This is a genomic window from Nocardia sp. NPDC051321 (assembly GCF_044455225.1).
Lineage (GTDB): Bacteria > Actinomycetota > Actinomycetes > Mycobacteriales > Mycobacteriaceae > Nocardia.
In genome coordinates this window covers 368,339-457,062 of sequence record NZ_JBITEM010000009.1, presented here as the reverse complement: position 1 = coordinate 457,062, position 88,724 = coordinate 368,339, and the positions used below count along the sequence as shown (strand labels likewise).

77 protein-coding genes (1 of these 77 cut by a window edge) are annotated in these 88,724 nt (G+C 66.0%); 43 read left to right on the top strand and 34 right to left on the bottom strand.

Going from position 1 to position 88,724, the window contains the following annotated elements; all coding sequences use genetic code 11:
* Nucleotides 1-235: 235 nt before the first annotated feature.
* Entirely contained in the window at nt 236-1,690 is a 1,455-nt protein-coding gene (locus ACIA8C_RS23805) for an ATP-binding protein (protein ID WP_397138147.1), read from the bottom strand.
* A 332-nt stretch (nt 1,691-2,022) separates the two neighbouring features.
* Nucleotides 2,023-2,655, bottom strand: coding sequence for an NAD(P)H-dependent oxidoreductase (locus ACIA8C_RS23800; protein ID WP_397138145.1), 633 nt, complete (start codon nt 2,653-2,655; stop codon nt 2,023-2,025).
* 52 nt (nt 2,656-2,707) lie between these two features.
* Here ACIA8C_RS23800 and ACIA8C_RS23795 point away from each other — a divergent pair, with 52 nt between their 5' ends.
* Together ACIA8C_RS23795 and ACIA8C_RS23790 are read left to right on the top strand one after the other, a co-directional pair.
* A complete protein-coding gene (locus ACIA8C_RS23795; RefSeq protein WP_397138143.1) occupies nt 2,708-3,070 on the top strand; it encodes a MerR family transcriptional regulator in 363 nt (120 codons plus the stop codon).
* Nucleotides 3,071-3,185: 115 nt separating this feature from the next.
* On the top strand, nt 3,186-3,692 hold the full coding sequence (locus ACIA8C_RS23790; protein ID WP_397138177.1) for a flavin reductase family protein: 507 nt from the start codon (nt 3,186-3,188) through the stop codon (nt 3,690-3,692).
* Nucleotides 3,693-3,696: 4 nt separating this feature from the next.
* Here the strand turns inward: ACIA8C_RS23790 and ACIA8C_RS23785 are convergent, their stop codons facing one another.
* Nucleotides 3,697-4,530 (bottom strand): RNA polymerase sigma factor SigF, encoded by an 834-nt coding sequence (locus ACIA8C_RS23785; RefSeq protein WP_397138141.1) that lies wholly within the window; start codon nt 4,528-4,530, stop codon nt 3,697-3,699.
* On the bottom strand, nt 4,520-5,002 hold the full coding sequence (locus ACIA8C_RS23780) for an anti-sigma factor (RefSeq protein WP_397138139.1): 483 nt from the start codon (nt 5,000-5,002) through the stop codon (nt 4,520-4,522). The genes ACIA8C_RS23785 and ACIA8C_RS23780 overlap by 11 nt, the downstream gene beginning before the upstream one ends.
* A 204-nt stretch (nt 5,003-5,206) precedes the next feature.
* Between ACIA8C_RS23780 and ACIA8C_RS23775 the strand changes: the two genes are divergently transcribed.
* Nucleotides 5,207-5,881: a PAS and ANTAR domain-containing protein gene (locus ACIA8C_RS23775; protein WP_397138175.1), complete on the top strand. Its 675-nt coding sequence runs from the start codon at nt 5,207-5,209 to the stop codon at nt 5,879-5,881.
* A gap of 4 nt (nt 5,882-5,885) precedes the next feature.
* Here the strand turns inward: ACIA8C_RS23775 and ACIA8C_RS23770 are convergent, their stop codons facing one another.
* From ACIA8C_RS23770 to ACIA8C_RS23745, 6 genes are all read right to left on the bottom strand, one after another.
* Complete coding sequence (locus ACIA8C_RS23770) at nt 5,886-6,788, bottom strand: STAS domain-containing protein (RefSeq protein ID WP_397138137.1); 903 nt, start codon at nt 6,786-6,788, stop codon at nt 5,886-5,888.
* A 180-nt stretch (nt 6,789-6,968) separates the two neighbouring features.
* The gene (locus ACIA8C_RS23765) at nt 6,969-7,712 is read right to left on the bottom strand and encodes a phosphoribosyltransferase (RefSeq protein WP_397138135.1); all 744 of its coding nucleotides are present in this window, start codon (nt 7,710-7,712) and stop codon (nt 6,969-6,971) included.
* 148 nt (nt 7,713-7,860) lie between these two features.
* The gene (locus ACIA8C_RS23760) at nt 7,861-8,616 is read right to left on the bottom strand and encodes a GAF and ANTAR domain-containing protein (protein WP_397138133.1); all 756 of its coding nucleotides are present in this window, start codon (nt 8,614-8,616) and stop codon (nt 7,861-7,863) included.
* A 15-nt stretch (nt 8,617-8,631) separates the two neighbouring features.
* Nucleotides 8,632-9,519, bottom strand: coding sequence for a GAF domain-containing protein (locus ACIA8C_RS23755; RefSeq protein WP_397138131.1), 888 nt, complete (start codon nt 9,517-9,519; stop codon nt 8,632-8,634).
* A gap of 35 nt (nt 9,520-9,554) precedes the next feature.
* A complete protein-coding gene (locus ACIA8C_RS23750) occupies nt 9,555-11,465 on the bottom strand; it encodes a CheR family methyltransferase (RefSeq protein WP_397138129.1) in 1,911 nt (636 codons plus the stop codon).
* A complete protein-coding gene (locus ACIA8C_RS23745) occupies nt 11,462-12,049 on the bottom strand; it encodes a chemotaxis protein CheB (protein WP_397138127.1) in 588 nt (195 codons plus the stop codon). Before ACIA8C_RS23745 ends, ACIA8C_RS23750 begins: the two co-directional genes overlap by 4 nt.
* 287 nt (nt 12,050-12,336) lie before the next feature.
* Between ACIA8C_RS23745 and ACIA8C_RS23740 the strand changes: the two genes are divergently transcribed.
* Nucleotides 12,337-12,510, top strand: a complete 174-nt coding sequence (locus ACIA8C_RS23740; RefSeq protein WP_397138125.1) for a CsbD family protein — start codon at nt 12,337-12,339, stop codon at nt 12,508-12,510.
* Between the two features lie 160 nt (nt 12,511-12,670).
* Complete coding sequence (locus tag ACIA8C_RS23735; protein WP_397138123.1) at nt 12,671-13,354, top strand: hypothetical protein; 684 nt, start codon at nt 12,671-12,673, stop codon at nt 13,352-13,354.
* A gap of 3 nt (nt 13,355-13,357) precedes the next feature.
* Here ACIA8C_RS23735 and ACIA8C_RS23730 read toward each other — a convergent pair whose 3' ends face one another.
* Both ACIA8C_RS23730 and ACIA8C_RS23725 read right to left on the bottom strand, forming a co-directional pair.
* On the bottom strand, nt 13,358-13,777 hold the full coding sequence (locus tag ACIA8C_RS23730) for a MarR family winged helix-turn-helix transcriptional regulator (RefSeq protein WP_397138122.1): 420 nt from the start codon (nt 13,775-13,777) through the stop codon (nt 13,358-13,360).
* The gene (locus ACIA8C_RS23725) at nt 13,767-15,143 is read right to left on the bottom strand and encodes an MFS transporter (protein ID WP_397138121.1); all 1,377 of its coding nucleotides are present in this window, start codon (nt 15,141-15,143) and stop codon (nt 13,767-13,769) included. Before ACIA8C_RS23725 ends, ACIA8C_RS23730 begins: the two co-directional genes overlap by 11 nt.
* A gap of 174 nt (nt 15,144-15,317) precedes the next feature.
* Between ACIA8C_RS23725 and ACIA8C_RS23720 the strand changes: the two genes are divergently transcribed.
* Nucleotides 15,318-16,598 carry a VWA domain-containing protein gene (locus tag ACIA8C_RS23720; RefSeq protein WP_397138119.1) on the top strand — a complete coding sequence of 427 codons (1,281 nt, stop codon included), beginning with the start codon at nt 15,318-15,320 and terminating at the stop codon, nt 16,596-16,598.
* A 16-nt stretch (nt 16,599-16,614) separates the two neighbouring features.
* Here the strand turns inward: ACIA8C_RS23720 and ACIA8C_RS23715 are convergent, their stop codons facing one another.
* On the bottom strand, nt 16,615-17,133 hold the full coding sequence (locus tag ACIA8C_RS23715; RefSeq protein ID WP_397138117.1) for a PadR family transcriptional regulator: 519 nt from the start codon (nt 17,131-17,133) through the stop codon (nt 16,615-16,617).
* Between the two features lie 105 nt (nt 17,134-17,238).
* On the opposite strand from ACIA8C_RS23715, the gene ACIA8C_RS23710 reads away from it, so the two are divergent.
* On the top strand, nt 17,239-17,796 hold the full coding sequence (locus ACIA8C_RS23710; RefSeq protein WP_397138115.1) for a hypothetical protein: 558 nt from the start codon (nt 17,239-17,241) through the stop codon (nt 17,794-17,796).
* Nucleotides 17,797-17,822: 26 nt separating this feature from the next.
* Nucleotides 17,823-19,127, top strand: coding sequence for a carotenoid oxygenase family protein (locus ACIA8C_RS23705; protein ID WP_397138113.1), 1,305 nt, complete (start codon nt 17,823-17,825; stop codon nt 19,125-19,127).
* A 107-nt stretch (nt 19,128-19,234) separates the two neighbouring features.
* Here ACIA8C_RS23705 and ACIA8C_RS23700 read toward each other — a convergent pair whose 3' ends face one another.
* A complete protein-coding gene (locus ACIA8C_RS23700; RefSeq protein WP_040733125.1) occupies nt 19,235-19,513 on the bottom strand; it encodes a hypothetical protein in 279 nt (92 codons plus the stop codon).
* Between the two features lie 399 nt (nt 19,514-19,912).
* On the opposite strand from ACIA8C_RS23700, the gene ACIA8C_RS23695 reads away from it, so the two are divergent.
* The 4 genes from ACIA8C_RS23695 to ACIA8C_RS23680 all read left to right on the top strand — a co-directional run bounded on the left by ACIA8C_RS23695 (nt 19,913) and on the right by ACIA8C_RS23680 (nt 23,873).
* Complete coding sequence (locus tag ACIA8C_RS23695) at nt 19,913-20,206, top strand: hypothetical protein (protein ID WP_397138111.1); 294 nt, start codon at nt 19,913-19,915, stop codon at nt 20,204-20,206.
* Between the two features lie 82 nt (nt 20,207-20,288).
* Nucleotides 20,289-21,698, top strand: coding sequence for a DUF1254 domain-containing protein (locus tag ACIA8C_RS23690; RefSeq protein ID WP_397138109.1), 1,410 nt, complete (start codon nt 20,289-20,291; stop codon nt 21,696-21,698).
* Nucleotides 21,699-21,838: 140 nt separating this feature from the next.
* Nucleotides 21,839-23,068, top strand: coding sequence for a cytochrome P450 (locus tag ACIA8C_RS23685; protein ID WP_397138173.1), 1,230 nt, complete (start codon nt 21,839-21,841; stop codon nt 23,066-23,068).
* Nucleotides 23,069-23,147: 79 nt separating this feature from the next.
* Nucleotides 23,148-23,873 carry a TetR/AcrR family transcriptional regulator gene (locus ACIA8C_RS23680; protein ID WP_397138107.1) on the top strand — a complete coding sequence of 242 codons (726 nt, stop codon included), beginning with the start codon at nt 23,148-23,150 and terminating at the stop codon, nt 23,871-23,873.
* Nucleotide 23,874: 1 nt separating this feature from the next.
* Here ACIA8C_RS23680 and ACIA8C_RS23675 read toward each other — a convergent pair whose 3' ends face one another.
* Both ACIA8C_RS23675 and pabB read right to left on the bottom strand, forming a co-directional pair.
* Nucleotides 23,875-25,659, bottom strand: coding sequence for a TerD family protein (locus ACIA8C_RS23675; RefSeq protein WP_397138105.1), 1,785 nt, complete (start codon nt 25,657-25,659; stop codon nt 23,875-23,877).
* Between the two features lie 131 nt (nt 25,660-25,790).
* The gene (pabB, locus tag ACIA8C_RS23670) at nt 25,791-28,043 is read right to left on the bottom strand and encodes an aminodeoxychorismate synthase component I (protein WP_397138103.1); all 2,253 of its coding nucleotides are present in this window, start codon (nt 28,041-28,043) and stop codon (nt 25,791-25,793) included.
* 80 nt (nt 28,044-28,123) lie between these two features.
* On the opposite strand from pabB, the gene ACIA8C_RS23665 reads away from it, so the two are divergent.
* The 3 genes from ACIA8C_RS23665 to ACIA8C_RS23655 all read left to right on the top strand — a co-directional run bounded on the left by ACIA8C_RS23665 (nt 28,124) and on the right by ACIA8C_RS23655 (nt 31,065).
* Entirely contained in the window at nt 28,124-29,188 is a 1,065-nt protein-coding gene (locus ACIA8C_RS23665) for a phosphotransferase family protein (RefSeq protein ID WP_397138101.1), read from the top strand.
* A 71-nt stretch (nt 29,189-29,259) separates the two neighbouring features.
* Nucleotides 29,260-29,790 (top strand): DinB family protein, encoded by a 531-nt coding sequence (locus ACIA8C_RS23660; RefSeq protein ID WP_397138099.1) that lies wholly within the window; start codon nt 29,260-29,262, stop codon nt 29,788-29,790.
* Between the two features lie 144 nt (nt 29,791-29,934).
* Nucleotides 29,935-31,065, top strand: a complete 1,131-nt coding sequence (locus ACIA8C_RS23655; RefSeq protein WP_396989453.1) for an NDMA-dependent alcohol dehydrogenase — start codon at nt 29,935-29,937, stop codon at nt 31,063-31,065.
* A gap of 130 nt (nt 31,066-31,195) precedes the next feature.
* On the opposite strand, the gene ACIA8C_RS23650 is transcribed toward ACIA8C_RS23655, so the two are convergent.
* The 3 genes from ACIA8C_RS23650 to ACIA8C_RS23640 form a co-directional block, all read right to left on the bottom strand.
* Nucleotides 31,196-31,543: an iron chaperone gene (locus ACIA8C_RS23650; RefSeq protein ID WP_397138097.1), complete on the bottom strand. Its 348-nt coding sequence runs from the start codon at nt 31,541-31,543 to the stop codon at nt 31,196-31,198.
* Nucleotides 31,544-31,628: 85 nt separating this feature from the next.
* Nucleotides 31,629-32,129, bottom strand: coding sequence for a GNAT family N-acetyltransferase (locus tag ACIA8C_RS23645; protein WP_397138095.1), 501 nt, complete (start codon nt 32,127-32,129; stop codon nt 31,629-31,631).
* 167 nt (nt 32,130-32,296) lie between these two features.
* Complete coding sequence (locus ACIA8C_RS23640) at nt 32,297-33,490, bottom strand: serine hydrolase domain-containing protein (RefSeq protein ID WP_397138093.1); 1,194 nt, start codon at nt 33,488-33,490, stop codon at nt 32,297-32,299.
* Between the two features lie 42 nt (nt 33,491-33,532).
* On the opposite strand from ACIA8C_RS23640, the gene ACIA8C_RS23635 reads away from it, so the two are divergent.
* On the top strand, nt 33,533-34,366 hold the full coding sequence (locus tag ACIA8C_RS23635) for a serine hydrolase domain-containing protein (protein WP_397138091.1): 834 nt from the start codon (nt 33,533-33,535) through the stop codon (nt 34,364-34,366).
* A 95-nt stretch (nt 34,367-34,461) separates the two neighbouring features.
* Complete coding sequence (locus ACIA8C_RS23630) at nt 34,462-34,995, top strand: DUF3145 domain-containing protein (RefSeq protein WP_397138089.1); 534 nt, start codon at nt 34,462-34,464, stop codon at nt 34,993-34,995.
* Between the two features lie 73 nt (nt 34,996-35,068).
* On the opposite strand, the gene ACIA8C_RS23625 is transcribed toward ACIA8C_RS23630, so the two are convergent.
* Nucleotides 35,069-35,248: a hypothetical protein gene (locus ACIA8C_RS23625; RefSeq protein ID WP_397138171.1), complete on the bottom strand. Its 180-nt coding sequence runs from the start codon at nt 35,246-35,248 to the stop codon at nt 35,069-35,071.
* Between the two features lie 144 nt (nt 35,249-35,392).
* Here ACIA8C_RS23625 and ACIA8C_RS23620 point away from each other — a divergent pair, with 144 nt between their 5' ends.
* The gene (locus ACIA8C_RS23620; protein WP_397138087.1) at nt 35,393-35,911 is read left to right on the top strand and encodes a hypothetical protein; all 519 of its coding nucleotides are present in this window, start codon (nt 35,393-35,395) and stop codon (nt 35,909-35,911) included.
* 335 nt (nt 35,912-36,246) lie between these two features.
* Here ACIA8C_RS23620 and ACIA8C_RS23615 read toward each other — a convergent pair whose 3' ends face one another.
* On the bottom strand, nt 36,247-37,011 hold the full coding sequence (locus tag ACIA8C_RS23615; protein ID WP_397138085.1) for an IclR family transcriptional regulator: 765 nt from the start codon (nt 37,009-37,011) through the stop codon (nt 36,247-36,249).
* 159 nt (nt 37,012-37,170) lie between these two features.
* Between ACIA8C_RS23615 and ACIA8C_RS23610 the strand changes: the two genes are divergently transcribed.
* The 4 genes from ACIA8C_RS23610 to ACIA8C_RS23595 are packed head-to-tail and all read left to right on the top strand — an operon-like array spanning nt 37,171 to nt 41,810.
* Nucleotides 37,171-37,992: a hydroxypyruvate isomerase family protein gene (locus tag ACIA8C_RS23610; protein WP_397138083.1), complete on the top strand. Its 822-nt coding sequence runs from the start codon at nt 37,171-37,173 to the stop codon at nt 37,990-37,992.
* Entirely contained in the window at nt 37,989-38,879 is an 891-nt protein-coding gene (locus tag ACIA8C_RS23605) for a 2-hydroxy-3-oxopropionate reductase (protein ID WP_397138081.1), read from the top strand. The genes ACIA8C_RS23610 and ACIA8C_RS23605 overlap by 4 nt, the downstream gene beginning before the upstream one ends.
* Before the next feature lie 2 nt (nt 38,880-38,881).
* Nucleotides 38,882-40,657, top strand: coding sequence for a glyoxylate carboligase (gene gcl, locus ACIA8C_RS23600; protein ID WP_397138079.1), 1,776 nt, complete (start codon nt 38,882-38,884; stop codon nt 40,655-40,657).
* Between the two features lie 7 nt (nt 40,658-40,664).
* Nucleotides 40,665-41,810 carry a glycerate kinase gene (locus ACIA8C_RS23595; RefSeq protein WP_397138077.1) on the top strand — a complete coding sequence of 382 codons (1,146 nt, stop codon included), beginning with the start codon at nt 40,665-40,667 and terminating at the stop codon, nt 41,808-41,810.
* A 493-nt stretch (nt 41,811-42,303) separates the two neighbouring features.
* On the opposite strand, the gene ACIA8C_RS23590 is transcribed toward ACIA8C_RS23595, so the two are convergent.
* The gene (locus tag ACIA8C_RS23590; protein WP_397138075.1) at nt 42,304-43,041 is read right to left on the bottom strand and encodes an IclR family transcriptional regulator; all 738 of its coding nucleotides are present in this window, start codon (nt 43,039-43,041) and stop codon (nt 42,304-42,306) included.
* Between the two features lie 91 nt (nt 43,042-43,132).
* On the opposite strand from ACIA8C_RS23590, the gene ACIA8C_RS23585 reads away from it, so the two are divergent.
* The 4 genes from ACIA8C_RS23585 to ACIA8C_RS23570 all read left to right on the top strand — a co-directional run bounded on the left by ACIA8C_RS23585 (nt 43,133) and on the right by ACIA8C_RS23570 (nt 49,789).
* Nucleotides 43,133-44,299 (top strand): pyridoxal-phosphate-dependent aminotransferase family protein, encoded by a 1,167-nt coding sequence (locus ACIA8C_RS23585; protein WP_397138073.1) that lies wholly within the window; start codon nt 43,133-43,135, stop codon nt 44,297-44,299.
* 287 nt (nt 44,300-44,586) lie between these two features.
* Nucleotides 44,587-45,966 carry an MFS transporter gene (locus ACIA8C_RS23580; protein ID WP_397138071.1) on the top strand — a complete coding sequence of 460 codons (1,380 nt, stop codon included), beginning with the start codon at nt 44,587-44,589 and terminating at the stop codon, nt 45,964-45,966.
* 76 nt (nt 45,967-46,042) lie between these two features.
* Nucleotides 46,043-48,982 (top strand): FAD-binding and (Fe-S)-binding domain-containing protein, encoded by a 2,940-nt coding sequence (locus ACIA8C_RS23575; protein WP_397138069.1) that lies wholly within the window; start codon nt 46,043-46,045, stop codon nt 48,980-48,982.
* Between the two features lie 9 nt (nt 48,983-48,991).
* The gene (locus tag ACIA8C_RS23570; RefSeq protein WP_397138067.1) at nt 48,992-49,789 is read left to right on the top strand and encodes a fumarylacetoacetate hydrolase family protein; all 798 of its coding nucleotides are present in this window, start codon (nt 48,992-48,994) and stop codon (nt 49,787-49,789) included.
* Between the two features lie 37 nt (nt 49,790-49,826).
* Here ACIA8C_RS23570 and ACIA8C_RS23565 read toward each other — a convergent pair whose 3' ends face one another.
* Nucleotides 49,827-50,234, bottom strand: coding sequence for a RidA family protein (locus tag ACIA8C_RS23565; RefSeq protein ID WP_397138064.1), 408 nt, complete (start codon nt 50,232-50,234; stop codon nt 49,827-49,829).
* Nucleotides 50,235-50,345: 111 nt separating this feature from the next.
* On the opposite strand from ACIA8C_RS23565, the gene ACIA8C_RS23560 reads away from it, so the two are divergent.
* Together ACIA8C_RS23560 and ACIA8C_RS23555 are read left to right on the top strand one after the other, a co-directional pair.
* Nucleotides 50,346-50,726, top strand: a complete 381-nt coding sequence (locus ACIA8C_RS23560; RefSeq protein ID WP_397138062.1) for a winged helix-turn-helix transcriptional regulator — start codon at nt 50,346-50,348, stop codon at nt 50,724-50,726.
* Between the two features lie 385 nt (nt 50,727-51,111).
* Nucleotides 51,112-52,101: a hypothetical protein gene (locus tag ACIA8C_RS23555; RefSeq protein WP_397138060.1), complete on the top strand. Its 990-nt coding sequence runs from the start codon at nt 51,112-51,114 to the stop codon at nt 52,099-52,101.
* On the opposite strand, the gene ACIA8C_RS23550 is transcribed toward ACIA8C_RS23555, so the two are convergent.
* From ACIA8C_RS23550 to ACIA8C_RS23535, 4 genes are read right to left on the bottom strand one after another with little or no spacing between them, the layout of a single operon-like run.
* Complete coding sequence (locus tag ACIA8C_RS23550; RefSeq protein ID WP_397138058.1) at nt 52,090-53,100, bottom strand: ABC transporter ATP-binding protein; 1,011 nt, start codon at nt 53,098-53,100, stop codon at nt 52,090-52,092. The two genes, ACIA8C_RS23555 and ACIA8C_RS23550, sit on opposite strands and share 12 nt — an antisense overlap.
* On the bottom strand, nt 53,101-53,925 hold the full coding sequence (locus tag ACIA8C_RS23545; protein ID WP_397138056.1) for a carbohydrate ABC transporter permease: 825 nt from the start codon (nt 53,923-53,925) through the stop codon (nt 53,101-53,103).
* Nucleotides 53,925-54,836, bottom strand: coding sequence for a carbohydrate ABC transporter permease (locus ACIA8C_RS23540; protein ID WP_397138054.1), 912 nt, complete (start codon nt 54,834-54,836; stop codon nt 53,925-53,927). The genes ACIA8C_RS23545 and ACIA8C_RS23540 overlap by 1 nt, the downstream gene beginning before the upstream one ends.
* Nucleotides 54,829-56,214: an extracellular solute-binding protein gene (locus ACIA8C_RS23535; protein WP_397138052.1), complete on the bottom strand. Its 1,386-nt coding sequence runs from the start codon at nt 56,212-56,214 to the stop codon at nt 54,829-54,831. The genes ACIA8C_RS23540 and ACIA8C_RS23535 overlap by 8 nt, the downstream gene beginning before the upstream one ends.
* A 198-nt stretch (nt 56,215-56,412) precedes the next feature.
* Here ACIA8C_RS23535 and ACIA8C_RS23530 point away from each other — a divergent pair, with 198 nt between their 5' ends.
* Nucleotides 56,413-59,430, top strand: coding sequence for an alpha-mannosidase (locus ACIA8C_RS23530; protein WP_397138050.1), 3,018 nt, complete (start codon nt 56,413-56,415; stop codon nt 59,428-59,430).
* Between the two features lie 30 nt (nt 59,431-59,460).
* On the opposite strand, the gene ACIA8C_RS23525 is transcribed toward ACIA8C_RS23530, so the two are convergent.
* From ACIA8C_RS23525 to ACIA8C_RS23505, 5 genes are all read right to left on the bottom strand, one after another.
* Complete coding sequence (locus ACIA8C_RS23525; protein ID WP_397138048.1) at nt 59,461-60,906, bottom strand: ATP-binding protein; 1,446 nt, start codon at nt 60,904-60,906, stop codon at nt 59,461-59,463.
* A 148-nt stretch (nt 60,907-61,054) separates the two neighbouring features.
* Entirely contained in the window at nt 61,055-62,443 is a 1,389-nt protein-coding gene (locus ACIA8C_RS23520) for a cytochrome P450 (protein WP_397138046.1), read from the bottom strand.
* On the bottom strand, nt 62,440-63,516 hold the full coding sequence (locus ACIA8C_RS23515; RefSeq protein ID WP_397138044.1) for an alpha-hydroxy acid oxidase: 1,077 nt from the start codon (nt 63,514-63,516) through the stop codon (nt 62,440-62,442). The genes ACIA8C_RS23520 and ACIA8C_RS23515 overlap by 4 nt, the downstream gene beginning before the upstream one ends.
* Complete coding sequence (locus ACIA8C_RS23510; RefSeq protein WP_397138042.1) at nt 63,513-65,081, bottom strand: NAD(P)-binding domain-containing protein; 1,569 nt, start codon at nt 65,079-65,081, stop codon at nt 63,513-63,515. The genes ACIA8C_RS23515 and ACIA8C_RS23510 overlap by 4 nt, the downstream gene beginning before the upstream one ends.
* A gap of 20 nt (nt 65,082-65,101) precedes the next feature.
* Complete coding sequence (locus ACIA8C_RS23505) at nt 65,102-66,499, bottom strand: class I adenylate-forming enzyme family protein (RefSeq protein ID WP_397138040.1); 1,398 nt, start codon at nt 66,497-66,499, stop codon at nt 65,102-65,104.
* 303 nt (nt 66,500-66,802) lie between these two features.
* On the opposite strand from ACIA8C_RS23505, the gene ACIA8C_RS23500 reads away from it, so the two are divergent.
* The 5 genes from ACIA8C_RS23500 to ACIA8C_RS23480 all read left to right on the top strand — a co-directional run bounded on the left by ACIA8C_RS23500 (nt 66,803) and on the right by ACIA8C_RS23480 (nt 75,172).
* Nucleotides 66,803-67,300 (top strand): YbaB/EbfC family nucleoid-associated protein, encoded by a 498-nt coding sequence (locus tag ACIA8C_RS23500; protein ID WP_397138038.1) that lies wholly within the window; start codon nt 66,803-66,805, stop codon nt 67,298-67,300.
* Between the two features lie 141 nt (nt 67,301-67,441).
* Complete coding sequence (locus ACIA8C_RS23495) at nt 67,442-69,991, top strand: hypothetical protein (protein ID WP_397138036.1); 2,550 nt, start codon at nt 67,442-67,444, stop codon at nt 69,989-69,991.
* Entirely contained in the window at nt 69,988-70,794 is an 807-nt protein-coding gene (locus tag ACIA8C_RS23490; RefSeq protein WP_397138034.1) for an ESX secretion-associated protein EspG, read from the top strand. The genes ACIA8C_RS23495 and ACIA8C_RS23490 overlap by 4 nt, the downstream gene beginning before the upstream one ends.
* 22 nt (nt 70,795-70,816) lie before the next feature.
* Nucleotides 70,817-72,133 (top strand): hypothetical protein, encoded by a 1,317-nt coding sequence (locus ACIA8C_RS23485; protein WP_397138032.1) that lies wholly within the window; start codon nt 70,817-70,819, stop codon nt 72,131-72,133.
* A 108-nt stretch (nt 72,134-72,241) separates the two neighbouring features.
* On the top strand, nt 72,242-75,172 hold the full coding sequence (locus ACIA8C_RS23480) for a BTAD domain-containing putative transcriptional regulator (protein ID WP_397138030.1): 2,931 nt from the start codon (nt 72,242-72,244) through the stop codon (nt 75,170-75,172).
* Between the two features lie 29 nt (nt 75,173-75,201).
* On the opposite strand, the gene ACIA8C_RS23475 is transcribed toward ACIA8C_RS23480, so the two are convergent.
* Nucleotides 75,202-76,206, bottom strand: coding sequence for a LacI family DNA-binding transcriptional regulator (locus ACIA8C_RS23475; RefSeq protein WP_397138027.1), 1,005 nt, complete (start codon nt 76,204-76,206; stop codon nt 75,202-75,204).
* A gap of 169 nt (nt 76,207-76,375) precedes the next feature.
* On the opposite strand from ACIA8C_RS23475, the gene ACIA8C_RS23470 reads away from it, so the two are divergent.
* The 8 genes from ACIA8C_RS23470 to ACIA8C_RS23435 all read left to right on the top strand — a co-directional run bounded on the left by ACIA8C_RS23470 (nt 76,376) and on the right by ACIA8C_RS23435 (nt 86,793).
* Nucleotides 76,376-77,452: an ABC transporter substrate-binding protein gene (locus ACIA8C_RS23470; RefSeq protein ID WP_397138025.1), complete on the top strand. Its 1,077-nt coding sequence runs from the start codon at nt 76,376-76,378 to the stop codon at nt 77,450-77,452.
* A gap of 22 nt (nt 77,453-77,474) precedes the next feature.
* On the top strand, nt 77,475-79,019 hold the full coding sequence (locus tag ACIA8C_RS23465) for a sugar ABC transporter ATP-binding protein (protein ID WP_397138023.1): 1,545 nt from the start codon (nt 77,475-77,477) through the stop codon (nt 79,017-79,019).
* Complete coding sequence (locus ACIA8C_RS23460; RefSeq protein WP_397138021.1) at nt 79,012-79,980, top strand: ABC transporter permease; 969 nt, start codon at nt 79,012-79,014, stop codon at nt 79,978-79,980. Before ACIA8C_RS23465 ends, ACIA8C_RS23460 begins: the two co-directional genes overlap by 8 nt.
* The gene (locus ACIA8C_RS23455; RefSeq protein ID WP_397138019.1) at nt 79,977-80,990 is read left to right on the top strand and encodes an ABC transporter permease; all 1,014 of its coding nucleotides are present in this window, start codon (nt 79,977-79,979) and stop codon (nt 80,988-80,990) included. The genes ACIA8C_RS23460 and ACIA8C_RS23455 overlap by 4 nt, the downstream gene beginning before the upstream one ends.
* Before the next feature lie 636 nt (nt 80,991-81,626).
* Complete coding sequence (locus tag ACIA8C_RS23450) at nt 81,627-82,457, top strand: SDR family oxidoreductase (RefSeq protein ID WP_397138017.1); 831 nt, start codon at nt 81,627-81,629, stop codon at nt 82,455-82,457.
* Between the two features lie 90 nt (nt 82,458-82,547).
* Entirely contained in the window at nt 82,548-83,597 is a 1,050-nt protein-coding gene (locus ACIA8C_RS23445; RefSeq protein ID WP_397138014.1) for a 3-oxoacyl-ACP synthase III family protein, read from the top strand.
* Nucleotides 83,598-83,600: 3 nt separating this feature from the next.
* Entirely contained in the window at nt 83,601-84,542 is a 942-nt protein-coding gene (locus tag ACIA8C_RS23440) for a hypothetical protein (RefSeq protein WP_397138013.1), read from the top strand.
* 229 nt (nt 84,543-84,771) lie between these two features.
* Nucleotides 84,772-86,793, top strand: a complete 2,022-nt coding sequence (locus ACIA8C_RS23435; RefSeq protein ID WP_397138011.1) for a LuxR C-terminal-related transcriptional regulator — start codon at nt 84,772-84,774, stop codon at nt 86,791-86,793.
* A 10-nt stretch (nt 86,794-86,803) separates the two neighbouring features.
* Here ACIA8C_RS23435 and ACIA8C_RS23430 read toward each other — a convergent pair whose 3' ends face one another.
* Nucleotides 86,804-88,021 carry an MFS transporter gene (locus tag ACIA8C_RS23430; protein ID WP_397138008.1) on the bottom strand — a complete coding sequence of 406 codons (1,218 nt, stop codon included), beginning with the start codon at nt 88,019-88,021 and terminating at the stop codon, nt 86,804-86,806.
* Between the two features lie 270 nt (nt 88,022-88,291).
* Here ACIA8C_RS23430 and ACIA8C_RS23425 point away from each other — a divergent pair, with 270 nt between their 5' ends.
* On the top strand, nt 88,292-88,724 hold the 5' portion of the coding sequence (locus tag ACIA8C_RS23425; protein WP_397138006.1) for a DUF4267 domain-containing protein. The gene runs 5 nt beyond the window's last position; 433 of the gene's 438 nt are visible here — the first part of the coding sequence; the start codon lies at nt 88,292-88,294; the stop codon falls past the right edge of the window.

Genomic DNA, 88,724 nt, shown 5'->3' with positions numbered 1-88,724 from the left:
CAAACGCCAAATGTTCGGACGAGCCAACCTCGACCTACTCAGGAAACGCACACTGCTACAAGGAAACTGAACATCACGAAGAATGCGACAGAGCCAAGGTCCGCGACGGCCAGGTCGCCAACCGGCCGATCTATGCCGCGATCGGGGGTCACGGTCGAGGCCGCAAGGCAGAGTCGCAGGTCAATAGCCTGGGGCTCTGCCGTTTTCGTGGCTGGGCGCGAACCGTTCGAGGCGATCATGGTCGTGCGTTCCACAGGGCGCTGACCGGCAGGGCGCGGAATTTGGGTCCGAACGGGAGGGTTTGGGTGCCGGTGTAGAGCACGTATCCGGCGAGGAGGTCGTCGCCCAGGCGTTCTGCGAGGTGGCGGAGGCCGCGGAAGTCCTCGCCCTTGACCGTGGCGGCGGCTTTCACCTCGATGGCGATCACCTCTCGTCGGTTGTTCTCGAGAATGATGTCGACTTCGACGTTGTCGCGCGTGCGGTAGTGGAACATGCGGGCTTCCTGATCGGACCAGGTGAGCTGGCGAGCGAGTTCGGCGGCTACGAAACCCTCCAGTAGTGGCCCGAGCGGGCCGTTCACGGCCCGCAGTGTGCGTGGGTCGGCACCGCACAAATATGTGGCGATGCCGGAGTCGACCATGAACACCTTGGAGGTCGCGACTGCCCGGCTGGTCAGGTTTCGCGACCAAGCAGGGATGCGCTTGATCAGGAAGACTTCTTCCAGGAGGCGGAGGTAGCGGGCGACGGTGTCCTTGGGCAGGCCGAGTTCATTACCGAGGGCGCCGGGTACCAGGAGTTGACCGGAGCGAGCCGCAACGAGGTTGGCCAGGGTGAACATCTCTGCGCTGCGTTCGATCTCGGACAGCTGCATCACGTCTCGGTTGATCAGATCGGCGACATAGGAGGAGAAGAACCGAGAACGCCGTTTGCCCTCTCGCGCAACAGCTTCGGGGAAGCCGCCGCGGGCGATCCGTTCGATGTAGCCATCGCGATTCTCGGTCCCGTCATACCGTAGCTGTGGTCCGCGTTCGAAGGCGCAATCGATGAATCTGTCCGGTGCGCCGTCGATTTCGCCTTGGGAGAGCGGCCAGAGTTCGATCGTTTCCATGCGGCCGGGAAGGGCGTCCGGAACGCTCCGGAGCGCCATGACGTGAGCCGAACCGGTTAGCAGGAACCGGCCGGGTCGTCCATCGGCGTCGACGGTCTCCTTGATCGCCAACAGCAGCTCCGGTACTCGCTGCACCTCGCCGATGATCAAGAGGGAATCGTCGAGGACGAACTGGGTTGGATCGTAGCCGGCTGCCTGCCGGGTCTCCGGCTTGTCGAGGCTCCGCCACGTCGCGCCGATCTCCCTGCCAATCCGGGCGACCAGCGTGCTCTTTCCGCATTGACGAGCCCCGTTGACCAGCACAACACGTGTATCCGCCAGTGCTTCATGGACTGCCGAGTGGGCATGACGAGGAAGGATACGACCAATAGGCGATGACGAGAAGGACGAGGTCACCGCACTAGTATCGCACGCGGCGTGCGCGTTTCGCCGCATGATGTGTGCGAGTTCTGCCGCAAAATATGTGCGCGTTCTGCCGTTACGATCGTGCGCCTCTTGCCGACAGCGGAACGGGTTGCATTGCTGGAGCGTTGCCGATGAGTCGGCGATGCGACCCGCAAGTGATTCGTTGCGGTCGGGCACGTGGAGCGGTCGCGATCATCGAGCATCGCCAGGCGAGTCTGGCCGGGTACCCACCGCTCGGATCATGATGTTCGGCCCGTCGACCAGCACCGCGTGGTTCGTATGCTGGCCCGTCAGGTCCACCGAAACAGCCCTACTCAAACCCTCGACCGAAGGTGCAAACAGGTCCAAAGTTTGAGTCGGTGTGTTTCGGTAGTCACGAAGAGCGGTGATGATTGCGGCGCCAACTACGAGGCAGGGAGCCGGGTGGTGGAGCGCCGCAGGTGGAGGGGATCAGCGGCGTTCCAGGCTTATCCAGGCCGGTGTGCGGGGGCGGACGGGCGATGGGTGAATTAGCCGTTGTCGAAGGCGGATTGGGCGCGCTGGGCTAGGTTGGCGCCGAGTTTGAAGCCCTGGGCGGCGAGTTCCTGGTGGGTCTGGGGGTCGGTGGTTTCGGTGCCGTAGCGGATTTCGATCGAGGACTCGGCGATCTCGGAGTAACCGGCGATGCCTGCGTGGAGTTGCAGGGTGAGCGAGTCCTTGTAGCCGCGGCGATCGAAACTGTCCTGGTTGACGCCCGCCAACGCGATGAAGTGCAGCTCTTTCACCGCGCTCGGCCCCTCGGGGGAGCTGTTCTCGTAGGCCCAGCCTCGGCTGAATACCCGGTCGATCCAGCCCTTGGCCAGCGCGGGCATCGACCACCAGTAGACCGGGAACAGCACGGCGACGACGTCGGCCGATTCGATCAGTTCCTGCTCGCGTCGCACGTCGGCGGGCACGTCGCCGAGCAGTCGGTGCACCGCGAGATCCGCCGCGTTGAACACGGGATCGAAGCCCGAGGCGGTCAGGTCATGCGTTGTGGCAGTGGTACTTCCGTCGCTGTGGATGCCCTGCTCGACCGCGCGGGCGATGGCCCAGGTGGCGGACTCGTGATCCGGATGGGTCACCACGAGCAGTACGTTCGGCCGATTCCGTTCGTTCGTCATGCGGCCAAGGTAAAGTATGACGCTAACGTCAATGTCAAGGAGGAGCGCGCGAGTGCAGATCAAGGATTTGAGCCAGCGCACGGGCGCGAGCCCGCGGATGCTGCGCCACTACGAGAACGCCGGCGTGCTCACCCCGCGGCGCGACCCCAACGGCTACCGGCATTACCTCGAAGAAGACGTCAAGACCGTGCACGACATTCGCTGCCTGCTCGCCTCCGGCCTATCCCTGTCCGAAGCCGCCGCCCTGATCCATATCGCGTGCACCGCCCCGCAAAGTGCCACCGACCAGGACCGCGACGACGTACTCGCACAACTGGACGAGCGCACCCGCCAATTGGACGCGGGCATCGAGCGACTACTCGCCGAAAAAGCCAACATCCGCAAACTCCGTCAGGACGTCATGACCGGTCGCTGACCCCGCTGCGCACCGGCAACGTCTCGTACTGTGGTGACAGACTGCCCACCTGCCGTGGTTCCGAGCCGTGCCGAAGAGCGCGGTGATGGCCGCGGCCGAGCCGAGCGCGAGGACCATGTCGGACAACGCCACAGCAGAGAGATCCGGTTTCGACGCGGTGATCGCGGCCGCCGACTATCCGGTGTTCGTCGTGACCGCCCGCGCCGATGGCCGCCAGGCCGGGTGCCTTGTCGGCTTCACCTCGCAGGTGAGCATCGAACCGCCGCGTTTCCTGGTCGGCATCTCCAAGAACAACTTCACCTTCGGCGTCGCGATGGCCGCCGAGCACCTCGCCGTGCATCTGCTCGGCCGGGAACAGTCCTCGCTGGCAGCGCTTTTCGGCGCGGAGACCGGCGACGACATCAACAAGTTCGCGCACTGCAAGTGGGCACCCGGCCCGGCCGAGCTGCCCATCTTGGCCGCAGCCGCGGGCTGGTTCACCGGACGCATCCTCGAACGGCACGACCTGGGCGATCACGTCGGCATGCTCATCGAACCGGAGCAGTCCTCCGCTCCGCCACCGAGCATTCAACCCCTGCGCTACAACTCCGTCGCCGACTTGAAGCCGGGCCACGTGGCATAACCGCTCAGGCCGCCTGGGCGGGCTGCTCGTCCAGCGCCTGTGCACGCAGGGTATTCAGCGTTTTGGTCAGGATCCGCGACACCTGCATCTGGGAAACACCCAGTCGCTCGGCGATCTGCGCCTGAGTCAGCGATTCGAAGAACCGCATGATCAGCACCCGCCGCTCCCGCTCGGGTAGCGCGGCGATCAGCGGACGCACCGTCATCGACTGCTCCAGCAGTTCGTAGCACGGTTCTTCCGCACCGAGCCCGGCGGCGGGCAGCGGCGAGTTCTCGCCGTCGTCGCGAGTTATGCCATCGAGCGAGTTGGTCTGATAGCCGTTCCGGGCAATCAACGCCTGGGTGATCTCGGTGAGCTCGACCTCCAGCTCGGCGGCGATCTCCCTTGCGGTGGGCACCCGGCCGAGGCGGTTCGACAGCGTCTCGGTGGCGGGCCCGATCAGCTGCTGAATCTCCTTGAGCCTGCGCGGAACTCGCACCGCCCAGGTTCGATCCCGGAAGTGCCTGCGCACCTCGCCCATGATTGTCGGCACGGCGAACGACAGGAACGAACTGCCGCGCGAGACGTCGAAGCGGTCGATCGCGAGAAGCAAGCCTACCCTGGCGATTTGATGCAGATCGTCGAAAGCCTCACCGCGGCCAGAGAATTTGCGCGCGATGTGCTCGGCCAGCGGTAGGCACAGTCGAGTTACCTCCTCGCGCAATTCGTTTCGATGCGGGTCATTCGCCGGGAGGGTCGCCATTTTCTCGAACCAAGGCTCGATGTTGTCGTAACTGTCACCGCGTGAACTCGTGCGCCGCGGTGCGTCTGCCCGGTCGGTGGTGAACTCACGTTGCATCGGATATCCCTCGCTCCCAACTGAATTCGATGGCCGTCGGATACCCACCCGCGTCGAGATCAAAAGAGTCCTGGATCATTTCCGCCGAATCGCTGAGCACCTGCACCAACTGCCAGCTCAGCGGATCGCGACTGACTTCGACATCCCGCGTTGTGGTCGCGCTGATCCGCGCGCTGATCCGGCGCCGGTTGTAGGTGAACGCACATCGCAGGGTCGAGCCGGGCACCGCGTCGAGCATCAACGCGGTCGCCGCTTCGCTGAGCACCAGCCGAATATCCGGGATCGCGTCGAGCGTGACGTCGGCCATCATGCACATGGTGTCGGTCAGCGCACGCAACATCCCCAGTTCGTGCGGCTGAGCAGCCAGTTCTACCGCCACCCTGTGCGCGACCACCGCCGTCTGGTGTGGCGTCGAGGTACCGGAATCCACCTTCATCATGTGCACCGCCTCCCAACGATTCACTCCTGCCATACCCGCGAAGCGTGGACCCAACCCGGCAGCCGACATCTGGTCGCGGCGATGTGGCTCGTCTTACCCCCGGCGGATAGGGCACAAAGTCCCGGCGGACAGGGCACAAAGACTCTGAATCTGCGGTGTTTCATTATGGTTCCGACACGAGCGACCGACCGCCGACACGGCACAAAAACCGCAGGTAGGGCGCATACTTACCGCGTGATGGAAATAGGCGCGCCGGCCACCGAAGCGGCGACCCACGCGGTCGTCCAGGTGGTCGGTGGCGGTACACCGCAGGCGACCGGAAGCTTCGGTTTCTGGTTCGCCGATCAGCGGTGGGAGTGGTCGGACGAGGTCGCCGTGATGCACGGGTACGCGCCGGGGACGGTGACGCCGACGACGGAATTGCTACTCTCGCACAAGCATCCGGACGACCGCGCACAGGTCGCGGAGACCATCGCCAAGTCGTTGCGCAATGCCGAGCCGTTCTGCAGCCGCCACCGCATCATCGACACCGCCGGTCAGGTACGCCACGTGATCGTCTTCGGCGACACCATGACCGAGGACGGCACGGTCGTCGGCACCACCGGTTACTACGTCGACCTGACCGAAACCATCGATGAACAGCGCCAGGAGGTGCTCGCGGGCACGTTGCCGGAGCTTTTCGAGGCGCGGGCGGTGATCGAGCAGGCCAAGGGCGTGCTGATGCGGGTTTATCGGCTCAACGCCGAGCAGGCCTTCCGGGTGCTGCAGTGGCGGTCCCAGGAAACCAACGTCAAGCTGCGCACCCTCGCCATCCGGTTGATCGCCGAGCTCGACTCACTGCCACCAACGCCGCCGCATGTACAGACGGCGTTCGATCATCTGTTGCTCACCGTGCACGAGCACACCGACTAGCGCGTCACGCTTCCGGTCGCCGGGTGGTCTCCCCGGTGCCGGGGCGGCTTACCTCGTAACCGAGCAGCCGTTCGGCTTCCTCGATACCGCCTTGGAGGTCGCCGACGGCGTTCATCTTGGACAGGTCGAGTCCGATGGTGACCAGTGTCAGCGCGATCTCCGAGGACAGCCCGGTGATGATCACGTTCGCACCCATCAGACCGGACGCGTCGACCGTTTGCACCAGGTGGTTGGCCACGGTGGAGTCGATGGTCGGCACACCGGTGATGTCGATGACGACCACCTTGGCGCGGTTGGCCCGGATCGCACGCAGCAGCTGCTCGGTGAGCTGACGGGCCCGCTGGCCGTCGAGCACGCCGATGATCGGCAGGATGAGCAGCTGCTCACGGACCTGCAGTACCGGGGTGGACAGCTCGCGAATCGCCTCCTGCTGCTGCCGGATGATGCGTTCGCGTTCCTCCACGAAGGAGACGCCCACCGTGTTGGCGATGCGGTTGGCGGCCGGTTCGTAGGCGTCGAGCACCGCGTTCAGCAGCTGGAAATCCGCCTGGTATTTCTCGAACAGCGAGCGCGCCAGCACGTCGCGCAGCAGCAGCACGATGCCGAGGACCTCGTCGGTTTCGACGCCTCGGGGAATGATGCGCTCGGACAGGTCGCGGGCGTAGTCCTGCAGCGCCTCCACCGAACCGGTCTCCAGCACGGCCACGTAGTTGTCGTAGACCGACGTCGCCTCCGAGAACATCTCGTCGGGCGTCATCGCGGTCAGTAACTGCGCCTCGGTAATGCGCCGCGCCCACTCCTCACGCAGGACGGTGCGGTTCTGCCGCAGATGCTCGACCAGCTCGGAAAGCAGACCCTCGCTGACACCGTTGGACGTGGCGTCCACCGCGAAAGTGGTAATCGACATCTCGGACAATGCCGCCTCCCGTCCATCCCACGCATATCGGACTCGCGTGCTCGAAATTAGGGTGGAGGGCCTTTTTCTGGACCGTTCCACCGCCCGCAGAATCGTATACCTATCGCAGGCAAGGGAGCCATCGAAAGGGGCCACGTCAGGTTTCCGGGCGCGGCGGCCGGGGTACCCGGTCTACCTACCGTCGTTCCCGCTCTCCGCCAGGCGAATTCGACGGGGCACGCTCGGCGTCGGGCCGTGCGCGCCGAGCAGGCGATCGACCTCGGTGTCGGTTACCGGGTCGAAGCGCAGGTAGGACTCGTCCAGCGGGCGGGGGGCGGCCCGTGTTTCCAGGCACACGACCTTGTCCGCGTGGTAGGCCAGTAACCGGACGATGCGGTGCGGAGCGACCGGGACGGCAAGCACGACGCGGACCGCGCCGCGACGATAGGCGGCGTGGCAGGCGGTCCGTGCGGTGATGCCCGTGGTGACGCCGTCGTCGATGACCAGCGCCGTGCGCCCGCCCAGCTTTGCTTGCGGACCGTGCCGCCGGAATCGCTCGGATCGGCGGTGCAGGCTGGCGCGTTCGTGTGATTCGGTGTCGGTGAGTTCCTGTGGTGTCAGGAGCGAACTGCGGACGATGACCTCATCGATGATCCGGGTGTCGTCCTCGCCGATGGCGCCGAAGGGCAGGTCCGGCCGATAGGGGACGCGCAGTTTGTTGACGACGATCGTGTCGAGCGGCAGTCGCAGCTGGGCGGCGATCTCGAAGGCGACCGGGACGCCGCCGCACGGCACGCCGAGGACGACAACATCGGGGCCGCGGAAAACCCGCAGCCGGTCGGCGAGTCGACGTCCCGCGTCTTGCCGGTCGAGAAACAGCGAACGCAGATATGCGCGGCGGTCGGTGTGGTCACTGGATAAAGCGGGATCGTCCATACGTCCCCCGAGCATCGAGTGGCAAGATCCAGAGCCGCGCGGCGGAACTCGGCAGGATATCGCCAATTCTACCCGGCAGTAAGGCTTTCGTCGTCGGTTTGACCCGGTTATGCCGCCGGGCGCACGAAAATCCTTGGGGGGCGGGTGATCACGAATGGCCCAGGGATCGCGAGGGCGCTATCGGCTCGATGAAATGCGGCGCGGCGGGAGCCCGGCCGGTGACGGTCCGGATCATTTCCACGGCCAGGTCCGCGACCCGGACGTTGCGTTGCTGGGACCTGCGACGCAGCACCTCGAAGGCCGCGTCGCGGTCGCAGCGCCGTTCGGCCATCAGGATGCCGAGTGCCTGATCGATGGTGGATCGCGAGGCCAGCGTGGCCCGCAGCTGCTCGGTCAGCTCGGCCTGCCGCGCGGTATCGGTGGCGACGGCGAGCAGCACGCCGAGGTGTTCGGCGGTGAGGTCGGCCGCCCGCCGGATCCGGTCGGTGAAGCCGTTCGGCTGGGTCGAGTAGAGCGAGAGCGCGCCGACCGCTGCACCATCCACCGAAAGTGGTTGGGCGTAGATGGATTTGACGCCAAAGGCGAGCATACGGTTCGAATAGCCGCCCCAGCGATGCTCCGCCGCGACGTCGTGGACCGAAACCTGTTGTGCCGTATCGATGGCCTGCAGACAGGGGTCATACCCCTCGCTGCGTTGTGTTTCCTCGACGAGCATCGCGTGCGCGGCACTGGAACCGCCGACGATGGTGCCGTGTCCGTGGACGAGTGTGACCCCGGCCATCGGGTGATTCGGCAGCATCCGCGCGACGGCATCGGCGATGGCGCAGAGTGATTCGGCGACCTCGTCGCCGGTCAACAACAGCGCTGTCAACTCCGACATCCCCAAAGCCAGTTCGTCAGCCATGAAATACCTTGACGGTCAACATAATTGGTATCCGTCCTCCAGTACGCGGCGGCCGATCTCCGATATTGCGCTGCCGTCGGCGAAGGCGCGTGCGCGTAGCAGCGCCAGCGCGGCGTCGAGATCGCAACCGCATTGCACGGCAACCATACCGACCGCCTGGTGTACGACGGCGAAGTAATCGGCATCCTCGAACAAGGTGCCCTGCGGGGCGCCCCCGCCGTCCGTTCCCGCCGCGGCGAGCAGCACCGTGTTGGCGAGTGCGTCGGCCACCGTCTCGGCGGCCGGAGTGGTTTCGGTGCGCAGACCCATGCTGCTGGTGAACACGCACAAAGCGCCGAGCAGTCGAGAGGAGTGCAACGGGACCGCGACCACCGACCGCACGCCCAGCTCGGTCAGCGCCGGACCGTACTGCGGCCAGCGCGTGGCCAGCTCGCTGCCTGCCGCGGTGACGAACTCCCGGCCGCCGACGATATCGCGGGCCGGGCCCTCGCCGATCAGCAATTCGAGATCGTGTGCGGCGCGCGCGGTACCGTCCGAGGCGGCGACCAGCAGCTCCTCGCCGAGGTGGCCGAACAGGGTGATCGCGGCGCAGTCCACGCCGAGGTGCTGCGCGACAGCGGCCATGAAGACCGGCCGCAGCGTGGCCTGGTCGCCGATACTCCACCGCTGCAGGCGCAGGGCATGTAACCGGTGCAGTCGCGCACAAGCCAGATGCCGTCCCTCGATTCGCCGATGCAGCTCAGCCATCCGTTGCCGAAACGGCCGCATGGACTCCGGTCGCTCGGTGAGCTGCTTTTCATATTTCGCGGCGACCGTTGCCGCCCGGGTGGCACGTTGTCGCTCGGCGGCGAATTCCTGCCATTCACGGGCGATTTCCTGGTGAGCGTCCGGATACGACCACACGCCGCCCAGCCTACGCGCTCGGGCCGCGGCCAGGACTAATTGGCCGGCATGGCAGCGTGTGTCGGCGGGAGTTCTTCAAAGAGCAGCACCACACCGTCGGGGGAGCCGTCCAGCGGCGAGCAGGTCACCGCGCAGATGATCGAACGCCCGATGCGATTGACGGCGAGAATCTCCACCGGCCTGTCGCGGCGGCCCGTTTTGAGGCACCGCTGGATGCTTTCGTGCAGCTGTTGAGTGGGCAGCCCGAAATCGAGCGCGAAGAACACTTGCTGCTGGACCTCATCCGAACGCAGCCCCCACATCTCCTCCGCGCCTCGGTTCCAGCTCCGGACCCGCAACTGATTGTCGAGCACCACCACGCCAGCCGCGACGCTGGACAGCACACCCTCCAGGAAGGTGCGGGTCTCATTCAATTCGTCGGTGCGGATCCGCATCTCCTCGTTCATGGTTTCGAGTTCTTCGTTGCCCGACTGGAGTTCTTCGTTGGTGGTTTCGAGTTCTTCGTTGGTGGATTGCAGTTCTTCGTTGGTGGTCTCCAATTCCTCGATGCTGGATTGGAGTTCTTCGTTGGTGGTTTCGAGTTCTTCGTTGGTGGACTGGAGTTCCTCGTAGGCGGCCTCGAGCTCTTCTCTTTTCGCCTTCACTTCGAGCGAAAGCCGCGTCGGCACGGTGGTGTCGACGAAAGTCACCACGACTCCGATGTCCGCGCCGTCACCGCCCCACAGCGGCTGGACATGCACCTCGAAGTACTGGACCTCGTCCGGGCCGAGCTTGCGTTCTGCGGTATTGACCCGAACGCTGCGGCGTTCGGACACGGCCTGCTCGATCAACGATCGCAGTTCGACCGGCCGATAGGAGATTTCCAGTTCGCTCAGCGGCCTGCCGACATCGTCGTGTGCCAGACCGAATTGGCTGCGCATCTCGTTGTTGAGGATGGAGACCCTGCCGTCGGAGTCGAGGCCGATGACTCCGACCGGGGCTGTTTCCAGAGCAAGCTTGCTGAGCTGGCGTTTTCTCACCAGGCCCTGCACCTCCAAGCCGAGATCGGTGTCCATCCGCGTCGGGCTCGGCTGGTGCGGCGGCCGGACCTCACCCGCCCGGCGGCGGAAGACGCGCTGACGCATGCTCGCCACGCCGAACCGCTCGCCCTCGGCGAGGAGTAATTCCGCCTTGCCGAGGAACAGGAAGCCGCCCTCCCGCAGCGCGAACCGGAATCGTTCCAGGATCTGCGATTGCGCCTCGGCGTTGAAGTACATCAACGTATTCCGGCACGCCAGCAGATCGAGGCGAGAGATGGGCGCGTCCCTGGTGATGTCGTGCCGGCCGAAGATCACCCGGCGGCGCAGGTCCGAGCGGAAGATGAACTTGTCGCCGATCGGCTCGAAATACCGATCCCGCAGCTCACCGGACAGTTGTTCGAGCGCCTTCGACGGATAGACGCCGGACCGCGCCTCGCGCAGGGCCTCCTCGTCGACGTCGGTGCCGTAGAGCTTGACCCGCTTCACGCACTCTTCGATGCCGAGCACCTCGGCGAACGCGATCGCCAGCGAATAGGTCTCCTCGCCGCTGGAGCAACCCGCACTCCAGATCCGGATCTCGTTGTCCGGCCCGGTATTCGCGATCAGCTCCGGCAGCACTTCGTACTGCAAGTATTCCCAGGCCTTCGGGTCGCGAAAGAAACTGGTGACATTGATCAGGATGGTGTTGAACAGATGGCGGAATTCTTCCGCGCTACTTTCCAGCAGATCGCGATAGTCGAGGTAGTCGGCGAGCTGTACCTCCTGCATCCGCTTGCGGATACGCCTGGTCAGCGAGGAGCGTTTGTAGCCGGTGAAATCGAAGCCGCGCGAGTCGCGAATGAAGAGCAGCAGGTCCTCCAGCTCCGGGTCGGCGGTGTCGATCTCTTCACCCGGTGCCGTCATGCTCTCCTCGTTCGATTCGGTCACGTCCCGCTCTCCGCCACGAGACCACGGATGACGCCGGCGATCTCGTCGAGTGGCACAACGAGATCCGCGTCGCCGGTCGCCACCGCGGCGCCCGGCATACCCTTGAACTCCGCTTCCGCCGGATCCTGCACGACCACCGTGCCACCACGGGACTTGACCGCGCTCACTCCTGTCGCGCCGTCGCTACCCGAACCGGTCAGCACGCAGGCGATCGCGCGCGAACCGTACGCGCCGGCCACCGATTCGAACAGCAGGTCGGCCGAGGGGCGAACGAAGTGGACGAGCTCGCTACCGGACAGTGCGAGCACACCGTGCGGTTCCACCAGCAGATGGTAGTTCGGCGGCGCGATGTACACCGATCCCGGCTGGATCTTTTCGCCTGCCTCTGCCAGTTTCACGCGCAATTCGGTTCGGCGCGAAAGCAATTCGGCGAGCACCGTCTTGTGGCGTGGGTCGAGATGCTGCACGACGAGAACGGGTACCGGCAATGTCTCTGGGAGGGCGCCGAGAACCTGGAAGAGCGCGGTGACGCCGCCGGCCGACGAGGCAATGGCGACGACGGCGTACTGGTCATCCGAGGTCATGGTCGCGCCCACCGGCTGTGAGGTACACGTGGTCAGCGTAGCGCGACGGCGGATGCCCGCCCAGCGCCTGTCACGGCGCGGCGGATGCGAGGCGGGTGACCGCGCAGGTGACGCGAATTTTTCCCTCGAAATGCCTCCCCTGAGCCCAGTTCAGGCGCCTGGGTGTGGGTTACCGGCGGTACCGGTGACCGGTTCCACATGTTTGCCTCGCCGCAATCCGGTTATCCGCCACTCGACTGGCCCGATAAAGGCAGGTCGGTCGGACCCAATCGGAAAGGGGTTAGACAGTGAGCACAGCTGACAAGGCCAAGAACAAGGCTGAAGAACTCGCCGGCCAGGCGAAGGAGAAGTTCGGTCATGCCACCGACGACCAGGATCTGAAGAACGAGGGTAAGGGCGATCAGGTCAAGTCCAACCTCAAGGACGCCGGCGAGAAGGTCAAGGACGCTTTCCGCAACTGACCGATAAACCGGTCGCTGCCGTCGAGCGGGTGCGCGCCCCATCGGGCGCCGCCCGCTCGTCCGCGTCCGAGGGGGCGTCGTAAAAACGTGGTGATGGCGCCGAGTCCGGCGATAGGGTGCAGAGGTCTATCGCGTAGATCAGCGACTCGGGAGGATCGAGATGATCGCGGCACGGATGGTGGCTGTTGTTGCGTCGGTGTTCGTCGGTGCGGGGCTGTTAGGGGGAGTGGGGCCTGCCGAGGCCGGTCCGGTGGCGTGTGCGGCGGGAAATCCGTTGCAGCCCACCGCGGAACTGTTCGCGACCGACAACACCGCGACCATTACCGATCCGGCGGATCAGCGGCTGCGTACCCGGCTTGACGGGTTCGAGCTCGCCGTGGACGGGATCGCGTTGCGGCACATCGGATTACCCGTCGGGTCGACGTTGGTCAGCGGCGTTTTCTGGTCGGATGAGCGGCAGCAGGCGACCTATGAGCGGTCCCGTGAGTTTCATCTGGCCTGTGTGGACGGTGCCGAACTGCGGCAGATCGCCGACCAGGTGCGCGGTCAGTTCCAGCAGGAATCGGTGCTGACCTTCCAGCGGCTCGCCTCGAATTCCCCTGGGGTAGACGCGTTTACGGTGACGGTCAGCGGTGTCGACGTGCGACGGTTCCGGGACGGGCTGGTCGCCGACCCGGTGGCGCGCGAACGGCTCGTCGGCGGGTCGGTCACCGAGGCGAACACCCTGATCCTGGTGGTCGATGTCGCCGATATGGCGTTGGCGCAACAGTTCGTCGCGGGCATCGGCGGTGCCTGGGATCCGGGCAGCGTGCAGTACGGCGATCGCGAATTCGTCAGCGCCTGAGACTCAATGCTCGATCCTGCTCAGGATGTCGCGCAGCGCCCGCAGGTCGTCGGCGGGCAGGGCGGTGACCGAGTCCGGCGCGGGATCCGGTGTCGCCAGCGCCTTGGCCAGCACGGCCCGGCCTGCCGTGGTGATCGACACCAGCTTCTTGCGCCGGTTGGTGGGATCCACCTCCCGCACGACGTAACCTTGCTCCTCGAGATCGTTGACCGCGACGGTGGCAGCGGGGGCGTCGATCGCCGCGGCGTGCGCCAACTCCTTCACGGTCATCGGCGCGGCGCGCAGTCGGCGGAGCACTCGAATGCGACTGAACGGCAACCCTGTTCGCTCGACCGCGGCGCGCCGCCACGGGTCGCGGGAGTACATCACGACTCGGGTGAGCAGGGCCCACACCTCGTCGGGTGTGGGGTTGTCATCCGGCATGGACGGGCACCTTCTGTTCCAGCAGTGGGGCGACGCGGTCACTCGACCGCTTGGCCCACGGGGTGTTCGCGACTATGCCGAGTATGGCGACACCGGCGGTGAGCACCGCGATCACCCACCACAGTCCGGCGCCGGCCAGCGCGCCGCACAGCGCGACACCGATGCTCACGCCCACCTGACGGCTGGTCGAGGCGACCGCCGACGCGGCGCCCGCCCGATCCAGCGGCATCCCGCTCACCGCCGTGGTGGTGATCGGCGCGTTCACCGAGCCGAAGCCGATGCCGAAGATCGCGAACATGATCACCAGCTGCCACACCGGAGTATTCGGATCGAGGGTGGTGAGCATGACGGCGGCGACGGTCATCATCACACCCGCCACGATCAGTGATGGTTTGGTCCCGACCCGCCCGACCAGTCGGCCGGACAGCGGCGAGACGATCACCATCGCGATGGCCATCGCCAGGTACAGCAGGCCGGTGTGCACCGCCGAATAGTGCCTGACCTGCTGCAGATACAGCGAGCAGCTGAACAGGAACGCGCCGAGCGCGGTGAACGAGAAGATGGCGATCACCGTCGCCGAGGCGAACGGCACGCTGCGGAAGAAGCGCAGATCGATGAACGGGTCGACGCGGCGTGACTCGTAGTAGATGAACGCGGCGAGCGCGAACGCCGAGACCACGAAGATCAACGGCCGGCGCTCGATCAGCCCGAACACCGTGCTGAACAGGAACACCACGGCCAGCACCTGACCGATCGGGTCGATGCCGCGCACCGTCGCCGACTTCGATTCCGGCACGAACAGCACCGTCATCACCAGCGCGAGCAAGCAGATCGGCAGATTGATCCAGAACACCGACGCCCAGCCGAACGCGTCGATCAGCACGCCACCGACGGTCGGCCCGAGCGCCATCGAGATGCCGACCACCGCGCCCCACACCCCGATCGCGCGAGCCCGCTCCACCCGTCCGGTGAAGGTGGTGGTGATGATCGACATCGCCACCGGATTGAGCATCGAACCACCGACTGCCTGCAGAAACCTGGCGACGATCAAGACCTCGATGGACGGCGCGAGGCTGCACAGCAGCGAACCGAGTGCGAAGGTGGCCAGCCCGATGCGGAACACCCTGCGCCGCCCGAACCGGTCCGCGGTGGCGCCGGCCAGCATCAGCAGGCTGGCCAGGGTGAGCGTGTAGACGTCGACGATCCACTGCAGCCGGGGCAACGGCGCGTGCAGATCGATCTGAATGCTCGGTATCGCCACATTCACGATCGTCGAGTCCATGGAAACGATCAACAGGCTGAGGCAACAGGTGGCCAGCACGAGCGTCTTACGCCGCGCGGACATCTCCTGGACAGTTGTAATCACACAACTATTGTGACTTCACAACTGTTCCGAACGCAAGGGCTGTGATCGCGGTCGCACCGGGGATCGCGGCGGAGGTTGTCGTGCTGACCGGCTGGCGCGGTCGGATCCCCCGGCGGTCGAGTAGCCGCTGCCCTACTCTGACTACGGTTCTTTGGTCCGTTTTAGGGAGTCTCGGTGGGTGCTGCGCTTGTGAAGGGGCAAAACGGGGCGCTGGCCGGGTCGCGGGTTGTGCTGGCGGTGCGGACCGAGGCGGCCGTGGATGTGTCCGCGTTGCTGGTGACCGCGGCGGGCCTGGTGCGCTCGGATGCCGACTTCGTGTTCTTCAATCAGCCTGCTGCGCCCGGCGTGGTGTTGCGCGTCGGTGTTGCTGCGGCGCTGGATGTTTCGTTGGCCGAGGTGCCCGCGGAGATCGCTCAGTTGCGGGCGGTCATCACGCTGGACGATCCTGGCGCTACGTTCGGGCAGTTCGCCGCGCCGGTGGCGACGGTGGCCGACTCCTCCGGAAATGTGTTGTACGAGTACCGGATCGAGGGCCTGGGCAGCGAGTCGGTGGTTATCGCGCTGGAGTTGTATCGGCGTGGTGCGCAGTGGAAGGTCCGGGCGGTGGGGCAGGGGTACGCGGGTGGTTTCGCGGCGCTGGTCACCGATCACGGTGTGCGCGTTGATGATGCGCCTGGAGCGGCGCCGCCGCAGCCCACGCCGCCGCACCTCGCGCAGCCGGATCTTCCGGTGCGGACCGTGCCCGGCGAGGCCGCGCTCTCGTTCGAGAAGCGCGGCAAGCTGGACATGCGCAAGCGCGCCGTCGCCAAGGTGCTGATCAGCAAGGACGCCTGGGGAATTCGAGCACGCGTCGTGCTGGTGATCGACAAGACCGGCAGCATGATCAAGCAGTACCGCACCGAGGTGGTGCATCGCGTGGTGCAGCGGATGATTCCGGTGGCGACCCAGTTGGACGACAATGGCGCATTGGAGGCCTATCTCTACGCCCTCTCGTTCGCCAAGCTGCCCGACATCACCGTCGTGCACGGCGACGAATGGGCGCACACCTATCTGCACCTCGGCGGCACGCACGCGGGCATCGACTACGACCGAATCGGTGGCCGCAACGACGAATTGCCGATCATGCGCGACATCATCGCCTCACTACACCCCGGCGACGGGCCGACGCTGATCCTGTTCTTCACCGACGGCGGTTTCGCGAAGAAGCGGGAGATCGCCGCGCTCATGCGCGAGGCGGCGCAGCTGCCCGCCTTCTGGCAGTTCGTCGGACTCGGCCGCGCCAACTACGGCCTGCTGCGCTCGCTCGATGAGATGACCGGCCGAATCGTCGACAACGCCGGCTTTTTCGCGCTCGACGACATCGACAAGGTCGACGACGGCGAGCTGTACGCGCGGTTGCTCGGCGAGTTCCCGGATTGGCTGCGCGCGGCCAAGGCGGCGGGCATTCTGCGCTGAGTCGACCTGCGAACGTTCAGTCCTCGGGGATCTGCTCCGTCGCCCACCTGGCCCACTCCTCGTTCATCGCGTGGAAGCGTTCGCCCCACTCCATCGCGATGCGGCCGTACCTGGAGAAGTCGTTGTCGTCCCAGTCGACCGATTCTTTGAGCGCGAGCAACTCCACCTGCGCCTTGCCGGACCTGACCGCGATGCCGTCCAGATAGTCGGCGGCCTCGGCATGGGAGACCGCGCCGAGGAAGAAGACGCGCAGCAGCGTCTCGTTGCGGATCACCCGCTTCGGCCTGGTGTCGGTGAGCCAGTGCCGCAGCTCGGCCAGCCCGGCTTCGGTGATCGTGTATTCCTTACGGCCGCGCGGGCCTTCGTCCGATACCGCGATCAGTGCGGCGTCGGCGAGCTTGCCGAGCTCGGTATAGATCTGGCTCTGTGTCGCGGACCAGACATTGGCCAGCGATACTTTGAACCGTTGCAGCAGGTCGTAGCCGCTGGCGGGGCGGTCGGCCAGCAGCCCGAGCATCGCGTATCGGAGACTCATGCCTCCCACTCTACATTCCACTATTGACAGGTCTAAGTAGGAGGCTCTAGTTTCGACATGTCACAACTGGAACGTCGCGGCAACGCGAGTCGAGGAGCTTCGGACATGTCGTACTTGCGCACTTTCGCCCCCTGGATCGTCTACGCGGTGATCCCCGCCGCGCATTGGCAGTGGGCGGCGCTGATCGCCCTGCTCCTGTCGGTGTTCGAGGTGACCCGCAAGCTGCGTGCGGGCAGCGCTCTCGACGCCCTGATAATCGACATCGGCTCGATGATCTTCTTCGCGGCCCTGACGGTGCTCGCCTTCGCCCATCCGAACACCGCCCTGCATCCCTACAGCCCGGCGATCTCCTCGGGCGTACTCGCGCTGATCGCCCTCGTCTCGCTGGCGCTGCGCAAGCCCTTCACCCTCGGCGTCGCGAAACAAACCGCGCCGAAAGAACTCTGGGACAACCCGGTGTTCATTCGCACCGCCTACGTGCTCACCTCGGTCTGGGCGGCGAGCTTCACCATCGGCTGCATCGTGCTTGCGGCGCTCGCGCACGCCGACTCGACCCCGCGGACCATCGCGCAGGTCTTGGCCTTCGTGATCCCGGTGGTCTTCACCATCCGCTATGTCGCCTACATCCAGGCCAAGGCGCGCACCGCTGCCGCCCAAGCCTGACCTTTCGACCAGAACGGTTGTCTCCCATGACCACATCCGTCCCGCACCTCACCGGCAACTACGCACCCGTCACCGAAGAACTGACCGCCTACGATCTCCCCGTCACCGGGCAGATCCCGGCCGAGCTCACCGGCTGGTACCTGCGCAACGGACCGAACCCGCACGAGGCCGCCGCCCGGCACTGGTTCGCCGGTGACGGCATGGTGCACGGGGTGCGGATCGAGAACGGCCGCGCCGTCTCCTATCGCAATCGCTGGGTACGCACCACGACCTTCACCGACGGTGCCCGCAGCTACAGCGAAACCGGCGAGCGGAACCTGACCGCCGGTGTCGCCAACACCCACGTCGTCCGGCACGCGGGCCGGACGCTGGCACTGGTCGAGACGTCCTATCCCTATGAACTCAGTTGCGAGCTGGACACCGTCGGCCCCTACGATTTCGACGGCAAGCTGCACACCGCGATGACCGCGCACCCTAAGACCTGCCCGGTCACCGGCGAGCTGCACTTCTTCGGCTACGAGGTGGTCGGCGAGCCGTTCCTGACCTATCACCGCGCCGACGCCGACGGCAATCTGCTGCTCAGCCGTCCCGTCGAGGTGCCTGCCGCGACCATGCAGCACGACTTCAACCTCACCGCCGAACATGTCGTATTCATGGATCTGCCGGTCGTTTTCGACCTGGCGACCGCGGCGACCGGTGCAGGCATGCCGTTTCGCTGGAGCGACAGTTACCAGGCGCGGCTCGGGGTGCTGCGGCGCGACGACCCGTTCGGCGAGGTCCGTTGGTTCCCGATCGACCCCTGCTATGTCTTCCATGCACTGAACGCGCACGACGAGCCGGGCAAGATCGTGCTGTATGTGATGCGCTACGCGGAGTTGTGGCGCAGCAGTTCAGACGGTTTCGACAAGTCGACCCTGTGGCGCTGGACGATTGATCTCAGCGCGGGCACCGTCACCGAGCAGCAGCTCGATGATCGCAACGCGGAGTTCCCCCGGGTCGACGATCGCCTGATCGGTCTGGACGCCCACTTCGGTCATGCCTCGGTGGCCGGCGATTCCGGTGCCCTGGTGCGCTATGACCTGCGCACCGGCGCGCAGACCTCGCACGAGTTCGGTCCCGGCCGGATTCCCGCCGAGGCCGCGTTCGCGCCCGCCGACCAGAATCCCGGCGGCCACGGCTATCTCATGACCTATGTCTATAACGCCGAGACCGACCGTAGCGATCTGACCATCCTGAATGCCGACGATATGGCCGCCGAGCCGGTCGCCACCATCCACCTGCCGCAGCGTGTCCCGTTCGGGTTCCACGGAAGTTGGCTCGCGGATCAATAGTTCGGGAGCAGGCTGCGGCGGGCTGAGTACCGCCGCAGCCTTCCCATGTCCGGCGAATACCGCGGCCGGACCGGAGATGTTGGGGGAGTGGGTTTCTCGTGGCGGGGTCAGCCGATGACGGCGTTCATGATGGTGCCCGCGCTCGTCGCGACGACACCGCCGATCATGGCGCCCGCCACCATCTTCGGGGAGTCGAGTCCGCCGCCGGTCCATTTCTCCCAGGCGAACTTGCCGCCCGCGTAGATGATGGCGGTGATGCCCGCCAACAGCACGAACCAGGTGAAGTAGCGGACCAGTTGAAGGAATTTGTCGGAGACCGGCGGAGCCTCGGGGCTGGGGTTGCCGATCTGAGCAAGCAGTGTGTCGTGCACGGCGAGCAGGATCATCGTGGTCAGCTCATTCTGGATTCGGGACAGGGCAAGATTCGCTGACTGCGATGGTATCGGTTTGTTCGCTGCAATGCAGTCGGGTCGGTGCAGCGCAGTGAAGTTCGGCGTCGCCGAGGCCTTGCCGGGGTTGCTATAGGTCGGGATGATGGATGGGGCGGGGTGCTCGAAGACCCGGTCGCCGCGCACCGCCGGTGCCGTCGGCGGGTTATCGCTTACTACCGCTTGGGGGCGATTCCGCAGGTGATACCGCGGAGCGTGAGCTCGCAAAGGCCGCAGTCCCACGGGAGTAGCGGCGTGCCCGTATCCTCATCCAAGATCGAATTCATCGGTGGTTTAACAGCTTTCGCGTGGCAGCTCGGCGGCGGCAAAGTTGTAGTGGAGCGTAGGGAGTAGACGGTGAGCATGATATTGACGGCGATCGGGGACAGCTTCACGACGCTGGCGCAGGTCAGCAACCCGACCCCGGAGGCGCCGCCCCTGTCGGACAAGCTGTTACAGATGGTTCGCTACCTCACCTGGTTCGCGCTGCTCTCCGGGATCCTCGCCATCATCTTCGCTGGTGGCAAGTTCGCCTGGGAGAAGTGGCAGGGTGGCGCGCTGCAATCGCCGAAGATGATCGCGGGCGCCATGATCGGCGGTGTTGTCGCGACAAGTGCCGGCACCATCATGAACGCCGTGCTCGGCACATGAGGCTCTGACGGCAAACATTTGGCTATACTCCTGCGCGGATCTCTCGCAATGTCCGATCGGATCGGAAGCAGGGGAAATACCTATGGACGAGACCGAAGGCGGAGTGTCGCGCCGGACCATGTTCGGCGTGGCGGCAACCGCGGCAACGGCCGCGCTCGGCTTGGCGGCGTGCGGTGGATCCGACGACGCGTCGTCCGGCCCCGTCACCACGGCGCCAAGCGAGGCCGAGGCGATCGCCAAGGACGCCTATATCTTCGGCTTCCCGCTGGTTCTGATGGACGTCACCAGGGCTGCCGCGACGAGGACCCCGGCCAATCGGTTCCAGCACGCCGCGGCGCTGCCGACGCCCGCGCGCCGAGATGTGGTGCGGCTCAACCTGGACACGCTGTATTCGTCCGCCTGGCTCGACCTGCGCGCCGAGCCGATGGTGTTGCAAGTACCCGCGATGGCAGGCCGGTACTGGTTGATGCAGGTGCTGGACGCGTGGACGAATACCGTGCACAACCCGAGCAGCGTTCGGCCGCAAGCGAAGTCGGGCCCGCCGTGCGCCTATGCCATCGTCGGACCCAACTGGTCCGGCACGCTGCCCGAGGATGTCACGCCGTTGCCCGTGCCGACGCCGACGGTATGGCTGCTCGGCCGGATTCAGGTCAACGGCACCGACGACCTTGCCGCAGTGCGTGCGCTCCAGCAGCAGTTGCGACTGGAGCCGCTCAGCAACTGGACCGAGCGGCGACCGACACCGGCCGTTCCGCCTGCACCGCAAGCGGATTCGACCCCGCCCGCCAAGCAGGTCGCCGAGATGGACGCGCGGACCTTCTTCGATCGACTGTGCGCGGTATTGGCGATCAACCCTGCCGCACCCGATGACGCGCCCGCGATGAAACGTCTTGCCACGATCGGCATTACGCCGGGTGGCGGTGTCGTCGGTCTCTCCGACGCCGAGCTGTCCTCGGCGGTCGATACGGCGCGCCAGCAGATCCCGGTCTACCTCGATCCGAAGTCGATGAACGAGAACGGGTGGACCGTCGACCTCGCCATCGGCAGCTACGGCACGAATTACCTGCAGCGGGCCGCCATCGCCTGGAAAGGGCTGGGCGCCAACCTGCCTCAGGACGCGATCTATCCGACGCTGTTCGCCACGGCGGGTGCCAACGGCAGCACCGGCCGATTCCGCCTGCACTTCCCGGCGGGCCAGGCGCCGCCGGTCGACGCCTTCTGGTCGTTGACCGCCTACGACGCCGACAACTACCTGATGTCCAACCCGGCCGGGATCTACGCGATCGGCCACCAGGTTCCGGTGGTGCCCAACCCCGATGGCTCGATCGACCTCGCGGTCCAGCACGCCGACCCCGGTCCGGACGTTCCGCCGGGCAACTGGCTGCCCATCCCCGAGTCCGGGCAGTTCTCCCTCACCTTGCGGTTGTACGCGCCGAAAGAGGACGCGATCCAAGATCGTTGGCAACCACCGCCCCTGACACCGGTGTCCTGACGTCGGGCGAACAATTAAGTAAACGGGTTTTACTAAACACTGTTCACAAGCCCTGGTTCTGTGGTTGCATCTCTTCTGGAACGTGTTCCACACAACGTTGTGAGGTCTGCAGTCCAGACCGGTAGGAGATAGCCGTGACCGTGACCACCCCCGCGATTCCCGCAGGATTCGATTTCACCGACCCCGACATGCTCGCCAGCCGACTGCCCGTGCAGGAGTTCGCCGAGCTGCGCCGCACCGCCCCCGTGTGGTGGTGCGCGCAGTCCGGCCGGGCCAGCGGCTTCGATGACGGCGGCTACTGGGTGGTGTCCAAGCTCGACCACATCAAAGAGATCTCGAAGCACCCCGAGCTGTACTCCTCGCACGAGAACGGCTCGATCATCCGGTTCAACGAGGACGTCACCCCGGAGCAGATCGGCATGCTCAGCGACATGCTGCTGATCAATCTCGATCCGCCCAAGCACACCAAGGTCCGCCGCATCATCTCGAAGGGCTTCACCCCGCGCGCGATCGAAAGCCTGCGCGCCGCGCTCACCGAGCGGGCCGCCAAGATCGTGCACGACGCCAAGAAGTCCGGCCGCGGTGACTTCGTCGAGCAGGTCGCCTGCGAGCTGCCGCTGCAGGCCATCGCCGAACTCATCGGCATTCCGCAAGAGGATCGCAAGAAGATCTTCGACTGGTCCAACCAGATGATCTCCTACGACGATCCCGAATTCGAGGGCGATCACCAGGTGGCCACGGCCGAGGTGATGGGCTACGCGTGGAACATGGCCGAGGACCGCCGCAAGTGCCCGGCCGACGACATCGTGACGCAGCTGGTGAACGCCGATATCGACGGCGATGGCCTGGCCTCCGACGAGTTCGCCTTCTTCGTCATCCTGCTCTCGGTGGCAGGCAACGAGACCACCCGCAACTCGATCACGCACGGCATGAAGGCGTTCGTGGACAACCCGGAGCAGTGGGAGCTGTACAAGGAGCAGCGGCCGCGCACCGCGCCCGACGAGATCGTCCGCTGGGCCACTCCGGTCAACGCCTTCCAGCGCACCGCGACGCAGGATCTCGAGCTCGGCGGCCAGCAGATCAAGAAGGGTCAGCGGATCGGCCTGTTCTACGGCTCGGCCAATTACGACGAGGAAGCGTTCCAGGATCCGTTCAGCTTCGATGTGCTGCGCAACCCCAACCCGCACGTCGGCTTCGGCGGCACCGGCACGCACTACTGCGTCGGCGCGAATCTGGCCAGGCTGCAGATCGATCTGATGTTCAACGCCATCGCCGACGCGATGCCGAACCTGCGTCAGGTCGCAGAACCTGTGCGATTGCGTTCCGGCTGGTTGAACGGCATCAAGCGCTGGGACGTTGAATACGCTTGAATCCTGGCATGAGAGTCAGGCCAGGAGGAGGCAGCTTGCGTAACCAGGTAGGGCTTCGAGCATGCCAAATCGAAACAGCATGAGTATCCCTAAACCCCGGGGCCGCTCGCCGATCGTGACCGACGCCGAGATCCGGCGGGTGGCCAGGACGCTGCTTGTCGATCATGGACAAGCAGCGGTGAGCCTGCGTGCGATCGCGCGCGAGCTCGGCATCACCGCACCCGCGCTGTATCGCTATTACGGGTCCCTGGATGACCTGCTGGAACGGCTGCGCCTGGACTTCTGTGCCGACCTCGGCGACGAGTTGTCCGCCGAGATCGCCACCCTGCCGGACGACGGCGTGGTGCAGTTCTTCGCCATCTGCAAGGGATTTCGCCGCTGGGCGCTGGCGCACACCAGGGAATTCACCCTGGTGTTCGCCTCGCCCGGCGGCGGCGAGGCCCGCGCGCTGCGCCGATTCGACGAGCCGTTCGGCCGGATCTTCCTCGCGGCGGCGGGCCGGCTGCTGGCCAACTACGACATCGTCACGCCGCCGACCGACGTGATCCCGCCGGAACTGCGCGAGGATCTCGTGCACTTCCAGACCGAGCTGCTCGCGGCGTTGTCGGAGACCGGGCAGAAGTTCCCGGCCGAGAAGCTCGACCTGGGCGTGATGTACCTGATGATCCAGCTGTGGGCTCGCCTGTACGGGCACGTCACGCTAGAGGTCTTCGGCAACTATCCGATCCCGCTGTCCAACCCGGAGATCCTGTTCGACGCGATGCTGCTCGACCTCGGGCAGGCCGTGGGCCTGCTGACCGGATAGCTCAGATCCGGGCGCCCTTCGCGCGGTTGCAGGCGCGGCAGAGGATCTGCAGGTTGGTGGCGCTGGTCGCGCCGCCGCGGCTGAGCGGGATGATGTGGTCGAACTCGAGGTAGTGGCTGTCGCCGCATTCGACGCATTTGCCGCCGTCGCGTTGCCACACTTCGGCTTTCACCTCTTGCGAGATGCTGCGGGTGTCGCGCTGGCCGGGGGTGAGGATCAGCCGTTTGGCCACCCGTAGCGCACCCTCGAGCGCGGCGGCGACGTAGTCAGGGTCGCTGACGGTGAAGGTGGCGCCGCCGCGCGACGAGGTCGCCGCGAGGATCACCGCGTTCTGCTCGGTGTGCACGGAAACCACTCGGGACCAGAGCAATTCGGTGCCGGTGCCGTCGCCGACGAAGCGCAGCTTCTTGTTGCTGACGATCAACCTGCCCTCGGTGAGCCTTGGGCCGCGGGCCAGTTGGCGGACGTGCACCGCTGGCAGATCCAGATGCACCTTCTCCTCTGGATCGAGATGCAGGCCAGGGGTGCGCATCACCGGCAGCTCGCCCGCGCGCAGCCGGGACAGGGTGCGGCCCCGGTGCATTCGACGCCGCAGGTCCTCGATCAGCGGACCGGCCAGCGCCAGTTCGGTGACGGCGTGTTCGAATGCCGCCAGCTCGTCGTGCTCGACCTCGCCGTCGGCGAAGGTGAAGGTGACGAGCCGCTCCACGTAGCTGAGCCCCGCGTCGCGCAGCGCCTCGCGGCCCGCGCTCTCCTCGATGCGCTGATAGCGCAACGACGCCCACAGCGACGCCCATTCGGGGCCGCGCGGTCCGTACGCGGTGAGCACTCGCCACGCCTGGGTGTGCCAGTGCGTCAGGAACTCCTCGATCTCCATGTCGCAGGACTGGCAGGCCGCTAGGCCGCCGAACAGCTTGCGGCGGCGGAGGTTTCCGCAGCGGTCGCAGTGCCGGTCGCGCGGCGGGTGTCGATGATGGGTGGCGCTGGTCCACTCGGCCCCGTCCCACCAGCGCTGCCGCGACGGGTTCTCGGGGTCCGAATGCCAGTCGGCCCGTTCGGGATTCGGGGGCGGGGCGGGAGGGGGAATCGGGTCGGCAAGGCGTCGGGCGAGATCGACCGGTCGTTGTGCGCGGGCCGGTTGGTCGAGCAGGTCCGTCTGCCGCATCCGTGGATTCGCCGGGGCCTGTTCCCGATCGATCGAGTCGTCGACCGGAACGCGCTCCAGGGTCGGGGGCTGCGGCGCTCGTCCGCCGAACGGGTTCGCCGGGTGCGACGGTCGCGGCTGATCGTCGACGCTCACCCCGAATTCGGTGACCAGCCCGGACAACCCGGTGGCCCAGCCCTGGGCGATAGCGCGGAACCGCCACTGCCCGTCCCTGCGATAGAACTCGCCGAACATCAGCGCGGTGACCGGGTCGGCGTCCTCGATCGCGAACCCGGCCATCGGCCCGTGTGCGTCGTGAATGGTGAGGGACAGACCCGTGATGTCGCCGAAGGTGCCCTCATCGACCGACCCGGTGATCACGATCCGCGCCACATCCGACTCCGTACGCGGCAGCGAAACACTCAACCGTGCGGTCCGCGGCGCGGGCTCCTGATCCAGCGTCACCGCCTGCGAAACATGCCGCGGCGCGTTGTAGAACACCAGATCACGATCAGTGCGAACTGCGCCCGACTCGCCGAGCAAAAGGGCATGCGCATCTACCGCGTGGTCCGACCGCCACGAAACAACCACGGCAAGAAGGGATGTCGGTACCGCTGCATTGGCGCCTTTGCTGAGTTTCATCGCCACCGAACTATGCCACGCCCCACCGACACGCCGACCCCGCCGACCCCTCCACTCGGCGGGCCGCCCGCGGTCTCGTACGTCTCACAGGGTGCGGGGGCCTTGTGCGACTGGCAGGCCGGTGGGTCCCCTCAGTGGGCGACGTGGTCCGCTGCGGCGCGGAGGGTGGCGGCGGCCTTGAGTACCATTTCGTGGTACTCGTCTTCGGGGTCGGAGTCGAGCACGATGGCGCCGCCCGCGCCGATGCGCCAGCGTCCGTCGTAGCGGACGGCGGTGCGGATGACGATGTTGAGGTCGGCGGTGCCGCTTAGCCCGAGGAAGCCGATGGTGCCCGAATAGATGCCGCGCGCTTCGGTCTCCAGCTCGTCGATGATCTCCATGGTGCGCAGCTTCGGTGCCCCGGTCATCGAGCCGCCGGGGAAACAGGCGCGCAGGCAGTCGATCACGCCGACGCCGGGGCGCAGCGTGCCGCGCACCGTCGAAACCAGCTGGTGCATGGTCATATACGACTCGATGGCCATCAGCTTCGGCACGTGCACGCTGCCGATCTCGCATACCCGGCCGAGGTCGTTGCGCAGCAGGTCGACGATCATCAGGTTCTCGGCCCTGGTCTTCGGGCTGTCGGCCAGTTCGCGGGCCAGCCGCTCGTCCTCGGCGGGCGTGCCGCCGCGCGGGGCGGTGCCCTTGATCGGCTTGCTCTCCACCGTGTGGCTCCGGTCGATCTTGAGGAAGCGTTCCGGTGAGGAGCAGGCGATTTCGAGGTCGTCGAACCGCAGGTAGGCCGCGTACGGCGCCGGATTGCAGCGCCGCAGCGTGCGGTAGAAGTCGAGGCCGCCGTCCTCGACGGCAGGCACGGTCACGCTGTCGGTGAGGCAGACCTCGTACGACTCGCCCGCGAGCAGCCGTTCCCGGCAGACCGCGATGTCGGCGAGGTAGCGGTCCCGGCCGCGGGTGAGCAGCGGCTCGACGACATCGCCGTCCGACGGCACGTCGAGCGTCGGTGGATTCGCCCACGTCGGAAGGGTTTCCAGGGTTTCCCCGGTATCACGCAGCCAATCGGCGCCCGCGCGCAACGAGTCCGCCGTCGAATCCGTCAGCGACAGTAGGTGGGTGCGGCCGCCGACGTGATCGACCACCACGATCCGGTCGGCGAAGATCCATTGCGCGTCCGGTGTCGGCGCCCGATGGGCCGTCCGCCCGCCGCAATCGGCCTTCACCTCGTAACCCAGGTATCCGACGTAGCCGCCCGCGAAATCGAAAGGCAGATCGGGAAGTTCGAGGTGGCGCAGCCGCAATTCGGCGGCCAGATAGTCGAGCACCCCGCCCGCGACAACGCGCCGATTGCCGTCCGACGATTCGACGGTCACCTCGCCGGTGCCGACCCGGTAGCGCACCACCTCCGCCAGCGGTCCGCTCGCGTCACCCAGGAACGAGAATCGGTCAAGGCCCGGCTCGACGTGCTCGCTGTCGAGCCAGAAAGCGGTGGGGGAGTTGCCATACAGCCGGACGAACGCGCTCTCGGTATCGATTGCCCGGTCGAGCACGGCGTGCTGCAGTTGCCAATGGCGCGGTGCACCGCCGTAGCGGTCGGCAACGCCGGATCGCGCCGAAGCGGCGGCGCCGCTGAGTAATCCGCTGCCCAGCGCACCGAATTGCTCGACAAGGGCTGGGAACTGCTCGGGCGCCGTCGTGGACAGTGTTGTCTCCGAACGAGATTGCGCGACCGGCGCGGCGACGGTGACGGGACGCAGCCGCATGGTCACCAGGTCGCCTCGCTGCGCCGCCGTGGCCCGGCCGGTCGCCCGAGCCCGGTGTGCCGCAGTCAGTTTCGCGAAGTTGCGCAGTAGCGCGGCGCCGAATTCGCTGGCGATCGACTCGGGATGGAACTGCACACCCCATTGCGGTCGCGTGCGATGCCGCACCCCCATGATCACGCCGTCGGCGGCTGTCGCGGTGATTTCCAGGCTGTCCGGCAGCGGCCGCTCGGCACACAGCGAGTGGTACCGGACGGCGGTGAACCCCTGGGGCAGACCCGCGAACAGGTCCTGGTCGTCGTGCTCGATCCGGTCGAGGTAGCCGTGCCGGGCGGCAGGCGCGATCGCGACCGTTCCGCCCGCGGCGACGACGATGCCCTGATGCCCGAGGCACACGCCGAGCAATGGCAGGTCCGTCTCGCCGATCACCGCCGCCGAGATGCCGACATCGCGAGCGACGTCCGGCCGGCCCGGTCCCGGCGAGATGACGATGTTGTCGAAGCGGGCCAATTCCAGCTCGCCGACCTCGTCATTGCGCACGACAGTCGGCTCGATGCCGTTCACCTCGCTGATCAGCTGATACAGGTTGTAGGTGAACGAGTCGTAATTGTCGATCAACAACGTGCGCATGGTGCCCGAAACCCTACGCCGCGCCGGTGGGGCCCAACTGTTGTCTAGTGCCTTCAGTTGGCTGCGGCGGGTGGTGCACAATGTTGAGCATGTCTGTTGCGCAACCGGTTGGCGTGGATCGTGCACTCGTCGACTTCGCCCTCGTCGGCAAGTGGATGGATGAGCAAGGCCTGCCCGCAGGCGAATTCGAGGAGGTGACCGCGCTCGGCGGCGGGACGCAGAACGTCATGCTCCGGTTCGGTCGCGGTGGCGCGGACTATGTGCTGCGCCGCGGCCCGAAGCATCTGCGCACCAAGAGCAACGACGTGATCCGGCGCGAGGCCAGGTTGCTCGCCGCGATCAACGGCACCGATGTGCGCGCGCCGCGGGTGATCGCGGCCTGCCCCGACGACTCGGTGATCGGTGCGGTCTTCTATCTGATGGAGCCGATCGACGGCTTCAATCCGGCCAACGAGCTGCCGGAGTTGCACGCGGGCGATCCGGCGATCCGCAAGGAGATGGGCGTGTCCGCGGTCGAGGCCATCGCCCGGCTCGGCGCGCTCGACTATCAGGCCCTCGGACTGTCCGACTACGGCAAGCCCGACGGCTTCCTGGAGCGTCAGGTGCCGCGCTGGCTCGGCGAACTCGCGTCGTACTCGGCCAACGAGGGTTACCCCGGGCCGGAGATCCCTGGCGTCGAGCGGGTCGGCGAGTGGCTGGACCGTAATCGGCCCGCGCAGTGGACCCCGGGCATCCTGCACGGCGACTGTCATCTCGCGAACATGATGTTCTCCTACGACGGCCCGCAGGTGGCGGCCATGGTCGACTGGGAGATGTCCACCATCGGCGATCCGCTGCTCGATCTGGGCTGGCAGATCGCGACCAGGCCGGAACCGGGCAGCACCGGCGCCGCGCTGGTCGGCAAGCTCGGCGCCGCGGGCGGGCTGCCGTCCCCCGAGGAGATGGTCGCTCACTACGGAAAGTTCTCCGACCGCGATCTCAGCGCCGTGCCCTGGTACACCGTGCTCGCCTGTTTCAAGCTCGGCATCGTGCTGGAGGGCACGCACGCCCGCGCGTTCGCGGGCAAGGCGCCCAAGCAGGTCGGCGACTTCCTGCACGCCATCACGCTGGAGCTGTTCGAGCGCGCGCACGGCCTGATGGAGTAATTGTCGCAATGTTGCCGACAATCGACCGAATATCTGTGGTTGGCGATATTCGGCCAGGTTAGGTTGGGCGCATGCCGATCGTGCCTGATACGAAGAACTGGACCTGGGTGCTCGAACGTGCCTGTGCCGATTGCGGATTCGATCCCGCCGCGATCGACTACGCGGACGTGCCGCCGTTGACGCGCGAGAGTGCGTCCCGATTCGCCGAGGTGCTCGCCCGTCCCGATGCCAGGGTCCGGCCGGACGACTCGACCTGGTCGCCGCTGGAGTATGGCGCGCACGTGCGCGATGTCTGCCGGCTCTTCGAGGTCCGGCTCCAGCAGATGCTGCGCGGCGCGACGGACGGCACGGTCCCGCGCTTCGCGAACTGGGATCAGGACGAGACCGCCGTGACCGACCGCTACGGCGAGCAGGACCCGGCGTCGGTCGCCACCGAACTCGCCGAGGCGGCCGCCGTGGTCGCGCGGTCCTTCGAGTCCGTGCCTGCTGCCGAGCGCGATCGTCGTGGCGAGCGCAGCGACGGTGCGACCTTCACGGTCGACTCGTTCGCGCGCTATTTCATCCACGATCTCGTCCACCACGTGCACGACGTGCGCGGCTGATTGCCACCCAAGACTAGAACGTGTTCCGGACCCTCGATCGCCCATACCGCTGAATTTCCAACTCGGTACTAGAACGCGTTCCACTTTTGGCTTAGTGTGGGTGCAGTCACATATAAGCACGTGCATGCGAGAGGGTCGACAGGAATGAAGACGAAGGGCGCGATCCTGTGGGGGATCGACCAACAGTGGTCGGTAGAAGAGATCGAGGTCGGCGATCCGGTTTCCGGTGAGGTGCAGATCCGACTGGAAACAGCGGGCATGTGCCATTCGGACCACCACATCGTCACCGGTGCGACGCCGATGCCGGCCTTCCCGGTGATGGGCGGCCACGAGGGCGCGGGTGTGATCACCAAGCTCGGGCCGAACTGCCCCGCCGATCTGGCGGTGGGTGACCATGTCATCCTGTCGTTCATCCCCGCGTGCGGGCGCTGTCCGTCCTGCGTGAGCGGCAACATGGCGCTGTGCGATCTGGGCGCGGGCCTGCTGATGGGTCAGGCGATCAGCGACGGCACCTACCGGATCCAGGCGCGTGGCGAGAACGTCATCCCGATGTGCCTGCTCGGTACGTTCGCGCCGTACATGACGGTGCACCACACCTCGGTCGTGAAGATCGATCCGAGTATCCCGTTCGAAGTTGCCTGCCTGGTCGGCTGCGGCGTGCCGACCGGTTTCGGCTCCGCCACCCATGTCGCGCAGGTCGAGCCCGGTGAGACCGTGGTGATCGCGGGCATCGGCGGCGTCGGCATGAGCGCGCTGCAGGGCGCGGTGCTCTCCGGTGCGTCGAAAGTCGTTGCCATCGACCCGAACCCGTGGAAGCGCGAGCAGGCGCAAAAGTTCGGCGCCACGCACACCTACGAGAGCATGGCCGCCGCGATCATGCCGCTGATGGAGGCCACCGAGGGACGGATGGCCGAGAAGGTCATTCTCACCATGGGCGAAATGCACGGCGACTACGTCGAAGAGGGCCTGATCCTCACCGGCAAGGCGGGCACACTCGTGGTCACCTCGATGGGCCGGATGGACGCCGGTGACGTCAAGATGAACAGCTTCCTGCTGTCCATGCTGCAGAAGACCGTGAAGGGCACCATCTTCGGCGGCGGCAACGCGCGTCAGGACGCGCCGAACCTGCTCCGGCTCTACAAGGCGGGCCAGCTCAACCTCGACGACATGGTGACCCGCACCTACGCCCTGGAGGAGATCAACCAGGGCTACCAGGACATGCTGGACGGGAAGAACATCCGCGGCATCATCAAGTACACCGAAGCCGACTGGTAAACAGCCAGCGTGCTTGTGACTACGCCGAGCTGACGCTCGGCTAGGTCACAAGCCCACTGTGTCCATTGGGCTTGGTCGCTGGCGCTCCCGCGCCGTGTACAGATTGGTTGTATGCGCTGCCGCTTGAACCTCAGGCGCGGGTTGCCAGCGTCGTCGCGATTTGGGCGATCAAGTCGTATGGGATGGGTTTGGTGAGCGGGAACTTCAGCGTTCCTTTGCCAGCTCGGTATGGTTCTACGGCGCGGTTGAAGGCTTTGTCGCCGTCGGGGATGGGGTAGAGGCTGATGTGTTTCTTCCAGCCGGCGAAGTGGACGGTGTTGTGGCCGTTCACCTTGAAGGTCGGGATGTCGTAGCTGATCGCCTCGGTCGCGTCCGGCAGGGCACGATGAATGGTGTGCCGGATTTGCTCGAGGATGCCGCGCACGTCTTCGGGAAACGCGGCGATGTAGGTGTCGATGGTTGCGGGCTGCTCTGCCACGAGGTCCCTCGATTCCGTGTTCGGGTATCGATCGATCGCTGAAGATGGTGGAGCCATCGTCAGTGTAGGCAGGACTGGGGCTCGGCTAAAGCCTCTTGCTGTACCAGCACTCCGCATACACCTCGTCGTTGTGTGGCGTCGACTCTGTGTATCCGAGCCGGGCGTACAGCGCCCTGGCCTCCACCAGATCGAGCCGGGTATCGAGCACGATCCGTTCGGCGCCGAGCAGGCGCGCCTGATGTTCGGCGGCCGCGCCGAGAAGCGCGGCACCGCCCTTTCCCCGCATGTCCGCGAGCAGGAACATCCGACTCAGCTCCGCGGTCGCGTCATCGAGCAGGCGTATCCCGGCCGTCCCGACCGGTTCGCCGCCATACCGCGCGACCAGCAATACCCCGTGTGGCGGCGCGAGTTCGGCCCCCGTCGCCGCCGCGATCTCGCGCTCGAGTTCCGCCGGATCGGTCACCCGTCCTTCGTGCAGCTGATACCAGCGGTCACTGACCTCGGTGTAGTAGGCCCGCCACAACACAGCCGCGGCAGGAGAGTCGAAATCCTCAGGGCCGACACCCCACACAGCCGAACCAGTCACCGCATCAGGCAATCGGCGACGCACGCCGCGCCGCGCACCAATGCCCGAGGCACCAAGTTGCTGACGATCTCGTGCGTGGACGTCGAAGGATGGCCGAACATCGCGGCAACTGCTCGCGCTGGTTGGGCCGTACGAGGATCTCTGTGTGGCGCTGAGTAATTGACCGTTCAGCGCGTGCAGCGGAGCAAGGCCTGGCGGAGGTTGCGGCTGCGGACGTCGTCCAGCACGGCGAGGCCGAGCCGGTTCATCGAGTAGCCGAAGCCGAGACCCGTTGCGGGGTCGGCGAATCCGAAGGAGCCGCCGAGGCCGGTGGTGCCGTAGGCGCGCTTGTCGGAGCCGAAGCGAAACTCGCCGCCGGATTTGCGGAAGCCGAGGTGGTAGCGAGTCTTGATGTGCAGCACCAAGTCTGCGGCGGGGACATCGTCGGCGGTGTCCGCTGCCGCCAACCGGCCGAGCACGCTGTCATCGATCGGGAGCGCGCCGGTGCGTCCCGCCGCGGCACCGTAGACGCGGGCCAGCGATCGGGCATTGCCGACGCCGTTGGAGCCGGGCAGTTCCACCTCGAGGAATTCGCGTCGCGTCGCCCGTGCGGGACTACCGGTGCGCGGATTGCTCAGCGCCGCGTAGGCGAACCCGCGTTTGGCGGCCATCTCGGCACCGATGCGCAGCGGGAAGTCGCGCTCGTAACGCAGGGCTTCGAGGCCGCGGGTGGCGGCCATGGTGGCGATGCGTTCCAACCCTTGGTCGGCGGGCAGGCCGATGAAGAAGTCCAAGCCGAGCGGTTTCGCGAACTCCTCGGCGAAGATTCGGCCGAGCGTGCGGTGCTGCGGGTCGACCCGGCGCAGCAATTCGCCTTGATACAGGCCGAGGGTGATCGCGTGGTAGCCGTGTCGAGTGCCCGGCCGCCACGCGGGCTTCTGCGCCGCCAGGATCGGCGCGAGCCCGTCCAGGTCGGCGATCTGGCTCAGCCCAACTACCGGGTCCAGGGTCGACAGCCCGGCCTGATGGTCGATCAGCTGCCGCACGGTGACCGAGTCCTTGCCCTGCGCGGCGAACTCGGGCCAGTACTTCGCCACCGGCTGCTCGTAGTCGAGCAGTCCCTTCGACACCGCCGCCGCGAGCGTGAACGCGGCCATGCCCTTCGTCGAGGAGAACACCGGGACGATCGTGTCGCGTTCCCACGGCAGGGTCCGGTGCCGATCGCGATGGCCTGCCCACAGATCCACCACCGGCCGATCGCCCGCGTACACCGCGACGGCGGCACCGATTTCGCCGTGCTGGGCGAAATTGCGCCGGAACGCGTCGGCGACGGGCTCGAAGCCGGACTCGACCTCGCCGTGGATCGTTAGCTTTTCACTCATGGTCGTTCGATGGTAGCGGCGTTCTTCTCGTACGCTCGCTGAGTGGGTTCACTCGAGCAGATCAGGGATTGGCCGGTTCGGCACGCGGCCGCCGCGGTCGTCACCGGCGACGGACAGACAGTGCACGAGGGCGAGGTGAACCGGGTGTTCCCGCTCGCCTCGGTGACCAAGCCGCTGGTGGCCTATGCGGTGCTCGTCGCGGTGGAGGAGGGGGCGGTCGAGCTCGATCAGCCCGCGGGCCCGCCGGGATCGACCGTGCGGCATCTGCTCGCGCACACCTCGGGCCTCGCCTTCGACACCAGCGACATCCAGGCCGCCCCCGGCGCCCGCCGCATCTACTCGAGCATGGGATTCGAGGTGCTCGCGCGGTTCGTCACCGAGCAGACCGGGATCGCGTTCGACGAATACCTGCACGACGCCGTGTTCGAGCCGCTGGGCATGACCGGTTCGGTGCTCGCCGGGCCCGCCGGGCACGCGGGGCGGTCCACCGCCGCCGACCTGGCGCGGTTCGCGGCGGAATTGCTGGACCCGCGGTTGATCTCGGCGCAGACGCACGCCGCGGCGACCTCTGTTCAATTCCCCGGCCTCAATGGCGTGCTCCCCGGTTACGGCTCGCAGCGCCCCAATGACTGGGGTCTGGGTTTCGAGATTCGCGACGGGAAGACTCCGCATTGGACAGGTAGCACCAATTCCGGGGGAACTTATGGTCATTTCGGGCAGTCCGGCACGTTTTTGTGGGTTGACCCCGCGTCGTCGTTGGCGTGTCTTGTATTGACCGACCAGAATTTCGGCGACTGGGCCAGAGCAGCCTGGCCGCCCCTCAGTGATGCCGTTATTGCGGAGGCGACACTCCCACGCAACACGGCGGTGAAGTAACACACGTAACATCGGGCACTCCAGTACACTCAGGCAACACCAGCAGACGGGCTCGTTGGGGAAGACGTTCCCCGTCGACGCTGGAGGTGTTAGTAGTGCGCGCATCGAGTCAGTTCGCGGACGTGACGGCGGGTGTGGTGTACATCCACTCGTCGCCCGCTGCGGTGTGCCCGCACGTCGAATGGGCACTCACCTCCGCTCTCGGCTCACCCGCGAAGCTGCGCTGGACCGCCCAACCCGCCGACGGCCAACTCCGCGCGACCAGCGAATGGATGGGCCCGGTAGGCACCGCCGCCCGCATCGCCCAATCGTTGCGCTCCTGGCCCGTACTGCGTTTCGAGGTCACCGAAGACCCCAGCGAAGGAGTAGACGGTGAGCGGTATTGCTTCGTGCCCGGCCTAGGCCTCTGGCACGGTTCCACCAGCGCCAACGGCGACGTCACCCTCGGCGAAATGCGCCTGCGCGCAATGCTCCAAGCCGCCGGCGAACTCGGCAAATACAACACCTACGACCTGGCCACCGAAATAGACCGCGCCCTCGGCACCCCCTGGGACGAAGACCTCGAAATCTACCGCTACGGAACCGAATCCGGCGCCGAGGTAACCTGGCTGCGCCGCGACGTCGGTTAGTCCCCCACCACGCAGGGGTTCGCGCGGTGCCTGATCCGGTTGCCGTGCGGCGCGAAGCCGGTCGAACGCTCGATCAGTCGACGGCTGACCGAGATACGCCTTGATCCGAGCCGACCGGGCCGCGGCATTTGCCTCGCTGGTGCCGACCCCAATGGAAATACGGTTGATCCAGGTCGACCAACAGTTGCCGAGCGATGCTGGAATTACCAGAACGCGATACTCCATTGAGCAGAATGACCTGCCCTGGTATCACGTCGATTGGTAATGCTGTCACAGGTAATGCCTGCTCTGATTGAATCCGTACTGCAACAACCTATTTCGATCTGCAGTTCGTATGCCCAATAGTCAGTAAGAGTGCACTCGAAACGGTGGGATCGGGCTACCATTGTCGTTCGGGGTGCATGAACTCGGCGGGCCAGAGGGATCGTTGATACGCAGATTCTTTGGGGGAACCATGCGAAACCTGTGCAAATCAATACTGATTGCGTTTTTGGCGATTGTTGCCCTCGTGGGCAGCGATGCCGCAAACGCCACTGCTGGCGGGCCATTGGCCACAGAGGTGGGTAGACCACTGTGCGACAACGGATTCACCTTCAGCAAGCCGACGGTTCTGATGCCGAATATTCAAGGGTACGGATGGGCTGAGTGCACTGCGGTGCCGACTGATGCGGCGTTGACGCACATCTACTATCTGAGCCTGCAACGCCGCGATGCCTCTGGTGAATGGCGATGGATGGGCGCACCGGCGCGAAGCACTATCGTTCCGGCTGCGCGTCGGGGTCATACCGCGACTGCGCATTGCACGCCCGGTGTTTGGCGGATGTATTCCGACGCGCGCGGTACGATCCAGGGCAGGCCGTATGAGTTCAGCCAAATCTCGGACGAGAAGACCGTCTTTCCCTCCGATTGCGGATAGAGGACCAGATGCTGCGAATATCGGCACGCTATGCGGATTATCGGGGGAAGGTCAGTGTGCGTGATCGGGTGGTTGGGGTGGTTCACGGGTTATCCCGCCCGCGCACGCGGCGGCTGCACCCACGGGACGCGGGACGCGGATATCAGTTGCGGCGGGAACTCGGGTGGTGGACTGTGCGACCGGAGACCGGGGCGGGATCGCGCCGGTTTGTCGGCAAGCCTGCGTACGCCACCCGCTCGATCGCGAAAGACGATCGCGAAGCGGCGTTGACTTGGATGGGAAAGCTGCTCGGTCTGTACTGACGGACGTCTGGACTCGTTGGGGGAGCAGGACTTTCAGCGGAGGTCGGCGGAGAGGGTGCGACTTACTTCGGTTAGTAGGGGGACGGCTCGGTCTACTAGTTGTTCGGACATTCGGCCGACGGGGCCGGAGATGGAGATGGCTAGGTGGGCGGGGGCTTCGGGGACGGCTACGGCTACGCAGCGGACGCCGAGTTCTTGTTCGCCGTCGTCGATGGCGTAGCCGTTGGTGGCGGCGGTGGCGAGTTGGCGGGTGAATTCTTCGGGGTCGGTGATGGTGTGTTCGGTGTAGCGGGGCATTCCGTTGCGCTGCAGGAGGTCTCGGGCGCGTTCGGGCGGCATGCCTGCCAGTAGGGCTTTGCCGACGGCGGTGCAGTGCGGGAGGACGCGGCGGCCGACTTCGGTGAACATGCGCATGGAGTGGCGGGACGGGACCTGGGCGACGTAGACGATCTGGTCGCCGTCGAGCATGGCCATGTTGGCGGATTCGCCGAGTTCGTCGACGAGGCGCGCCAGGTGCGGGCGGGCGCGCAGGCTCAGCATGTGTGCGGAAGATTCGCCGAGCTTGATCAGCTTCGGGCCGAGCACGTATTGACGCGACGGCTCCTGGCGGAGGTAGCCGAGGTCGACGAGGGTGCGCACGAGCCGGTGGATGGTGGGCAGCGGCAGGCCGGAGGCGGTGGCGAGCTGGGAAAGGCCCATCATGCCGCCCTCGTCGGCCATGGTCTCGAGCAGCCCGAACGCGCGCTCGATGGACTGGACGCCGCCGGTGCGTCCCTTGGCTTCGCTCGTTGCGGTCACTGGCTACCTCCATGTTTCCGGATGGTGGAAGCCTACCGGCGATCTTTCGGCCCTTGGCTGTGGCCCGCATCGTCCTTGACCACGTCAGCACCTGCTTCTAAGCTATTCCGTATATCAGAATAATACTTCCGCATTGTGGAATTTGATCTGGAGGGATCCATGAGCCATTCACTCCGATATGAGGTCAACTGCTCGATCCTGTTCACCGAGCTGCCGCTGCTCGAACGGCCGGAAGCGGTGCGGCGAGCCGGCTTCGACGCGGTCGAGTTCTGGTGGCCGTTCGACCGCGCCGTTCCCGGTGACCAGGAGGTCGATGCCTTCGTCGCCGCCATCGAGGACGCCGGGGTGTCGTTGGTCGGCCTGAACTTCGCCGCCGGTGACATGCCGAACGGCGACCGCGGCCTGCTCTCCTGGCCCGCTCGATCCACCGAATTCCGCGACAACATCGACGTCACCATCGGGATCGGCAAGCGCCTCGGCTGCCGAGCGTTCAACGCGCTCTATGGCAATCGGATCGACGAGGCATCCGCCGCGGCGCAGGACGAGCTGGCTACCGAAAACCTCGCCCTCGCCGCGACAGCCGCCGCCCGGATCGGCGGCACCGTGCTGGTCGAGCCGGTGAGCGGCGCGGATCGCTACCCGCTGCGGACCGCCGCCGAAGCGCTCGCGGTGATCGATCGGGTGCAATCATCCACGGGCGCGGCGAATCTCGGCCTCCTTGCCGACCTGTATCACCTGGCCGTCAACGGCGACGATGTCGACAAGGTCATCGCGGAGCACACCGCCCGGATCGCGCACGTACAGATCGCCGACAGCCCAGGCAGGAATGAGCCAGGCACCGGCCAACTTCCGCTGCGACGGCAACTCGCCGAACTCGAGACTCGCGGCTACCACGGCTGGGTCGGGCTCGAATACAAGCCGTCCGCAGGCTCCGCCGACAGCTTCGCGTGGCTGCCGCGCAACTTCAGGGAATACGCATGACCACTATCGCTTTCATCGGGCTCGGCATCATGGGCAGCCCGATGGCCGTCCACCTGGCCACCGCCGGTCACACGGTGACCGCCTATAACCGCACCGTCGCCAAGGCCGCGCCGCTCGTCGCCGCGGGCGGGCGCGCCGCCACCTCGATCGCCGACGCGGTGCACCGCGCCGAGGTGATCTGTGTGATGGTGCCCGACTCACCTGACGTCAAGGAGGTGCTGGGCGGCGAGAAGGGCGTCTTCGACAGCGCCGAGCCCGGCGCGCTGATCATCGACTTCTCCAGCATTCGGCCCGATGTCACCGTCGAACTCGCGAAACAGGCTGTCGCGCGCGGCTTCCGGCTGCTGGACGCCCCGGTCTCCGGCGGCGAGAAGGGCGCGGTCGACGCGGCGTTGTCCATCATGGTTGGTGGGGACGCCGCCGACTTCGAGGAGGCGAAGCCGATCCTCGACGTGCTCGGCAAAACCGTTGTGCACGTTGGCCCCAGCGGCTCCGGCCAGACCGTGAAGGCGGCCAACCAGCTGATCGTCGCGGCCAACATCCAAGCCCTCGCCGAGGCCGTGATCTTCCTCGAGGCGTACGGCGTGGATATCGAGGCCGCCCTGCGGGTGCTCGGCGGCGGCCTGGCCGGCTCGAAGGTGCTGGACCAGAAGCAGCACAACATGCTGTCCCGAACCTTCGTGCCCGGATTCCGAATCGACCTGCACCACAAGGACATGGGCATCGTGACGGCCGCGGCCCGTGCGGCCGGGGTGGTGGTGCCGGTCGGCTCGCTGGTCGAACAGTTGATGGCCTCCGCCAAGGCGAGCGGTGACGGCGGACTCGACCACAGTGCCCTGCTGCGCGGGGTGGAGCGCCTGAGTGGGCGTGCGGACAAGGAGAACTGACGATGGCACGGATGCGTACCGCGGACGCCGCGGTGTTGATTCTCGAAAAGGAAGGCGCGACACAGGCGTTCGGTTTGCCCGGTGCGGCGATCAATCCGTTTTACAGTGCGATGCGTGCGCATGGTGGGATCAGGCATGTGCTGGCCCGCCATGTCGAGGCTGCCTCGCATATGGCCGAGGGCTACACCCGTGCCACTGCGGGCAACATCGGTGTTTGTATTGGCACGTCGGGTCCGGCGGGTACCGACATGATCACCGGGTTGTATTCGGCGAGTGCGGATTCCATTCCGATTCTGTGCATTACCGGTCAGGCGCCGGTGGCGAAGCTACACAAGGAAGACTTCCAAGCCGTCGATATCGCCTCGATCGCTGGGCCGGTGGCGAAGTGGGCAGTCACAGTGCTCGAGCCCGCGCAGGTTCCTGGCACGTTCCAGAAGGCGTTCCGGTTGATGCGTGAGGGCAGGCCTGGTCCGGTGTTGATCGACTTGCCGATCGATGTGCAGCTTGCGGAAATCGAGTTCGACATCGAGACATACGAGCCGCTGCAGGTGCACCGTCCCGCCGCGACCCGCGCTCAGGCCGAAAAGGCGATCGCGATGCTGAACGCGGCCGAGCGCCCGCTCATCGTGGCAGGTGGTGGCATCGTCAACGCTGACGCCGCGGGCTTGCTGGTCGAATTCGCTGAGCTGACCGGCGTTCCGGTGGTGCCGACGCTGATGGGTTGGGGCACGATCCCCGACGATCATCCGCTGTATGCGGGCATGGTCGGGCTACAGACCTCGCACCGCTACGGCAACGCGACGATGCTCGAATCCGATTTCGTCCTCGGTATCGGCAACAGGTGGGCCAACCGGCACACCGGTGGCGTCGAAACCTACACAAAGGACCGCACTTTCGTGCATGTCGATATCGAGCCGACGCAGATCGGGCGTGTCTTCGCGCCGGACTTCGGTATCACCTCCGACGCGGGTGCCGCGTTGCAGGTTTTCATCGAGGTCGCCCGTGAGCTCGCGTCCGTCAACAAGCTCCGTGATCGCAGCGACTGGGCCGGGCAGGTGCGGGCGCGAAAGCAACTGGGCCAGCGCAAGACCCATTTCGACAATGTGCCGATCAAACCTCAGCGTGTCTATGAGGAGATGAACAGGGCGTTCGGACCCGACACCCGCTACGTCAGCACCATCGGCCTCTCCCAGATCCAGGCAGCACAGATGCTGCACGTCTACCGTCCACGCCATTGGATCAACGCGGGCCAGGCAGGCCCGCTCGGCTGGACCCTGCCGGCCGCACTGGGTGTGGCAACGGCCGACCCTGATTCCACGGTGGTGGCGTTGTCAGGCGACTACGACTTCCAGTTCCTCATCGAGGAATTGGCCGTCGGCGCCCAGTTCGGTATCCCGTATATCCATGTGCTGGTGAACAACTCGTACCTGGGGCTGATCCGCCAAGCCCAACGAGCGTTCAGCATGGACTACTACGTCCAGCTCGACTTCGACAACATCAACAGCCCCGAGGTCGCAGGCTACGGCGTCGACCACGTCAAAGTCGTCGAGGGTTTGGGCTGCAAGGCAATTCGAGTTTTCGAGCCGGACGGCATCGGCCCGGCCTTGGAGGAGGCGAAGAAGCTGATCGCCGAACACCGGGTGCCGGTGGTCGTGGAATGCATCCTCGAACGGGTGACGAACGTGTCGATGGGCTTGGAGATCGACAACATCGTCGAATTCGAGGAACTCGCCGAGACCGCCGCGGACGCGCCCACCGCTGCCGCGCTACTGGACTGAGGACGGGATGCCCCGGGTACTCATCGCGCCCGACAAGTTCAAGGGTTCGCTGACCGCCGCACAGGTCGGCGCCGCCGTCGCGGCCGGTATTCGACAGGTGCTGCCGGACGCGTCGGTGCTGGTCGTCCCGGTCGCCGATGGCGGCGACGGGACCGTTGCGGCAGCCCTGGCGGCCGGGTTCGCGTCGATCCCGGTAGTCGCCACCGGGCCGACCGGAGAACCGGTCGACACCTGCTACGCCCGGCGCGGCGATCTCGCTGTGGTGGAACTGGCGGACGTATCCGGGCTACTCCGGCTGCCCGACCGGAAATTCGCCCCGATGTCGGCAACCAGCCGGGGGACCGGTGAGGTGATCGCCGCGGCCGTCGACGCCGGTTGCCGTCGAGTGGTGCTCGGCGTCGGCGGTAGCGCGGGCACCGACGGTGGAGCAGGCATGCTGCGCGCCGCCGGTGCCCGGCTACTCGATGCGGAGAAAGCCGAAATCGGTGACGGCGGAGCGGCTTTGGCGGACGTGGCGACCATCGACCTGACCGCACTCCGCGAACGACTGGCCGGTGTCGAATTCACCGTCGCCTGCGACGTGGACAACCCACTCACCGGCTCACGTGGTGCGGCAGCTGTTTACGGCCCGCAGAAGGGTGCGGACGATCGTCAGGTGGCCGCGCTCGATGCCGCACTCACCCATTGGGCCGACATCGTCGCCGCGACCACCGGCACCGACCGCCGAGACCTCCCAGGAGCGGGCGCCGCCGGGGGAGTGGGCTTCGCCGCGGTAGCGGTACTCGACGCCATACTGGCTCCAGGCATCGAATTGGTCCTGGACCTAGCCGATTTCGGCAACCACCTATCCGGCACGGACCTGGTCGTAACCGGCGAGGGCACCCTCGACGAACAGACCCTGCACGGCAAGGCACCCGCAGGCGTCGCCGCTGCAGCCCATGCGGCCGGCGTCCCAGTGGTAGCGGTATGCGGCCGAAATATCCTGCCAGAAGCCCGATTACAGTCCGCCGGATTCACGGCAGCCTATTCACTAGTAGAGATCGAGCCCGACATCCATCGCTGCTTCACCGAGGGAGAGGAGCTGTTGCAACGCCTCGGCACCCACATCGCCGAGCAACACCTATTGCAGACAACCACTGTGGTGAACCAGTAAGAGCCGCACAAGCCCTGATTCCCCGTACCTCTCGGGCTCCGTACCGAGTCTAGGCCCCGAGAGCCGGTGCAGATCCCGAAAGTCAGTGCGGCTGTCGCCTGCAGCGGTCAGGCACATTCGAAACGGGACGTCAGGGCGGGCGCACTCGTAGCTTGGCGCGGTTATCTTCCGTTGACTATCGCAGTCCGCGTCGTTGGCCTCATCGACGCGAGTCAAAAGGTCGCTGTCAAAGATCAACAAGCGACCTTTTGACTCGCCTCGATCGCGGCGGCGCTACGTATGGCAACTCGGCAGTGGTGTGCGCGGGAGGGGGATGGGGTGGGGAGTCGTGGTTAGCCGAGCTGCGCGGGGGTGTCTGCGGCTGGCCGTGCCGCGCGCCGATGGGTGCCTGCGGCCGCGCGCGCCGTTGTTGCCGCCCAGGTTTTGATTTCGCGCACACCGAATCGCCGCCCTGACACGCGTGCGATCTCAGAAGGTGCGCGGTTGCGGCAAGCTAACCGAGTCGTGCGCTGAGGCTGTTCGCGGCCGCGTTCACCGCTGCCCCGAATACGGGCTCCGTTTCGTCTGTGAGGCGGCTGAAGGGCACGTTTACGCTGAGGCTTGCTACCGGTTTTCCGTTGTCGCCCAATACGACTGCGGCGACGGCGCCGACGTCGGAGCGCCATTCGCCACGGTTGACCGCGAATCCTCGCTGCCGGATCACGGCCAGTTCGGCGCGTAATTCCTCCGGGTCGGTGACGGTTGTGTCGGTGTAGCGGGGTAGTTCGTCGGCGAGCAGTTGCCGGACGAACTCCGGATTGCTGTGCGCGAGAACCGCTTTCCCGTTGGCGGAGGCGTGCATGGGCAGCGAGTGGCCTAGTGCCATGTTGGTGCGCACCGGCTTGTCGGTTTCCAGCCGCTCGATCAGCACCATTTTGCTGTCCTCGGGAACGGTCAGGTGGATGGTTTCCTCGGTCTGCCTGCGCAGGTTCTCCATGATCGGCAGCGCCACGCCGCGCAGTCCGAGATCCCCGCCTGCGCGACTGCCGACCGCGAGCGCCTTGGTGGTCAACACCCACCGGGTCACCTCGCCCGACGCGGGACGAATCCACCCGGCCTCGTCCAGCGTGACCAATGCCCGCTGGACCGAGCTTTTGGGCATCTCCAGCGCCCGCGCCAATTCGCCGACGCCGATCGGTTGGCGGGCCGCGACCTCTTCGAGCACGCGAAGCGTATTCAGGACATTTCGCAAGGTATTGACTCCTTCATCGCGCATCCCTACCCTTGCTGCACCTTTTCACGGCACAGTGTGCCATATCACGGCACGGAACGGAAACGATGTGATGACCGCTCATAGCGGACGGCATTTCCTGCAGATCCCCGGACCGACGAACGTCCCGGACCGGATACTTCGCGCCATCGCGCAACCGACCATCGACCACCGCGGCCCCGACTTCGCCGAACACGCCCTCGACCTTCGGGATCGGGTGAAACCCGTCTTCGGCACGGCTGGTCCCGTCGTCATCTATCCCTCCTCCGGCACCGGCGCGTGGGAGGCCGCGCTGGTCAACACCCTCTCACCCGGCGACCGGGTGCTCGCCTTCGAAACCGGACATTTCGCCAGCCTGTGGCGGGACATGGCCAACCGGCTCGGGCTGGTCGTCGACTTCGTGCCGGGGGACTGGCGGCGCGGCGTCGATGCCGCGGTCGTCGCCGAGCGGCTGGCCGAGGACACCGCGCACCGCATCGCGGCGGTGATGGTCGTGCACAACGAGACCTCGACCGGCGTCGCCAGCCGGATACCTGAGATCAGGGCCGCCATCGACGAGGCGGACCACCCCGCCTTGCTACTGGTCGACACGATCTCCTCGCTGGGATCCATCGACTACCGGCACGACGACTGGGGTGTCGACGTGACGGTCGGCTGCTCGCAGAAGGGCCTGATGCTGCCACCGGGCCTCGGCTTCAACGCGATCAGCGACAAGGCGCTCGCGGCCGCACCGATGGCGCGGTTGTCGAAGTCCTACTGGGACTGGACGCCCATCCTCGACGCCAACGAGCACGGTTTCTACCCGTACACCCCGGCCACCAACCTGCTCTACGGCCTGCGGGAAGCGCTGCTGATGCTCGAAGAGGAGGGCTTGCGCAACGTCTTCGCCAGGCACAACCGGCACGCCGCGGCGACCAGGGCGGCCGTTCGTGGCTGGGGGCTCGAGGTGCTGTGTGTCAACGAACGCGAGTACTCGAGTTCGCTGACCGCCGTGCTGCTCGGCGCGGAACACGATGCGGACAAGGTGCGCCGAATCATCTTGGACCGCTTCGATATGTCACTGGGCACGGGTCTCGGCAAGCTGTCCGGGCGCGTGTTCCGGATCGGTCACCTCGGCGACCTCAACGACCTGACCCTCGCAGGCACCCTGTCCGGTGTCCAGATGGGTCTCGAACTGGCAGGCGTGACTGTCGATCCCGCCGGTCTGCAAGCCGCACTGTCGGTCTTACGCGCCGAATGAAACATGTTCCGGCGCCGCGCTTTCCATTGATGGCTCGGGAACGCCGGGAAACAGCTTCTGTTAACTGAATTCGATCGCTCCCCGCTGGGCACATCGTAAGCCCCCGCCATTACGGCGTGGACGTCAAGCACGGCAGATCCGCCAGATCGGCGCTTCAACGCGACACCGGCCTCCTGATCTCGACCCTCGCTGCTCCGCCACGAGTGACTCTCCCGATGCTCCGCACGAGCCGGGATCCGCTATACGCCGACGCTTTTCACGTCGGCCACCTACGAGGAGGTAGGTCGTTGTCCGAGCGAACTACGCCGATCCGGCGTCTGTCCGAGATGAAGCGGTGGACGTATATCTTGCCGATCGTCGTCTTCATCTACGTCATCTGTTATATCGACCGAACCAACATCAGTTTCGCGCTGCCGCACCTCGAAACCGATATGGGTCTCAGCAAGGCCGAGCAGGGCCTGGCGAGCGGCATCTTCTTCTGGGGCTATTTGCTGTTGCAGATCCCCGGCGGGTATATGGCCGAAAGGTGGAGTGCCAGAAAGTGGATCGCGATCCTGATGGTGTTGTGGAGTGTGGCCGCGATGGCCCAAGGCTTCACCAATTCCGTCGGCCAGCTGTTGATCGCCCGTTTCCTGCTGGGCGTGGCCGAGGGCGGCGTGCAACCGGCGTTGATGGCCACCATCCGGACGTGGTTCCCCTTCGCCGAAAGAGGTAGGGCCTACGCGATTTTCAAGCTGTACACCCCGATCGCGGCGATCGTGGCCGCACCGTTCTCCGGCATCCTGCTGACCTACACGGACTGGCGCTGGATGTTCATCATCCAGGGCGGTGCCCCGCTGGTCGTCGGGCTCGCGGCTTGGCTTGCGGTAGTTCGCGATACGCCCGCCAAGGCCGGGTGGTTGTCGACCGCCGAACGCGACTTCATCGAGCGTTCCCGGGTCGCGGAGGGCGAACCGCTGCAGCACCGCGGCACCTTCAAGGCGGCCTTCACCAGCAAGATCGTGTGGCACTTCGCCCTCATCTACACGTTGACGCAGATGGGTTTGCTCGGCCTCACCCTGTGGCTGCCCAGCGTATTGAAAAAGGCGTTCCATACCGATTTGAAGGTGGGTTTCGTCGCGATACTGCCGCAGATCGCCGCGGGCGTCGCCATCATCCTCATCGGCAGATCGGCGGACAAACGCGGCGGGCACATCGCGCACATGGCGCTGGTTCTCGGGTCCGCGGCGATCATTCTCGGCGGCGCGAGTCTGATCTCGCCGAATCAGAAGTGGCTGGTACTCGGGGCGATGATCTTGGGTACGGCCGCGTCGATCGCCTGGTACGGACCGTTCTGGGCGACGGTCACCAAACTTGTTCCGGTCGCGGCCGCCGGGGCGGGATTGGGCCTGATCAATGGCATCGGCAATCTCGGCAGCTTCTTCGGGCCCTATATCGGCGGCTGGCTCAGCGATATCAGCGGGGGCGGGTACGCGCTCACCCAAGCGTTCTTCGGCGGGGTCTTCGCTGTCGCCGGACTGCTCGTCCTGACGTTGCGCAAGAAGATGCGCGAGGCGACGAACGCGGTGCAGCCGAAACCCGTTCTGGTGGAGCAACAAGCGGTGGTCATATCGAAGCCCGCTGGGGCGCAGACGCAACCGGTGACGGACGCTGCCCCGCTCGGGTAACCGCCGCGGCGGCCGGTCTTCGGGTCGGCCGCCGAATGGTCCCCGTCGTGAATTACCAAGGATCAAAAGGACTCTCATGAACCTACCCACCGCAACGGCCGATCGGTCCGCCATCGCCGCACGCCTGGAGGACGCGCTCCGCACGACGATGGACGGTGAAATCGCCTTCGACGACTACAGCCGCCATATCTTCTCCCGCGACGCGAGCATGTACTCGATAACGCCACTGGGCGTGGTGTTTCCACGGCACGCCGACGACGTAGCCGCGGCGGTGCGGGCCGCCGGTGAGTTGGGGGTGCCGATCGTGCCCCGTGGTGCCGGAACGAGTTTGGCCGGACAGACCGTCGGTCCGGGCCTGGTACTCGACCTGTCCCGCTACATGAACCGGATCCTGGAGATCGATCCGATCGCCCGCACCGCGCTGGTCGAGGTGGGCGTGGTGCAGGACCAGCTCAACCAGGCCGCGGGCGCGCACGGGTTGATGTTCGGCCCGGATACCTCGACGAGCAATCGGGCCACCATCGGCGGGATGATCGGAAACAATTCCGCGGGAAGCGGTTCCAGGACCTACGGCATGACGATCGATCACGTGCGGGCGCTGGACGTGGTGCTCTCCGATGGCTCACGCGCCCGGTTGGCACCGGTCGACGAGGCCGAACGCAAACGGCGCGCGTCGGCGCAGACGCTGGAAGGCCGCATCTATCAAGAACTTCCGGAACTGGTCATTGCCGATGAGTCGGCCATCAAGGCAGGCATGCCGACGTTCTGGCGGCGCGCCTGTGGCTACCGGCTCGACCGGCTGGTGGATTTCGGCGAAGACAAGCCGTTCGACCTGGCCAAGTTCGTGGTTGGTGCGGAGGGCACGCTGGTGATCGCCACGCACGCGCTGGTGGACCTGGTGCCCAAGCCTGCCCGAACGGTATACGCGGTGGGGCACTTCACCGACACCGTGAGTGCCATCGCGGCCACCACGGACGCGTTGAGCTGCGAGCCGCATCAGGTCGAGTTGATGGACCGCACCATCCTGGAGTTGTCCCGGCGGAAGATCGAGTACGCCGAGCTCGGCAACATTCTCGTAGGTGACCCGGGCGCACTGCTTTTCGTCTCGTTCAGCGGTGACGACGAGGGGCCGCTGATCGCCGATCTGGACCGGCTCGATCGACTATGGCAGCAGAACGGGCACGGTTACCACACGCTGCGGGCGGTCACCGCCGCCGATCAGAGCGCGTTGCTCAAGGTCCGCAAGTCCAGCCTCGGCCTGCTGATGGCCGCGGGCGAGGGCACCCGCCGCCCGCTCGCCTTCGTGGAGGACACCGCCGTCGATCCGGCGCACCTGGCCGAATACACCAAGCGGTTCAAGGAGATTCTGGACGAGCACCAGATGGAGGCTGGGTTCTACGGGCACTGCTCGGTCGGCTGCCTGCACATTCGCCCGTTCGTCGACCTGACCGATCCGGCGCAGGTGATCACCATGCGCACGGTCGCCGAGGCGGTCAAGGATCTCGTCGCGGAGTACGGCGGGGTGAACTCCAGTGAGCACGGCGACGGGCTCGCGCGCAGCGAGTTCAACCGGGAGGTCTTCGGTGACGAACTGTATGAGGCGATGCGAAAGGTCAAGCGGCTCTTCGATCCTGGAAATGTGATGAACCCGGGCAAGATCGTCGACGCGCCGCCGATGACCGAGAACCTGCGCGACCGTGACGCGTTGCCGCCCGCGCCACCGTTGACTACCGCGCTGCAGTTCGAGGTCGTCGGGGGAATGCGCGGCGCGGCGGATCGCTGCATGAATATCGGACTGTGCCGCAAATCCACCGCGGGGGTGATGTGCCCGTCCTATATCGCGACCAAGAACGAGGAACACTCCACCCGTGGGCGGGCCAACGCGCTGGTGAAGGCGCTGTCCGAGCCGGATCCGCATGCCGCGCTCGGTGGTGAGCGGTTGCACGAGATTCTCGATCTGTGCCTGATGTGTAAGGCGTGCAAGAGTGAGTGCCCGATGAGTGTCGACATGGCCTCACTCAAGGCCGAGACGCTCGCGCATCATCATGAAATCCATGGAACACCGTTGCGTTCAAGGGCTTTCGGTTCGATACGGCTGCTGAACCGGATCGGGTCGGCGACGGCGCCACTGTCGAATATGCCGGGGCGCAACGGGTTCGCGCGCCGGATGATGGACCGCATGCTCGGCATTACGGCTGCTCGGCCATTGCCGGTGTTCCAGCGGGTCAACTTGCTGCGGTGGTTCCGCCGTCGGGACGTGACGGTTGTTCAGACGCCGCTGGGGACGGTGAATTGGCTTGCCGATTCGTTCACCACGTTCACCGAGCCGCACATCGGGGTGGCGGCGATCGAACTGCTGGAGCGGTCCGGCTGGCGGGTCGAGCTCGCGAGCGGTGGGTGTTGTGGGCGGTCGAGCATGTCCAAGGGGCTGCTCGATGACGCGAAGAAGAAGGCCACCGGCCTCGTCCGTTCGCTGGCCGAGGACACCGAACCCGGCTCGCCGATCGTCGGGTGCGAGCCGTCGTGCCTGTTCATGCTGCGCGACGAACACGTTGCGCTGCTGCCGGATTCGACGTCGGTGCGCGCGGTCGCGGAGCGAGTGAAGCAGGTGGAGGAGTTGCTCGTCGAGGCGATCGACGCGGGTCGGCTGACGCTGCGCGCGGATTCCCCGCTTGCGGGCCGGCGGGTCGTCTTTCACGGCCATTGCCATCAGAAGGCCGAGGTCGGCACGGCCGCCACCATGGCGTTGCTGCGCCGGATTCCGGGTGTCGAGGTGGTGGAGATCGACTCCGGGTGCTGCGGGATGGCTGGCTCGTTCGGCTTCGAGTCCGAGCACTACGAAACGTCCATGACCGTTGGCGGGGACCGGCTTTTCCCGGCTCTCGCCGCCGAGTCGGCGGACACCATCGTCGCCGCGACCGGTGTGTCGTGCCGCCAGCAGATATTCCACGGCGCGGGTCGCACCGCGTGGCATCCCGTCGAGCTGGTGCGCGAAGCACTGGCCGAAATCGAATAGGAGACATCGATGCGTATCGTCCGCTACTCGATCGACGGACGGATCGGGTGTGGTGCCCTGGTCGGCGATGTCGTGCACGATCTGCTCGAAGCAGAGCTCGGCGCGGTGGTGGGGAAGTTGTCGGAGCTGACCTTGCTTGCCCCGTGCGACCCCCGCACGATCGTCTGCGCGGGCAGCAACTACGCAGGCCAGATCATCGAGAAAAGCAGGCCATGGCCGCAGCAGCCATCGCTGTTCCTCAAGTCCCCCAACGCGATCACCGGCCTCGACGCGGAGATTCTGCGCCCCACCGAGGTACAGCGCCTGGAATACGAGGGCGAACTGGCCGTCGTCATCGGCCGCATCGCCCGCAACGTCCCCGCGGCCCGCGCCACCGACTTCATCCTCGGCTACACCTGCGCCAACGACGTCACCGCCGACGACTGGCGAGCCGACGGCCAATGGACCCGCGCCAAGAGCGCAGACACCTTCTGCCCCTTAGGCCCCTGGATCGAAACCGACATCCCCGACCCCGCCGCCCTGCAGATCACCACCCGCCTAGCAGGCCGAGTCGTCCAATCCGCTCCCACTTCGGAAATGGTCTTCGGAGTACCTGAACTACTAGCATTCGTCACCCGCTGGATCACCCTCCAACCCGGCGACGTCCTCCTCACCGGCAGCCCCGCCGGAGTCGGCCCGATGACACCTGGCGACGTCATCGAGGTCGAAATCTCCGGCATCGGCACGCTCCGGAACACCGTGGTCGACGCAGCGACCAGCCCGGATCGACTGGCCCGTGCCTCCGGTGATAGAGCTCATCTTCGCTGAGACCGAGCCGCCCAGGAACGAGTGGGCGGCGGTGGGTTCAGTCGAGGATGGCGGTGGCTTCGACTTCGACCAGGTGGGCGGGGATGTCCAGGGCGGCGACGCCGATCAGGGTGCCTGGAGGTGCCGGGGTGATGCCGAGCCTGGCGGCTGCGCGGCGCACTCCCTCGCCGAAGAGGGGCATCTTGTCGGGGGTCCAATCGACTACGTAGACGGTGAGTTTCGCGACGTTGGCGAAGGTTGCGCCGACTTCGGCCAGTGCGGTGGCGATGTTTAGGTAGCACTGTTCGACTTGGGCGGCCAGGTCGCCTTCGCCGACGGTCGTTCCGGTGGCATCCCACGAGACTTGGCCGGCGACGAAGATCAGTTCGGTGCCGGCGGCGATCGAGACCTGGTGGTAGGCACTGACTTCCGGGAGGCCGTTGGGGTTTACCAGGGTAATGGACATGGTGCTTGCCTCCGTGGGTGTTGCTCTCGTGGTCACTTGTGGTTACTGGAGAACTGTAGGAGAGTGGCCTCTGACGTGGAAGAACGCACTTTTTTGTGACTGGGGAACCTGATGGTGACTAAGCAGGTCAGTGGATTGACCGACGATGCGGACCTGTCGCGCGCGGATTCGTTGGCGCGCGAAATATTCTCGGATGTTGCCAACAAGTGGGCGCTGCTGATCATCGAGACATTGGGTGAACGCACCTTGCGCTTCGGTGAGTTGCGCGACGAGGTCGAGGGGATCAGTCACAAGATGCTCACCCAGAATCTGCGGATGCTGGAACGCAACGGACTGGTCGAGCGCAACGTGCACCCGACCGTGCCGCCGCGGGTCGAGTACACACTGCTCGAGCCGGGCCAAGCCCTTCGCGAAACAGTCGATCGAATGTGCGGCTGGACCCACCGGTACCTCGGGCACATCGAGTCCGCACGCCATCGATTCGACGCCTGAGGGGTACCGCGCTCGTACGAAGCTATCTCGCGACAGTCGCCTTCCTCGCGCGCCTTGTTTGTGCCGATGCGCATAAACTGCTGGCAATTTTGGCGCGCGGCACGATAAATGATGCGCGGCAACGGGCGGTGTGGCGCCGGTGTGCGGGTGTGGATTGGGGCGGGTTATCAGCCTGATTAACAGTGATTTTCAGTGTGGCTTTATGCGGATAACGCGGGGTGGGTGAGGTGCGACATATCCGATAACAGATGCCTGAATTTACTTATTATCACTGTTGGGCGGCCGACCAGTAGCGGCTTCCTGAGCGGTGCTGTCGACCGAGGAAGGTGGCATCACGCCACCAGCTACTGGAGGACGATCCGCTTCTACGTCAGGGGAATTGACCATGCGCACGCCACGCCACCGAATCCGAGCTCACCACAGCCAGTTCAGCGGAACTGACAGCACCGCCGACCATGCGACCACCGATGCCGATCGTGGTGGTTGGGAGGTAGTCGAGGAGTCCGCCGACGACGCGATCATGCATCCGAGGTGGCCGGAGGATCCGATCCCGTCGGGCCGCTTCTTGCTGCCCGCCCATGCCGGTGGCCGCGACGCCACCGATACGGGGGAATTCCTCGGGAACCACACCGGGGAATTCGCCGAGTACCACACCGGGGAATTCGCCGAACACCACCAGCCACGACACTCGTCGCCCGCCTGCGGGGTGTCCCGAGTCCGGCACGCGCGCAGAACCGACAACGCGCCGTCGCCGACTGATCAGGTCCGAATCGACTACGGCGTTGTCTACGTCGTCGACGACAACGGTGACGTGCGGTGTGTCACGCCCGACCATCCACTGGCACAGGCCGTCTACGAGCGCACCCGGCAGTGGGGTCTGCGACCGCCGAGTCCCGCGCTCGCCGGGATCGTCTCCGCGTACTACCTGTCGGCGCTCGGTCCCGGCCTGCTCGAGGACGTCGAAGCACTCACCCCGGCGCAGCAGCGCGCCTTCGCGCGGTGGAGTGTGCACCGTGCCTTCGAACGTGCGGGCCTCGCCGACGTCGACTGGATCCGCGAAGGTCTGCTGGCCATGGACGGCAATCAGCCACCGCCGCCGCATTTCCGGAGCAGTGCAAGATTGCGCCGCCGCCTCGACAGTGACCCGCGCATATCGAAGACGGTTGTCTCCGGTGTGCCGGGCTCGAGTGCGCACATTCAGCAATATCCACCGGTGGGTGCCTACTTCTGCGTCGACCACGAAGACCCACTCGAGGCGGCTCTCGACGCGTTCCGGTACGCGGCGTGGACCTATGGCATGGGCTATCGCGACCTCATCGCCGCCGCCGAGCGTGACTTCTTCCCATGGACCCGGCAACGCTGGTTAGGCGCGTAGGAGACCTGATTCGGCGTCGTACAACAGGACTCGGCCGGGTTGGGAGACTACCCAAGCGTCGGTGCCCAAGGCGGGCTCGTCCGCCTCTGGCACCGTGACACCTACGTTGAACCCGTCGGCCGCCACCGTGACCAACGAGGTGGCGCCGAGGTGTTCGACCGTGGAGACGGTGCCGCGCAGGGCATCCGGTACGGAGGTGGCGGAGAAGGTCAGGTACTCCGGGCGGGCACCCCAGATGACGGCGGGGTCCTGGCCGACCAGCTCCCCTGGGATCAGGTTCATCGGCGTCGATCCGATGAAGTTGGCTACGAAGGTATCGGCGGGGCGGCGGAATACCGCACGGGCGGTGCCGAGTTGGCGGATCCGGCCGTTCGACATCACCGCGATGCGATCGGCCAGGGCCAGCGCTTCGGCCTGGTCGTGGGTGACGAAGACGGTGGTGACGCCGAGATCGTGTTGCAGCTTCTTCAAGAAGGTGCGGGCTTCGAGGCGTAGGCGTGCGTCGAGGTTGGACAGTGGTTCGTCGAACAGAAAAACCTTGGGGTGGCAGGCCATTGCGCGGGCCAGCGCCACTCGCTGTTGCTGGCCGCCGGAGAGTTCGGCGGGGCGGCGATCCATCAATCCCTGGAGGGACAGCTGATTTCCGGTCTCGGTGGCCTTCGCCGCCCGGGTCCGCCGATCGGTGCCGCGGACCTTCAGCGGATAGGCGATGTTGTCGACCACCGTCATGTGCGGGAACAGCGCGTAATCCTGGAAGACCATCGCAACGTCGCGCCGCCCGGGCGACAACCGCGTGACATCGTTGTCACCGATCCGAATCTGCCCGCCGGTCGGGGTTTCCAGCCCGGCGATAGTGCGCAGCAGCGTGGTTTTGCCGCACCCGGACGGCCCGAGCAGCGCGAAGAACTCACCGTCCTGAATCGTGAAGGTCAGGGCGTCAAGGGCTTTCACGTCGCCCGGGAAGACTTTCGTCAGGTCGACCAGATCGATCTGCGCCATTTAAGATTTGATCCCTCCGTGGAGCCGGAAGCCGTAGCGCCGGTTGACGAATAGATACATCAGCACCACCGGAATCGAGTACAGCAGCGAGAACGCCGAGATCGGACCGAGCTGTGCGCCGCCGCCCTCGTCGTAGAAGGTGCGCACCACCACCGCGGCAGGTTGCTTGTCCTGATCGCGCAGCAGCAGGAACGGCACCAGGTAGCTGCCCCACACATTCACCACGGTCCACACCGCGATGGTGGCCAGCCCCGGCCGGGCGATCGGCACCACGATGTCGCGCAAGATGCGCAACGGCCCGGCCCCGAACACCCGCGCCGATTCCTCATAGGACCGGGGCACCGAGTCCATGAAGTCCTTCAGAATGAAGATCGCCGCGGGCAACAACCCGCCGGAAAGCACGAGCACCACGCCGAACTCTTGGTCCAGCAGCCCGAGCTTCCAGATCATCAGGAAGATCGGCACCATCGCCGCGGTGCCGGTGACCACGCTGGACAGCAGTAAAAGCAAGTACAGCAAGGCATCTCGGCCAGGAACGCGGACGCGAGACAGTGCGTACGCCGCCAGCGCCGCACTCGAAACCACAAGCACCATGCAGAAGAAGGACAGCAGCACGGAGTTCCAGAGCGAGCCCATCGTCAGGTCGTTGTCGAACAGCGCCGAAAAGTGTTGCAAGGTAGGCTTTTCCGGTATGCGTGGCGCGTAGCCGGGGTTGGCGTCGAACGGGGCCGAGGCGAGCCACAGCATCGGCAGTGCGAAGAAACCGGTTACCACCGCGACGAAGGTGTAGAAGGCGATTCGCGAGACGATCTGTCTGGGATTCATCAGGCCCTCCGCCGCAGCAGCCGCAGGTAGAACAGCGCGAGCACCAAATTGATCAGCAGCATCAGTACCGAAGCGGCGGCGCCGTAACCCAGTGCGCCGTCGTCGATTCCCTGCCGGTACAGGAAGATCGGCAGGGTTTCGCTGCGGTGGTTCGGCTCACCCCTGGTCAACAGGTAGGGCGTGAAGTCGTTGAAGGTCCACAGGCTGATCAGCAACGTGTTCGTCAGCGTGTGCCCGCGCACGTGTGGAAACACCACGTCCCGCAGCAGCTGCGGCCCGGACGCACCGGCCAGCCGCGCCGTCTCGAGCTGCGACGGCGGCACCGTGGACAGCGCCGCCGAGTACAGCAGCATGGAAAACGCGGTGCCGCGCCAGATGTTGAACACGATGATGACGGCCAGTGGCTGGTGGATCATCCACGCGTAGCCGGGGTGATCCAGCAGCCGGTTGACGGTGCCTTCGTCGCGATCGAGCATCGTAATCCACAGCACGGCAACGACACTGGCGGGCAGAATCCAGGCGAGCAGCACCAGGCTTTCCACCACGGCGCGTACCGCACGGGCGGCGGTGCGCATCGACCAGGCCAGGGTGAAACCGAGGAAGTTCTGTCCGATGATGGCCGAGCCGAACACGAACAGCAGCGTGATCCAGGCGCTGTTGCCGAACAGCGGGTCCTGCAGCGCCTTCGCGTAATTGTCCAGTCCCACAAAGGAAACGTCCACTGAGGTGCGCCCGGACACGGTGAGGTTGGTCAGTCCGATCCACAGCAGCCACAGCGCCGGAAACACCAGGAAGGCCGCGACAAGCAGCAGTGCCGGTGTGACGAACGCGCTCGCCTTCCAACGCCCCAACCCGGCGACGTCGGTATCGGCTCGCACCTCGGCGCCAGCGGGCGGTCCGGGATCAGTCACCGGCAACCTTGTCCTTACCGACCGCCTCCGCCACCGCCTTGCCATAGGCCGCCGCGGCGTCCGTGGTGCTCTTGCCGGTGACCACATCCAGCGTGGCCTGTTGCAATGCCTTGGATACTTGCGTGTATTCCGGCAGCGCGGGCCGCAACGACGTGATCGGCAGGATCTGCTGAGACACGAAGGTCAGCATCGGATCCCCGCCCAGCGCGTCGGCGTTCACGTCCTGTCGCGCGGTGATCCGCGGCCCGCCGCCGGCGATCAACTCCTTGAACGCCTCCGGCGAATTCATGAATTGCATTAGTTCCCAAGCTAATCCGACGTTCTTGCTCTTCGGGTTGATCACCCGCCCGCCGCCGCCGGACATGCTCACGAAGTCCTGTTGACGCACCCCGGTACCGGGTGTCGCCGCGGGGATTTTCGCCCAGCCCGCCTGGGTGTCCCGCTCGGCCATCGGAAAGCTGCCGCCGGTCGGATTGAGCACGCCGCGCCAGAAGTAGTCGCTCTCCAACAGGATGCCCACCTGGCCCTTGGCGAACTTTTCGAAGCTCTTCTCCCGGCCTTTGGCGTCCTGCTGCAACTCCGCGTCGCCCAGCTTCTCGCCGTACAGCGTGCGGTAGAAGTCCAGCACCTGACGGAATTTCGCGGTATTGCCGACCCACTTGCCGTTCTCGAAGAGCGTGCTGCCGGTGCCGGCCAGCAACGGCAGAATGCCCTGGGTGGTCGTCGCTTCGCCAAAGCTGGTGCCCGCGTTCAGCTGTACCGGGGTCACCCCGGGTACCGCCTTCAGCTTCCGGCCGGCTTCCAGAACCTGGTCCCAACTAGTTGGCTGCCAATCCGCTGGCAGACCCGCCTGCGTGAACAGCTTGCGGTTGAAGAACAGCACCCGCCCGTCGGTTTCCTGCGGTATGCCGTATTGCGCGCCGTGGTAGGACGTCAACTGCTGCACGGTGTCGGGCATGTGCTGCCAGCCGTCCCACGCCTTGACCTTGTCTGCGCCGACGAGATCATCCAGCGGCTTGATCTGCTCGCCCTCGGCGAACTCGCCGACCCAGATCCCGTCCAGCGACACCACATCGGCGCCGGTGCCGGTTTTCAGGTCCTTGGCGATCCGGCTCTTGTAATCCTCGTCCGGCACACCGGTCGCCTGGAACTTCACCTTCACCGTGACACCCTTGGCTTGCTGCTGCGCCACGAATTTCGGGATGACCCAGTCTTCGATCCACTTCGCCTCGGCCGCGTTCTTCCCGCCCGCCGAGTTGATCGCGTTGGCGGTGATCGTCAACGACGTCCCGTCGCCGCCCGACCCGCAGGCCGCCACCCCGACCAAGAGCGAGCTGACGCTCACCACCGCCGCGAACATCCGCCAGTTCGATGCCATGGGTTCCTCCTGAAAGGCAAATCCATCCTCACCCCGACGTTGTCACAAGACGATGCCCACCGAAGCCCATTCCCGCGAATACGGCAGAAGACGTCCGTGCCGGAGCGAAAACGGCCGGTCTACCGGAGAATTCAGCGCGCTGCCGCAGAATGGGTGCAGTTCGTTGATCATGGCCGCGATCCGAATGGAGCCACCGCTATGCACGATGACCGTCGGTTGATCGAGGACCGCCTCGGGCGAGTACTCAACGAGCGGATCGCACCGGCGATCTACCCGGAGTCGGTGCCGCTCACCGCGGGTATCTGGGTGGCGCCGGATGAACCGGTGCCGGTCGCCGAGGGCTTGGCCGCGCCGCGGACGCCGGTGCGATCCGGCGACCGGTGGGGTGCGCCATGGGGGACGAGCTGGCTCACGGTCGAAGGGACGGTGCCTGCCGAGTGGGCGGGTAAGACCGTCGAGGCGATCATCGACATCGGTTTCGATCCGAACATGACCGGCTTCCAATGCGAGGGCCTGGTCTATCGGCCGGACGGATCGCCGGTCAAGGGCCTGCACCCGCGTAGCCAGTGGGTGCGGGTGGCGGCTCCGTCGGTCGGTGGCGAGCAGGTGCTGTTGCACGTCGAGGCGGCGTCGAACCCGGTCATTCCGTTCTTCGCGCCGACCGCGCTCGGCGACAAACTCACCGCCGGTAGCGAGCCGCAATACCGGCTCGGCCGAATGGATCTCGTGGTTTTCGACGAGCAGGTCTGGCAGCTGGTGCTGGATCTGGAGGTGCTCGGCGAGCTGATGCACGAGATGCCGGAGGATCCGGCTCGGCGCTACGACATCGTCCGGGCGATCGAGCGTGCGCTCGACGCCATCGATCTGCAGAACGTCAACGCCACCGCCGCGGCCGCACGGGCGTGTCTGGTCGATGTGCTGGCGAAACCGGCGATTCCGTCAGCGCACACGATCTCTGCGGTGGGGCACGCGCACATCGACTCGGCGTGGTTGTGGCCACTGCGCGAGACGGTGCGCAAGGTCGCTCGCACCACCGCGAACATGACCGCGCTGCTGGCCGAGGAACCCGAGTTCGTCTTCGCGATGTCGCAGGCCGCGCAATACGACTTCATCAAGCGGCATCGGCCGGAGGTCTACGAGAAGGTCAAGAAAGCGGTATCGGAGGGACGGTTCGTGCCGGCCGGCGGCATGTGGGTCGAGGCCGACACGAATATGCCGGGCTCCGAGGCGATGGCGCGCCAATTCGTGCACGGGAAACGGTTCTTCCTCGAGGAGTTCGGTGTCGAGAACGAGGAAGCCTGGCTGCCCGACACCTTCGGCTTCGCGGCCGGGCTGCCGCAGATCATCAAGGCCGCCGGATCCAAATGGCTACTGACACAGAAGATCTCCTGGAGCCAGATCAATCAGTTTCCGCACCACACCTTCCTGTGGGAGGGTGTCGACGGAACGCGAATCTTCACCCACTTTCCGCCGGTCGACACCTACAACTGCTCCATGCAGGGTCGCGAGATAGCGCACGCCGCAAGGAATTTCAAGGAGAAGGGGCGAGCGTCGATGTCGCTGGCGCCGACCGGATTCGGCGACGGCGGCGGTGGCACCACGCGGGAGATGGTCGCGAAGGCCGCCAGGATGAAGAACCTGGAAGGTTCGCCGAAGGTGGTGTGGGACAAGCCTGCCGCGTTCTTCGCCAAGGCCGAGGCCGAATATCAGAATCCGCCGGTGTGGGTGGGGGAGCTGTATCTCGAGTTGCATCGCGCCACGCTGACCAGTCAGGCGAAGACGAAGCAAGGTAATCGGCGCAGCGAGCATCTGCTGCGGGAAGCCGAGTTGTGGGCCGCGACGGCGGCGGTGCGCAAGGGCGCCGCGTATCCGTACGCCGAGCTCGATCGGATCTGGAAGACGGTGTTGCTGAACCAGTTTCATGACATCCTGCCTGGCTCGTCGATCGCGTGGGTGTATCGCGAGGCAGAGCAGACCTACGCGGAAGTTGCGGCGGAGCTGACGGCGATCATCGAGGGGGCGCAGTGGGCGCTCGGCGGTGAAGCGTTGGGGCCCAATGTCTTCAACCCGACGCCGCACACGTGGCGGTCGATCCCGGCTGGTGCGGCAGGCCCGGAGCGGTCGGAACATCCGTGTTCGGCGGTCGAGCGTACGGGTGGCGGGTTCGTCCTCGACAACGGTCTGCTGCGGGTCGAGGTGGACGCGCGTGGACTGATCGTGTCGATATTCGACGTCGAGCGGGATCGCGAGACACTGCCGCCGGATTCGGTCGCGAACCTGCTGCAGTTGCATCCGGATCTGCCGAACTCCTGGGATGCCTGGGATGTCGATCTCTTCTACCGAAACCGGGTCACCGATCTCACCGAAACGGATTCCATTGCGGCCTCGACCGATTCGGCAAGTATCCGGATCGTCCGCTCGTTCGGGTCCTCCACGGTCGAACAGACCCTGACCCTGCGCTCGGCATCCCTCGACATCGACACCAGCATCGACTGGCACGAGACCGAGAAATTCCTCAAACTCGCCTTCCCCTTGGACATCCACGCCGACCGCTACGCCTCCGAAACCCAATTCGGCCACCTCTACCGCCCCACCCACACCAACACCAGCTGGGAATACGCGAAATTCGAAGCCTGCAACCATCGCTTCGTCCACGTCGCCGAACCCGGCTGGGGCGTCGCCCTCGTCAACGACTCCACCTACGGCCACGACGTCACCCGCACCGTCCGGCCCGACGGCGGCACAACGACCACAGTTCGAGCGTCCCTACTGCGAGCCCCGCGATCCCCCGACCCGCAAACCGACCACGGCGCCCACCACTTCCGGCACTCCCTGATCCCAGGCGCGTCCATCGGCGACGCGGTACGCGCGGGCTACCGAATCAACCTGACACCACTGCGGCCAGGCGTCGCCGAAGCCGTCGAGCCTCTGTTCGCCATCGATAAAGACGCCGTGGTGACAAGCGCGGTCAAACTCGCGGACGACGGCAGCGGCGACGTCGTGCTCCGGGTGTACGAGGCACACGGCGGTAGGGCCTCGGCCCTGGTGACCGCCGGTTTCGACGCCAGCGGATTCGAAGTCTGTGATTTACTGGAACGTCCACTGCAGGAAGATGTTTCGGCGGCCGCCGAGGGCACCGGAGTTCGTTTGCGACTGCGACCTTTCCAACTCGTCACCCTCCGCTTCACCCGTTTCCCCGAACCTGTCGCAGGGTGAGTGTCCCAGCAGTCGTCATAGCGGGCAATCTCAACGCCATGCCGAGAGCACATCGGTGGCAGTCCATACCAGATCGACGGTGTCGGTCAGTGCAGTGTCGATATCGGTCAAAGACACTACGACCAATGCTGTTTCGCGTGGTTCGAAGCCTGGAACGTCGGCGACCGCGCGAGTTAGTTCGGCTAGGTCGTGGCGGTCGAAGGGGGTGCCGAGCCATTTGATGGATCCGGCGAAGATGATCCGGTTCGCGATGGGGGCGCGGTCGGCGCCGATGAGGTCTATCTCGGGGTTGAAGGTGCGGTTCCACCAGCCACCGACCGTGGTGACGTCTTTCCATGGCAGTGCTCCGGCGAGCGCGCTCAGTTCGAGTGCGTCGCGGATGAGGGGCTCGACGGCTTTGCCGCGCCACGAGGTCCAGCGCCGGGCGAACAATTTGTAGGCCGCCTCGCCTCGGCCCCGTCGAACCAGATCCTGAACCGAGCGCAGGGTGGCGAGGTAGAGCCGGAGGTTGCTGTCGGCGACCCGGTAAAGTGCCGGTTTTCCGGGTTGGACTGACAGCGGCTGGTCTACCGACAGCACGTGTTTTTCTGCCGAAAGTCGCTGCAGTAGCGGCGATAACGTCCCAGAAGGTAGTGCGCCGCTGCGGCTGCCCGCCGTGGCCGCGATGGTGGCGTGGGTGCGTTCCCCGTTGCCGATCGCTTCGAGTACGCGACGGGCTTGGTCGGGTGCGGGGAACTCGGCGAGGAGGGTGGACTCGGGCACTCCGAACAGCGGCGCGGCGGGGTCGTCGCATTCGCGTCGCACGAACTGAAGCGGTGGCAGGCCGTGCGGCCAGCTGCGTAAGATGCCTGGCAATCCGCCGGTGATCAGATGTGCGTCGACGCTCTCCGCCGCGTCGAGTCCCAGAGCGTGACCGACTTCGGCGGGATTGAGCGGCTCCAGGACAAGGTTGTCGGCTCGCCCGTAGAACGGACGGTCGTAAGCGGTGAGTCGTTCCATCATGTGGATGTCACTGCCCAGTAGTAGCAGCAGGATCGGTCGTTGCTGCAGTAATCGATCCCACGCCGTTTGCAATGCGCCATCGAAGACCGCGTCTTGTTCTGCGAGCCAGGGCAATTCGTCGATCACGACCACGGTCGGGGTATCCGCGAGCACAGTCGCGAGCACACGAAACGCATCGGGCCATCCGCCACCGATGCTTTCGGGAAGAGCGTCGGGATCAGGCGCGATCCGGGAACATTTCAACTCCGACAGAAACATCGCGAGCGATTCGGAGACCGGCATACCTTTGGTGGCGGTGAAGTACAGATAGGGCACCTGTGCCGCATCGCAGAATTCCTGAACCAGCCGCGATTTTCCCACCTGTCGGCGCCCTCTGATCGCAACAGCGGTGCCCCTGCGAGACTCCCCGACTCGCTGTAAGCGAGTCCGCAGAAGTCCCAGCTCGACGCTGCGCCCGACGAATCCCGACGTCATCAGTCCCCTCTTCGTAGGCGACATCTATGTAGATTGAATCTACGTAGATTTAATATACCTTACTGAATTGGATACAGTGTCCTCACGTCGGATCTCGGCGCGGGATCAGGCCCGAATCGCCTGATCAGCGCGGTGGCGCGGAGGAAGGTTAGTGGGGGCTCGCTACTGGGCAGGTCGGGGTCTGCTGACGATCTTGCGCTGCGAAGTAGGTTGCGCAGAGGTGTAGGTGGCGGGCCTCGAGGACCATGTAGGTGCCCAGGATGAGTTGGGTTAGGCCTCGCCAGACGTCTTCGAAGCGGTCTCTGGCGCGTAGTGCGGCCAGTGTGGCGCGTACGCGGGTTGGTGATGGTGGGTTCGTGGTGGAGAGGAGGAGGCAGGGGGCTCGGTGGGGGATGGAGCGGGTGTGGGAGACGGAGGAGCGTAGGTGGTAGCGGGCGAGGACTGTTCGGGTGACTGTCCGCATGGCGATGGGGGATAGGCGCCAGGCTGGGCAGGGGCGGTTGGCGGCTACGCCGAACGGGATGTGGTGGGTGTCTTTGGGGCGGGTGGTGGACCAGCGGTCGGGGTCGAAGCGGTCTGGGTCGGGGTGGCCGGTGCGTTCGAAGTCGGGGTAGTTGAAGCAGAGGACGGTGCCGGTGGGGATGGTGGTGCCGTCGCCGAGGTCGATGTTGTCGGTGGTGATTCGGTGGGCGATGCCGAAAAGTGGGAATTGGCGCAGGGTTTCGTCTAGGACGTGGTCCAGGTATTGCGGGTTCGGGTCGGCGAGGATGCGGTGTTGTACGTCCTGGTGTTGGGCGATTGCCAGGAGTAGGTGGGCCATGCCCTCCGACATCTGGACGACGGCGGTGTTGAAGAACGCGCCCTGCAGGTAGTGGGCCTGTTCGCGGCGGCTGAGCAAGGTGGGTAGTTGGTGGGGTATGTCGTCGGCGTCGATTCTGGTGAGCAGGTATCGGGTGAGGCGGTCGCGTCGGCGCATGTGTCGAAGGCCGGTGCATTTGAGGGAGGTGACTACGTCGTCGGCGTTGCCGACGATGAGGTCTCTGGCGGCGCGCGGACAGGGTTCGCGGAAGACCAACTCGTAGAAGAACTGTGCCCAGATCGGCATCATCAGGTCGCGTAGTCGCACCAGAGTTAGTGGGCGAGTGGGCAATTCGTCGAGTACCTGGCGGGCGCAGCGGTCGGCGAGTTGTTCGATCTCGGTGGTGGGTATGGACAATACGGCGCGGGTGGTGCGCGCCGCCTCGTCGTAGCGGGGGCCGTCCTCGAGATGCTCCTGGTGTACCTCAGGGCCGGGCGCGAGCCAGTACCAGAACAGATCCGACAGGGCCGCGCCTCGGCTGCGCCCGTTGGCCGCCCGGTGGGTGTACAGCTGCCAGAACAGATCTGGACCGCCGCGTTCGCCGGGGAGGGTGATCTCGTTGCTGCCGTTGACTTTCGCGAAGATCCACACCCGCAGTGCCACCACCGCCTGCGGCAGCCAGCGGGACACCGCCCACAGTGCGCCCGCCGCGGCAAGCATCGGGGCCGGTCTGGTCACCGCGCTGCCCCGCGCGTGGCGACCAGGCCAGCGTTCAGCTCGGACAGTTCGGCTATCCCGCACAGCGTGAGCGTGTGCTCGAACTCGGAGCGCAGGGTGTCCAGCACGCCGGTGACCCCCTTGTCGCCACCGACGGCCAAACCCCACAACACCGGCCGTCCCACACCGACCGCCGCGGCGCCAAGTGCCACCGCCAGCACTACATCTGAGCCGCACCGGACGCCGCCATCGAGGTATACCGGGATCCGACCGGCGACCGCGGCGGTGATCCCGGGCAGGGCGTCCAAGGATGCGGGCGTGCGATCCAGTTGGCGCCCACCGTGATTGGACACCACGATCGCGGCGGCTCCGTACTCCACCGCCAGCCGCGCGTCCTCGGGGTGCAGGATCCCTTTGAGCACAAGGGGGAGTTGCGATGTCTCACGAAGCCGAGATAGGTGTTCCCACGTGAAGTCGGGCGACATCGCGATCGGCCGGACCGCGTCTCCGGTCGTCCCGGGTAGACCTCGCATGTTCTCCGCGCACATACTCGCGGGCAGATCGTGAAAACCGTGGCGGTCCTCCCTGGCCCGGCGGCCGTGCACCGGGGAGTCGACGGTCACCACCAGCGCCGTGCAGCCTGCTCGCTCGGCCCGCCGGACGAGCTCCGTGGTCACCTCCGGCTCGGGTTGTAGATACAGCTGAAACCACACGCGCGCTTCGCGATCGATCTCCCGTGCGGCGGCGGTGACCTCGCTGATGGCCACCGTCCCCGCCATGCTGGCGATCAGGATGAGCCCGGCCGCCGCCACGCCCCTGGCGGTGGCTCGCTCGCCATCCGCGTGCGCCAGTTTGTGAAACGCGGTGGGCGACACGAACACCGGCATGCTGCTCGGATCGCCGAGCAGGTTCGTCGCGAGGGATCGGCCGCTGGTGTCCCGCAGCACGCGGGGCAGCAGTGCCAGCCGCCGGAAGGCCTGCTCGTTGTCGGCCAAGGTGATCTCGTCGCCCGCCCCGCCTGCGAAGTAGTCGTAGTGCACGGGATCGAGCAGTTCCCGTGCCCGCTGTTCGAGGGCGGCCAGCGACGAGGTCACGGTGTCAGCTCCGGCGACCGCAACACGGACTCGAGGAAGTCGTGCAGCGGTGCGCGGTGCACCGCTTCGTCCGTCCACTCGTTCTCGAGGTTCTCCGTGATGTGGTGTTCGGCGATTTGCCGGTCGCCGCGATATTGCCGGAGCACGGGATGCAGGTAGCGGCCGTCCAGGGCGTGCTCGGCGTCGGACTGCGCGATCCGGCGGGCGTTGATGTCGAACGGGTCGAGGTGGTCGTGGTCCTTGCCGTACTCCAGGGTGATCGCCAGGTAGGTGTCCACCTCGCCGAGGTGGCCGGCCGCGATGGCGTCCGGCACGAAATCGACCGGCATTTCCTCCCAATACCGCGCCGACCCGTCCGTGCTCAGCGTGACGACGTCGCCGAGGAAGCCGAACAACTGCCACAGCGCGGAGGTCCGGTTCACTCGCGCCAGGATCGCCTCGCCGACCGCCGCGCTGGTGCCGGCCAGGTCGCGGTACGGCCAGGTCCGTGCGTGATGACGTTGCTCCAATATTCGGTGCAATGCCCGTGTCGCGTAACGGAACCCGTGAATGAACGCGCTGGTGGATTTCTTGAAATCGCGTTCCTGCGTGATGGTGCCCGCGAAGTACAGGCCGGGCACGTTGATCGATTCCCAGGCCGAGGTCTGGGCCGGAAACCGGTCGTCGATTTTCAGCTCCGGTCGGCATTCCGGCGCGAAAATCGAAGCGTCGAAACGGAATCCGGTTGCCGCGAGTACCCGGTCGTAGCGGATGTCCTTGGTGACCTCGTTGACCCGGGCGAAGCTCACCGTCACCAGATACGACGAGTCCGGCTGCTTGGCGATGTCGACGACGTTGCCGTCCAGGACCGCGTTCTGCGATTTGAGCTGATAGGTGTCGAGGAAGTTGTTGTTGACCGCGCGCAGGTGCCCGAGAAAGTGTGTCTGCCAGGCCATTCGGATGGAGTGGGGACCAGCGACGTGGATCACGGCGGCGTGCTCGATCAGGTTGTCGGCGGTCTCGAAGGCCGAGTTGCCTTTTCCGATGATCAGCACCCGCTGGTTGGTGAACTCCGTTGGATCCACCGACATTTCGGTGTACAGCTCGGCGGTCTCGATGCCGGGAATCTCGGGGACATAGGGTTTCGAGACACCGGTCGCCACGATCAACCGGCGCGCGCGCAGCACGGTGCCGTGCTGATCGACCGCCTCGAATACGTCCGGCCTGCTGATCCGTTCGATCCTGGTGTTGTATCGAACCGACAATCCTTGTGCCGCGGCGTAATCGCCGAGATAGCGGACCAGGTCGTCGGCGGCGGGGAAGAACCGCTGCGTGTATTCCTTGAACGGGCGCCCACCCAACAGTGTGTTCCAGTCCATGCGCAGGTTCAGTTCGGGATCGTCCCAGCCGGTGTGCACCTTGTTGATGGAGATCAACTGGCGGTGCCGGGGGAATCGGCTGAAAAACGTGCCAGCGGCCGGGCCGGCCTCCACGATCAGATAGTCGCGGCTGGCCTGCTGTAGGTGGTGGCCCATCTGGAGACCGGCCGGTCCAGCGCCGATCACCAGGTAGTCGAGTTCGGACAAGGTTCCTCCAATGTCGTGTTCTACCGTCGATACAGCTCCAGTAAGGCTTTCTTGTCCGGCTTGCCACTCGCCGCGATCGGGGCATCCGGCACCACCGTGTAGGTCTGCGGCACGCTCGACTCGCCGAGTTCCGTACGGACGAGGGCCGACAAAGCGGTCGAGTCCGGCGAATGCCCCGCCTGGGGCACGAGGAAGGCGTGCACGGCCTCGCCGCGGCGATCATCCGGTGCGCCGACGACATAGGCCTGATCGACATCCGGATGCCCGGCCAATACTCGCTCGATCGGGCCCGCGTACACGGGCAGCGCGTCCACGATGATCACGTCCCGCGCGCGGCCGGTGAGGTAGAGATACCCGTCCTCGAGGTAGCCGAGGTCGCGGGTGCGCAGCCAGCCGTCGACGAGTACGTCGGCGGTCTCCGCCGGGTCTCCGAAGTACTCCGACATCATGTAGTCGGTGCGCACGTAGATCTCGTTGTCCCGGATGTCCACCCGCACTCCGGGCAGCGGACGGCCGACGGAGGTGAGCACGCCCGCGTCGATATCCTGCGGTGTCAGCGCGGTTAGACCGCCGGTCTCGGTCTGGCCGTACGCCTGGTGCACCACCGGGCCCAACGCCCGGACGGCCGCCGTCAATCGGTGCGCGGTGAGCGGTGACCCGGCGACCACCATGGCGCGCAGGCTGCTGGTGTCGGTCGGCGCGGCGCGTAGGTCGTCCAGCATTTGGTAGAGCCGGGGGACGTTCATGATGGTGGCGGTGATCCGTAGCCGCTCGATGACCCCGGGAAACAGCGGTGTGCCATCGGATTCCGGGATCACCGCGGTGCCGCCGCCGAGCAGACACAGCGCGAGGTAGTCCTGCACCACCGCACTGGCCAGCGTGCCGAACAGCAGGTAGCGATCGGCGCACGCGGCCAATTCCGCGGTATCCCTACTCCACGTCTCGCTGCCCCAGGACCAGTGCGCGGACATCGCCTGATAGGTCTGCGCGCAGCCTTTGGGTAGACCGGTGGTGCCACTGGTGTAGGCCACCCGGGCGATGTCACCCGGTCGCGCTTCGATTGTCAACGGGGTCGCTGGGCCGCGCAGCAACGCCGCCACCTGTTGGTCGTCCAGCACCGCGTCCACGCCATTGCCCAGTACATGAGCCTGCTGTCGCTCGCTCAGGCCGGGGCGCACTCCGATGACACGGCAGCCGAGGGTGTACGCCGCGAGGTACCCGGCCAACGACTCGGCACTGACATCGACGACCATGGCGACGCCACACCCCGGGCCGAGCCCAGACCTGCGAAGGCCAGCGGCGATCGTGCCCATCATCGCGAGCAGCTCGCCCCGGCTGACCGCGCGCGCACCGTGCTCGACCACCACCTTTTCCGGAGCGGCCCGCAATGCCCGCACGATCGACTCCGGAAAGCTCACCGGACAGATGATAGTGATTCCGGGCTCGAGATACTTTGAGATTCAACAAGTTTGGCCGCTACGCCAAATTCGCTTAGCGCTCCGTCGCCGTGCCCGCTGAGGTACAGTTCGCTGCCGACGCGGTGTTGTGTGGCATGAGCCGGCCCCGCATTGCGCGAATGATCCTCGATTATCTCCGCGTTACGTCGCGCTTACGCCTGCGCTTACGCATGCATGACTTGGACCGTGTTGAATCCCAGTGGGTGCCAACTGGGCTCGGCGCGGCGCTGCGGCACGGCTCGACCGATGATGTGGAGGCTTCTGGTGGCGAATGAACGGCTGAAGGCCGATGCCGCGATGATGATGGAAGCGCTGCACGAACAAATGCAGGGCCTTGCCGAGATCCACCGCGACCGTGCCGAACTCACCGCTACCGTCACCGCCTGCGACAAGCGAATCAGCGTGACAGTCAACGCCGACGGCATTCTCATCGAGACCCTGTTCGCCGACGACATCGACGATCTGACGCACGCGGAGATCGCCAAGGCGATGACCGAGGCCGTGCAAGCCGCCGCCTCGAAGGTGAACGAGCAGGCCAGGCAGCTGATGGAACCGTTGCGCGAACGCAAGGCGCAGTTGCCGAAGCTGTCCGATCTCATCGAGAACGTGCCCGACGTCGGATCCGTGCTGCCCGCGGTGCCGCCCGTGTCGGTCGCGCCGCCGAATTCGCCGGAACGGCAATACGACCAGGAGAGCACCGACTTCGATGACGCGCGCAGATTCGAGCGACCACGGTCGATGATCAGCGACCACGACGACTGAGGCCGCGACGGATGGGACTGTATCTTCCGCTCGAACTCCGCAGGCCGGGGATCGCGGGTGGTGCGTGGCACGCCGGTGCCGCGAACAAGGTCCGGGATATCAAGTCGCGATCGACCACGAAGACCATGAGGAGCAATTCAGATGGGTGACGGAACGGTTCGCGACGACTGGCATGATCTGCGCGGCAAAGCGGATGACCACTCGCTGACTTTTTTGAAATTCGATCCGAAGGTCGTTGTCGACTGCGCAAACGCTTGCCACGATATGATCGGAAGATTGGTCTTCTATCAGAATTTCATCAATGACAACAAGATGAACCACTTGGACAACTGGTCGATCGAACCGGGCGGAATAGCGCTGACGGGGGTCTTCAATAAGAAGGGTGGCACAGTCTACGATGCGCTGGACACCCTGAAGTGGACCCTGGAGGATATGGGGGACACGTTCCTGAGCGCGGGGAAGAACTATCTGCGAGCTGACGGTAAGAGCACGGAGGAGCTCGACAAGGTCGGTGACCTGCAGAAGATGGATTCGAAGCAGCCGAAAGCTGATCCGCCGAAGGACATCGCCTTCTCCGCGAAGGGCAGCCTGCCTGATCCGCCGAAATCCGCGGCCGCCGATCCCCCGGTGACGATTACGATCTCGTCCTACGACGGCGCGGGGCTGGCTGATTTCGTGAAGTTACATGATTCGATGGTCGATAAGGACAAGCGGGCGTACGAAGCGGGCACTCGATACGGTTGGCTGGCCGGACAGCTCTCCGGAGATTTTACGGATCTGACCGCTGCATTGCAAAAAGTCAAAAAGGAAATGTGGTCCGGTAACGGCGCTGAGCAGGCCATGAAGGCGATTCAGCGCGTCAATGACAACGCGCAGGCGTTCACGAATAGTCTGGTCGATCTCGGCAATAATCTGATGTATTGCGCGCAGTGGCTGAATCTCACGTACACCAACTTGCCGAGCAAGGTCGAGTACAGCGATCGCATGTGTGACACCTATCATGACTATCTCAGCGAATATCGCGAGACCTATAACAAATACTATGTTGCCGGTATCAAGGGCTCCCTGAGTGCGATGCCCACTGTAACTGTCGTCGGCGGCAACGCGGCTCCACCGCCACCCCCGCCGCCACCGCCGGATAAGGATAAGGACAAAGATAAAGATAAAGATAAGAATAAAAACAACAATAACAATAACAATGGGAATGGAAACGGAAACAACAATAACATCGATAAGAATAGCCCTGAATACAAGGCCGGCTACGAAGACGGTTACAAGCAGGGTCTGCAAGACGCCGGCGGTAAGGGCGGCCCCGGGAACAGTGGCAGTGGCGGCCCGGGGAACAGTGGCACCGGTGGCCCGGGCAACAGTGGCACCGGTGGCCCCGGGAACAGCGGCAACATCGACAAGAACAGCCCCAACTACAAGGGCGGTTTCGAAGATGGCCGTAACAACGCCGGAAGCAGTGGCGGCCCGAACGGCGGTAGTAGCGGTGCAGGTTTAGGCGGACCCGGCAGTGGATCGGGGTCCAGCGGCCCGGGCAACGCATCGGGTTCCGGCGGCCCCGGCCCCAAAATGCCTGACATGCCTAATTTGGCCGGCCTCAAATCAGGTGGCGGCTCCGGCCCGGGCGGTGGAGAAGGTTCCAGCGGCGGTGCCACCGGCGGTCCCGGCAATTCGGCCAGTTCCCCGTACGGCGGCCCCGGCAGCTACGGCAGCGGACCAGGCCCCGCCATGCCGCCCCCGCCGCAGAAGAACCCGCCGCAGAAGAACCCACCGCAGACGAATCCGCAGCAGCCCAATGGTGGTTCGCCGACCAAGGGTTCGCCGCAGGACCTGCTCAACAAGCTGCTCAACGGCGAGAATCCGTTCAAGGATCTGAGCCCGGACGCGATGCAGAAGGTCGGGAAAGAGCTGCTCGGTGGCCTGAGTCCGGATTTGCTGAAGAATATGACTCCGGAGGGCTTGCAGAAGCTGGGTTCGGATCTGCTGAAGAATATGACTCCCGAGCAACTGAAGAAGCTCGGGGCAGATATTCAGAACGGCCTCACCCCAGAGGGTTTGAAGAACTTGGACCCGGAGACGCTGAAGAAGCTGGATCCGGACACGCTCCGGAACTTGAGTCCGGAGACATTGCGTGATCTCGGGAAGGCTTTGCCGCAGACTCCGGGTGGCGCGGATCTGCTCAAGTTGTTGTCCGACGGATTGAACGGGATCACGAAGACCATCGGCGATGTCATCAAGTCCGGTACCGACATCCTCGCCAGTTTGGCGTCCAACGGCATGCTCAATGTTCCGGGTCTCGGTGATCTGCAGAACGTGAACCTGCCGACCGAACTCACGGATGCCCTGCGGGGTGCCGGTCTTCCGGTCGGCGGCCCTGGCCCTGGTCCCGGCCCGGGGCCAGGGCCAGGGCCAGGCGGAAACTTGAATCCGCCGATCACTACGCATTCCGGCCCGCCGGAGTCGTCGAAGTTGTTCCCGCGGGCCGAGATTCAGCCCGCTATCGATGGACGTCAGACGCAGAACGCGGCGGGCTCGCCGGGTATGCCGATGGGGCCCGGTCCTGGGCCCGGCGCGCAGAGCGGCAGCGGGGAGCACAAGCGGGGCAAGTTCCTCGACTCGGTGAGCAATCTGGATAGTGCGCTCGGACCGGACATCGCCCGGTCGAAGCCGGTGATCGAGCCGTGACTCAGCAGTGGAAGTTCACCGCGCTCGAATTCATCGTCCTGTGCGAGCAGTATCGCAGCGGTTCGCTGCCGCGGCCGTTCCTGTTCGTGAGCGACGAGCAGGTGACGATCGACGAGCTGGATCGACGCAAACGCCTCGCCTGGGCGGAACTGCGGCACCGGCTGGACGGCTCGTTCGACGGGGTGATCGAGGTGCTGCGCGCGCCCGAACTGTATGTGCGAGCGAGCACTTGGGACGAGCACGACATGTTCAACATGGCCAAGGCGCAGCGCCTGCACGCCGCGCGGGCCGGCGCGCTCGCGTACCTGATCGACCAGGCGCCGACGCTGCTCACCTACGACACCCCGGCGTTCACGGTCACCGAGTGCGATCCGCACATGCTGGCTCCTGTTGTCATCGACTCGCTGCCGCGGGTGCCAGCGGGTCGGTTGCCGGACATTCCGATCGTGACCGACCCGGTCGAGCACGTCGCGCCGACTTCGACCAATTACGTTCAGGACGACCGCGAAGACACGCCGGTCTATCAGACGCAGCATTTCTTCCAGCAGCGTGCCGATCGTACGGGCGCGATCACGGTGGTGCAGGGCAGGTCGAAGTATGGTCCGCGGGGGATTCACGAGACGGCCATGATGTGGCGAGATGTCACCGGCGACGGACGCTATGTGATGTCGCTGGACGCGGCGCCGGTCGCCGTCGCGACCAGTCGTGAGATGCTGATCGAGCGGATCGAGGGCGACATCCGTAACCTGATGCGGCGCCTCGAATCGCATTGGGAGTCAGGACGTCCCGAGGACAGGTACTGATCGTGATGGAGGACCTGGCCAGATGACTGCCGCACAAGAGAACACTCCGGCGCAGGCAGGTGTTGTGCCGGACGTTGCCTTCAAGATGGGTGCTACCGGGTGGCCTACGGTCGACGTGCCAGCTGAGACGCCGGATTCGGCTGTCCCGGAAGTGGATCCCGCCGCCACCGAGCCGACCCTCGAGGACCGGGCCGCCGATCTGGCCTATCGGGTCGCCCAGGAATTGGCGGTCGCCGGTCCGGAGGGCTGGCAGCGGTTCACGGCGGTGTTCGTGCTCACCGTCCTCGGCGGGGTGCACACCGTCATCTATTACGACGATGCTGATCAGGCGGCGAGCATCGAGCCGTCGGACGAGATCATGGAACTGGTCCGACGGCAGCGCGAGGTTTCGGCGTCGCTCGGCGACGGGCCGTGGTGGCGGATGACGATCCAATTCGAGGTCAGCGGCCAGGCGGATTTCGACTACGACTACGGCGCCGAGCCGTTTCCCGACGAGCACCTGCTGGTGCCCGAGGCGTACCTGGCCGATCTCGAAGCGTTTCCGCGCCAACGAATACCGGTGTGGCTGGCCGCTTACCTCGCGCACGACAATCGACAGTGGCGCACGCCGCGCGAGGCAGCCGCGCAGGCCAGGGCCGACTGGGCGGCGGGCGTGGTCGCGGTGCGGTCGATGGATGACTTCCCTGAGTTGCCCACGCTGTGGGCCCGCTGGGCGACGATCGCGGCCGCGTTCGTGGCCGTCGGCTCGGAGTGGGGTCCGCGGATCCAGCCCGCGGTCGGCGTCTTCGAGGGATCCTCGCGCGGCGGTGCCACGCTGTACGTGCTGCCCGGCGGCCGAGCGATCCTCTCGGGTGGCGTCTGGAACGCACCAGAATTGGAGGTGGCCTACCACAACGGCACCGAGCTGCCGGATCTGTACACCGGCGCTCCGGACTGGGTGGCCAACCAGGTACTGAATCCGCGTGCCGCCCGCGGGCTGATGTCGTTCTGCTATTGGTGGGAGGAAGGCAACTGGTATCGCGGTGACTCCCCGTCGGCGGATCGGCTCAGCGAGGCGGTGCCCGGCATCTGGACCGACGAGACCGTGATCGACGTGGTGTGCGGTGTGCTCAGCGACCAGCCGAATGCGGAGTTACGCACCGCCGCAGCGACTCTGGTGGCCGCCGCGGCGGCGGGTGTGGTCACCCGCGATACCCTGACCGCGCTGTTCAGCGGCCCGGACGACGATGTTGACGGCGCGCTGTATCAGCTGTCGCTGGCGGGCCTGGTGGCCAAGGTTCCGGAGCCGGGGCAGACCTCTCGGTCTGCGCGATCGGACAAAATTCTCGATCGGAAGTAAACTGCGGCTTCGCCGTCGACTCGGCCAGATCGGATGTGAGGGTTTCTTTTGGCACCGCAGCAGTGCTCGGGTACGGACGGGGTGGGGCCAGAGGTGCTTCGGTTACGGATGTTGGGGCCGGTCGAGGTGTGGCTGGGGGATCATCGCCTCGATATCGCCGCGCCGCAGCTGCTTGCCGTGCTCGCCATGCTCGCGGCCGAACCCGCGCGCACCCTGTCGACGACGCAGCTGGCCGCGCGCCTGTGGGCCGACGGTCCGCCGAAATCGGCGGCCAGCGTGTTGCGTAACCATGTCCTCGCGCTGCGTCGGCAGTTCGACGCGCACGGCCATGCGGGCGCCGGAAACGAGTGGCTCGATTCGACCCGCGGCGGGTATCGGCTCGGCCTGGCGGTGGAGTTCGACGTCGTCGAGGTCGAAGGGCTGATCGCGGCCGCCGAAACCGATCGCCGGGCGGGCGCGGTCGACGCGGCGGACGCCAAACTGACTGCGGCGCAGCAACTGTGGCGCGGCGATCCGCTGGTCGGGCTGCCTGGACCGTGGGCGGAACGGGAGCGGGCTCGGCTGGCTCGGCTGCGCTTGTCTCTGTACGAGGTCGCGATGGCGGTCGCGCTGGACCTCGGCAGGCATTCGGCCGCCGTCGCGGAGTTGGAGGCGCTGGTCGCCGCCGAACCGCACTCCGAGCGGTGGCACGAACTGCTGATGGTCGCGTTGCATCGCAGTGGACGGCGGGCCGAGGCGCTCGAGGTGTACCGGAACGCGCGTCGGCTGCTCGCCGACGAACTCGGCCTCGAGCCCGGTCCCGAGCTGGTTCGCTTGCACCAGCAGATCCTGTCGGCAGAGCTGCCGACCTCTGGTCCGACAAACGAATTACCCGCTGCCGCAACGGAGTTCGACACCATTCGGGTGCCCGAGCAGTTGCCATCCGATATTGCCGACTTTGTCGGACGGGAAGAGTTGGCCCAGGAGGTGTTCGAGGCGTTGGATGCCGACTGCGACCGGCGCCAGGTGATCGCGATCACCGGGCTCGGCGGCGTCGGAAAGACCACGCTCGCCGTGCATCTCGCGCATCGCGCCAGGAAGCGCTACCCGGACGGATTGTTGTATCTGGACCTCGGCGGGATGGACGAGCGTCCGCGATCGGCCGACATGCTGCTCGCGGTCGCCTTGCGCGCGTTCGGCATCGAGCCGGGCGAGCTGCCGTCGGACCTGGCGGAGCGGGCGGCCATGTGGCGCGGCACCGTAGCGGGCAAGCGGATACTGCTGGTGCTGGACAACGCGCGCGACGTCGACCAGCTCACCCCTCTGCTCCCCGACACGGGGACGGCGGCGGTGCTGGTCACCAGCCGGTCGAGTCTGGCGGAACTGTTCGGCGCGCGGCTGGTCCCGCTGGACGTGCTCACCCCGGACGAGGCGTGGGCGTTATTGGAGCGCACGGTATCGGTGCGCCGAATGTCGGCCGAACCCGAAGCGGCACAGGAGATCCTGCGTGCGTGCGGGCATCTGCCCGTCTCGCTGCGGATCGTCGGGGCGCGGCTGGCGAGCAGGCCGACCTGGCGGCTCGCCGCGGTGGCCGATCGGCTGGCCGACGAGCGCGGCAGGCTGGCCGAACTGTCGATCGGCAACACCAGTGTGGAATTGGTATTCCGGGAAAGTTACCGGCTACTCGCCCCCGAGTTCGCGCGGGCGTTCGTGCTCGTCGCGTTCTCCGACGCACCCGATCTGTCCGTCGCCGCCATCGCCGCCCTGATCGACCGGGGTCGGGCCGAGGCGGAGCGGCTCTGCGAAACCCTCGTTGATCTGGGCATGTTGCAGACTCCGGAACGAGGTCGCTACCGATACCACGACCTGTTGCGGTTGTTCGCTCGCGAGGTGGCCGACCCGGCGCAGCGGCAGGAATGGCCGCAGGCGCTGCGCAGGGTGATGGATTTCTATCTAGCCAGCGCGAAAAACATTGTGGAGCTGCGTGATCCGGGCGTCGGCACGCATTATTACGCCGCTACCGAAATGGCCGGGCAGCGGTTCGTCGATGAACGGCAGTGTGCCGTATGGGCGCAGGCGGAGCGATTCGGGCTGGTCGCGCATTATCGGCAGGTCGCCGATCTCAACGATGCCCGAACCCGAACGCTCGCAGTCGATCTCGCGCTGTCGCTCGCGGTGGGCGGGGACGCGGGCGCGCACCTGCCCCAGGTGGCGCAGCTGCTGGAGCTGCTGAGCAGTGCCGCCGAAAAGGACGGCGACCGCCGGACGATGGCCAGGGGACGGCTGGCCGCGGCCGTTGCCAGGCTGGTCGGCATGGCGGATCTGGGTGCCGCGCGCACCCTGCGCGACGCCGGTGCGATTCTGTGGGAGCTCGGCGACGGGGCGGGCGCGATCATGGCCGAGCAGATGCTCGGCACGGCGATGGCCTACCAGGAGAATGTGGATGTCGCCGTGGAGCACTACCGGCGCGCCATCGAATTGGGTCGGCAGCAAGGTAACCAATGGAGTGAGGGGATGAGCTGGGCGACGCTCGCCCGCGCCTACTGTCACGCCCGGCGCTGGCCGGAGGCCGTCGAAGCCGCCGAACACGCGCTGTACATCGCGCGCCTGGTCGGCAGCCTCCGGCTCGAGTCGATGGCCTTGCACGAGTTGGGATTCGCGACGCTGCAGCGCGGCGATCCGGTGCAAGCCAAGGAGCTGTGCGAGCGGGCTCTCGACGTGGCCCGCCGCGACGGCCGCAGGCATCAGGAGGGCTGGGCCCTGGCCCGGCTGGCCGAGGTCACCCTCTACAGCGGCGACGCCGAGGCAGCCGTGCCGATCGCCGCCGAAGCCGTGCGCGCGCTCACCGAGGTCTCGGCCATCGTGCGACGCCTGCGCGCCATGTGGGTCTACAGCTACGCCCTCACCGCGGTCGGCTCCGCCGACAAGGCCGAACCCATCCTGCGCAAGGTCGCCCAATCCAGCCGCCGCATCGGCCTGACCCTCCCCGACATCCCCCCACCCCGCCGCCAAGCCGTAACCTCCGCCCCCACCTCCCTAGCCCTCCGCCAATGCAAATAACCCCCACCTGGGCCGTCGTGGTTGCGTTATCAGGTGGTGCGGCCGTTGGTGCTTTCGCGGATCTCGAGGGTGAAGGGGATCTGAATGTCTTGGACTGCAAAGGTTTCGGTGGCTCGTCGGCGGAGTAGGTCTACTGCGGTGTGGGCGATGGCGGATTTGTCGGGGGCGATGGTGGTGAGGGTGGGGGTGCTGAAGGCGCCTTCTTCGGTGTTGTCGAAGCCGACTACCGCTATGTCTTCGGGGATGCGGAGGCCGCGTTCAGCGGCTTTGCGCATGGCGCCGAGGGCTAGGAGGTCGTTGAAGCAGAAGACCGCGTCGGGAGGTTCCGGCAGGTCCAGTAGGTGGTTCATGGCTTCGGCGCCGTCGCGGCGGTGGTATTCCAGTGCCGTCACGATCAACTCGCCGCGTTCGGGGATGCCCGCCTCGGCCAGCGCTTCCCGGTAGCCGGTGAGGCGGAGGGCTGCGGTGCCGCGGTGCGGGTTGTGGCCGATGGCGGCGATGCGGCGGCGCCCGATTCGGGCGAGGTGACCCACGGCGGCGCGGGCGGCGCGCACGTTGTCGATGGCGACGTGGTCGAAGGGGACGTCCACGGCGTGCTCGCCGAGCAGGACCAGCGGGACGGCGGGGGACAGTTCGGCGAAGTCGATGGCCTCGAGTGCCTGCGGGCTCACGATCGCCCCGTCGATCAGGTATGGCCCCATTGACGCGAGGGCGACGCGTTCCTGGGCCCTGGTGCCCTGAGTCTGTTCGATCAAGACGCCCCACTCGTGCTGGTGGGCGGCGGTGATGACGAGACCGGTCAGCTCGGCGAAGTAGGGGATGTTGAGTTCCGGCAAGACCAGGGCGATGAATCCGGTCCGGCCGCGCCGGAGGTTGCGGGCACCCCGGTGCGGCCGGTAGCCGGTGGCCTCCAGCGCGGCCAGCACCCTGCGCCGGTTCTCCGGTTTGACGAAGTCGTAGCCGTTGACCACGTTCGATACGGTCTTGATGGAGACGCCCGCAAGTGTCGCAACGTCTTTGAGCGTGGCGGCCACGGCGCTGCTCCTCTCGCGATCGGCCAATCCGTGGAAACCAACATCAACGGATTTCTCCAAACTACTTACAACGTTGTTCCAACGTTGTAAAACTCATCTGACGCCTCGCACGGCAGCGAGGATCGGGTCGCGCTCCCGCCCTCGACGGGGTGCCCTGGAGGAGTTATCGATGCCAGTCAACAAGACCAACGTCGTTGTCGTCGCAGTAGCCACCGCGGTCGGCCTCACCCTGTCCGGATGTGCGAAATCCGAGACGGATTCGACCGCACCGACCGGGGCCGGTCCCGCCGCGTCCGCGGCGCCGGCGCAGCCGAGCGGCCAGTCCACCTGCACCCTCGCCCAGACCGGCTATCCGAAGATCGACCTGAAAACGGCGAAAGTCGGCTTCTCCCAGTCGGAGAAGGAGGCCAACCCGTTCCGGATCACCGAAACCGCGTCGATCAAGGATCAGGCCGCCGCGCTTGGCATCCCGTCGGGCAACCTGCTCGTCACCAACGCGCAGAGCGATCTCAACAAGCAGATCAGCGATATCAAGTCGCTGCTCGACCAGGGCGTGCAGGCGCTGATCGTGGCACCGCTGAATTCCGATGGGCTGCAACCGGCGCTGGACGCGGCCAAGGCCAAGCAGGTGCCGGTCATCACCGTCGACCGCAAGGTCACCTCCCAACCATGCACGGACTACCTGACTTTCATCGGGTCCGACTTCGTCGAGCAGGGCAAGCGGGCGGCCGATCAGATGATCCGGGTCACCGGCGGCCAAGGCAAGATCGCGATCCTGCTCGGCTCGTCCGGCAACAACGTAACCACCGACCGGACAAAGGGTTTCAAGGACAAGCTGGCAGGCACGCCGGGCCTGACGATCGTGGCCGAGCAGACCGGTGACTTCGACCGTTCCAAGGGCTTGTCGGTGATGGAGCAACTGCTGCAGAGCCATCCGGACATCACCGCCGTCTACGCCGAGAACGACGAGATGGGTATCGGGGCCGTCAACGCCATCAAGGGCGCGGGCAAGAAGCCGGGAACCGACATCAAGGTCGTGTCGGTGGATGGCACGCACAATGCGGTTCAGCTGATCGTGGACGGCGCGTACAACGCGGTCGTCGAGTCGAATCCGCGCTTCGGGCCGTTGGCTTTCCAGACGCTGCAGCAGTTCCAGGACGGTGCCGCCATTCCGGCGACGGTGATCATCTCCGACGACGAGTACGACGAAACGAACGCCGCCGCAAAGGCGGCCAACTCGTATTGATCGCTCCCGCAGGCAGATTCCGATGATCGAACCGGTTCTCGAGGTCGTCGAGGCGCGCAAGGAGTTCGGCGGCACCCGCGCGCTCGATGGCGTGTCGTTCACCGTGCGCCCCGGTGAGGTGCACGCGCTGGTCGGTGAGAACGGCGCGGGCAAGTCCACTCTCATCAAGGCGTTGACGGGCGTGTACCAGCTCGACGGCGGGCAGCTGCGCTATCGAGGCGAACCCGCCGTGTTCCCGACCCCGCTGCACGCGCAGCGCGCGGGCATCTCCACGATCTACCAAGAGGTCGATCTCATCCCGATGATGAGCATCGCGCACAACGTCTTTCTCGGTCGCGAGCCGCGAAACCGATTGGGGCTCATCGATCAACGGCGGATGTTCCGGATGGCGGCCGAGCTGCTCGCCGGATACGGCATCACCGACGATGTCCGCAGACCGTTGCGCAGCCTCGCCGTCGGCGCACAGCAGATGGTTGCGCTGGCCCGTGCCGTGTCGATCGACGCGCGCGTCGTGATCATGGACGAGCCGACGTCAGCGTTGGAACCCCGCGAGGTGCAGACCCTGTTCGAGGTGATCGAGCGGCTGCACGAGCGCGAGATCGCCGTCGTCTACGTCAGTCACCGACTCGATGAGCTCTACCGAATCTGCAACCGGGTCAGCGTCTTACGCGACGGTAAGCTGGTGCATACCGGGCCGCTCGCCGAACTCGGGCGGCTGCCGCTGATCGCGATGATGCTCGGCCGCGATATCGGCGAGATCAAGGCACACGGCGCCACCAACTTCAGCGACGATCAGCACGCCGCGGCCGAGCAGGTGCTGCGCGCCGAGGATCTGGTCAGCAGGCACCGGCTCGCCGGCGTCTCGGTGTCCGCGCGTGCCGGTGAAATCGTCGGCCTGGCCGGGCTTTTGGGTTCCGGGCGCAGCGAGACCGCCCGCGCCATCTTCGGGGCGCTGCCGCTGGACCGGGGTTCGGTCGTCATCGGCGGTAAGTCCGTTCGATCCGGCAGTACGCCGGCGTCGATCGCGGCAGGCATCGCCATGCTGGCCGAGGACCGCCGGGCGGACGGGATCATCCCGGAGCTGTCGGTGCGGGAGAACATCGTGCTCGCGGCGTTGCCGCGGCTGTCGCGGTTCGGGTTGGTGAGTCGCGCGCAACAGGATCGGATCGTGGACACGTTCATCACCCGGTTGCGGATCAAGGTGGCCGGTCCGGAACAAAAGGTGTCCGAACTCTCAGGCGGTAATCAGCAGAAGGTCATGCTCGCGCGATGGTTGTGCCTGCAGCCCAAGCTATTGCTGCTGGACGAACCGACCCGCGGCATCGACGTTGGCGCCAAGCTCGAGGTGCAGGCGCTGATCGACGAACTGGCCGACGCGGGGCTGGCCGTCGTGCTCATCTCCTCGGAGCTGGAGGAGTTGCTCGACGGTGCCGACCGGCTGCTCATCCTGCGCGACGGGGCCACCGTCGGCGAACTCGTCGGCGATCAGCTGACCGAGGGCAATGTGCTTGCCGCGCTCGCCGAGGCGCCCGGCACCGTCGAAGCCGAAGGGGAGGCACATGATTGAGCAGGTTGCGGTCCGGCGGCCGCCTGCGTGGCGGGGCCGGGCCACGGTCTGGTTACAGGCCTACGGCGTGTACGCCGCGCTCGGCGGGCTGATCTTGTTCAACCTGGTGGCCACGTCGAACTTCCTGACGCTCACCAACTTACGCACCCAGTTGCTGCAGGCCGCGCCGGTGATCATCGTGGCGCTCGGCATGGCGCTGGTGATCGGCACCGAGGGCATCGACCTGTCCGTCGGCGCGGTGATGGCGCTGGCCGCCGCCATGATTCCGCAATACCTCGGCTACGGACCCGCGGCGGCCGTGCTCGTGGCACTGCTGGTCGGTCTGGTGGCAGGGGTGTTCAATGGAATTCTGGTGGCGCGCATCGGGATTCAACCCATCATCGCCACCCTGGCGTTGCTGGTCGGTGGGCGCGGACTGGCGCTGGTGATCGCGAACGGGCAGCTCGTCGACGTCAAGAACGCGTCCTTTCTCACCCTCGGCTCCGGTGACCTGTTCGGCGTGCCGATCAGCGTGCTGATCGCGGCGGTGCTCGCGGTGGGCACCGGATTGCTCATTCGCCGGACCACATTCGGCCGTCAGCTGGTGGCCATCGGCGGTAACCGATCCGCGAGCGAGCTGGCGGGGCTGCCGGTCCGGCGGGTGCTCATCACCGTCTATGCGCTGTGCGGCATGTTCGCCGGGCTGGCGGGGGTGCTGGCCACCGCCCGGCTGCACGCCAGCGATCCGGCCGATATCGGTCTGCTCATGGAACTTTCGGCCATCACCGCGGTCGTCGTCGGCGGCACGCCGTTGACCGGCGGCAAGGTCAGGGTGGTCGGCACCGTGGCAGGCGCGCTGCTCATGCAGCTGGTGCTTGCCACCCTCATCAAGCATGATCTGCCGTCCTCGACCGCGCAGATGGTGCAGGCGGTCATCATCGTCGCGGCCGTCTACGTCGCACGGGAGCGGAACAGTCGATGAGCATTACGATCAGGTCGGCCGATCGCCGGGCTGCGGCGGCCGATTCGACCGCGGGCAGGGGCGTGCGACTGCTGCTCGAGCTGCTGCAGAAGCAGCCCGCCGCGGTGGTGTTCGTCGCGGTGGCCGGTGTCGCCTGGCTGACGTTGCCGCATTTCGGCAGCGGCACCAATATGCGCGACCTGGCGATGCAGAGTTCGTTCCTCGCCGTGATCGCGCTCGGCATGACCTTCGTGATCATCTCCGGTGGCATCGATCTGTCGGCGGGCTCGGTGTACGCGCTCGGCGGGGTGCTGGCCGCTTACGGGTCGCAATGGGGGTTCGTGGCCGCGCTGCTGTTGCCGCTGGCGGTGTGCGGGCTCATCGGCATGATCAACGGTGTACTGGTGGCGCGTACCGGCATGGCGCCGTTCATCGTCACCTTGGCGACCCTGCTGTTCGCCCGTGGGCTGTTGCTCGCCATCACCGACGAGGGCGCGACGACCTACAAGATCGAGCGCGGGCAGGCCTTCCTGGAGATCGGCCGTGGCACGCTGTTCGGCATCGGTTACCCCGTTTACCTCACCCTGCTGCTGTTCGCGGCGGGCGCGGTGTTGTTGCGGCGCACCGCATTCGGTCAGGTCGTGTTCGCGACCGGCGGCTCAGAACGCTCCGCGGTACTGATGGGCCTGCCGGTGGTTCGCACCAAGATCCTGGTTTACACCCTCAGTGGGCTGCTCGCCGGGTTCGCGGGCGCGATGACGGCGGCGTATCTGGAATCGGGGGTCACCGTGATCGGCGTCGGCACCGAGCTGGACGCGATCGCCGCGGTGGTGATCGGTGGCACGCTGCTGACCGGCGGTGTGGGAACCGTCATCGGCACCATCTTCGGTGTCTTGTTGCGCAACGTAATTCAGGACATCATCAATGAAATCGGCACCCTGGACAGCAATTACCAGTCTGTGGTGAGCGGTGGCTTCCTGCTGGTGGTTGTCGTGTTGCAGCGGCTGCTCGGGTACGTGCGCCGCGAGTGACGGGCAAACCCTGCGCCGCGTTGCCCGAGTGTGCAACGTGTGCCGTCGGGCGGTCCAGCCAGTCTCGGTTGACGGGTCGTCCGTGCGCCAGCCTGGCCTGACGGCGTGGGCGCCTGACTAGCGGAGGGTGCTCGTGGCAGTCCTGACGTCGGGTAGGTAACATCCAGCAAATACTATCCGATAAGCCTCCTGACCAGATTTGTTCAACGTTAGGAGATTGCAATGGACGTCAATAATCCCGAAGGCGCGCTCGTCTGGCTCGCCATCCTCTCACCACTGATCGTCATCGGAGGGGCGTACGCGCTCATCAGCGGAATCGGCCGGGCACTGGGAATCGGCTGAGTGGTCTGCCCCACGCGTCACGCTGTCAGGTGGCGTCGGCCTGACCGAGGCGACGACGATTACGACATGTCATCGCGACCCGGTGCGGTCGGCAATGGCGTGTGGGGCATACCCCTATAACCCCCTACCTATAGGCACTCGCGATAGTGGTGGCGGGTGTCGGGGCGGTCTGGATCGATCGTGTCGGACCTGCGGATATCGGTAAATGTTGTTCCTGCGCAGCATCTTTCAGAGGCGTGGCAGGCTTGTTCGGTGGCCGGGAGCTGCTGGCGAGGTGTGGCAGGGTGATCGGTTATGAAGACGATCCTGATCACGGGGGCGACGTCGGGGATCGGCCTTGCGGCCGCGCAACAGTGTGCCGAGGGAGGGGATCGGCTGGTTCTTGTCGGACGGAATCCGCGGAAACTGGCTGACGCGGCGGTTGCCGTGCGGGCGGCGGGGGCCGGGGGAGTGGACACCCTCGAATGTGACTTCGCCTCACAGGATTCGGTTCGGCAGCTCGCCAAAACGGTGCTGGCGCAGTATGACCGGTTGGATGTGCTGGCCAATAACGCGGGCGGGTATCACAAGGACCGGGTCGAGACCGAGGACGGTATCGAGGCGACGTTCGGGGTCAACCACCTCGGTGGATTCCTGCTCACCGAATTGCTCATCGATCTGATGGTGCGCAGCGCGCCATCGCGGATCCTGTTCACATCGTCGGTGCTGCATTTCGGCGCCACGCTGGATTTCGATGACCTCGGGCTCGAGCGCGGGTATTCGGGTGAGCAGGCCTACAGTCGATCGAAGCTGGCCAATATCCTGTATGCCAGGGCGTTGGCGCGCCGCGTCGAGGGCACCGGGGTGACGGTCAACGCCTTTCATCCCGGCGCGGTGGCGAGCGGCATCTGGGATTCGCTGCCATGGTTCGGGCAGCCGCTGGTCGCGGTGGCCAAGCGGCTGTTCATGATCTCCGTCGAAGAGGGTGGTCGCGCGCTGAATTATCTCGCGACCGACCCCGAGGTCGACGGAATCACCGGCGCCTACTTTCAGAAGAACCGCATCAAGACTCCGTCGCGTCGGGCGCGGGACGACGCGCTCGGGCAGCGGCTGTGCCAGGTGAGCGCGATGCTGGTCGCGCACTAGCGCGGTTGCACGCAGTCAACGACAACGTTGTCGGAATTTCCAAGCGACACACCATGTTTGTCCTCGACTGATCTGCAGAAAGCAGGGGCAATGCAGCGTACGCGTTTCGAGTCGATCGGCTCGTACACTCCGGAAACCATCCGCTCCACCGCGGAATTGATCGACAGTCTGGCCGTGCCGAGGTCACTGGATCTGGAGCGGATAACGGGGATCAGGAATCGGCGGGTCTACGACTCGCATCCGGACCGCTATGAATCGTCCTTCGAATTGGCGCTCCGGGCCATCGACGACTGCCTGCGGCATTCCGACTACACCGCGGGCGAGCTCGACATCGTCATCTCGGCCTCGATCACCCGCACCCGTGGCAAGGAAATATTCTGCTACGCACCGGCTTTCGCGTTGATGCTCGGCAATGCGATCGGCGCGACGGCGGCCAGGCATTTCGACGTCTCCAACGCGTGCGCGGGCATGCTGACCGGAGTGCTGGTGCTGGACCGGATGATCAAGACGGGGGTGGTGCGCAACGGTCTGGTGGTCAGCGGCGAACAGATCACGCCGATCGCGGAGACCGCGGTGCGGGAGATCAGCCAACCGTATGACCCGCAATTCGCGGCGCTGACCGTCGGCGACGCGGCGGTAGCCGTCGTGCTCGACGATCGCGGCGACGACAACGACGAAATTCACTACGTCGAACTGCTGACCGCCGCCGAAGGGGCGGAGCATTGCCTCGGCATGCCGAGCGACCGGTCGGGCGGGATCGCGCTCTACACCGACAACCGTGCGATGCAGAACGAGGGCAGGTACCTGCAGGCGATCAACCGCATCGACACCTTCCTGAGCGAGTCCGGGCGGACCTGGGCGGGCGAGAAATACGACTACTGGATCCATCATCAGTTCAGCGCGCCGGTCATCGATTACCTCGGGCAGCTGACCGAGCAGCATTTCGGCACCCCGATGCCGCAGGCCTTGAATGTGTTGCACGACTATGGAAATACGGCGTCGACCTCGCATTTCCTGGTGCTGCACGAGTATCTCGCGCAACAGAAAATCCCCAAAGGATCGAAGATCCTGATGATTCCCGCGGCTTCGGGGCTCGTTTCCGGCCATCTAGCCGCGACTATTTCGCGTCTGGAGGCGTAAGTCATGGGTACCACGATTGTCGCGGCGGCGACCAACACCGATCTAGACACCGCCAGCTATTTCGAACTGGCCGCCCGCGCGGCCCGCAGTTGCCTGGACGACTCGGATGTCTCGGTCGACGAGGTCGGCATGCTGATCAACGTCGGCGTCTTCCGGGACGAGAACATTTCCGAGCCCGCGGTGTCCGCGCTCATCCAGAAACGGATCGGCCTCGGCCTGGAATATCAGCCGGGCCGGGTACCGGCGTTCTCGTTCGACCTGATGCACGGCGCCACCGGGCTGCTGCACGCCATCAACACCGCGGAATGCTTCCTGGCCACCGGCGATGTGGAGTACGCGCTGCTGGTGGCGGGGGATACCCACCCGTCCACCCGGCGCTACGTCGCGGGGTTTCCGTACACCACGGGGGCGGCCGCGCTGCTGCTCGGCAGCTCGCCGAGCACGGGCGGATTCTGTCCGCTGCACAGCAGGGAGACCTCCGGTCCGGCCGACCCGTCGGCCTGGGTCAACCTGGGTGAGGCGGGCGCGAACGGCCGCTCGGCCATGCGTATTCGGCACGGCGGGGAGGATCCGATCGAGCTCGCGGCGGCGGCCGTGCGCGCCTGCGTGGCCGACGAGGGCCTCGACAACGCCGACTTCGCCGAAGGACGGGCGGTGTTGCTCGCACCGGCCCCAATCGTGGGGTTCGGCGCCAGCCTCGCCGAGACATTGGGGTACCGAACGGAATCGGTCGTCGGTGTCGCGCCCGCGCTCGGCGATCCGTACACCGCGGCGCCCGTGCACGCGTATCTGCACGCGCGGGAATCCGGTGTGCTCGCCGCGGCCGATTCGGTGCTGTTCCTGGCCGCCGACGATGCCGCGGCTGCCTGTCTTGCCTACCATCCGCGGGCGGCGGCGGTCGCGACGGTGAGCACGGGCGGTGCGGTGTGGCGCGAAAGAGGTTGATGTTACCTACATTCCGTCATCGGTGTCGGAATCGCCGGGGCGATCTTGTTGCCGTGATTCGATGACAGGCCGCGGTCGGCGACCTACGCTATGGGCACCGGCTGGATCAATGGGGCGCCCGGTGACGTCCCTGCTGCGACGATGCCGCATCTTCAGCGCACCCGAGTTTCTCTCTTCATTGGTGCCCTTCCCCAGTCGGCTACATCTTGTCGACGAAGGGGGCACGGATATGCAAACGCAGATCTCACCGCAGGGCGAAAAGTGGTCGACCCTCGCTCGATCCGGGGTCGGTCAGGCGATCGCCGTGCTCGGCGGTGCGAGCACGGTCGGCCTGGTCGCCGAACTACTCGCCGCCGATGAGGCGGCGGTGCGCTCGGCCGTCCGGCAGCTGGCCGCCGGGTCGTCCGCGGGGGCGCTGTTCGACGAGGTCGACATCGCCGACCGGGTCCTGCGTGGCACCCCGGCGCAGGTGCGCCGTGAGCTACACTTGCGTGCGGCGAAGCTGTTGCACGACAAAGGGTTTCCGGCGGGCACGGTGGCCGACCAGTTGGTCGCGGCCGGCGCCGCCGAGCAGCCGTGGGCGGCGGTGGTGCTGCTCACCGCGGCGGCGGAGGCGTTGGCGGACGACCAGATCGACCGCGCGGTGGCCCGGCTGGAATTGGCCTACCGTGCCACGCGTGACCCGGCGGAGCGTGCCACCATCGCGATCCGGTTGGTGCGGGCCGAATGGCGGATCAGCCCGTCGAGTCGAACGCGGAACTACGCCAGGATGCGCGCGGCCGTCCGGGCGGGCCGGGTGCCTGCCGCGGTATTGCCCGCAGCCGTCATGTTCCTGCTCTGGCACGGTCAGACCCAGCACGCGGATCAGGCTCTCGGACAACTGGATTGCGGGCGGCTCGACGAGACGGCACCGAAGGTCGATTTTCTGTGCGCGTGGCTGCGCGCCACCCATCCGCCGCAGGCGCAACGCCAGCAGCGACTCCTCGCGGCCCAGGCGCGGCGACGCACGGCGAGTGCGCTGCGACCGTCGCCGCACCTACTCGGCGCGCAGCTGCTGACCGGCCTGTTCACCGGGCGTCCGCATGACGAAACCAGCACTCTCGCACAGCGTTTGCTCACCTGTCATCGGCTCGCCCCGAGCACCGTGGAAACCCTTGCGGCGGCGGTGCATTGCCTGATCTACACCGACCGGCTCGATACCGCGGCCGCCTGGTGCGACTCGCTGCTCGCCGAGGCCGAGGCGCGCCAGGCACCGACCTGGCAGTCGATCTTCGCGGGCCTGCGCGCGGAAACCATGCTGCGCAAGGGCAATGCGCGGGCCGCGGCCGACGACGCGGTGCTCGCGCTGAATCATGTGCCGGCCGAACAGCTCGGCGTCTGGATCGGCACCCCGATCGCGGCGCTCGTTCGCGCGCTCACCCTGGCGGGCAGGCAGGCCGACGCCGAGGCACAGCTTCGAAGACCCGTGCCGCGGGCCATGTTCGAGTCGCGCTTCGGCCTGCCCTACCTGCACGCGCGCGGGCACCACTACCTTGCCGTCGACCGCGCCGACGAGGCACTGCGCACCTTCCGCCGCTGCGGCCACCTGATGCGCCGCTGGCGGATGGACTTCGCCTGGCTGGTGCCGTGGCGCAACGACGTCGCCGCGGCGCATCTCGCGCTCGGTGAGCACCGGTCCGCGCGCGCCGTCGCGACCCGCCATCTCGATCTGCTCGGCACCGCAGGCCAGCATCGCACCGGCGGCGTATCGCTGCGCCTGCTGGCCGTGACCGCCGACCGCTACCAGCGGGTCCGGTTGCTGCGCGACGCCGCGGCGATCGCCCGCTCCGGCGGCTGCGACCTCGAATTGGCCACGGCCCTCGGCGAACTCGGCGCCGCACACCGCGCCGTCGGCGACCACGACAAGGCGCGCCTGCTGATCCGCGAGGCCACCCGGCTCGCCGACTCCTGCGGCGCGAGCGCCCTGTTGCACGACCTCCTCGGCGACCGCCCGCGCTGCCCCACCCAATCCAGCCCCCGGCTACGCACGCACCCCAATGGTCTCGACGCCCTCAGCCCCGCCGAACGCCGCGTCGCCGAACTCGCCGCCAACGGCAACCGCAACCGCGACATCGCCGCCACCCTCGACATCACCACCAGCACCGTCGAACAACACCTAACCCGCGTCTACCGCAAACTGGAAATCGCCCGCCGCAGCGAACTGACCTTCGTCCTCGGGGACGCGGGCTCGTCCGTCTCCGCCACCGGCTAGTCCGTGCGGGCTACCGCCGTGTCATGACCTTCTCGGTGGTCATCGCGCGGACATCGGGGAGCGCGATGATCGACAGATTCACGACCGCGACCAGGACCGCCATCGTCAGCAGTGGGACGGCGTTGCCGGTGACGGCGGCGATCGGGGCGGCGAAGGCCGTGCCGAGGGGGCGGGCGGCGAGTGACAGCAGGACGTCGTAGGAATCGGCGCGAGCCAGCGCATCGGGCGGGAACTCGCGTTGTATTGTGGTCTGCCACACCGTGTTCAGGAGGCCGACGCCGAGCATCGCGGCGCAGTAGGTGATGGCATCGACCCACGCCGGTGTCAGCGTCGCGAAGCTGATCATCGGCAGGGCGAACAGGGCGCTGCAGACCGATGTCAGTACGAGGGGGCGGTGTACTCGCAGCCGGGGTGCGATCAGTGCGCCGAGCACCACGCCGGCCATGCCGGACTGGTAGATCAGCACCCAGGACACCTCGCCGCCGAGCGATCGCACCGCGATGAGCGGGCCGAGCGTCAGCAGGACGCCCGCGGCGAGATTCGAGACGCCGTGCCCGATCAGGTTGGACCAGAACCACGGCCGGCTGCGCACCTCGAGCCAGCCGTCGGCCAGCTGCCGGACGAACGAGACCGGATGCTCGACCACCGGGCGCGGTGCGACCCGGAGTCCGCCGAGGGTGCAGGCAGCCACCGCGAACACCGCGGCGGTGACGATGAATGTCCAACCGGGGCCGACCGTTACCGCGAGCACACCGGCGATGCCCGGCCCGGCGACCAGGGTGATGCCGCGCACCACGCCGAGATAACTGTTGGCCTGCAACCGATGTGCCTGCGGGACCGTCGCGAAGATCAGCGGTGACATCGTCGGGGTGCCGAAGGCGATGCCGATGCCGGTGATCGCCGAGAGAATCGCCAGATCGGTGATTCGTACTACGCCGCACAGCAATTCGACACCGATGCCGAGTTGCGCGAGCCCGCGCGTGAGGTCTGCGGCGAAGGCCACTCGCTGCGGCGGGAATCGGTCGGCCAGCACCCCGCCGATCGGCAGTAATACCAACTGCGGCAACAACTCCGCGGCGAGCACGAGGCCTAGGTCGCCCGCCCGGCCGGTGGCGTCGATCACCGCGAGGGTGAGTGCCATCGGCACCAGCGCGGTGGCCAGGAACGACAGCGTGCGCCCGAGCATCAATCTGCCGAAACCCGGCACCTGCCGGATGTTTTCGCTCATCGGCACGTCTCACAGGCATGCTGCGGGAACGGCTCTGAAAAGTATGGTTGCAACGCGCCTCTCGTTCCCCTGATTCCGAGTGGAAACAATACAAGCGATCGCGCAACGCCGGGCCAGGCGAATGTTCATGTGACCCGGATCACCAAACCGGTCCGCGTCTTGATTGTTGAGCTGCGCTAAGCGGTGGTTGATCAATGCGTCATTGTTTCCGGAACTTGCGTTCTGAATCCTTGGACGGGCAGTTCAACGATCGATATCTGGAGCACGAGTTTGAATCTCTCCCGCATAGCCACCGCACTCTCGCTGATCGGTGCCGCGTTCATCATCTACGTCGGCGTCAGTTACCTGGTCACGCCCGCGTCCATGGCGCCGCAATTCGGCTTGCCCGAGTGGCCGCAGGGGGACGCGGTCGCCTTCTTGAATCTCAAAGGTATTCGCGACATTACGAGCGGGCTGATCATTCTCGTCCTGCTCGCCGTGCGACAGCGGTTCGCGCTGGGGGTCGCCACCCTCGTCATCGCGCTGAATCCGTTGGGCGACATGGTGACCGTGCTGCGCTACGAAGGGTCGACGGCGACCGCGCTCGGCGTCCATGGCCTCACCGCGATCCTGGTCGTGCTCACCGGCGGACTGCTGCTTCGTGAGCGGCGCGACGCCGGTGAAATAGCAACGGGCACAACCTCTGTCGTTGCCGAGGCAGCAC

What these genes read in the sequence shown, in the direction of transcription:
- ACIA8C_RS23770 (WP_397138137.1), bottom strand. Translation starts at nt 6,788, where the DNA reads ATGTCGATTACCACTTTCGCGGTGGACGCCACGTCCAACGGTGTCAGC.
- ACIA8C_RS23560 (WP_397138062.1), top strand. Translation starts at nt 50,346, where the DNA reads ATGGTGACTAAGCAGGTCAGTGGATTGACCGACGATGCGGACCTGTCG.
- ACIA8C_RS23570 (WP_397138067.1), top strand. Translation starts at nt 48,992, where the DNA reads ATGCGTATCGTCCGCTACTCGATCGACGGACGGATCGGGTGTGGTGCC.
- ACIA8C_RS23445 (WP_397138014.1), top strand. Translation starts at nt 82,548, where the DNA reads ATGCAGCGTACGCGTTTCGAGTCGATCGGCTCGTACACTCCGGAAACC.
- ACIA8C_RS23690 (WP_397138109.1), top strand. Translation starts at nt 20,289, where the DNA reads ATGGACGAGACCGAAGGCGGAGTGTCGCGCCGGACCATGTTCGGCGTG.
- ACIA8C_RS23470 (WP_397138025.1), top strand. Translation starts at nt 76,376, where the DNA reads ATGCCAGTCAACAAGACCAACGTCGTTGTCGTCGCAGTAGCCACCGCG.
- ACIA8C_RS23705 (WP_397138113.1), top strand. Translation starts at nt 17,823, where the DNA reads ATGACCACATCCGTCCCGCACCTCACCGGCAACTACGCACCCGTCACC.
- ACIA8C_RS23785 (WP_397138141.1), bottom strand. Translation starts at nt 4,530, where the DNA reads ATGCAACGTGAGTTCACCACCGACCGGGCAGACGCACCGCGGCGCACG.
- ACIA8C_RS23610 (WP_397138083.1), top strand. Translation starts at nt 37,171, where the DNA reads ATGAGCCATTCACTCCGATATGAGGTCAACTGCTCGATCCTGTTCACC.
- ACIA8C_RS23485 (WP_397138032.1), top strand. Translation starts at nt 70,817, where the DNA reads ATGACTGCCGCACAAGAGAACACTCCGGCGCAGGCAGGTGTTGTGCCG.
- ACIA8C_RS23465 (WP_397138023.1), top strand. Translation starts at nt 77,475, where the DNA reads ATGATCGAACCGGTTCTCGAGGTCGTCGAGGCGCGCAAGGAGTTCGGC.
- ACIA8C_RS23700 (WP_040733125.1), bottom strand. Translation starts at nt 19,513, where the DNA reads ATGATCCTGCTCGCCGTGCACGACACACTGCTTGCTCAGATCGGCAAC.
- ACIA8C_RS23530 (WP_397138050.1), top strand. Translation starts at nt 56,413, where the DNA reads ATGCACGATGACCGTCGGTTGATCGAGGACCGCCTCGGGCGAGTACTC.
- ACIA8C_RS23480 (WP_397138030.1), top strand. Translation starts at nt 72,242, where the DNA reads ATGTTGGGGCCGGTCGAGGTGTGGCTGGGGGATCATCGCCTCGATATC.
- gcl (WP_397138079.1), top strand. Translation starts at nt 38,882, where the DNA reads ATGGCACGGATGCGTACCGCGGACGCCGCGGTGTTGATTCTCGAAAAG.
- ACIA8C_RS23460 (WP_397138021.1), top strand. Translation starts at nt 79,012, where the DNA reads ATGATTGAGCAGGTTGCGGTCCGGCGGCCGCCTGCGTGGCGGGGCCGG.
- ACIA8C_RS23535 (WP_397138052.1), bottom strand. Translation starts at nt 56,214, where the DNA reads ATGGCATCGAACTGGCGGATGTTCGCGGCGGTGGTGAGCGTCAGCTCG.
- ACIA8C_RS23745 (WP_397138127.1), bottom strand. Translation starts at nt 12,049, where the DNA reads ATGACCTCGGATGACCAGTACGCCGTCGTCGCCATTGCCTCGTCGGCC.
- ACIA8C_RS23800 (WP_397138145.1), bottom strand. Translation starts at nt 2,655, where the DNA reads ATGACGAACGAACGGAATCGGCCGAACGTACTGCTCGTGGTGACCCAT.
- ACIA8C_RS23715 (WP_397138117.1), bottom strand. Translation starts at nt 17,133, where the DNA reads ATGAGTCTCCGATACGCGATGCTCGGGCTGCTGGCCGACCGCCCCGCC.
- ACIA8C_RS23680 (WP_397138107.1), top strand. Translation starts at nt 23,148, where the DNA reads ATGAGTATCCCTAAACCCCGGGGCCGCTCGCCGATCGTGACCGACGCC.
- pabB (WP_397138103.1), bottom strand. Translation starts at nt 28,043, where the DNA reads ATGCGCACGTTGTTGATCGACAATTACGACTCGTTCACCTACAACCTG.
- ACIA8C_RS23730 (WP_397138122.1), bottom strand. Translation starts at nt 13,777, where the DNA reads ATGCCGGATGACAACCCCACACCCGACGAGGTGTGGGCCCTGCTCACC.
- ACIA8C_RS23495 (WP_397138036.1), top strand. Translation starts at nt 67,442, where the DNA reads ATGGGTGACGGAACGGTTCGCGACGACTGGCATGATCTGCGCGGCAAA.
- ACIA8C_RS23665 (WP_397138101.1), top strand. Translation starts at nt 28,124, where the DNA reads ATGTTGAGCATGTCTGTTGCGCAACCGGTTGGCGTGGATCGTGCACTC.
- ACIA8C_RS23790 (WP_397138177.1), top strand. Translation starts at nt 3,186, where the DNA reads ATGTCGGACAACGCCACAGCAGAGAGATCCGGTTTCGACGCGGTGATC.
- ACIA8C_RS23780 (WP_397138139.1), bottom strand. Translation starts at nt 5,002, where the DNA reads ATGGCAGGAGTGAATCGTTGGGAGGCGGTGCACATGATGAAGGTGGAT.
- ACIA8C_RS23735 (WP_397138123.1), top strand. Translation starts at nt 12,671, where the DNA reads ATGATCGCGGCACGGATGGTGGCTGTTGTTGCGTCGGTGTTCGTCGGT.
- ACIA8C_RS23435 (WP_397138011.1), top strand. Translation starts at nt 84,772, where the DNA reads ATGCAAACGCAGATCTCACCGCAGGGCGAAAAGTGGTCGACCCTCGCT.
- ACIA8C_RS23595 (WP_397138077.1), top strand. Translation starts at nt 40,665, where the DNA reads ATGCCCCGGGTACTCATCGCGCCCGACAAGTTCAAGGGTTCGCTGACC.
- ACIA8C_RS23765 (WP_397138135.1), bottom strand. Translation starts at nt 7,712, where the DNA reads ATGGACGATCCCGCTTTATCCAGTGACCACACCGACCGCCGCGCATAT.
- ACIA8C_RS23555 (WP_397138060.1), top strand. Translation starts at nt 51,112, where the DNA reads ATGCGCACGCCACGCCACCGAATCCGAGCTCACCACAGCCAGTTCAGC.
- ACIA8C_RS23525 (WP_397138048.1), bottom strand. Translation starts at nt 60,906, where the DNA reads ATGACGTCGGGATTCGTCGGGCGCAGCGTCGAGCTGGGACTTCTGCGG.
- ACIA8C_RS23450 (WP_397138017.1), top strand. Translation starts at nt 81,627, where the DNA reads ATGAAGACGATCCTGATCACGGGGGCGACGTCGGGGATCGGCCTTGCG.
- ACIA8C_RS23710 (WP_397138115.1), top strand. Translation starts at nt 17,239, where the DNA reads ATGTCGTACTTGCGCACTTTCGCCCCCTGGATCGTCTACGCGGTGATC.
- ACIA8C_RS23655 (WP_396989453.1), top strand. Translation starts at nt 29,935, where the DNA reads ATGAAGACGAAGGGCGCGATCCTGTGGGGGATCGACCAACAGTGGTCG.
- ACIA8C_RS23565 (WP_397138064.1), bottom strand. Translation starts at nt 50,234, where the DNA reads ATGTCCATTACCCTGGTAAACCCCAACGGCCTCCCGGAAGTCAGTGCC.
- ACIA8C_RS23640 (WP_397138093.1), bottom strand. Translation starts at nt 33,490, where the DNA reads ATGAGTGAAAAGCTAACGATCCACGGCGAGGTCGAGTCCGGCTTCGAG.
- ACIA8C_RS23585 (WP_397138073.1), top strand. Translation starts at nt 43,133, where the DNA reads ATGACCGCTCATAGCGGACGGCATTTCCTGCAGATCCCCGGACCGACG.
- ACIA8C_RS23575 (WP_397138069.1), top strand. Translation starts at nt 46,043, where the DNA reads ATGAACCTACCCACCGCAACGGCCGATCGGTCCGCCATCGCCGCACGC.
- ACIA8C_RS23440 (WP_397138013.1), top strand. Translation starts at nt 83,601, where the DNA reads ATGGGTACCACGATTGTCGCGGCGGCGACCAACACCGATCTAGACACC.
- ACIA8C_RS23675 (WP_397138105.1), bottom strand. Translation starts at nt 25,659, where the DNA reads ATGAAACTCAGCAAAGGCGCCAATGCAGCGGTACCGACATCCCTTCTT.
- ACIA8C_RS23455 (WP_397138019.1), top strand. Translation starts at nt 79,977, where the DNA reads ATGAGCATTACGATCAGGTCGGCCGATCGCCGGGCTGCGGCGGCCGAT.
- ACIA8C_RS23550 (WP_397138058.1), bottom strand. Translation starts at nt 53,100, where the DNA reads ATGGCGCAGATCGATCTGGTCGACCTGACGAAAGTCTTCCCGGGCGAC.
- ACIA8C_RS23760 (WP_397138133.1), bottom strand. Translation starts at nt 8,616, where the DNA reads ATGGCTGACGAACTGGCTTTGGGGATGTCGGAGTTGACAGCGCTGTTG.
- ACIA8C_RS23660 (WP_397138099.1), top strand. Translation starts at nt 29,260, where the DNA reads ATGCCGATCGTGCCTGATACGAAGAACTGGACCTGGGTGCTCGAACGT.
- ACIA8C_RS23605 (WP_397138081.1), top strand. Translation starts at nt 37,989, where the DNA reads ATGACCACTATCGCTTTCATCGGGCTCGGCATCATGGGCAGCCCGATG.
- ACIA8C_RS23430 (WP_397138008.1), bottom strand. Translation starts at nt 88,021, where the DNA reads ATGAGCGAAAACATCCGGCAGGTGCCGGGTTTCGGCAGATTGATGCTC.
- ACIA8C_RS23775 (WP_397138175.1), top strand. Translation starts at nt 5,207, where the DNA reads ATGGAAATAGGCGCGCCGGCCACCGAAGCGGCGACCCACGCGGTCGTC.
- ACIA8C_RS23545 (WP_397138056.1), bottom strand. Translation starts at nt 53,925, where the DNA reads ATGAATCCCAGACAGATCGTCTCGCGAATCGCCTTCTACACCTTCGTC.